This is a genomic window from Clostridium beijerinckii (genome assembly GCF_018223745.1).
GTDB classification, from domain to species: domain Bacteria; phylum Bacillota; class Clostridia; order Clostridiales; family Clostridiaceae; genus Clostridium; species Clostridium beijerinckii.
This window is the reverse complement of sequence record NZ_CP073653.1, coordinates 3540687-3656029: the sequence shown is the minus strand read 5'-3', so window position 1 is coordinate 3656029 and position 115343 is coordinate 3540687. Positions and strand designations below refer to the sequence as shown.

The 115343-nt window shown below is 29.7% G+C and carries 107 protein-coding genes and 3 pseudogenes (1 of these 110 only partly in view); 82 read left to right on the top strand and 28 right to left on the bottom strand.

Features of this window, described 5'->3' with window-relative positions; translation table 11 throughout:
- Positions 1-50: 50 nt before the first annotated feature.
- Genes KEC93_RS16405 through KEC93_RS16390 form a run of 4 tightly spaced genes read left to right on the top strand, consistent with a single transcriptional unit; the run spans position 51 to position 4415 of the window.
- Complete coding sequence (locus KEC93_RS16405) at positions 51-905, top strand: zinc ribbon domain-containing protein (protein WP_039773548.1); 855 nt, start codon at positions 51-53, stop codon at positions 903-905.
- A gap of 35 nt (positions 906-940) precedes the next feature.
- Entirely contained in the window at positions 941-1897 is a 957-nt protein-coding gene (locus tag KEC93_RS16400) for a zinc ribbon domain-containing protein (RefSeq protein WP_077868768.1), read from the top strand.
- Positions 1898-1943: 46 nt separating this feature from the next.
- Positions 1944-3575 (top strand): YARHG domain-containing protein, encoded by a 1632-nt coding sequence (locus tag KEC93_RS16395; protein ID WP_077868767.1) that lies wholly within the window; start codon positions 1944-1946, stop codon positions 3573-3575.
- Positions 3576-4415, top strand: a complete 840-nt coding sequence (locus KEC93_RS16390) for an N-acetylmuramoyl-L-alanine amidase family protein (protein WP_077868766.1) — start codon at positions 3576-3578, stop codon at positions 4413-4415.
- A gap of 271 nt (positions 4416-4686) precedes the next feature.
- On the opposite strand, the gene KEC93_RS16385 is transcribed toward KEC93_RS16390, so the two are convergent.
- From KEC93_RS16385 to KEC93_RS16370, 4 genes are all read right to left on the bottom strand, one after another.
- Positions 4687-4878 carry a hypothetical protein gene (locus KEC93_RS16385; RefSeq protein ID WP_077868765.1) on the bottom strand — a complete coding sequence of 64 codons (192 nt, stop codon included), beginning with the start codon at positions 4876-4878 and terminating at the stop codon, positions 4687-4689.
- A 25-nt stretch (positions 4879-4903) separates the two neighbouring features.
- A complete protein-coding gene (locus tag KEC93_RS16380) occupies positions 4904-5137 on the bottom strand; it encodes a hypothetical protein (protein WP_077868764.1) in 234 nt (77 codons plus the stop codon).
- 245 nt (positions 5138-5382) lie between these two features.
- Complete coding sequence (locus KEC93_RS16375) at positions 5383-5826, bottom strand: ImmA/IrrE family metallo-endopeptidase (protein ID WP_172462695.1); 444 nt, start codon at positions 5824-5826, stop codon at positions 5383-5385.
- A 157-nt stretch (positions 5827-5983) separates the two neighbouring features.
- Positions 5984-6496: a helix-turn-helix domain-containing protein gene (locus tag KEC93_RS16370; RefSeq protein ID WP_051144914.1), complete on the bottom strand. Its 513-nt coding sequence runs from the start codon at positions 6494-6496 to the stop codon at positions 5984-5986.
- 217 nt (positions 6497-6713) lie between these two features.
- Between KEC93_RS16370 and KEC93_RS16365 the strand changes: the two genes are divergently transcribed.
- The 7 genes from KEC93_RS16365 (at position 6714) to KEC93_RS16330 (ending at position 12962) form a co-directional block, all read left to right on the top strand.
- A complete protein-coding gene (locus KEC93_RS16365; RefSeq protein WP_023973792.1) occupies positions 6714-6926 on the top strand; it encodes a hypothetical protein in 213 nt (70 codons plus the stop codon).
- Positions 6927-7395: 469 nt separating this feature from the next.
- The gene (locus KEC93_RS16360) at positions 7396-8310 is read left to right on the top strand and encodes a YqaJ viral recombinase family nuclease (RefSeq protein WP_077868762.1); all 915 of its coding nucleotides are present in this window, start codon (positions 7396-7398) and stop codon (positions 8308-8310) included.
- A gap of 59 nt (positions 8311-8369) precedes the next feature.
- Positions 8370-9140 (top strand): phage-derived integrase/recombinase RecT, encoded by a 771-nt coding sequence (locus tag KEC93_RS16355; protein ID WP_077868761.1) that lies wholly within the window; start codon positions 8370-8372, stop codon positions 9138-9140.
- Positions 9141-9433: 293 nt separating this feature from the next.
- The gene (locus tag KEC93_RS16350; RefSeq protein WP_077868760.1) at positions 9434-10444 is read left to right on the top strand and encodes a putative phage replisome organizer; all 1011 of its coding nucleotides are present in this window, start codon (positions 9434-9436) and stop codon (positions 10442-10444) included.
- On the top strand, positions 10407-11120 hold the full coding sequence (locus KEC93_RS16340; RefSeq protein ID WP_172462668.1) for an ATP-binding protein: 714 nt from the start codon (positions 10407-10409) through the stop codon (positions 11118-11120). Before KEC93_RS16350 ends, KEC93_RS16340 begins: the two co-directional genes overlap by 38 nt.
- A gap of 820 nt (positions 11121-11940) precedes the next feature.
- Positions 11941-12183: an AbrB/MazE/SpoVT family DNA-binding domain-containing protein gene (locus KEC93_RS16335; RefSeq protein WP_077868758.1), complete on the top strand. Its 243-nt coding sequence runs from the start codon at positions 11941-11943 to the stop codon at positions 12181-12183.
- Positions 12184-12209: 26 nt separating this feature from the next.
- Positions 12210-12962, top strand: coding sequence for a phage antirepressor KilAC domain-containing protein (locus KEC93_RS16330; protein WP_077868757.1), 753 nt, complete (start codon positions 12210-12212; stop codon positions 12960-12962).
- A 219-nt stretch (positions 12963-13181) separates the two neighbouring features.
- Here the strand turns inward: KEC93_RS16330 and KEC93_RS16325 are convergent, their stop codons facing one another.
- Positions 13182-14441, bottom strand: a complete 1260-nt coding sequence (locus KEC93_RS16325) for a helix-turn-helix domain-containing protein (RefSeq protein WP_077868756.1) — start codon at positions 14439-14441, stop codon at positions 13182-13184.
- Between the two features lie 530 nt (positions 14442-14971).
- Here KEC93_RS16325 and KEC93_RS16320 point away from each other — a divergent pair.
- From KEC93_RS16320 to KEC93_RS16310, 3 genes are all read left to right on the top strand, one after another.
- Entirely contained in the window at positions 14972-15991 is a 1020-nt protein-coding gene (locus tag KEC93_RS16320; RefSeq protein WP_077868755.1) for a rod shape-determining protein, read from the top strand.
- A gap of 168 nt (positions 15992-16159) precedes the next feature.
- Entirely contained in the window at positions 16160-17374 is a 1215-nt protein-coding gene (locus KEC93_RS16315) for a macrolide family glycosyltransferase (protein ID WP_077868754.1), read from the top strand.
- Positions 17375-17744: 370 nt separating this feature from the next.
- On the top strand, positions 17745-18359 hold the full coding sequence (locus KEC93_RS16310) for a hypothetical protein (RefSeq protein ID WP_077868753.1): 615 nt from the start codon (positions 17745-17747) through the stop codon (positions 18357-18359).
- A 194-nt stretch (positions 18360-18553) separates the two neighbouring features.
- On the opposite strand, the gene KEC93_RS16305 is transcribed toward KEC93_RS16310, so the two are convergent.
- Both KEC93_RS16305 and KEC93_RS16300 read right to left on the bottom strand, forming a co-directional pair.
- On the bottom strand, positions 18554-18772 hold the full coding sequence (locus KEC93_RS16305) for a DUF2922 domain-containing protein (protein ID WP_012059376.1): 219 nt from the start codon (positions 18770-18772) through the stop codon (positions 18554-18556).
- Positions 18773-18936: 164 nt separating this feature from the next.
- Entirely contained in the window at positions 18937-19161 is a 225-nt protein-coding gene (locus KEC93_RS16300; RefSeq protein WP_039773565.1) for a DUF1659 domain-containing protein, read from the bottom strand.
- A 506-nt stretch (positions 19162-19667) separates the two neighbouring features.
- Here KEC93_RS16300 and KEC93_RS16295 point away from each other — a divergent pair.
- The 5 genes from KEC93_RS16295 to KEC93_RS16275 all read left to right on the top strand — a co-directional run bounded on the left by KEC93_RS16295 (position 19668) and on the right by KEC93_RS16275 (position 28429).
- Positions 19668-22577: a KAP family P-loop NTPase fold protein gene (locus KEC93_RS16295; RefSeq protein WP_111944667.1), complete on the top strand. Its 2910-nt coding sequence runs from the start codon at positions 19668-19670 to the stop codon at positions 22575-22577.
- Between the two features lie 244 nt (positions 22578-22821).
- Complete coding sequence (locus KEC93_RS16290) at positions 22822-23739, top strand: bacteriophage abortive infection AbiH family protein (protein ID WP_077869769.1); 918 nt, start codon at positions 22822-22824, stop codon at positions 23737-23739.
- Between the two features lie 235 nt (positions 23740-23974).
- Positions 23975-24367 carry a hypothetical protein gene (locus KEC93_RS16285; RefSeq protein ID WP_077869768.1) on the top strand — a complete coding sequence of 131 codons (393 nt, stop codon included), beginning with the start codon at positions 23975-23977 and terminating at the stop codon, positions 24365-24367.
- 923 nt (positions 24368-25290) lie between these two features.
- Positions 25291-27258: a class I tRNA ligase family protein gene (locus tag KEC93_RS16280; protein WP_077869767.1), complete on the top strand. Its 1968-nt coding sequence runs from the start codon at positions 25291-25293 to the stop codon at positions 27256-27258.
- Positions 27259-27538: 280 nt separating this feature from the next.
- Positions 27539-28429 (top strand): HNH endonuclease, encoded by an 891-nt coding sequence (locus KEC93_RS16275; protein ID WP_039773570.1) that lies wholly within the window; start codon positions 27539-27541, stop codon positions 28427-28429.
- Between the two features lie 589 nt (positions 28430-29018).
- Here the strand turns inward: KEC93_RS16275 and KEC93_RS16270 are convergent.
- A complete protein-coding gene (locus tag KEC93_RS16270) occupies positions 29019-29600 on the bottom strand; it encodes a LysE family transporter (protein ID WP_077869766.1) in 582 nt (193 codons plus the stop codon).
- Positions 29601-29718: 118 nt separating this feature from the next.
- Here KEC93_RS16270 and KEC93_RS16265 point away from each other — a divergent pair, with 118 nt between their 5' ends.
- Positions 29719-30276 carry a helix-turn-helix domain-containing protein gene (locus KEC93_RS16265; protein ID WP_077869765.1) on the top strand — a complete coding sequence of 186 codons (558 nt, stop codon included), beginning with the start codon at positions 29719-29721 and terminating at the stop codon, positions 30274-30276.
- Between the two features lie 705 nt (positions 30277-30981).
- Here the strand turns inward: KEC93_RS16265 and KEC93_RS16260 are convergent.
- Positions 30982-31593: a LysE family transporter gene (locus KEC93_RS16260; RefSeq protein WP_077869764.1), complete on the bottom strand. Its 612-nt coding sequence runs from the start codon at positions 31591-31593 to the stop codon at positions 30982-30984.
- A 131-nt stretch (positions 31594-31724) separates the two neighbouring features.
- On the opposite strand from KEC93_RS16260, the gene KEC93_RS16255 reads away from it, so the two are divergent.
- The gene (locus KEC93_RS16255; RefSeq protein WP_077869763.1) at positions 31725-32612 is read left to right on the top strand and encodes a LysR family transcriptional regulator; all 888 of its coding nucleotides are present in this window, start codon (positions 31725-31727) and stop codon (positions 32610-32612) included.
- Positions 32613-33121: 509 nt separating this feature from the next.
- Here KEC93_RS16255 and KEC93_RS16250 read toward each other — a convergent pair.
- Entirely contained in the window at positions 33122-33964 is an 843-nt protein-coding gene (locus tag KEC93_RS16250) for an SDR family oxidoreductase (RefSeq protein ID WP_077869762.1), read from the bottom strand.
- A gap of 278 nt (positions 33965-34242) precedes the next feature.
- Here KEC93_RS16250 and KEC93_RS16245 point away from each other — a divergent pair, with 278 nt between their 5' ends.
- Positions 34243-35220, top strand: a complete 978-nt coding sequence (locus tag KEC93_RS16245; protein ID WP_039773578.1) for an AraC family transcriptional regulator — start codon at positions 34243-34245, stop codon at positions 35218-35220.
- A 110-nt stretch (positions 35221-35330) separates the two neighbouring features.
- Here KEC93_RS16245 and KEC93_RS16240 read toward each other — a convergent pair whose 3' ends face one another.
- Positions 35331-35912, bottom strand: a complete 582-nt coding sequence (locus KEC93_RS16240; protein ID WP_051144919.1) for a TetR/AcrR family transcriptional regulator — start codon at positions 35910-35912, stop codon at positions 35331-35333.
- Between the two features lie 198 nt (positions 35913-36110).
- On the opposite strand from KEC93_RS16240, the gene KEC93_RS16235 reads away from it, so the two are divergent.
- The gene (locus tag KEC93_RS16235) at positions 36111-36290 is read left to right on the top strand and encodes a hypothetical protein (RefSeq protein WP_023973766.1); all 180 of its coding nucleotides are present in this window, start codon (positions 36111-36113) and stop codon (positions 36288-36290) included.
- 184 nt (positions 36291-36474) lie between these two features.
- Here KEC93_RS16235 and KEC93_RS16230 read toward each other — a convergent pair whose 3' ends face one another.
- Complete coding sequence (locus KEC93_RS16230; protein WP_077869760.1) at positions 36475-36900, bottom strand: MerR family transcriptional regulator; 426 nt, start codon at positions 36898-36900, stop codon at positions 36475-36477.
- Positions 36901-37129: 229 nt separating this feature from the next.
- Here KEC93_RS16230 and KEC93_RS16225 point away from each other — a divergent pair, with 229 nt between their 5' ends.
- Positions 37130-37894: an SDR family NAD(P)-dependent oxidoreductase gene (locus tag KEC93_RS16225; RefSeq protein ID WP_111944666.1), complete on the top strand. Its 765-nt coding sequence runs from the start codon at positions 37130-37132 to the stop codon at positions 37892-37894.
- 299 nt (positions 37895-38193) lie between these two features.
- Here the strand turns inward: KEC93_RS16225 and KEC93_RS16220 are convergent, their stop codons facing one another.
- A complete protein-coding gene (locus tag KEC93_RS16220) occupies positions 38194-39183 on the bottom strand; it encodes a helix-turn-helix transcriptional regulator (protein WP_242997563.1) in 990 nt (329 codons plus the stop codon).
- Positions 39184-39355: 172 nt separating this feature from the next.
- Between KEC93_RS16220 and KEC93_RS16215 the strand changes: the two genes are divergently transcribed.
- The 4 genes from KEC93_RS16215 to KEC93_RS26735 all read left to right on the top strand — a co-directional run bounded on the left by KEC93_RS16215 (position 39356) and on the right by KEC93_RS26735 (position 41070).
- A complete protein-coding gene (locus tag KEC93_RS16215) occupies positions 39356-39652 on the top strand; it encodes a hypothetical protein (protein WP_051144942.1) in 297 nt (98 codons plus the stop codon).
- Positions 39653-39706: 54 nt separating this feature from the next.
- Complete coding sequence (locus KEC93_RS16210; protein WP_039773583.1) at positions 39707-40279, top strand: flavin reductase family protein; 573 nt, start codon at positions 39707-39709, stop codon at positions 40277-40279.
- Positions 40280-40295: 16 nt separating this feature from the next.
- On the top strand, positions 40296-40868 hold the full coding sequence (locus KEC93_RS16205; RefSeq protein WP_077868477.1) for a flavin reductase family protein: 573 nt from the start codon (positions 40296-40298) through the stop codon (positions 40866-40868).
- A 70-nt stretch (positions 40869-40938) separates the two neighbouring features.
- Positions 40939-41070: a hypothetical protein gene (locus KEC93_RS26735; protein ID WP_276517138.1), complete on the top strand. Its 132-nt coding sequence runs from the start codon at positions 40939-40941 to the stop codon at positions 41068-41070.
- 380 nt (positions 41071-41450) lie between these two features.
- Here KEC93_RS26735 and KEC93_RS16200 read toward each other — a convergent pair whose 3' ends face one another.
- The gene (locus KEC93_RS16200; protein WP_077868478.1) at positions 41451-42419 is read right to left on the bottom strand and encodes a carotenoid biosynthesis protein; all 969 of its coding nucleotides are present in this window, start codon (positions 42417-42419) and stop codon (positions 41451-41453) included.
- 597 nt (positions 42420-43016) lie between these two features.
- Between KEC93_RS16200 and KEC93_RS16195 the strand changes: the two genes are divergently transcribed.
- The 15 genes from KEC93_RS16195 (at position 43017) to KEC93_RS16125 (ending at position 56271) form a co-directional block, all read left to right on the top strand.
- Entirely contained in the window at positions 43017-43583 is a 567-nt protein-coding gene (locus tag KEC93_RS16195; RefSeq protein WP_236887816.1) for a TetR/AcrR family transcriptional regulator, read from the top strand.
- Between the two features lie 566 nt (positions 43584-44149).
- Complete coding sequence (locus KEC93_RS16190) at positions 44150-44833, top strand: accessory gene regulator ArgB-like protein (RefSeq protein WP_077868479.1); 684 nt, start codon at positions 44150-44152, stop codon at positions 44831-44833.
- 192 nt (positions 44834-45025) lie between these two features.
- Complete coding sequence (locus tag KEC93_RS16185) at positions 45026-45493, top strand: hypothetical protein (protein WP_077868481.1); 468 nt, start codon at positions 45026-45028, stop codon at positions 45491-45493.
- 32 nt (positions 45494-45525) lie between these two features.
- Positions 45526-45672, top strand: coding sequence for a cyclic lactone autoinducer peptide (locus KEC93_RS16180; protein ID WP_077868482.1), 147 nt, complete (start codon positions 45526-45528; stop codon positions 45670-45672).
- A gap of 85 nt (positions 45673-45757) precedes the next feature.
- Positions 45758-47596 carry a PAS domain-containing sensor histidine kinase gene (locus KEC93_RS16175; RefSeq protein ID WP_077868483.1) on the top strand — a complete coding sequence of 613 codons (1839 nt, stop codon included), beginning with the start codon at positions 45758-45760 and terminating at the stop codon, positions 47594-47596.
- Between the two features lie 135 nt (positions 47597-47731).
- A complete protein-coding gene (locus KEC93_RS16170; RefSeq protein WP_012059351.1) occupies positions 47732-48340 on the top strand; it encodes a histidine phosphatase family protein in 609 nt (202 codons plus the stop codon).
- A 170-nt stretch (positions 48341-48510) separates the two neighbouring features.
- Positions 48511-48651: a hypothetical protein gene (locus tag KEC93_RS16165; protein WP_167514417.1), complete on the top strand. Its 141-nt coding sequence runs from the start codon at positions 48511-48513 to the stop codon at positions 48649-48651.
- A 76-nt stretch (positions 48652-48727) separates the two neighbouring features.
- Complete coding sequence (locus tag KEC93_RS16160; protein ID WP_039773646.1) at positions 48728-49156, top strand: Rrf2 family transcriptional regulator; 429 nt, start codon at positions 48728-48730, stop codon at positions 49154-49156.
- Between the two features lie 213 nt (positions 49157-49369).
- Positions 49370-50365 carry an NADH:flavin oxidoreductase gene (locus tag KEC93_RS16155; protein WP_077868484.1) on the top strand — a complete coding sequence of 332 codons (996 nt, stop codon included), beginning with the start codon at positions 49370-49372 and terminating at the stop codon, positions 50363-50365.
- A 122-nt stretch (positions 50366-50487) separates the two neighbouring features.
- On the top strand, positions 50488-50994 hold the full coding sequence (locus tag KEC93_RS16150; protein ID WP_039773592.1) for a nitroreductase family protein: 507 nt from the start codon (positions 50488-50490) through the stop codon (positions 50992-50994).
- Between the two features lie 515 nt (positions 50995-51509).
- Positions 51510-52919 carry an RNA polymerase sigma factor gene (locus KEC93_RS16145; RefSeq protein ID WP_077868485.1) on the top strand — a complete coding sequence of 470 codons (1410 nt, stop codon included), beginning with the start codon at positions 51510-51512 and terminating at the stop codon, positions 52917-52919.
- A 91-nt stretch (positions 52920-53010) separates the two neighbouring features.
- Positions 53011-53760, top strand: a complete 750-nt coding sequence (locus KEC93_RS16140) for a hypothetical protein (protein WP_077868486.1) — start codon at positions 53011-53013, stop codon at positions 53758-53760.
- A 135-nt stretch (positions 53761-53895) separates the two neighbouring features.
- Complete coding sequence (locus KEC93_RS16135; RefSeq protein WP_077868488.1) at positions 53896-54501, top strand: hypothetical protein; 606 nt, start codon at positions 53896-53898, stop codon at positions 54499-54501.
- A gap of 108 nt (positions 54502-54609) precedes the next feature.
- Positions 54610-55443: a hypothetical protein gene (locus tag KEC93_RS16130; protein WP_173696070.1), complete on the top strand. Its 834-nt coding sequence runs from the start codon at positions 54610-54612 to the stop codon at positions 55441-55443.
- A 63-nt stretch (positions 55444-55506) separates the two neighbouring features.
- Positions 55507-56271 carry a hypothetical protein gene (locus KEC93_RS16125; protein WP_077868489.1) on the top strand — a complete coding sequence of 255 codons (765 nt, stop codon included), beginning with the start codon at positions 55507-55509 and terminating at the stop codon, positions 56269-56271.
- A 306-nt stretch (positions 56272-56577) separates the two neighbouring features.
- On the opposite strand, the gene KEC93_RS16120 is transcribed toward KEC93_RS16125, so the two are convergent.
- Positions 56578-56778 (bottom strand): YvrJ family protein, encoded by a 201-nt coding sequence (locus KEC93_RS16120; RefSeq protein WP_012059349.1) that lies wholly within the window; start codon positions 56776-56778, stop codon positions 56578-56580.
- An 814-nt stretch (positions 56779-57592) separates the two neighbouring features.
- On the opposite strand from KEC93_RS16120, the gene KEC93_RS16115 reads away from it, so the two are divergent.
- The 3 genes and pseudogenes from KEC93_RS16115 to KEC93_RS16105 form a co-directional block, all read left to right on the top strand.
- Positions 57593-58468, top strand: coding sequence for a helix-turn-helix domain-containing protein (locus KEC93_RS16115; RefSeq protein ID WP_077868491.1), 876 nt, complete (start codon positions 57593-57595; stop codon positions 58466-58468).
- A 58-nt stretch (positions 58469-58526) separates the two neighbouring features.
- On the top strand, positions 58527-59918 hold the full coding sequence (locus KEC93_RS16110; RefSeq protein ID WP_077868493.1) for an MATE family efflux transporter: 1392 nt from the start codon (positions 58527-58529) through the stop codon (positions 59916-59918).
- A gap of 167 nt (positions 59919-60085) precedes the next feature.
- Positions 60086-60265 (top strand): annotated as a pseudogene (locus tag KEC93_RS16105) (hypothetical protein); the annotation flags it as partial.
- Between the two features lie 108 nt (positions 60266-60373).
- Here KEC93_RS16105 and KEC93_RS16100 read toward each other — a convergent pair.
- Positions 60374-60946 (bottom strand): sigma-70 family RNA polymerase sigma factor, encoded by a 573-nt coding sequence (locus tag KEC93_RS16100; protein WP_077868496.1) that lies wholly within the window; start codon positions 60944-60946, stop codon positions 60374-60376.
- Between the two features lie 408 nt (positions 60947-61354).
- Here KEC93_RS16100 and KEC93_RS16095 point away from each other — a divergent pair, with 408 nt between their 5' ends.
- Positions 61355-63061: an AAA family ATPase gene (locus KEC93_RS16095; protein ID WP_077868497.1), complete on the top strand. Its 1707-nt coding sequence runs from the start codon at positions 61355-61357 to the stop codon at positions 63059-63061.
- A gap of 219 nt (positions 63062-63280) precedes the next feature.
- Here KEC93_RS16095 and KEC93_RS16090 read toward each other — a convergent pair.
- Positions 63281-63733 (bottom strand): annotated as a pseudogene (locus KEC93_RS16090) (RNA polymerase sigma factor); the annotation flags it as partial.
- Between the two features lie 564 nt (positions 63734-64297).
- Here KEC93_RS16090 and KEC93_RS16085 point away from each other — a divergent pair.
- From KEC93_RS16085 to KEC93_RS16040, 10 genes are all read left to right on the top strand, one after another.
- On the top strand, positions 64298-64867 hold the full coding sequence (locus KEC93_RS16085) for a hypothetical protein (protein ID WP_077868498.1): 570 nt from the start codon (positions 64298-64300) through the stop codon (positions 64865-64867).
- 429 nt (positions 64868-65296) lie between these two features.
- Positions 65297-66571 (top strand): AAA family ATPase, encoded by a 1275-nt coding sequence (locus KEC93_RS16080; protein WP_077830281.1) that lies wholly within the window; start codon positions 65297-65299, stop codon positions 66569-66571.
- Entirely contained in the window at positions 66564-67232 is a 669-nt protein-coding gene (locus KEC93_RS16075) for an HNH endonuclease (protein WP_077307637.1), read from the top strand. The genes KEC93_RS16080 and KEC93_RS16075 overlap by 8 nt, the downstream gene beginning before the upstream one ends.
- 154 nt (positions 67233-67386) lie before the next feature.
- The gene (locus tag KEC93_RS16070) at positions 67387-69051 is read left to right on the top strand and encodes an MORN repeat-containing protein (protein WP_077830282.1); all 1665 of its coding nucleotides are present in this window, start codon (positions 67387-67389) and stop codon (positions 69049-69051) included.
- Positions 69052-69182: 131 nt separating this feature from the next.
- Positions 69183-70181 (top strand): HNH endonuclease, encoded by a 999-nt coding sequence (locus tag KEC93_RS16065; protein ID WP_077830283.1) that lies wholly within the window; start codon positions 69183-69185, stop codon positions 70179-70181.
- 706 nt (positions 70182-70887) lie between these two features.
- Positions 70888-71100, top strand: a complete 213-nt coding sequence (locus tag KEC93_RS16060) for a hypothetical protein (protein WP_077868499.1) — start codon at positions 70888-70890, stop codon at positions 71098-71100.
- A gap of 90 nt (positions 71101-71190) precedes the next feature.
- A complete protein-coding gene (locus tag KEC93_RS16055; protein WP_077868500.1) occupies positions 71191-73854 on the top strand; it encodes a DEAD/DEAH box helicase in 2664 nt (887 codons plus the stop codon).
- Positions 73855-73863: 9 nt separating this feature from the next.
- Complete coding sequence (locus KEC93_RS16050; protein ID WP_077868501.1) at positions 73864-75939, top strand: ATP-dependent helicase; 2076 nt, start codon at positions 73864-73866, stop codon at positions 75937-75939.
- Between the two features lie 118 nt (positions 75940-76057).
- The gene (locus KEC93_RS16045; protein WP_077868502.1) at positions 76058-77164 is read left to right on the top strand and encodes an MBL fold metallo-hydrolase; all 1107 of its coding nucleotides are present in this window, start codon (positions 76058-76060) and stop codon (positions 77162-77164) included.
- Positions 77165-77404: 240 nt separating this feature from the next.
- Positions 77405-77683 carry a FliH/SctL family protein gene (locus KEC93_RS16040; RefSeq protein WP_077868503.1) on the top strand — a complete coding sequence of 93 codons (279 nt, stop codon included), beginning with the start codon at positions 77405-77407 and terminating at the stop codon, positions 77681-77683.
- Between the two features lie 540 nt (positions 77684-78223).
- Here KEC93_RS16040 and KEC93_RS16035 read toward each other — a convergent pair.
- Positions 78224-79009 (bottom strand): annotated as a pseudogene (locus KEC93_RS16035) (substrate-binding domain-containing protein); the annotation flags it as partial.
- Between the two features lie 449 nt (positions 79010-79458).
- Here KEC93_RS16035 and KEC93_RS16030 point away from each other — a divergent pair.
- Both KEC93_RS16030 and KEC93_RS16025 read left to right on the top strand, forming a co-directional pair.
- Entirely contained in the window at positions 79459-79641 is a 183-nt protein-coding gene (locus KEC93_RS16030; protein ID WP_012059328.1) for a hypothetical protein, read from the top strand.
- Positions 79642-79692: 51 nt separating this feature from the next.
- Positions 79693-80319: a type 1 glutamine amidotransferase family protein gene (locus KEC93_RS16025; RefSeq protein ID WP_077868504.1), complete on the top strand. Its 627-nt coding sequence runs from the start codon at positions 79693-79695 to the stop codon at positions 80317-80319.
- Positions 80320-80474: 155 nt separating this feature from the next.
- On the opposite strand, the gene KEC93_RS16020 is transcribed toward KEC93_RS16025, so the two are convergent.
- Together KEC93_RS16020 and KEC93_RS16015 are read right to left on the bottom strand one after the other, a co-directional pair.
- Entirely contained in the window at positions 80475-80897 is a 423-nt protein-coding gene (locus tag KEC93_RS16020; RefSeq protein ID WP_012059326.1) for a membrane protein, read from the bottom strand.
- 93 nt (positions 80898-80990) lie between these two features.
- Complete coding sequence (locus KEC93_RS16015; RefSeq protein WP_012059325.1) at positions 80991-81299, bottom strand: cupin domain-containing protein; 309 nt, start codon at positions 81297-81299, stop codon at positions 80991-80993.
- 224 nt (positions 81300-81523) lie between these two features.
- Here KEC93_RS16015 and KEC93_RS16010 point away from each other — a divergent pair, with 224 nt between their 5' ends.
- Together KEC93_RS16010 and KEC93_RS16005 are read left to right on the top strand one after the other, a co-directional pair.
- On the top strand, positions 81524-81859 hold the full coding sequence (locus KEC93_RS16010) for a winged helix-turn-helix transcriptional regulator (protein WP_012059324.1): 336 nt from the start codon (positions 81524-81526) through the stop codon (positions 81857-81859).
- 340 nt (positions 81860-82199) lie between these two features.
- Entirely contained in the window at positions 82200-83081 is an 882-nt protein-coding gene (locus tag KEC93_RS16005) for a hypothetical protein (RefSeq protein WP_017212356.1), read from the top strand.
- Positions 83082-83127: 46 nt separating this feature from the next.
- On the opposite strand, the gene KEC93_RS16000 is transcribed toward KEC93_RS16005, so the two are convergent.
- The gene (locus tag KEC93_RS16000) at positions 83128-83469 is read right to left on the bottom strand and encodes a flavodoxin family protein (protein ID WP_207717943.1); all 342 of its coding nucleotides are present in this window, start codon (positions 83467-83469) and stop codon (positions 83128-83130) included.
- A gap of 68 nt (positions 83470-83537) precedes the next feature.
- Between KEC93_RS16000 and KEC93_RS15995 the strand changes: the two genes are divergently transcribed.
- The 3 genes from KEC93_RS15995 (at position 83538) to KEC93_RS15985 (ending at position 85988) form a co-directional block, all read left to right on the top strand.
- A complete protein-coding gene (locus KEC93_RS15995; protein ID WP_017212354.1) occupies positions 83538-84596 on the top strand; it encodes a galactose ABC transporter substrate-binding protein in 1059 nt (352 codons plus the stop codon).
- A gap of 110 nt (positions 84597-84706) precedes the next feature.
- Positions 84707-84919 (top strand): hypothetical protein, encoded by a 213-nt coding sequence (locus KEC93_RS15990; protein ID WP_173696069.1) that lies wholly within the window; start codon positions 84707-84709, stop codon positions 84917-84919.
- A gap of 49 nt (positions 84920-84968) precedes the next feature.
- Positions 84969-85988, top strand: a complete 1020-nt coding sequence (locus KEC93_RS15985) for an aldo/keto reductase (RefSeq protein WP_077868508.1) — start codon at positions 84969-84971, stop codon at positions 85986-85988.
- A 417-nt stretch (positions 85989-86405) separates the two neighbouring features.
- Here the strand turns inward: KEC93_RS15985 and KEC93_RS15980 are convergent, their stop codons facing one another.
- Complete coding sequence (locus tag KEC93_RS15980; RefSeq protein WP_077868510.1) at positions 86406-87293, bottom strand: LysR substrate-binding domain-containing protein; 888 nt, start codon at positions 87291-87293, stop codon at positions 86406-86408.
- Positions 87294-87435: 142 nt separating this feature from the next.
- Between KEC93_RS15980 and KEC93_RS15975 the strand changes: the two genes are divergently transcribed.
- Positions 87436-88467: a YeiH family protein gene (locus KEC93_RS15975; RefSeq protein WP_039773623.1), complete on the top strand. Its 1032-nt coding sequence runs from the start codon at positions 87436-87438 to the stop codon at positions 88465-88467.
- A gap of 130 nt (positions 88468-88597) precedes the next feature.
- Here the strand turns inward: KEC93_RS15975 and KEC93_RS15970 are convergent, their stop codons facing one another.
- Both KEC93_RS15970 and KEC93_RS15965 read right to left on the bottom strand, forming a co-directional pair.
- Entirely contained in the window at positions 88598-88921 is a 324-nt protein-coding gene (locus tag KEC93_RS15970; RefSeq protein WP_077868512.1) for a hypothetical protein, read from the bottom strand.
- Between the two features lie 960 nt (positions 88922-89881).
- On the bottom strand, positions 89882-90622 hold the full coding sequence (locus KEC93_RS15965; RefSeq protein ID WP_012059317.1) for a GntR family transcriptional regulator: 741 nt from the start codon (positions 90620-90622) through the stop codon (positions 89882-89884).
- 384 nt (positions 90623-91006) lie between these two features.
- On the opposite strand from KEC93_RS15965, the gene udp reads away from it, so the two are divergent.
- From udp to KEC93_RS15900, 13 genes are all read left to right on the top strand, one after another.
- Entirely contained in the window at positions 91007-91792 is a 786-nt protein-coding gene (udp, locus tag KEC93_RS15960; RefSeq protein ID WP_012059316.1) for a uridine phosphorylase, read from the top strand.
- A 33-nt stretch (positions 91793-91825) separates the two neighbouring features.
- Positions 91826-92227, top strand: a complete 402-nt coding sequence (cdd, locus tag KEC93_RS15955; RefSeq protein ID WP_077868513.1) for a cytidine deaminase — start codon at positions 91826-91828, stop codon at positions 92225-92227.
- A 76-nt stretch (positions 92228-92303) separates the two neighbouring features.
- Positions 92304-93494 (top strand): phosphopentomutase, encoded by a 1191-nt coding sequence (locus KEC93_RS15950; protein ID WP_077868515.1) that lies wholly within the window; start codon positions 92304-92306, stop codon positions 93492-93494.
- A 24-nt stretch (positions 93495-93518) separates the two neighbouring features.
- Complete coding sequence (locus tag KEC93_RS15945; RefSeq protein ID WP_023974979.1) at positions 93519-94202, top strand: YczE/YyaS/YitT family protein; 684 nt, start codon at positions 93519-93521, stop codon at positions 94200-94202.
- 25 nt (positions 94203-94227) lie between these two features.
- Positions 94228-94941: a purine-nucleoside phosphorylase gene (gene deoD, locus KEC93_RS15940; RefSeq protein WP_077868516.1), complete on the top strand. Its 714-nt coding sequence runs from the start codon at positions 94228-94230 to the stop codon at positions 94939-94941.
- 23 nt (positions 94942-94964) lie between these two features.
- Positions 94965-96017 (top strand): BMP family ABC transporter substrate-binding protein, encoded by a 1053-nt coding sequence (locus KEC93_RS15935; RefSeq protein WP_023974978.1) that lies wholly within the window; start codon positions 94965-94967, stop codon positions 96015-96017.
- A 110-nt stretch (positions 96018-96127) separates the two neighbouring features.
- Positions 96128-97678: an ABC transporter ATP-binding protein gene (locus KEC93_RS15930; RefSeq protein ID WP_077868518.1), complete on the top strand. Its 1551-nt coding sequence runs from the start codon at positions 96128-96130 to the stop codon at positions 97676-97678.
- On the top strand, positions 97653-98780 hold the full coding sequence (locus KEC93_RS15925) for an ABC transporter permease (RefSeq protein ID WP_012059309.1): 1128 nt from the start codon (positions 97653-97655) through the stop codon (positions 98778-98780). Before KEC93_RS15930 ends, KEC93_RS15925 begins: the two co-directional genes overlap by 26 nt.
- Positions 98770-99654: an ABC transporter permease gene (locus KEC93_RS15920; protein WP_077868519.1), complete on the top strand. Its 885-nt coding sequence runs from the start codon at positions 98770-98772 to the stop codon at positions 99652-99654. Before KEC93_RS15925 ends, KEC93_RS15920 begins: the two co-directional genes overlap by 11 nt.
- Before the next feature lie 448 nt (positions 99655-100102).
- Entirely contained in the window at positions 100103-100753 is a 651-nt protein-coding gene (gene deoC, locus KEC93_RS15915; protein WP_077868520.1) for a deoxyribose-phosphate aldolase, read from the top strand.
- A gap of 917 nt (positions 100754-101670) precedes the next feature.
- A complete protein-coding gene (locus KEC93_RS15910; RefSeq protein WP_077867795.1) occupies positions 101671-103380 on the top strand; it encodes a methyl-accepting chemotaxis protein in 1710 nt (569 codons plus the stop codon).
- Between the two features lie 173 nt (positions 103381-103553).
- A complete protein-coding gene (locus tag KEC93_RS15905; RefSeq protein ID WP_077867794.1) occupies positions 103554-104822 on the top strand; it encodes an APC family permease in 1269 nt (422 codons plus the stop codon).
- Positions 104823-105694: 872 nt separating this feature from the next.
- On the top strand, positions 105695-105976 hold the full coding sequence (locus KEC93_RS15900; RefSeq protein ID WP_242986346.1) for a glutaredoxin: 282 nt from the start codon (positions 105695-105697) through the stop codon (positions 105974-105976).
- Between the two features lie 247 nt (positions 105977-106223).
- Here KEC93_RS15900 and KEC93_RS15895 read toward each other — a convergent pair whose 3' ends face one another.
- On the bottom strand, positions 106224-106742 hold the full coding sequence (locus KEC93_RS15895) for a methyltransferase family protein (protein ID WP_017213123.1): 519 nt from the start codon (positions 106740-106742) through the stop codon (positions 106224-106226).
- A 293-nt stretch (positions 106743-107035) separates the two neighbouring features.
- On the opposite strand from KEC93_RS15895, the gene KEC93_RS15890 reads away from it, so the two are divergent.
- Entirely contained in the window at positions 107036-107806 is a 771-nt protein-coding gene (locus KEC93_RS15890) for a hypothetical protein (RefSeq protein WP_039773386.1), read from the top strand.
- Positions 107807-107930: 124 nt separating this feature from the next.
- Here the strand turns inward: KEC93_RS15890 and KEC93_RS15885 are convergent, their stop codons facing one another.
- Complete coding sequence (locus tag KEC93_RS15885; protein ID WP_012059301.1) at positions 107931-108137, bottom strand: capping complex subunit for YIEGIA; 207 nt, start codon at positions 108135-108137, stop codon at positions 107931-107933.
- Between the two features lie 15 nt (positions 108138-108152).
- The gene (locus KEC93_RS15880) at positions 108153-109058 is read right to left on the bottom strand and encodes a YIEGIA family protein (protein ID WP_039773385.1); all 906 of its coding nucleotides are present in this window, start codon (positions 109056-109058) and stop codon (positions 108153-108155) included.
- 1021 nt (positions 109059-110079) lie between these two features.
- Here KEC93_RS15880 and KEC93_RS15875 point away from each other — a divergent pair.
- The gene (locus KEC93_RS15875; RefSeq protein WP_023974968.1) at positions 110080-110289 is read left to right on the top strand and encodes an alpha/beta-type small acid-soluble spore protein; all 210 of its coding nucleotides are present in this window, start codon (positions 110080-110082) and stop codon (positions 110287-110289) included.
- 303 nt (positions 110290-110592) lie between these two features.
- Here the strand turns inward: KEC93_RS15875 and KEC93_RS15870 are convergent, their stop codons facing one another.
- Positions 110593-111849 (bottom strand): PucR family transcriptional regulator, encoded by a 1257-nt coding sequence (locus KEC93_RS15870; protein WP_077867793.1) that lies wholly within the window; start codon positions 111847-111849, stop codon positions 110593-110595.
- 416 nt (positions 111850-112265) lie between these two features.
- On the opposite strand from KEC93_RS15870, the gene KEC93_RS15865 reads away from it, so the two are divergent.
- Positions 112266-113219, top strand: a complete 954-nt coding sequence (locus KEC93_RS15865) for a flavodoxin family protein (RefSeq protein ID WP_077867792.1) — start codon at positions 112266-112268, stop codon at positions 113217-113219.
- A gap of 449 nt (positions 113220-113668) precedes the next feature.
- On the top strand, positions 113669-115343 hold the 5' portion of the coding sequence (locus KEC93_RS15860) for an MMPL family transporter (RefSeq protein WP_077867791.1). Its footprint extends 1460 nt past the window's final position; only the first 1675 of its 3135 coding nucleotides appear in the window; the start codon lies at positions 113669-113671; the stop codon falls past the right edge of the window.

The following is a 115343-nucleotide window of genomic DNA, read 5'->3' as shown; positions in this document are numbered from 1 at the left end:
TAGTGCATAACTAATTATGTATTAGCAGATATGCAAACGGAGGGGTAATAATGTTTTGTAAAAATTGTGGAAGTGAAATTTTAGATGGAGATAGGTTTTGTGGATCTTGTGGATGCCAACAATTTGAAAATGATATGCGAAAAGAAACATTCACAACAGTAAAACCAATTGATAGTGGAATAATAAAAGTATTTAAAAATTACTTTATTAAACCAGTATCTTTTTTTAGTGAGTTAAAAGATGAAGAGTTATTAAAATCATCAATTGCTTTACTTTTAGGACTACCTATTATTCAGGGATTATTAAATATTTTATATGTTTCAGCTATTATTAATTCAATATTCAGTATGGTAAAAAAGTTACCTACGATTTTAGCAAGTGCAAAAATAATATCAGAGCAAGAAGCTTTGAAAGCATCACAACAACTTATGATGTCTAATGAAATATTGGATGCCAAAAATAAAATTAATGCATTTATTGACAATAAGGATATATTTATAAATGGCTTTATTCAAGTATTTGTAATAATTATTTTGACAGCTATAATATTAGCAATATTAAATGCAATAGTATTGAAGAGTAAGATAAAACCAACAGATATACTATTTATATCAACTTCATCATATATACCATTAGTAATTTCAATGGCATTAGCAAGTATAGTTACGTTAGTTAGCATTATTTTTGGATTACTTATAATTGGATCAGGGTATATATTATCATTTATTACTTTGTATAGCGGAATAAAACAAATTAGCGAAGAAAAAAATGATAAGGTATTTATAATAATGATAATATTATTCATTTCATGTTCTGCTATATTAGCATTATTTATTACAAGTCAAATAGAATCATCGTTGATATCAACAATTAATATATTTAATTCTTTTAAAAATATCATTTAAGAATTAAGTATATAAATAATTCAAGGAGTTAGTTTATGAAATATTGTAAAAAATGTGGAAATGAAGTAAGCGATAATATAAAATTTTGTCCAAAGTGTGGAGAGCTCATTAATTCAAATAATACACCTAATAATATAGTCAATAAAAAAAGGAAGATTGGCTTAAAAATTACATTAATTAGCGTAATATTGATATTAATATTTTCAGTATCAGCAGGGGTAGCATATATTAAACAAAATGCATCTCATAAAGATGATGCAACTAAAAATATGGAAATATTAAACGTAGATATTGATAAGTACCCTGAAGTAACAGCTTCAATAAAAATTAATAATTATGCAAATAAGATTAATGTTAAAAATATTACAATAAAAGAAAATGATGCGTTTCAGAAAGATTTAAAATTATCTGATGGAGTAAATGATAATGAATATGCAATATCATACAAGACTTCAGACGAATCTACTAGCAGTGAAAAAAATATTAAAATAGCTTGTACATTAGATAATGATGAAGTTACAGCAGAGTATAGTTATACACCACCAGAAAAAAAGCAAACAGTGGATAAAAAATCTAACTCTTCTAATTCAGTTAACACATACGATAATAATGAGATAAAGGTCAAAAACTCAATAGAAGATTATGAAAGTGCATATATAAGAATGATTAACTCAAAGAATATTGACTATATTAAAGGATCAATAGATTTAAGTGGAGGTTTAATAAGTGAGTTTACTTCACTTATTAAAAATTATTCAGAACAGCAAATAGAAGAGGAACTAGTAAGTCATAAGATAGAAGATATAAAAAAAATAAGCAATTCTGAATATCAAGTAACTGTATATGAAAAATATTATATATCATATGGGAAAAATAAAACCTCATCATATACTGATTTTAGAGATACTTATGTGGTTAGATCAACTGCTTCAGATTTTAAAGTATATTCTATAAAAGATGTAGTGCAAATTAGTAGCAAAACAAATCCTTAATATACTTTAAACAATAATTAACACGTAACAATAGAGAGGTGAGAAAATGAAATTTTGTACTAAATGTGGAAATCCAATTGAACCAAACGTTAAGTTTTGCAAAAAATGTGGAAACCCAATTAAAAACTTAGATATAGATAATGAAGATATAAATAAAAGTAAAATTGATTTATCAAAAAAAATAAATAATAATGTAAATAATACTATAGATTTTTCTAAGGAAAATATAAATGAATCTATAACTGAACCTATTATTATACCTGCTAATGAATCATTGCAGAAAAATGAAAATGTTGAGAAAGAAAGAACTATGCATATTAATACTAGAGCAACTGAATACGAAAAATTTGAGCATAACAATGATACAGGTAACAATTCATCAAAAAATGGACATAAGAGAAGTAGAAAACCATTTTTTTCTGGAATGGCACCTAAAATCGCAGCAGCGGTTATATTAATAGTAGCAATTTGCATAGCTGTATTCTTCAATAGAATAGAAGGGGAATACTACATAATTAAAGCTAATGATACATCAATAAGTGCTAATGAAAAATTTCAATATGCTGTTAAGGCTGCAAAGGTATTAAAATCTAATACTACTAAAGACTTATTAAAAGCTAGTATTGTAGAAATTGCTAAGAATGATGTTGAATTAGCAGAAGAAGATTTAAATCAAGTATCAAGCATGATATCACAAGGAGACTATCAAAGTATTGCAATAGGTATAAAGGATAAAAAAATAGACAAGCTTTACAAAGATGGAAAATACCAAGATGCAGTAGCCGAGTTTAGTGAAATAGATAAACTTGGGGGAAACTTTAAAGATAATAAAAATTATGAAGATATTATGTTAAATGTAATTTCAAAAATAACTAATACTCCTCTTGCAAATACAAAAGCCTTACTTATGGAAGATAGGCAAATATGTTTTGATAACTTTGATGATGATCCTTTTGATGAAATAATAGAATTAAAAGGAAATGGAAAATACTCATATAATTCAGGATATAAATTAAATTTATATAAAATAAAAAATGGGCAATATAAATTAGTTGACAGCTTTACAATGGATCATGCATGGAATCAAACAATGCAGGGAGCATATAATTATGCTGATAATAAAAAAGGAGTATTTATCGGCTATTCAAATAATTCAAGCAATTCAGGTACAAGTGTTTTTGGAGTTGATAATGAAAAACTGCAATTAAAGGGAACTGTATTGGGGAACAAAGATACAAAGCCTGATGATGTAGATAATGACGGAATATATGAAATTGTATCAAATAGTACAAGCTTGGTGACATCAAATAACAAGGATAATACGAAATGGTACAAAGTATATGAAGATGGAAGAACTCCGACAGAAGTAAATGCAGGTGGGGGAGAAAAAGCTACCCAGAGTACAAAATCTTCAAATGACTATATTTTAAAAGATAGCGATAAGACATATTTAATGGAAGATGATCTGAAGAATTTAACGAAGGATCAGCTTGGGCTTGCAAGAAATGAAATATTTGCACGTCATGGATATGTATTTACTAATGATGAATATAAAAAATATTTTTCATCAAAAAGCTGGTATGTTCCAAATCCCAATTACGATGGAAGTGATTCTACTTTAAATGAATATGAAATAGCTAATTATAAAGTATTACAAGCATGGGAGCAAAAGAAATAGATGAATAAAATTTTATCAGGAGTTTTATCAATTTTAATATTTATAACTTTGTCTGGATGTAATTCAAGTATAGAGAAAAAAGAAGTTAATAATACCCAAGAAGTTGAAAAAAGTGATACTATAGAAACTGAAAATAAAACAGTGGATAATAGTGAGGCACCAAAAGAAGATAATGATTCCTCAAATAATGTGGAAGATCAAACAGTTGTAAATAAAAAAATAGTAGTCATTGATCCAGGACATTCTTCTAATGGAAATAAGGGAATGGAGAAACAGTCTCCAGATTCTGATGTAATGAAAATAAAAGATCCAGGTGGAGCGGAAGGAATTTCTACAAAAACGCCGGAATATGTTGTTGCTATGAGTGTATCTAAAAAATTAAAAACTTTGTTAGAACAACACAATGTAACAGTTATAATGACAAAAACACAAGATTCTGAAAGTCCAGGTAATATTGAAAGGGCAGAGGTTGGAAATGATAACAATGCTGATTTAGCTATAAGAATACACTGTGATTCTGCGGATTCTCAAAGTGCTAGAGGAACATCTATGTTAATTCCAGCTCCAATAGGATATGCAAAAGATATTAGTGCAATAAGTAAAGTATATGGTAAAACAATACTGCAAGATTTAGTTTCTACCGTAGGAATGCCTGATAGAGGTGTAGTTGAGAGATCAGATTTAACTGGATTTAATTGGTCAAAAGTTCCTGTGGTACTAGTTGAAATGGGATTTATGTCTAATGAAAAAGAGGATCAGCTTTTGAATGAAGACAGTTACCAAGAAAAACTGGCAGAAGGACTTAGCAAGGGTATATTAGAATCATTGCATTCAAATTAAATTTAGAAACTTAATTGAAAATATATAAATGTTTTTGAGGATTAAGAAAATTCCACGAAACATTTATATATTTTCTTTTTATATAAAATAAATTTATGCATGCAATATGCTGAGAAGTTAATTGTAACTATATTAAATATTTGATCTACCTTTCCATTTGGATTTTCACATCTGCTTCCCGTGGAATGCTTAAATAGCTACTTTTATTTTGTCACCTCATTTTTATCGTAGATGTCTTGAAGTTATTCTGGTTAGGGAAAAGCTTAAATTATTATTTATAGTGACCTATTTCCATGGCTGTATAATATATTTTGCCATAATATTCACTAGGCAATTCATTATTTCTGTATAAAGAATATGCTTCCCTACACAGTTTACTAACGCCATCTTTGTTTCCAGTATCTTCATAGGATTTAATCATTTCTTGAATAATTCGATTGCAATATTCTTCTGTATTTTCCATGTTAATCTCCTTGCAAATAATATTATTAATAATGAGTATTTAAATAATCTGCTATTTCTTCAATAAGTTTATTTCCACCTAGATCTAAAGCCATGATTGAGCAGCCAGCCATGTGATCCCAAGAGATATTAATTTTTATATTGTTTATAATAATATCTTGAGATTCTTCAAAGATAGGATTTCCACAGAAATCTGATAATTTAATTTCATACTTTCCCTTAAGAAGTTGTATGATTTTATTTATCTGATGTCTAGCCACTGTAACACTCTCATCTACTTTTAGGTGAGCGATAACAGTGGCACGACCCTAGATAAGTTCAACTAAGATTCAAGATGGAGGTAGAACTCCATCTGAATCAAGTTTCACTTTATATATAACTCATCATCAAATAAATCAAAAATACTGAGTCCAGAAGAAGATTCACGAATTTTTCCTATCATGAAATAAACACCTACCTTAATATAATATGAGCATAATAAAGGAAATTATATGCATTTAAATTACTAATCAAAATTACAGATGCCTATTCTAAGATCTAATAAATATCTTGAAACGTTTAATTCACAAGCAACTTCATCTAATGTTTTTCCTATTAATATATCTTTAGATATAAATGGGATTTCAAATAAAGATGAAAATATATCAGCTTCTTTTTCAAATTTATTAACATTGAAGAAGGTCTTTGTTTTTAGATAAGTGCAGTTATATTTTTTATGAAGGATAGCATGTCCTAACTCGTGCTCACATGTTATTCTCTTACACTCAGGACTAAGATTTTGGTTTATTGTTATAATTCTATTTCTCATTACATATTGATAAATCCCGTTTATTTCAGGATGAAGATCTAGTTCTCTATATGTTATTTTTTCTAATTTACATAATTCATAAACATCTGTAGTGTTATATTTTTTAACTAATTTTGAAAATAATCCCTCGATAAAATGCAAAAAAGCCACCCCCGTAATAGTTACCATAGTAAAGTAGTACAAATACAGAAGGCTTAAAACGCATTCTGTACCTGCTTTGTAATAATTCTAAAGTTATATATGCATAAGAATATCTATAATTTAGCCAATATCTTAGATGAAAAGTTCTCATTCTTATCTATTTTTTATATTTATTAGGTGAAATGAATTTATTTGCAGCATAGCTGCGTTTTTTTAAAGGTGTATATTTTTTATTTGCAATCTTTGCTTGACGTATTCCAGAAGATAAGGCTTCTATTAAACTTTCAATAGCTTCAGGTGACATAGGATTTCCTGAAAGCATGAGCCCTTCACCATTTAGTAAATCTTCTTTTAATGCTTCAATTCTTTTTGCAATGTCTCTTTCATCTTTTTTAGATAAAACAGTATTAGTTGCATCTGGAATTTCTACAGGTGTTTCGCCATCATTTATATAACCAGCAGCGGCCATAAGGTCAGCATAAGTGACACCATTGTGTGCAACAGAAGCAATTTTTTGTAATGTGCTAGGCGCTGGTGGACAAGAATTTTTATTGTTTATAATTCTTGACAATGTGCTAGAGCTTATTTTACATTGACTAGCAAAGTTGTTTAAAGAAATATCACCTTGTGCTTCTTTTATTAAACTACTAAGTAATTCGGCATTAAACATATAATCAACTCCTTTAAGTGATAAGTGAGAGTCCAAATTTATTATTAACATCTAACGAACGGATGTGCGTACATATATTATATTAATTTTAAATAATTTATTGCGTAAATGCAATGATAAGTAAAAAAATAGTAAAAAAAGTGTTGCGTTTAAGAAACGGTAGGAATATAATATTGCGTGTAAGGAATATTGCATAAGGAGAATGGGAGGGGAATATATGAATACAACAAAAGAATCAGTTAAAAAATTTGTTGATGAGCAGTTTGATGGTAACTTCAATAAATGTGCTCGGAATCTTGATTTAGCACCAAGTACCATATGGCGAATAGCAAATGGAAATGGTAAAGCAGGAATAAAGGTTATTACAAATATAATTAAATATTGCGATGATAAAAAAATTAATTACAGAAAGTATATATTTTTAAGTTAACAGCTTATAACTATTAATTATTAAAGATAAAATGACATTAGTTTTGATTAAAAGTTTATACTTGTGTTTCATGCTCGTTTTATATAGGAGCACCTTTTGTAACATGAAAAGTTGTTATTGTGCTAAGTACCTTTTCATAGGTGAATCGATCTTAGTTACAGTATAGCTGCTTTTTTTATAAGGTAAAAAGTTTCTGATTGTACTTTGCACTTTTTCAAAAGGTGAAAATGATCTTATTTGCAGCATAGCTGCTTCTTCAAAAGGTGAATTGTTCTTGGTTGTGCTACGCACTTTTTAAAAGGTGTTTAATTTTTTAAATTAAGTGTTGCGTGGAACGAACAGTTAACTGATTATAGTTATGTACAGTTTTCAAATTTTTAAACATGTAGATAAAAATAAAATCATTAGATTTGATGATTTTAGTGGAAATTAATTTTAATTTAGAGTGTTTCATTGAGAGGTGAAGGGAATGGATAAATTACAATGGCTTAAGGAAAGGCAAAAGGGAATTGGAGGTTCTGATGTTGGAGCTATTATGGGAGTTAACAAATGGAAAAGTCCTTTTGAAGTTTATGTGGACAAGACAGAAGAAATTAGAGAAGTGAAGGAGTCTAATGAATCATCTTACTTTGGAAATACCTTAGAGGAAGTTGTAGCAAGAGAATTTTCGATAAGGAGTGGCAAGAAGGTAAGGAAGGATAAAAGGCAGTTAGTTCATAAGACTCATGAATTCATGATGGGTAATATTGATAGAAGAATTGTTGGTGAAAACTCACTCCTGGAATGCACAACGGTGAATGCCTTTAGAGCAAAGGAATGGGCTGGTGAAGAAATTCCACCTAGTCACATACTTCAATGTCAGCATTATATGGAGGTCTTGGGTGCTGATACTTGTTATATAGCGGCATTGATAGGTGGACAAAGGTTTGTGTATAAAGAGATTAAGCGTGATGAGGAATTAATTTCTATGATAGTTGAAGCTGAAAAAGATTTTTGGATTAATCATGTTCAAAAAAGAATTCCACCAAAGCTTGATGGAAGTGAAGCTGCTAGTAAATATTTAAGCAAGACTTTTAAATGTATAGATAAGATGTTAGAAGTTAACTTGAAGGAAGAGTATAAGGACAAGATAAATGAATATTTAAATATAAAAAATCAAATGAAGATTCTAGATGAATCTCTTAAAGTTATAGAAAACAATCTAAAAAATCAGCTTGGAAATGCTGAAAAAGGAATTGTGGAAAAGTTCCAAGTAATTTGGAAGGGAGTAACTTCAAACAGAATAGATAGTAAAGTTTTAAAAGAAAAATATCCTGAGATTTATAAAGAAGTTTGCAAACAGTCTATGAGCAGAAGATTTGAAATTAAGGAGATTTCAAGTTAGTTAATGATAAAACATATTAAATTAATTATTCATCTAAATAAAGAGAGGGTGTTGTGTTTATGGCAACTAATAGCAGTTTAAAAAATCAATTGATTGAAAAAGAGCAAAGCACAGTAAATGTTCAAGAAACTATATTCAAAAATTTAATAAATAGTGATGAGATAAAGTCAAAGTTTACAGAAGTTTTAAAAGATAAAGCTTTTGAGTATATAAATTCAATAATAAATTTAGTTAAGGAAACTCCTACACCTAACGCCTTAGGAGCAAGCGATTCACACAAAAGCGCAGACTTGGATTCTCTGTTTATTGAATGTGAACCTAGATCAATAATTGATGCATGTATGATTGCAGCTTCCTTAGATTTATCTATCGATAAAAATTTGGAGTATGTCTGGATTATTCCTTATAAGAAGAAAGCAAATTTTCAGCTTGGATATAAGGGATATATTCAATTATTACTTAGAACAGGGGAGTATAAAGCCATAAATGTAATTGAAGTTTATGAAGGGCAGCTAAAATCATGGAATCCATTAACTGAAGAATTTAGTATAGATGTTTCAGCTAAAAAGTCAGATGCAGTTATAGGGTATGCAGGATATTTTGAGATGGTAAATGGCTTTAGAAAATATGTTTATTGGAGCAAAGAGAATATGGATTCGTTTAGGAATAATTCCTTTAATGGAGATCCAAGATGGAATAATGATTATAAGGCTATGGCTAAAAGAACAGTAATGAGAAATATGCTTTCAAAATGGGGTAGGTTAAGTGCTGAAATGCAAAGGGCGTATTTAGAAGATATTAATACAGATAAATTTATTAATGGAAATTAAATGATTGAGAGGTTTACAGTTTGGAATTAAAAATACTTAGAGTATATATAAAGTAAAAAATTTCATGTTAAATTTTGTATTTAAGATGAATTTACTTGAACTTATACCCCAAGGGCACAATGTAACCACAAGGTAAAATGTCTAAGAGTGTACGTTTTTAACTGCTATAGGAAGTGATTGGAGTATTAGAATGTCTAGGCATTAGACGGATGTATGTACTTCCATGAAGATTGATGTCCTCATGGAAAAATTGGAAAGGTTTAAAACATTTCTTTTAAAGGAGCGTGAGAAACATGTCAGATATTAAATGGATTAAGTTATCTACTAACATGCATGATGATGAAAAGATGAAATTAGTGGATGCAATGCCAGAGAGAGATACTATTCATTATTTATGGATAAGATTACTTATACAAGCTGGCAAAACTAATGCTAATGGACTTATATATCTAAATGAGAATATCCCATATAGTGATGAAATGTTATCTACAATATTCTCAAGGCCTCTAGCTTCTATAAGACTTGCACTTAAAGTATTATCAGAATTTCAAATGATTGAGATAGCTGATAATAACGTAATCAGAATAGTGAATTGGGAAAGACACCAAAATGTTGAGGGAATGGACAGAGTTAGAGATCAAAATAGAAAAAGAGTTCAAAATCATAGAGAAAAGAAAAAACAACTTGAAGCTGTAGTTAATGGAAGTGAAGAAACTAGTGTTGAAATTGAAGAACATAGCTGGGCTGAAAGTAAAGAATATGGATGTGCTGAAAGTAAAGAATATAACATTGAAGTTACAAATGATATTTGTGATAGTGCAAAAAAATCTTGTAACGTTACAGATGATAAAAGTAACGTTACTGTAACGGTGCAGAATAAGAGAGAGAATAAGAACAAGATTAAGAATGAGAATAATAAAGATAGAGAGATAAAGAAAGAAGATGATATAAATTCTAAATCTATTGAACTTGCTAAGTACTGTGACCTAATAGTTGGAATACCTAATGTTCTTAATTTAGGTGCACTTAAGTTAGCTATAGGGGTGCATGGTCAAGAATATGTAAAGATGGCTATAGATATAGCATTAAAAGCTAATAAACCTAATATGACTTACATTGAAGGCATACTGAAAAATTGGAGAAGAGAAGGATATCCAGATGATAAGGAGGTAAAGAAAAATGTCAATAGGAGCTATGGAAAGAATAGTAACCCGGATAAAAACAAATTTGCAGGATTCAAACCAAAGGAACCACGAAGCCTTACAGATGAGCAGCGAAAAAGAGCTGAAAAAAGCCTCATATAAGTGTGAGAAATGCTGTGATACTGGGTGGGTACTTATTCCACAAGAAAATAGGCAGCCCCTTGCAGTTAGCTGTGAGTGTAGAGAAATTGAGAAGGTAAAAAATGAATGGAAGCATTCAGGAATTAATGTTGAAATGACAAAGCATACTTTTGCTAATTTTAAGGTGTGGAATAGAGCTTCTCAAAGAGCAAAGGATACATCAGCAGCTTATTGCACTGATTTTGATGAAGTTAGAAATAGCAGAAGAAATAGCATTCTACTTTGTGGTCAGGTAGGAAGTGGCAAAACTCATCTCAGTGTTGCCATTGGATTAAATTTGTTAAAGCAGAAGATTAAAGTTGTGTACATGCCTTATAGAGATGGAATTACTAAGATTAAACAAAACATCCTTGACCAAGAATATTACGTTAAGGCCATCTCAAAGTATAAGCTGTGTGAGGTTTTACTTATTGATGATCTCTTTAAGGGTAAAATCAATGAAAGTGATATAAACATAGTCTTTGAAATTATTAATTATAGATATTTAAACTTTCTGCCAATCATAGTTAGCAGTGAATTTAGTATTGAAAGATTACTGAATTTTGATGAAGCTGTTGGCTCAAGAATTTATGAGATGAGTAAGGACTATGTGGTGGAAATTGAGAAAGACATACACAATAACTATAGATTAAAATAAGTTCAGCACAAGATATAGATATCCCACTTTAAAACTAAATTTAAGTGGAAACTTACCGAAATCATAAATATTTTGATTCCGAAAAGCTATGAAAATATCGCTGAAGGTTCTAAGCAGCAGGTTGTATCCACTTTAGCATGCTCCAACTTTCAGTTTGACAAGCTAAAATAGAACAACCTACAGCTAAGAACCTTTAACAGCTCATTTTCAAATGTTTTCTACATATTATGACCCTTGTGGTTACAAATATATTTATGATTTCTAGTGAAGAGATGAACTTAAAGTTTTTTCAACTTTGTAAATATGTTCATCTAATAAGTTGAGTTCTTAAATAACAATTATGAGATTAAATAGTTCAAAATTTTGAGTAGAAGTTAAGAAGATTTAAGGAGTGTTTAGGATATGGATAAAAAAGCTATTGAGGAAATTATCAATGAAAATATAAAGCTTACCGGAGAGAACATTAAGCTCGGTTATAAGGCACATTCAAAAAAATAATCAGTCCATCTACCAAGCCTATTTCCCATCATGCTACATCAGTAGATTGCCCTAATAGGCCCGCTATGAGACCAATCTACTTCCTTGCCTGATGAAAAATAATCATGGCATTTTGGATTTATTATTTTCCCTCATGTGCCTGAAAATCTGATTTTAGAAAAGAAAATAGGAATATTAGAAGAACAGACAAGAGTAATTCAAGGCAAGAAATCATCACAATATATTGTGGTTATGATGGCTTAATAAATATATAAAATTTGAGATATACAAGAAATGATTTAATCATATAAAAGAAAATAATTTTGTAGAGGAGAATGTAAAAATGAAAGCATCAGGAATAGTGAGAAAGCTAGATCCACTTGGAAGGATTGTAATACCAAAAGAAATAAGAAATGTACTAGGAATTAATGATGGAGATTCTATGGAAATAATTAAGGTTGATAATGAGGTAGTTGTTAGGAAATACAGTAAAGGCTGCATCTTTTGTGGAAATGATAAAGGTATTTCAAAATTTAGAGATGCACTTGTCTGTAGTGAGTGCAAAAAGGCGTTAGGTCAAGATTAAATCTATAAAAAGGGGGATAAACAAAAATGGAGAGTTTACGAATTTTTAAAGATGAAAGATTTGGAGAAATAAGATGGTTAAAAATTAATAATAAGGATTATGCAGTTGGGATTGATATAGCAAAAGCTTTGGGATATAAAAACCCAAGAGATGCAATTTTAAGGCATTGCAAGGGTGTCGTGAAACACGACATAGGGGTAGTTACTGGAAAGAGGAGAGATGGAACAGATGTTATTCAAAATATAGAAATGAGTGTCATTCCTGAAGGGGATATTTACAGGTTAGCAGCCAAATCAGAATTGCCTGGAGCAGAGAAATTTGAAGCATGGATTTTTGATGAGGTATTGCCTAGCATACGAAAAACAGGAATGTACGCTACAGATGAATTATTAGATAATCCTGATTTACTTATTGCTGCAGCGACTAAGTTAAAAGAAGAGAGAAAAGCAAGGCTGGAAGCCGAAAATAAGGTGAAGATATTAGAGCCTAAAGGACAATTTTATGATGATGTTGCAGGATCTAAAGATAGCATTGAAGTGGGACATGTTGCAAAGGTCCTTGCTATAAGAGGAATGGGAAGAAACAATTTATTCTCACTCTTAAGAGAAAAGAAAGTTTTGGATAAAAACAATATTCCGTATCAACAGTTTGTAGACTTAGGATATTTTAGAGTATTAGAGCAAAAATACACAGTACCTAGTGGTGAAACAAAGATAAACATTAAGACAATGGTATTTCAAAAAGGAATAGAGTTTATAAGAAGAAAAATTGGGGAGTAATAAAATATTGATTGAAATTAAGTGAATATTAAAAATTAGTAATCTGGTATTGTTGAGAGTGGAGTTGAAATGGAACTTCTAATTTCTAATTTTTATTATTGCAAGAAATTTGCTTTATGTACTGTTAATCACTTTGAACTAATAGTATAAAAAATGCTGTTGCATGGTTTGTATTAGACCTACAATAGCATTTTTTATGAGTTGCAGTTTAATTAGCACTTAAGTTATTTTATTCAAATGTCTATATTCTTTTGGAGTAACGCCTGTGAACCTTTTAAAAATAGTTGAAAAGTAGCTTTGAGCTCCAAAATTCAGAAGTGTACATATTTCAGATAAGGAATTATCAGTTAAAATCAATAATTTCTTTGCTTCTTCAATCCGTTCTTTTTGAATATAGTTACTTATTGTCATTCCTACTTCTTTCTTAAACAATCCTGATAGATAATTAGGATTCAAATTAACGGCTTTTGACAATTGTGAAAGTGTAATATCTTCATATATATGGCTGAAAATAAAATTTTGACATTTAGTGATATATTTTGAATATCGTGGTTTATTTTTAGCAATATAAGACATATTTGTAAAGTCTAAAAACATTTTCAATCTTAGATCTTGAACATCTTGAACGTTTTTTAACTCTTCCATATGTTGTGTATATTGAACACTAAGAGCATAAGCAACTTCAGAATTAACGCCACCATCAATAGCAGCACGATAGGCTATTGTACAAGCGTATATAAATTCGTTTTTAAAATGGCGTAAAGGGCTTCGTTTTGATAAAGTTCCTTTTTCTCCACTTGGAGGACTGTACAGGAAATCTAATAGCTTATTTTGGTCACCTTCCTTAATAAGAAGAAACAATAATTGTTCATACTTATAAGGAATATGGAAAGTATTATTCTTACGAGTTTCAGATAAAGTTAAGTTCAAAAGATTGTGCATTTGAGGGACGTTATGTTCTAATGCAGAATTCTTTTCTTTTATGGTATCTATATCAAGCTTGGTTTTATATATGGAGTAATATAACACCAAGCTGAAGTTTAATAATGTACTAGTGTTTATCACGGGAAGTTGATTATAGTAATTGAAAAATTTCTTTTTATATGTAATTGGAAGGTTAAAATCAGAAATTAATTCGTCAATAGTTTCTAATGTAAGATTAGATGATAAAGATGGACCTACTATGAAGGTACCTATAAAGCTTTTATAGTCTTTTATTGAGATATAAAAAAAAGTTTCATAGAAGCTATTAATTTTTAAAATAGGAAAATTATAAATCTCATTATTCTCAATTAAACTATTGAATACATCGGTCTTACATGGAAATACAGGATTATGTACAAATCTTTCCGCGGATTCAAATAAAACATCTCCATTTTTGTCTAAGAAATGAATAGGTAACATGAAGGTTTTAGACATTATGTCACATACAAATTGTATATCTTCTTTTTCTAGAATATTTTCTAATTTATTAGTCATAATTAACTCCTTAGCATTATTAACAAACCTAAATAAAGTTATTTTTCATAATAGATTAAAGATTATTGGCATGTTAAGTGAGAAAAATTTTAAATTAAGATTGAATACCTTTAATTAACAATAGATACAAAGGGAAGCTAAATATAATAATTATATAATATAAATAATAAAAAGTATGAAAAAAACTAAAAAAATATGAAAAAAATATAAAAGAAATTTGTTGAAAAATTATAAAATAGAAACGCTGAAATTAGCTTATATCCATATAAGAAATAAATTTAAATGAGAATTATTATAAGCATAGTAGATTATTGAACAAGTAATATTCTCGTATTTACAATTAAATCTTGCAAGGTTTAATTTTTATAGATTCATTTCAAAGCTATTGTGATATTAGAGTCACTCACAGACTTAAGTAATGCAATAAGTTATTAGCTATAGATATGCTATACTATAGTATTATTGGAAAAAAACATTAGATATAAGTTTAAAAGAAAAAGACATCTTGTAAATTTGGAAGGAGATCATATATGGGTTTATTTAGAATATCGAAAGATATAGGAATAGATTTAGGAACGGCAAATACTTTAGTTTATTTAAAAGGAAAAGGTATAGTTTTAAGAGAGCCTTCAGTTGTAGCAATTAACAGTGGTACAAAGAAGGTTATAGCAGTTGGGGAAGAAGCAAAAAAAATGATAGGTAGAACTCCTGGAAATATAGTTGTTATTAGACCTTTAAAAGATGGTGTGATTTCAGATTTTGATGTAACTCAAACCATGATAGAAATGTTTATTCAAAAAATAATAAATAAAAGTGCCTTTGTATCTCCAAGGATAATTGCATGTTACCCATCTGGAGTTACAGAAGTAGAAAAAATGGCAATAGACGATGCTACTAAGCAGGCTGGAGCAAGAGAAGTTGTTTTGATGGAAGAAGCTATGGCTGCTGCAATTGGAGCGGGACTTCCAGTAGATGAGCCAAAAGGAAGTATGATAGTTGATATAGGCGGTGGCACTACTGAGGTTGCGGTAATATCTATAGATGGAATAGTTACAAGTAATTCTTTAAGAATAGCAGGTGATGAAATGGACCAAGCAATTATTAGCTATATCAAAAAAGAATGCGATCTATTTATTGGAGAAAGGACTGCTGAGGCTATTAAGATGACCTTAGGTTCAGCGTTCAAAACTGCTGATCGAGAAAAGAGTATGGAGATAAAGGGGAGAGATTTGATATCAGGTCTTCCTAAAACTATTTCTGTAACAGAGACACAAATTATAGAGGCTTTGGCAGAACCAGTGGCAGCTATTATAAGTACTATCAAAAGAACAGTGGAGAAGACCCCGCCTGAATTATTATCAGATATAATGGAAAACGGAATAATGCTTGCTGGTGGTGGAGCATTATTAGATGGACTAGACATTCTAATTAGCAATGTTACTCATATGCCAGTACACATAAATGAATCACCATTAGATTGTGTTGCACTAGGTATTGGTAAGTCGTTGGAATTCTTCGAAAAGATTAGTGAAAGAAGAATGGATAAGTAAAGTACTTTAAGAATAAATTGAGTTTAACTATTGAAAATCTAAACTTAATACCGAGAAATTTACATTTAATGTGTGGATTTGGACGTTTAGAGAAAATGCTATTTAATTACTATGAGTATTATGAGAATATGTAAGTGTAAATATAAAGAATGGAAGTGAAGTTGATTTATGTCAAAAGTACTTTTTTTAAGTATACCTGCGTATGGACATATAAATCCTACATTGGGATTAGTAAATGAATTAGTAAAACAAGGAGAAGAAATTACATATTTCTGCTCAGAAGATTTTAAAGAAAAAATTGAAAAAACAGGTGCCAAATTTAAAAGTTATAGAGTGGAACTGAGCCTTTTTAAAAGAAAACATAAGACTTCTAATGATATGGGGCCAGATAAACTTCTTGATTATATAAATGAAACGCTTAAATCAAGTGATAAAATTATAAAAGATATTTTAAATCAAATTGAAGGCAAAAAATTCGATTATATTATGTATACGGCCATGTTCCCTTTTGGAAGTATCATTGCTCAAATACTGAAAATACCTTCAGTTTCTTCCTTTGCAGTGTTTGCAACTCCTAAAGAATTAAGGTCGCAGCACAAAGAATTAATGAATGAAAATTTAATAAAAAATCATCCGGTTATAGAGACTTATAAAAAAGTTTCAAGACAATTAAAAGAAGAATTTAATGTGGAAATGTCCCATAATATCTTTGATTTATTTTTTAATAAGGGTGATATAAATATTGTATATACCTCTAAATATTTTGTTGCACATCCAGAATATTATGATGAGAGCTTTAAATTTATAGGCCCACCAATCTATGATAGAAAAGAAAATCTAGATTTTCCTTTTGAAAAATTAGAGGGAAAGAAAGTTGTTTATATTTCACTAGGTACAGTGTTTAATAATACTGACAGCAATCTATATGATATATTCTTTAAAACATTTGGTAATACTGATGAAGTTGTTGTAATGACAGCATATAATATAGACTTATCTAAATTTGATATACCTAATAACTTCATCGTAAGAAATTATGTTCCTCAATCAGAGGTTTTAAAGTATACTGATGTAGCAATAACTCATGCTGGGATGAATAGTACTAGTGACTTATTGTATAACAATGTGCCTTTTGTAGCAATACCTATAGGTGCGGATCAACCATATATGGCAAAAAGAGCTGAAGCGTTAGGTGCAACTATTTCTCTTGATAAAGATAATATTACTCCAGAGATTTTAAGAGAATCTGTTGAGAAAGTTTTAACTAATCCAAGTTATCTTGAAAATATGAGAAAAATAAGTGATTCTTTCAAAGAATCCGGTGGTTATAAAAAAGCAGTTGAAGAAATTTTCAAATTAAAACGAGATAAGATAGATCAATAAGATTTATTAATAGTAATGCATGAAAAAATAAAAGCTGCAATAAAGGTAGATTAGGTAAAAATACTTAGTCTACCTTTTGTTTTTTACAAAAAAATAGAGATAGCGAAAAATATTAGGAGAATAATGATTAGCTATCTCTATATTTATTAAGAATAGGAAACGTATTTTAACTATTGACACGATTTTAATATTCTATACATTAATTATAAGAAAATAACAAAGAGATAATATAAATCGCAAAAAGTCAATTTTTCGTAATTAGTATAATTTAAATTTAATACTAAGGCCAAAGAGAAATAAACAAGATATGTTATAATTGATTTATAATGGTAAGATGTGATGAGCTAGTATAGTTAAGGAGAATTATAATATGTATAAAGAAGGAAATGAATCATGGAAAGTAGTAGTATCCAGTGATATGTCATTAAACTTTGCTCTTTTTACTGGTTGCGTATATGGATTAATAGATATTGATAATATAGAAGGTGGAAATAGGTTATGGCCTTCAAAGTATTTTATTAACAAATGTCATAAACAATTACCTTTGGTAAAAGAACAATGGAGTGAATGGTTTAATAATATGATTAAAGGTAGAGGGGAAAAGGTTATTTCAAAACAAAGATTTGATCATGGGGATAATATGTTTAATCCACCTGACTTTTCAGATTTTCCATACTATGAATTAAGGGAATGTTGTAAAAATGCATGGCGACCTTTTATAGAATGGTGGGAAATGGTTGGTGGAGGCAGGAATGCTCTTTCTTATTTTGAAGGATTTGGCAATGAAAAAATTAATGAGTATATTAATGAATTTGAAAATAAAGTTCAAAGGAAAGTTAAGCCATTCAATTTATATATAGATTTAGTATATACAGGAACATCTAAAATTATAGAAGCAAACAATGAATATATCGTTATGATTCCAGTTAGACCTATATATTTTGATAAAGATTGGTGGATGAGTAAATTACAACAGATAGGTTAGAACAAATAAGGAAAATGTATATGGGTTACTAGTAAGTGATTCAGGTTCCAAGGTAAAATCAACATACTAAATAAAAAATAGAAGCTCCCCATATAAGTGATAGCTCCTTTTATAGTAGACAGTTAAAAGAATAAAACTGCTTCTATAAAGGGAGCATATCGAAGAATGGTAAGCTTCTATAATTTTACCTAAAACTAAGCTACTTCATATTTAGTAACTTGTCTTTGAGTAACCTGAGCACCGGATTTCTTAACTAGATCGCCAGCCTTAGTTTTAAAAACATTTTTTGAAATTATAGTGTCCATAAGTGCGTTAACTTCATCTTTTGTAAGAGTAGTTTTAACACCAGAAACACTCAAAGTGCTTTTTTCACCAGCAGAAGTTAAAAAAGTCATAGCTAAAGTATATTCCATTTAATTTCCCCCCAATCTTTAAGTAGAGAACCAGAATCTATGATTCGGTGTGAATCAGTTAAGCAGGCATCCAAATCGTGATTTGATGATGATCGCTTACTCTGTGAGTATCCAGCGAACGAATGTGAGTCGAGTTTCCTACAATATTATTTAAGAATAAGATCCTAAGCATTTGCTAAACTAGAAGATTCATTAATAAAGTAATCTCTAGTGTTAGCTTCTAATACACCTTTAATTGCATCAGCAATAGCATAGACATTTTCAGGTGTAGCATCTGTTTTTATACCTGAGAAAGTTTTTTTGGTATAAATTGGGTCGCCAGCTTTATCTAGAGCTTTTTGAACTTCAATACTAAGAGAAACAGAGTCAATAGTTTTAGTTACAGCCATGTTTCATTACCTCCTTTACTTTGTTTTCATAAAGGATATATGGATAAATTTCAGTTATTACATAAATAGATGAAAATTATTTAGATGAAGAATTAGGGAAAATAAATATTAGCAATATGAGTTAGAAAGAAATATTTAAGAGATTTATGATTTGTTAGCTTAAACAAATTTTGCCATATTTATCTTTTATTCAATTAGATAATTATTCCATGTATGAAAAAAATAGATTATAATGGGTTATATAGTCTTATAGATAATAATATTGTATTCTTATAATGTCTATAATTGGCAGTTGAAAAGTATTTAGCATACAATTTATCATAATTATAATTTGAGCACTTAGACTTTTAAATTAAGGAGAAGTATTAATGGATTAATATATGATATTAACGAGAATTTTTATTATTTTTAGATTTAAATTAACAATGAATTTATAAGTCTTAAATAATATATAATTTATTAATGTGAATTAGCAAATCAATAATTATATAGGAAGAAGTGGTAAGATGAGTTTTCAATATCCATTTATATACTTTGGTGATTTTGGGGTGAAATATTCACTTGTGATTTTTTACTTTTCGGTAATGATAGGTTTAATCATATGTTGTTTTTATAATAATATATACAAAGTAAAGTTTCAATATAGTAAGAGAAATACTATAATAATTTTATTAGCATATATATCATTGATACCATTTTATTGGTTAAAAGATTTATCTGCTAACAATGAGTTTTTAGTTGATTTATTCCAATTAATCTTGAGTTTTGAATTTATTTTTATTGTAATAATTTTTAGTATAATAGCTTATGGATTATTGATATATGTTAACAATGATGCATATTTTAATACATTAACTATTCCTATAAGCATTTTTATATATATGGACATGTTCCTGACAGTAGCTACCAGGCAAGTGGAATTTACGAAGTGGTATAATGTAGCGAATTTTGTATTACTAGGTATATTTATTTGGTGTATTAATAGTATTAAATTAGAAAAAAATAGTGTTATTGAAGGAAATGGTATAGATAATTCAGTAAAGTATTATTCGCCAATAGAAAGCATTGAAGATTTATTTGAAATAAGAAAGTTTCAAGCTAAGCATTTGGAAAATTTGATTAATAATCATGAGGTCAATGAATCATTGTCAATATGTATTTCTGGAGAATGGGGCAATGGCAAAACATCATTTGTAAGTGTTGTATTAAATGAACTAAATAAAAATGAGAACAAGAAACATAAAATTGTACGAATAAACACAATGGATATGGATAGCATGGAATCATTATTTAAGTATTTATTTCAAAGAATTAAAGATGAATTTAAAAAAGAAAATTATTATGTTGGAATATGTAGTGAATTTCAAGACTATATATCATCAATTATAGAAGTCATATCTAAAGCAAAAGTCAAATCAAATATTATTAAAAGTCTATTTGAAAAAGAAAAAGATTATAGGGAAACAAAAAAATATTTAGAAAAAATGTTGATGCAGATGTTAGGTGAAAATAAATTAATAATAGTAGTTGATGATATTGAAAGGTGCGATAATGACAAAATAATTCAATTTATTAATTTTATTAAAGAGATTGCAACTTTTAAAAATTGTATTATAATTTTTTTAGCTGATTATAAACAATTAGAAAATAGTTTAGATAAACCTATAGAATATATTGACAAATATTTTAATCATATAATTAATTTGGCTACAGTTAGTTATACGGACATTGTAAGTTATTTTGTACATAAAAATCTATCAAATCTTAAACTTTTTTCATTAGACATATCAACATCTATTTTAAGTGAAATAGATAAGTGGATTTCAGAAATTTTATCGGAAATTTCAATAATAGAAAAAAAGTTGAGAGAACTTAATCCATATCCATATTTAATCAATAGAAAAGAAAAAAAAGATGAAGTCGAAAAGAATAACATAAAGAAAAAATTACTTAATGAACAAGCTTTATTTATTCAAAATAAATTGAGTAATCCAAGAACGATTTCAAAATTATTTGTCTATATTAATGAACAATGTAAAATTATAAATGAAGAACTTCAAAATAAATATGAAAATGGAGATGTTGTAGAAAAATATTTAAAGAAAGTGGAAGCAGCTAAAAATATTGTTATTATCTCATTTATACGTTCGGTTATGCCAGAAAAGTATGACTACATTCATACAAAAGGTTTTAATAATTATGTCGATTTTTTATGTGATGTGAATTCAACTAAAGATTTTGAAGATCAATTAATAAATTCTTTGGTATCTGAATTATGGTACATAGAGTATTCTAGGGAAGCAATCAAGGGATATAAACATTATGAAATAATGAAGTTTATGACTTGCCTGTTTGAGAACCCCCATGATTTAGATAAAGTAGTCAATGGTTTTACATCATATGATGACAAGTATATTACATTAATTGATGATGAAAATTTTGAAGATGTTGATATTGATTTTGTAGAACTTTTTTCAATAATTATGAGGAATTATTCATATGTGAATAGTGATAAGGGAGCAAATTTACTTGAGAAATTGTTTGATAATGCAGAGCGCGTTATAGAGAATGAAAGTGGAAATGGTTATGCTTTTAATATTTTTAATTCAAATAGTGGAGCTCGAAGATATTGTAATCCTAAATTAATGCTTATGCAATTGTTTTACAAAAAATTTTGTGATAAAAATATTATATTAAATAATTCAAGTGAAGTTGAAGAAGAAGTAAATTTGTTTTGTAGAAATTATATGGGAACGTCTTTTATTTATTTAAACAAAATTCTTTCATATCATTTGACTGATAATAATAACAATATTGATGTTATTATGCGTGCAAAAGAAAAATCACAGAATGGAAGAGGATTTTATGAAAAATTAGACCTATTTTGTGAAGAATTAAAACCATATTTTAAAAGTAGTGGGAATACTCCAGTCGAAATGATTAAAGGGTTTGTAAATGAATGTAAAGAAGAATTGATAAATATGGATTTTCTAAAAGAAGAAGATATAAAAAATGATTTAGATGAAGCTTTCGCGCAAGTAAGAGAATATGAATACCTAGAAAAGATTATGCAATTTATAAATGAGGAACAATTAGTTACTACGGAAGATTTAGATTTAAGTAACATCACATTTTATAATATAGAAGATAAGATTAATGACTTTATGAACAAATTGAAGACTGACATGTCAGAGTCATTTAAGTATAAATCTCCTTATATTATGCAAGAATTCTTTATTACTGTGCGACAACTAGGAGAAGACAAGGCATTTTCTGATGAGTTAATAAACAAATTGATGGACCTAATTTCAGTATTTAAAGAGTCTAGTAAAACAGATGTAAATTACTATCGTAGGGTTATATTCTATATTAAAAAGAGTAGTAAGAAAAACGAAGACATTAATACAGCAAACTAATTTTTTCTCATATTGATTGGTAAATCGAATTTTCATTATATTGTAGAAATAAGAAAGCAATAGTTGATAGTTGGGTTAATAAAGATGCTGAGTATGAAAATTGGAGGTTGATAAAGATAAAATTATCTGATGAACTTTAACTTTTAGTTATTCATATACACATTAGGCTAATAATAAGAAATTAAAGTATATAATAACTTTATTTAAAAAGTAAAGATATATTGAGGAGAATAGGGGGGAGCTAATGAAATTATTTATTATTGGAAATGGATTTGATAGAGGTCATAATTTAAAAACGGGTTATTGGGATTTTAGAACTTTTTTGGAAAAATGTTATCCTGATTTTTTATATAGTTTTGAAAGTAATTATAATATTTATCCTGGTTTTTCAGATGAAGAAAAGCAACAATTGCTTTGGAATGAATTTGAAAGTAATTTAGCTAATATAGATGAAGACGTAATAATAGAAAATGCAGTATCAATAGATATGGGATTGGAAAGTGGGGATATTGGAATTGAAGATACGTTATATACATATTTTTCGGAGGACTTTAGGTATATAAAACAATTACCTTATTATCTAAAACTTTGGATACAAAGTATAAGAATACGTGATTTATTGCCAAGAACTACAATAATCGAATCTAAAAGCAGTGATATGTATGTTACTTTTAATTATACAAGTGTTTTGGAAAATGTATATAAAATAAGTGGGAATAAAATTACACATATTCATGGGTCACTAAGAATGCGTGATGGTAATCCAATAATAGGTCATGGAAATCATAAAAGAATTGAGGAGATTAAAGAAAGGCATGAAAAAGCAGATGAAATATTTGATGAAAGGGAATCAAGTATAAGTAGCGTTATAGAGGAGTATTATAATGATACATATAAAAATGTAAGTAACTATATGGATAAATTAGTTTCTCTACAAAATGAAAAAATAGAAGAGGTAATTGTGATTGGACATTCATTAGCAGGTGTAGATATGCCATATTTTAGTACAATTAATTCTTATACAAAAGCTAAAGCAAAGTGGAAGGTATATTATTACGATAAAGATAAAATAAATCAGATGTATAAGAATTTAATAAAATTTGGTATTAATAAAAGAAAGATAGAGATGAAAGATTCCATAGAATTTTATGATATTGTTTGATGCATTTACATTTGTATATAATTCTAATGATTCAAGTATAATTGGTATTCATTATAAAGAAAACTTCCCATTATTCATATACCCATTAGGCTGATAATATGAATTTGGTATTGGGGACGACAAATAAAACTTGTTTTCTTAGAACTGAGCAGTATTGTATTTAGAAAATATGTTGTGAGGATTAATTGAACAATAAATTATAATTTAATAAATACTCAAACAAGGTGGTGAAAAAATGCAGAATAAACTTGACCAATTATTTATAAGATTAGCAAAACTTTTTACAACTATAGAAGAAAAAGGATTAATTCAAGTTAGGCTTATTGAAGAAAAAGATATTATTGATAAATTTTATAATAAAAGCGTAAGTATGGTTTTAGATGGCAGGATACCTGAACATATTGACTTAATTCTATCATTTGAATTAGCAAAATCAATAAGAGATAATCTTGACGATGAAACAATTAAATGCTTAATACTTATAAAAAAATTAATAGAACCTATAAGAAATTTAGAATATTATAATATAATTGAATTTGCAAAAGTTTGGGCATCTACAGAAGTTTACCATGAAATAAATGATAAAGTACTTCAAAGATATGTACAAAAAGATTTTGAAAATGCTTAAGCTCAGGAATTATGCAGAGTTAGACTTGAGGATATTTATAGATGATGAACAGTAAGATAGTGATATTTGGTTATTGGTAAATTCCAATTTATAGAGTTATCAATAGCTGCTGAAGCGTAGATCAAGCATTAATAGAATTCAGATTACCATTATTCATATAAGAAGACATTAAAACAATTCAGAAGAACATACTAAAAACTAGTTAAAGCCCAAATAATTAATATCAAAACATACTTTTAACCAAAAAGGCCTTTAATAAGTTTGTTAAAAATTATTGCATCACACATCTATAGGATAAAAAGTTTTAGAGATTTCAAATAGATAAAAAACTATTAAGTAATATAATTGACACTTAACATTATAAGGTATATAATTGTACAAAAATAAAAGCTATGAAGAGAAGAGTAGTTATGAGGGAATACTCAGAGAGTTTCCATTTGGTGTGAGGAAATTATGAAATCATAATGAAACAAGTCTCGGAGCTGCATACGGATCTTATAAAGTAAAACTTTTTTAGGTGAAATTTTATTTTCGCTGAATTTAGTTTAACTTATCTTAGAGAGTGCAACCTATAACTCACATTTGAAGAAGAAGTGATGTTACGGATCTCTACCTATAAGATAAAAATTCATTATAAGTGATGCTATGACGTAAGTTCACGTTACAGAACCAGAGTATGATTTGCCCTATAATTCTATAATTTTAGGGAGATGGTGTACTTGAAGAGCCTAAAATGGTGACATTTTAGGGAAAAGGGTGGCATCGCGAAATAGAAGTTTCGCCCCTGTAGAAGTATTTTCTACAGGGGCTTTTTTGACGTTAAAATTGAGCATATGAAAAATTATAGGTTTAAAATAGCATAGATATTTTATTTTTTGATTATCCAAAGTATGAAAGTTAGAAATTTAAGGAGTGAGAAGTTTATGATAAGTAAAAGAATAGAAAAAAGCGAAAGACCAACATTTCCAAAGAAGGCTATAGTAACAGCTGGAATGCCTTATGGAAATAAGAATCTTCATTTTGGCCATGTTGGAGGAATGTTTATTCATGCAGATATATTTGCAAGATTTTTAAGAGACAGAATAGGGAAAGAAAATGTTATTTTTGTATCTGGTACAGATTGTTATGGTTCACCTATCCTTGAAAGCTACAGAAAGCTAAAGGAAAATGGATACGAAAATACTATGGAGGACTATGTTAAGGCAAATCATTTGAGTCAAAAGAAAACCTTAGAAGATTATAATATCAGCTTAAATATTTTTGGTGCTTCAGCCCTTGGAAGGACAGGAGAATTTCATAATGAAGTTTCAGAAGAAATATTTAATACTTTATTCAAAAATGGTTATATAAAGAAGATGTCAGCATTGCAATTTTATGATGAAGATAAGAAAATCTTTCTTAATGGAAGACAAGTAATAGGGAAATGTCCAATAGCTGGGTGTAACTCTGATAAAGCTTATGCAGAAGAATGTTCATTAGGGCATCAATATATGGCATCTGAATTAATTAATCCTATTAGCACTTTATCAGGAAATAAACCAATATTAAAAAGTGTAGATAATTGGTATTTTACCTTAGATGAATCCATGGATATAATGGAGGAACTTAATGAGTTTTTAAAGAAGAATACTAATAGACGAAAGTATGAAATTAACACTATAGATGAATTTTTAAAGAAGCCACTAATATATGTCCCAAGAAAATATATTAAAGATGTAAATGATCTAGAAGCTAAATTTCCAAGCCATGAAACAATAGATGAAGAGAAAAAATCTTCACTAGCCTTTATTTTCCAAACATTAGAGGATAGGGATAAGGCAAAAGAAATATTGGATAATTTAAACATTAACTATACTAGTGGTAAGACATTGGTTCCTTTTAGATTATCAGGAAATATAGAGTGGGGAGTAAAAGTGCCAGATAAAGAAGATTTAAAAAATTTAACCTTCTGGGTGTGGCCAGAATCTTTATGGGCTCCAATTTCTTTTACAAAAGCATATTTGGAGTCAAAGGGTACGAATCCTGAAGAATGGCGTAATTGGTGGGATAATGATGATTCAATGGTATATCAATTTATAGGGGAAGATAATATATATTTTTATTCAATTGCCGAAATGGCCATGTTTATTGGCTTAAAGGTGCCTAAGGGTGAAAATGTAGATGTTACTAAGCTAAATTTACCACACATTGTTTCGAATAAACACATTTTATTTATGGATAAAAAAGCAAGCAGCAGTTCAGATATTAAGCCACCAATGGCAGATGAATTATTGAAATTTTATACAAAGGATCAATTACGCATGCACTTTATGAGTCTTGGATTATCTTCAAAAAGTGTTGGTTTTAAGCCACAAGTTTACATGAAGGAAGAAGAAAAAGTAGGAGCAGATCCAGTATTAAAAGAAGGAAACCTTTTAACAAATGTATTTAATAGACTTATTCGCTCATGTTTTTATACTTTGCAAAGTCTTAATGAAGATATTCCTAAAGAAGAGGTAAGTGAAAAAATTAAAGAATTAACAGAAAAAGCAGTATTAGAATATGAAAGACATATGTATAATCAAGATTTTCATAGAATAGCATATGTTCTGGACGATTATATAAGGGAAGTAAATAAACATTGGGCTAGTAATATTAAAAATGAGGAATTAAAAAGAAACGTAATATCAGATTGTTTTTACGCTTGTAAAGTTATAGCAGTACTAATACACCCTATAGCACCAGAAGGATGTGAAATGTTTAAAGATTATCTAAATATAGATGATGAACTATGGAATTGGGATAAAATATTTGAACCTATTACTTCTTATTTTAAAGATGCTGATAACCATAAGTTTAAATTTCTTGAACCAAAAGTGGATTTCTTTAAGAAAATGGAATATCAATATTGATCGAAGATGAATGCATTTAAATTATTGTTGTTAATGAATCATATGAAGATTATATTTTAAAGCAAAGAGATAATAGTTTTGATGTAGTATATTTTTATGCCTTAGAATATCCATTCTTATAAAGTTCCAAGAGCCCATGAAAAATGGTATTCAGAAAAAAGAAACTAATAGAAATGCATTTCTATAACTTGGCATAGGTTCGATATTTGTTCGTTGGATTAATACAAAAAGTATAATTATAAAATTAAGTATATTAAATATTTAAAAATTGGAGGGGCATATGATTGAAAAAATATGTGAAATTATTGATGGAGAGTATCACTGCGATATTGATATAACTACTGATGAATGGAAGCAATTGTTAACAAATTCTAGAGTTTTTGATGATAAAAGTAAAGAAGCTATAAGAAAATGGTACATAGAACCTGGACACTCTGCCACTTGTGGTTATATTGGTAAAAAATATAATGAGCATAGTATGAGTGCTAATGGAATTATAAATGGTTTGGCTGGAAGAGTGCAGAAAGAAATTGGGCGGTTCGTTGTTAAGGGAAAAGGTGATATAGCTAAAGGTACAAGATTTATTGTGGTGATGAAAAGCAAACAAATTGATACAAAACCAAAGACTTGGGAATGGACATTAAGAGAAGAGCTTGTTCAAGCTATTGAAGAATTAAACATATTTTCAGATAATAGTTATTCGGATGATGACCTTATTTTAGATATCGGCAAAAGTGACCTTTCTTCGGATACCACACATTTTGAATATAGTGGTAAATCTAAAAATAAGAAAGATCCTGTTTATGTTCAAAATAAATATGTGTATCCTAGAAGCCGAAGAGTGTCAATAAATGCGCTGCGACACGCAAAGTATAAATGTGAATTTGATAATACTCATTTAACGTTCATTAGAAGAAATTCGGACATAAATTATACTGAACCCCATCATCTAGTACCAATTACTTACCACAATAATTTTGAAATATCTCTTGATGTCGAAGAAAACATTGTTTCTTTATGCTGTAATTGTCACAAACAAATACATTTAGGAGAAGGTTTTGAAGTAATGCTTGAAAAACTATATAATGAACGAAAGGATTTGTTAAAAATGGTCGGTATAGATATTTCTTTAGATGAGTTGATTAAACTATATAAAAATGATAAATCCTAAAATTAAATAATGGAATTTAAAGAGTATCATATTAAGTTGGAATATGTTGTGTTCATAATAGCAAGTTGATGCAACTAGATAATAATACTTAAATACAAAGCAAAGTTTAGGATAATTAATGGTGAACCGTATCATAAATAAAGGATAATAAGTAAAAGTAAGTAAAGTGAATTCGGAGAGTTACCTTCAAGGAGCAACAAAAAAGGCTGTTGCATATGTTGATTTCAAAAATAACAATAAACAAAGCTAGAGATATAGAGTCAATAGAGCTTAAGTAGAGAACTCAAATCTATGATTTGATGTGAATCACTTACTAAGCGAGTGTATACGAGTCGAGTTTCCTTTAAAAATGATAACTTAATAATGTATTTAATTAATGTAGGAGAACCAAGTTCAGATGGAGGAGGTTCTCCTTTTTCTGTTGTTTCAAAAAGAATGTTGATGATAAATCCTGTGAATATAAAAATATGTATATAATTAATGAACAAAAATATGAAGATACTGATTAAAAACATGTTAGAATTAATTCGCAATGGTAAAGTTAAACTACGAACTAACCATTAATTATATTTTGTGCTATCTACTGTTTTTACAAAAATAGAGATATTGCACAATAGACTAGTAAAAGTGCCATGATTGTATTGGTTATCTTTGCATATTTTGAAAATATCTGCTTGAATATTGACCCAAATATCGACCAGCACAGCGTAAATGAAAACCCGATAAATGCCAACAATATGGCAAATCCAAACAGCGCAAGCAATTGGTTGGAATAATACGGTAAGATATATGCTTCCATTGAAATGATGCAGTAGATATAGATCTTTGGATTAACAAATTGTAAAACCAAACCTGACCCAAATCCACTTCGTGCGTGACTCTCCATAATTTCGGGTGAACTTTTGAATGTTTTCCATGATAAATAGAGCATATAGGCAGCACCAATAATAAGCATTGGCATTTTAATCGTTGGCAGCACGAAAGAAAGCAGACTGCTAAATAGTGTGCAAACAAGCATAACAACGGAAAATCCTGCCCATATTCCGATGTTAAACGGTAGTGACCTTTTGAAACCAAGACGACTTGCGTTGGACATGGACATAATATTGTTTGGTCCAGGTGTTATTGCTGTAATTATTGCATAGGTGAGAAAATTGATCCAACTAAACATTTAATTTGCCTCCTTTAAACTGTGATGATATAATGTATTTAAAGTACAATATATAAGATTTCTAATTTATTGTACTATTAGTTCGATATAGTGTCAATAGGTGAAAGGAGAAGATTTTTTGGATATTAATACCACGGTTTCTCAAAATATAAAGCATATTCGGGAACAAAAGAAATTGACGCTGGATGCAGCTGCCAAGACGACTGGAGTATCTCGTAGTATGTTAGCACAAATTGAAAAAGGGGATGTGAATCCCACATTATCTGTATTATGGAAAATTGCTAATGGGTATAAGGTTTCGTTTACTTCTCTAATTGAAGAATCCGAAAAACAAGCAACTATTCTGCCATTCAAGGATATCACTCCAATTGTTGAGGATAGCGGGAAGTATATAAATTATCCGTTGTTCACCTTTGACGAACAACGTTTATTTGAAACTTATCGTATTGTGATTGCTCCAGATGGAGGTTTGCAAGCAGAAGCTCATCTTGCCGGAACGGAAGAATATATAACAGTATTCAGTGGTAATATCGAAGTCACAGTTGGCGATACAGTGTATTCTTTAAACGAAGGTGATTCCATTAGATTTAAGGCTGATATAACTCATTCATACAGAAATATAGGAAGTCAAGAAGTCATTCTTGCTATGCTTATCTACTACTCCAAACGAGCATAGGGTGTAGCAGTTAAAAGTAGAATGATAAGAAGTATCTAAGAGGTGCTTCTTATCCTCAATAAAAGAGCCTGTTATATAAGTGAGAAAGAGAATGAGTTATCACTTACTACTGATACGGTGAACCATACCATAAATAACGGGATTTTCTTTGAAATGATAGAAAATGTATATATTATTCTATTGAAAACTCTTACCTTAGAAATATGGTAAGAGTATTTTTATTTTCAAGGAGGTACAAGAAACTATTCAAGATATATTACAGAAACTAGACAATGAATATGGGGGATACAGAAATAAATATGAAGATGGGTGAGGGGATGTTATAGTCGTAGAGGAAGAGAAAGAACTTGAAGAAAAAAAGTATAAGTATTACATTGATTCGCCGATGTTATTGCTGAATATGCTGATAAGATGGTATGTAGTAATGGTGGAACTTATACAAATCCCTTGATAATTCAAGTAGAACTAACACCACAAAATTTAAAAGATTATGTGATTGGACAACAAGCCTTAATTACCAGTGAAACAGTGATTAAGGCTTGTTCTATTATAAAAAATATGGAAGATTACTATACTAAGAAAAAATGCTTTAAGACACTAAAATATCGGAACCATCAGCAATATATTAGAAGGCAGTATTGTTTAAAATTAATGATTAGTTTGCATTTCTTTTATTATAATTCAAAGTGGTACCCCGTCTAGACATCAGATAAATAAATGAATTAGAAGTTTAAAATCGGGAACTGATAATGCACAATATATTAGGAGAGATGCCATAACAATATTAAATAACTTTCTATGACGGCTAAGAACTTTTTGAAATAATGCACCAAAAAGAGTCCAGCAGGACATCGATATAAATCCTACTAATGAGAGGAAGATAGCAAATAAGCATAATATTATGCTCGATTTATAGTAGGGGATTATAAAAATTGAATTCACCGTTATGCCATAAAGTATTGTTTTAGGATTCATGAATTGCATAAGCATTCCAGATTTAAATGTGTTGATGTTGTAATTATTAATTGCATTTGGGTTAGAATTACTTTTGAGTATCTTGATAGCTAAATATATTATGTATGCTGAACTAAATACCTCCATAGACAACTTTATGTTGGGGAGAAGTTTAAATAAAAATAAGTTAAGATAACCGCACAATAACATGATCACAGCCATACCAGCTGTAGCACCTAGAACAAATTTAAATGTTTTTTTATATCCAAAGTTAGTACCATTTGTCATAGACATAATATTATTTGGACCAGGCGTAAAAGTTGAAACAAGAACATAAGATAAAAGTGCAGATAAATTGAACATAGCTTACCTCCTTAATGATTAAATTTGAAAAGATAGTAACAATATGATATCATGCTACTAATAATTAGTGAAATCAATAGTTTAAATTGTAACAATCAAAATAAATGATTGATTTTTGGGGGGATATAGAAATGGAATTTCGTCAATTAAATGCATTTATTACCGTAGCTAAACTGAGTAATTTTACAAAAGCAGCATTTGAGCTAGGATATTCACAATCTGCTATTACTGCTCAGATACAACAGTTGGAAAAAGAATTAGGTGTTAATTTGTTTGAAAGATTAGGGAAAAGTATATCTTTGACTTCAGAAGGGGAAAAATTTCTTGTTTATGCTAAGCAAATAATTAAACTTTCTGATGAAGCAAAAAGCACTTTAATTACATCAGATGTAGTAAAGGGAACTTTGACAATAGGGGCTAATGAATCACTTTGTGCTGTAAGGCTGCCTCCTATATTAAAGGAATTTCATGAGCGTTATCCGGAGATTGAAATTATTCTAAAAATGGAAGGCAATAACAAATGTAAAACATTGATAAGAGAAAATCAGATTGATGTTGCTTTTATCATTGGTCAGAAAATCAATGATTTTGAGTTAATTACAGAATTGGAATTTCCTGAACCTTTAGTTTTGTTAGTAGCCCCAGGACATCCACTCACTTTCAAGAAATATGTTTATCCTGAAGATATTGCTGACTGTAACATAGTTGTTGCAGAAAAAGGCTGCGGTTACCGAAATCTTTTTGAACAAAGTCTCAATGATGCTGGGGTAACTCCGAAATCAATAATGGAAATGGGCAGTATCCAATCAATCAAACAATTGACAATGGGCGGACTTGGAATAACGCTGCTTCCAAAGATTGCTGCTGCGGAGGAATTGAAACGAAATGAATTGATAGAACTTCATTGGTGGGAAGATTCCTTTTATTTGACAACGCAAATGGTATATCATAGGGATAAATGGGTTTCAAGGGCATTAAGAGCTTTTATAGACATGAGTAAAGAAATGATGAATAGTTAATATAATATTTTGAATTCAAATAACAAAGGTATGTATTTTGTGTTCTTAGTGTCTTCTTATTAAATTAAACATTAATATTTTTATATGACGTAACAGTTGAAAATGGAATGATAAGAAGCATCTAAATAAGAATTCTTTATTTTTCAACGAAAGAACTTTTTATATAGATGAGAAAGGAAAAAGAGTTATCATTTGCGAGTGTTACGGTGAACCATGTCATAAGGGATGTAGACTTTTTTAAAATATTGTATGATGAACCGTATTGAAGTAGAAGTATTGTTCAATGGTTTAAGAGAATTTTGATTTATGTTAGTCTAACTTTTACGCAGAAATTGGAATATTTGCGTTAAGGGATTATAATTAATATTTAATCAATTTATGAAATAATCTGCTATCAACTAAACGAATTGATAGCAGATTATTTGTTTCTACTAAGCTTTCAAAAATATATACTTAATTTTGTATCTAACAAATTCGACACTTTAACTGCCGATTCTACCTTCTACTTTTTATTTATTAGCAGGGAAATCAGTAGAAAAGGCAAGTTCTTTTTGTGCTTCAAGTTCTTCAAGACGATTTGAAAGTGATTGATGTATCGTATTATAAGCTCCGCTGCCAAGAGCAATTCTTATTGGTGCTGGCTTTTGGTCAGCACTGTCAATCATGATTTTCACCATTCTAGCAGGATCACCAATAGGAACTATCGAGGTATCTTCAAAACCGCGTCTGGCATTATGTGCTTGAGAAATCGAGTAAGCCTCTAACTTTTGACCCAATACTACACTATGATGTGTAAAATTCGTACGTGCTCCGCTTGGTTCCACTATTGTAAGACTGATGTTAAAAGGAGCGATTTCTTGTCTTACGGCTTCGCAGAATCCTTCAATTCCCCATTTAGTTGCATGGTAGAGTGATCCTCCAGAGAATGCAGTTTGGCCTGCTGATGATGAGAGTTGAATGATATGCCCTTCTCCTTGAGCACGTAGATGTGGTAATGAAGCTCTAATCAAATGGATAGATCCAAGGAGATTTGTGTTAATCTGATGAGTAATTTGCTCAATAGTTAATTCTTCTGCTGCACCAATAAGGCCATAACCAGCGTTGCTTACAATAACATCAATTTTTCCAAGTTCGTTGAAGGCTTGATCGACAACCTCATAAATTGTGTTGGTGTCTGTAACGTCAAGATGAAACACTCTAAGAAGAGCACCGTATTTTTCCTTAAGGTCTTCTACTGAATTCATATTGCGTACAGTACCAGCAACTTTATCGCCCCTCTCAAGGAGTTGTTCAGTCATATGTCGTCCGAATCCACTGTTAATACCAGTTATAAACCAAGTTCTTTGTTCCATTTCTTTATACCTCTCTTTTATTAAAATTTAATAGTTTAGACATCAAGTTTGACTAACCATATTATCACATTAAAAATCAAAACATAATATAACGATAATGTTTAAAATTTGCCTAATTCTGCAAAGTATTAATTCAATGAATTGATGAAAAAACAAATTGATTTTTGATATAATATTTACTATAGTTTTAAGGAATATTATCATTGAGTTAGATAAATGAAATAAGATGTGGAAATTATCAGCAAATGGTTTAAGTATAAAGGCTGGGTGAGAAATAAATGTTAGAACAAAAAGAAAATTTAAATAAAGAAGTATTATTTGAAGAAAGTAACTTTATTAAGCAAAAGACATTGAATACTATAATTGGAATGACAGAGAGGATAGCTAAAATTGATGGAAATACCAAAACAATAGTCCCATTTTTTTCGGTTACCAGGCACAGTCATGAAATTCCTATAACTCCTGGAGTTATGAATCCTGCATTTAGTATTATTCTTCAAGGAAGAAAGGAGTTTCATTTCGGAGATGAGACTATACATTTTAATGCAGGTGATTTTGCAGCGTCTATTATTGATATGCCTGTATCCGTACAAGTGATAGGAGCATCAAAAGAGTTGCCCTGTATTAGTCTGCGTATTGATTTTACTACAAGTGAAATTGCTTCTGTAATACTGGATGCTAAAATTGAATTTAACATAAAAAATAAGAATCTTTATTTAGGAGCATTTGTAGGAAAATCAGATGAGGAACTATTAGATTTATTTATCAGACTTTTGAAGCTAATAAATAAATCTAAGGATACTTACTTTTTATCGCAGCTTATTAAGCGAGAAATGATTTATCACTTATTGAGTGGAGAGTACGGATACTTGTTTTTTCAACAGGTTCTAGCTGAACAGCAGGCAGATGGAATAGGTAAAGCAATAGAATGGATCAAGGAAAATTATAAACGTTCTTTTACCGTGGAAGAGCTAGCAAAATCAAATAATATGAGTGTATCAGGACTGCACCATAAGTTTAAAGCTGTAACTGCCATTGGTCCGCTACAATATCAGAAAGAGCTGCGACTTCATGAAGCAAGACGACTCATGTTTAGTGATTCTATTGATGTTACTACTGCTGCCATGGAAGTTGGTTATGAAAGCTCATCTCAATTTACCAGGGAATATAAGCGGTTATTTGGACAGCCGCCACTAAAACATATAAGAGCTTTGCGAAAAAGTTTTGAAAATGGTGAATTTCAAAGTGGTATATAAGGCGTATCATTTGGTGATAATAGATGGTTACAATACTTAGACAGAATAGAAAATTCATTGCAAAGAGCCTATAAAAAATGAAAAGAACACTATTTGATATAATGTTCTTTTCATCTTTTTAAAGTACCCATACCTGTAGAAATAAACCCAATAATCTCAGAAATTAGAAGTTCTTGAGGGATTGGTCTATTCTGAACTTCCCATTTGTAAATTACATTATAAATAGAAGTGCTCATCATTGTTGCAACTAATTGGGCACGTATTTGTTCATTTTCAGCTAATTCATGGTCTTTTATTAGCATCTCATAGATTATGGAATATAGCTCACAAGATATTTTATCTCCTATTAAAGGTAAAATAGAGGCAAAACCGCACTTGCAGATGCTTTTTACCATTTCAAAGTACTCACAAACGCAAAGAATGAGGATTCGTATAGTATTCTCATTTAGGCGCATCTCGCCTAGTAGTTTATGGGAAAAGATCTCAGAGAATTTCTCTACTATGACGGTGTCCAGTAGTGCATATTTATCTGTAAAATGTGCATAGAAGGTTGCACGGTTTATGGTGGCCACGGTAGTAATATCCTTGACTGTAATGGAGTCAAAGCCTTTTTTAGTAACTAGTGAAATAAAAGCGTTGATAATAAGATCACGGGTTCTTTTTACTCTAGGATTATTTATATTTACTGACATATTATTACCTCATTTAAAAGAATTTTAGTTAAACTCATATTGCAGATTTAGTTTTATGCAAGCAACACTTTATCAATTTTGTTGGTTGAAAAATATATAAGCTAAATTTATAATCATTATAAGCAACACGAGTTGTTTTTGCAATATAGGTTGCTAGAATAATTGTTTGAAATAAATATTTATTACTTGGAGGTAAATATGTCAACTATAAATCCAAACTGTAAATGCATAAATAAAAGCTGTAAAAATCACGGTAATTGTAAAGCCTGTAGAGAGTTTCATAAATCACAATCATATCTTAATGAAACATATTGTCAGGCTGGTGCAGTTAAATTCATAACTAAAGGATTAATATCTAAGTTAAAGTTACATTCTTAGCATATAACTTAGCAATTCAAATGCGGACTTACTATAAAATAAAAAGGGTGGGAGTGTTGAAATATGAATTTAGATAATCCGATTTTCAAGAAGTCAATTATAGAAGTTATAAAAGCAAGAACATCGATGAGGTCATATAATGGAGTGCCTTTGGATAAAACAATAGGCGATAGCATAATAGATGTTATAATAGCAAGTTATTTTCGCGTTTTTCCTCATGAACTTTTTTTCTTTCTTCGTTAATAATTTGCGCCGCGTTAGGAGATGTATACTTCACTATTTTGGTATGAATAAGGTCTAAATTTTCATTGAGATCATTTATTTGGTTTAAAATTGCTTCTTGATGTTTTAAAAGTAATTCTTTTCGTGAATCTATGGTTCTAGAACCTTCCATGCATAAATCAATATATTTTTTTATATCCTTAAGTTGCATGCCAGTATTCTTTAGACAACAAATTGTTCTAAACAGGCTTACGTCTGATTCAGTAAAAACTCTGTTTCCTGATTTATTTCTCAAAACAAATGGCAGAAGACCCTCTTTGTCATAGAAACGAATTGTATAGATAGAAACGCCAAACATTTTTGATATATCTTTTATTGTATAAGTCAATTTTAAAATCCCCTTTAAAATTTATTAAAAAAAGCTTGACCTAGATATATCTCTAGGTATTAACATGAGTATAAATCATAGGAAATTAAATTTCAAGTAACTTATACCTTCTTGGATTAATATTAAAACTGATGACTAAGGAAATACTGTCTTTGAAATATAAGTAGCGGTATAAATAATGAGATATTAATTTCTAAATGGTTAATAAATACTTAAAGGAGAGGTTTTTATGAACCCCAATAGTAAAATTGCATTAGTTACAGGTGGAAGTTGTGGAATTGGTAGAAATTCTGCAATAGCCCTATCTAAAAAGGGTATAGATGTAATTATCACTTACAATAATCAAAAAGAAAAAGCAGATGAAGTTGTAAAAGAAATTGAAGCAAATGGTGGTAAAGCTGCTGCTATTCAGCTTGATGTAAGTAATATATCTTCATTTGATTCCTTTGCATCTAAGTTATCAGATGTTTTAAAGGATAAATGGAATAGAGAGCACTTTGATTTTTTAATTAATAATGCTGGAATTTCAAGCCATACTCCTATTTTAGAAGTTACAGAAGAAGAGTTTGATAAAATAGTTAATGTACACTTTAAAGGAGTTTTCTTTTTAACACAGAAACTAATTCCGCTTATTGCTGACAAAGGTGGAATTGTAAACACTTCAACAGGATTGACCCGTTTTACAGCCCCAGGTTCGGGACTTTATGCTGCTGCGAAAGGTTCAGTAGAAGTTTTTACTAGATATTTAGCGATAGAATTAGGAGCTAGAGGCATAAGAGCGAATACGATAGCTCCTGGACCTGTTAACACTGAGTTTAGTGGAGACACTTATATTAAAAATCCAAGTTTGAAAGATACGATTGGTTCTTATGCTGCACTCGGAAGAATTGGAGAAGCTTCTGATATTGGAGGTGTTGTCGCTAGTCTATGCGCAGATGAAATGGGATGGGTTACCGGTCAACGTATTGAAGCATCTGGCGGTATGTTAGTATAATTAAAAGATATTACTCTTAATCAACAAGATCTTATAAGCTTTCGTTGATTAAGAGTGCATATATGGAGCTTTTTTAAGATAAGAAATTTATATTTACTTTTATAAAATAATAAAATATTAATATATTTTATTTAGTGCTATATTCGTTCAATATCAAGTTCACTCATTCTTCCTTCACAAAACTCCCGGGGGCTTTTATGAGCGAAGCGAATTTGCTAATGAACTAATCAGTGTTACGGCTGAAAAAGGGTTTAATAACGTTATTGATGCATTTCACGTTGAAGCCATAACATTGACCATTAAAGCTGACGAGGAGAAGTACCATAATACTGTTTAAAGGCCTTATAGAAATTGCTGCTATTGCTGTATCCGAGCATATCAGCAATTTTTTCAATGGAAAGATCTGTATGATTCAATAATAGCTTCGCTCTTCGCATACGTGATTCAGCTAGCAGAGCAGAAAAGGTCTTCCCTGTCTTTTCCGGCAAAAGACGGGAAATATAGACGGGGTGATATCCGAAATGGGATGCAATGTCATTCAATGTTACAGAATCAGAGTGTGATTCGATATATTCCATAATCCGGTCAATTAATGTCGTGCCAGTAGGTAGACGCTGACGCTTGTACTCATAGGAAAGATACATTGCAAGGGACATGACCATAGGTTTTAAAATTTTCTGTGAGTCCTCTGTTTTATGAGCATATTCAAGAATCATGACATTCAGCAGCTGCCAGATTGGCGAAGAAGCTGGAATTTCCAGATGAACGAACTCTTCTGCATATTTGTTTTTCTGTGGTTCCAGAAAAAAATTAAGCATGGAGCTATCTGCTGAGAGCGCACTCAGGTATTCCCGGAAAAAGGTTTCTTTACGAATCAGTACTCCTAGAATAATACATTCGTGATCAGAATCACGCTTAACAGCATAGCCGCTATAGGGCTGACCGATATAGCAGTCTCCTTCTTTTACCGTGATCCGATTGTTATAGTTGGCGCTTAATGCATCATAATCTCCGTGGTAAGCAAAATGAATGAAAAAAAAGTCCTGGCGGTGAAAACGCTCCTCAATTTTTTCCCCTTTAAATGCACACACCATAACTTCCTCGGATTTCTCTCCCAACCAATGCGAAATCAGTTCGTTATTTCCTGAGGACGGATCCGGGCTAAAGTCCCAATTGAGGTGCGGAAAGTCCTGACCGAGTTTTTCTAATGCGTGATCGATTTCGGTATCGCAATTCCAAGACATAACAACGTTCCTTTCTTCAGATTTCTGAGCAATTCTTTCAAGCATTGCAACGTTTTTAGTAAATCAGATATTTTTATATCTAATTGTAGGTTAAAATACGCCATAATTCAAGTTAATATTTAGCGCTGATTTGGAAGGTGAAAATCTATATGATTGAGTAGTAGCAAGAAAGTTCAAATTGAAAGGAATAGAACTTATGTATAATTTTGACTTTTATATGCCAACAAAAGTATTATTTGGAGCAGGAAAATTTCAGGAGCCGCATACAGAAGTGCTTCCAGGAAAGAAAGCACTAATCGTGACATCCGGAAAAGATTTTATCAGAGCATTGGATGAACTGATCGAAGCAGTCGTATGTAAACATCTCCGAATGAGTGATGCAGGAATCAAGGAAGAAGAGCTCGCAAAGTATCCGAAGAGAATACACGAGGTGCTCGGCGGTGACATTACCGCAGACCCGTTACCGCTTACGGATGAAGATTATCTTGAAATCTATAAGAAATCATATCGTTAAGAGCATAATGCATCGAATAACTGTGATTTATTACATAATTTAAGGAGGATAAATATGTCTAGAAAAAATATCGGAGCAAAGCCATACATCACACCGATGCCGGTTTTGATGATTTCATCTTATGATGAGGCTGAAAAGCCGACCGCAATGTTAGCAGTATGGGGCGGAATCACGAATGAGACAGAAATTACTATTACCGTAGCATCCCAGAGAAACACGTTAAAGGGAATTCTTGCCAGAGGTTCCTTTGTTGTAAGTATGGCGGATGTGGAAAATGAAGTTGCCTGTGATTACCTTGGTATAACAACAGGAAATAAAGTGGAAGATAAGTTTGAGAAGTCCGGATTCAATACAACAAAGTCTGAATTCGTAGATGCACCGATTATCGATGAGCTTCCTTTTGCCGTTGAGTGCAGAGTGAAGAGCTATGATGAGGAAACTTGGAGACTGGTAGGCGAAATCGTCAATGTAAGTCTGGATGAACGGATTCTTGGAGAAGATGGCAAGATATCTTTTGAAAAATTCCATCCGATCACTTTCGATTGGATGAATAAGTCATATCTGTCCGTTGGTGAAAAGGTCGGTGATGCTTACCGCGATGGACTTCAGTTGAGAGAGAAGAACTAAGAGGAGGCTGTTTATTATGATGAAAAATTTAGGTTCAAACGCTTTTTCGTATGGGTATCCAGCGCCGGTTTTAATGGTTGGCACTTATAATGATGATGGAACAGTCAATGTGATGAATTTGCATGAGTGTACAAGGACGAATGCAGGTGATCTTGCATTATGTATTGGTCCACGTAGTAAGACGCATGAAAACATTAAAAAGAGACGCGCATTTACTGTTGCACTGGTTAATAAGAATTTGATAAAGGAAGTGGATTATTTTGGAATTGTAAGCGGCCAGAGAGTTCCTGATAAATTTGAAAAAACAGGATTGAAGGCTGTAAAGAGTGAACGCGTCAATGCCCCTATCATCGAAGGCAGTCCACTAGTCATCGAATGCGAACTCATAGAGGTTGTAAGAGCAAATAATTTCACTACTGTACTTGCCAGGATTGTCAATGTAGCGGTAGATGAGTTAGTGTTAGATAAAACCGGCATAATTGATGCCAAGAAAACAGGAATGTTATTTTTTGATTCGTTCAGCAACAGCTATTTTTCATTAGGTGAGAAAGCCGGAGATGCATGGGTCGAAGGAAAAAAATATCTGTAAATTCTTGTTTTGCATGAGATTTGCATTTATATGAGATTAATACGAGATGTTAAAGATGAACGATAAAATTATGTCGGTCGTTTTTGCCGGACATGGGAGCCCTATGGTGGCATTAGATAACAATGAAATTACAGAAGGTATGCAATCTAGGCTTCATGGCTATGACAGGGTTCGTTTTCGGATTATAATACACGGAACATGAGTCGATGTTAGATATAACAAAAAATCGATGCCAGGAAAATCAGTTTGTAGGGATATAATAGATATTGTTTTGATATGTTTCCTAAACGAGGGAATCTAGAAACATCAACGCTGTCATGTCGAGCCACGTGGAGACGGTAATTTTGATGACGAATAGTGGCTCTAAGGTCAAGTGAGACGGGTCAATCACAATATGTAGTGGTTTTAAAGTGAAAAATGAGAAAAAATCGGGACTGAAAAATGTGTTTTTCAGTCCCGATTTTTTTTGCCCTGTTTATAGATGACATCCGAGATTTTCATTGGTTTCTAATTAATGCCTCAATGGAATAAGACGGTATAAAATTCTATTGTGCGAATATTTATCTAACTTGTTGGGGCACTTCATTTCTTGAGAATAACTTTTTTACTCAAAATATGAATTCCAATCCAGCATAGCAATAATAACACCTGTGCCAGAACAACAAGCCATAGTACCTGCATGTATCCACCTATAATGCAAAATATGGTATTAACCAGTGGAAAACCCAGGAATGTAAACATGATAGGAAAATCTTTTTTGTAATCCATAGAACTAATGACCTTACGATCCCAGAACTTGGTTAAGGTTAACACTAAAATTCCCACTGAAATTATAGTAAGTGCAATCAACATTACCCATTGCATATTAGAAGTTCTTGGGAAAAATGGTGCCATATAATTAAAGAAATTGGATAAAGGTGAAACCAAACAAACTACAGAAAGAATGGAAGCCAAAAACGGATATATGTAGCCAATTAGTTTACTATAGCCTTTCTTTTTATGCCACCATTCACCGATTAAAATAAATGCAGTCCAGTATCCGGCTATATAGATCCATCCTGTAAAATTCATGACAGGTTCCCCATATATGACAGGTTCACCAGGGATCGGGAAATAACTCCACCGGCCAATGATTCCTTCCGAAGTTTGAAAAATCTGTTTTACTGCGACTGGATCCAGTGAAAAGTCAAAAATCATAGCACTAAGTCCAGTAATGAAGGGTTTAGTCCATACCGGTATATTGATCGTCTTCAAAACACGTAAAGTTGAGTAAACGATAAGAAACTCGATAATAGGAACAGTTAATGGTATATTGAATATCATTAGGATACTGTGCCCATAGGCGTAAAAACCTTTATTTCCCATAAGTCCCATAGATACCGCAACATTTTCAAAGACTGCGGCGTAGAAAAAGACAAAACATAGGAATTGCATTAATACAATCTTTGGACGTTCTTCGTTTTCAATTATATAGAAAACCATTAATGCGGCGATGATTAGAACTAAAATATCTTGAATAATCCATACAGGTACTATAGTTATATTTCCCATTGTATTACCTCCATTTAAAATTATAATTTATTTGAACGTTCAAATATGTTGTATGTTAAATATATTATAATTATACAGTGCTACTTAATCAACAGGCAGTTCGATAACATTACGTTCGATATCTTACAAATCAGATAAGTGTTGTTCGTTCACTGAATTATTTAAGGAAGGTAAATAAGAGCAACTCAATCATCATTTAAGGTTAAGGCAAGAAAATATTTTTGGGATTTAAAATTATAGAAAATCTATGTAGTAAATGTGGAATTATTACTGAGATTATAGCTAATACTTAGAATGAAGAAGATTAAGAAGTATAGGGATTCTATACGAAAACTTAACTTATACATGAATAAGTTAATAGTTGAAGTAGAAACCCTATGGATGGTTGTGAAGATTTCAAAAGATTTTTTAAAGGATTAACAGATAGACCAAAGAAGGGAGGAAGTTTGTCAAAACTAGCAACATTATAAAGCTTGAAAAGCAGATTAGATTACTTCAATGAAAGTAGTATATTCTTTTAGAATTACAAAATAGAACACATTGAACAGGGAATTAAACAAGTTTTATAAAGTTTTACAAGGTTTTGGCAACGGTATTATGGCATACGAAAAAGCAGACCGTCGGGTGAAATATACAAAAATGATTATAAAAAACAGTTTACTGGAACTTATGAAAGAGCGTCCTATCAGCAAAGTTACAGTGACAGATATATGCAAAAAAGCAGATATAAATCGAAATACTTTTTATTCACATTATGCGAATCAGTTTGAACTTCTTTCAAATATTGAAGGTGAGTTATATGAAGAAATCAGACAGGTTGCGGAACGTACTTTGAACCTTGAAACTTATGAAAAACTATCATATGAAATTTGCAAGTATATAAAGGCAAATAGCAATATATGTGGAGTATTATTTTCAGAGAACGGGGATAAAGAATTATTGAAACGTATTATTTATATCAGCCACGAATTAAATATTGAGAAATGGAAGAAGGAAGAAAAATATATTGATCAAAAACTATTTGATAATTGGTACACATTTACCGCATATGGCACTATAGCCGTAATAGAAAAGTGGGTCAATAGTGGTATGAAGGAAAGTCCAAGTAAAATTGCTGCTTTTATTAATAAAGCGACAGAAGCAGTATCGAAAGATTTTTATTGATACTCCCTAGAACTATCTGTATCAATAGCTACTCCAAGTTTAGCTGATATATATGTTGCAATTCACAATTACAGATAAAATTCTTGTAATATTTCTAGAATTATGATGAAGGATTATTTTTGCAATATATACATTATATTATTTAACTTGTTAATTGATGATGATAACCGATAAATTGTACAGTAACGAAAGAACAAAAGGGCGTTTGCTTGGATCTATAAGCTTTATACATATTTATCCAATAAATTTCCGTTTATTCCAATATTTTGACGTTTTATTCCATTTCTATTTACATTGTTATAAGAATGTGCATATTATAGGTTATAGAAACAAAATATGTAAATTAATTTGATAAGGCTTAAAGCTGTGAAAAGGCAGACAGTAATTAATATAGAAAGTCAATTTGATTTTTCTGATCTATTATCTATATTAATTTTCTAAGTAATATGCCTATATACTATGAGGTTCATAAAGAAATTTATAGAATTTTAATCATTGTTATTATGTTTGTTTTATTATGCATAATAATCATGAAATCATTATTAAAAATAAAGGGATGATCGAAAATGTCTCTAACTGAAAAAATAGCAACTAAAATCGGTAGTAATGCAAAATTATTTTTGAATGTTAATGAAGAACAAGAGCAGATAATCGTATATGGAGCAATAAATTTGTTTCAAATGCTATTTGCTATCTTATGGGTCATAATTGCGGGGTTGCTTTTTGGAGTGTTTTATGAAGCTTTAATATTTTCTATTACTGCCAGTATTCTTAGAAAATATTCAGGGGGTGTACATGCATCCTCGCCAAGTCGCTGTGTTATAATAGGAACATTTTCAGCAGCATTAGCTGGAATTTTAATTAATAATATATTTTACACCATAAATAGTATTACTGTAGCAGTAATAAGCGGTGCTATTATAATATTTGCATTTATAACAGTTTTTAGAAATGCACCTGTAGATAGTATTAAGAAGCCTATTAAAAATATTGAAACTAGAAGACAATTTAAGAGGAAATCTATTTTTACTATATTTATTTTTTTATTCATAATAATAATTTTATTCATACTCAACGAAAAGTTTTCAGAATTGTATTACATAAAATTAATAGAAAGTATTGGAGTTGGAGTCTTATGGCAGACTATTACTCTTACTAAGAATGGAATAAACTTTTTAAACAAAGTTGACTTTTGCTTAAAATACATAATTGAGGGAATGGGAACAACCTTGACACCAAAGGCAAAGTAACTTTAAAGATAGGATAAATAAAACAATCATTTTATAGCAGAAATATGATTGTTAAAATATACATGAAAATAAGCATGTGGAAGATGACAATGCAAAAAGGAGAAAATGTACAAATAATTTAAAATAGTGATTAATATAGAAAATACTTTAACTTTTAAATATATAAAATATTAAAGAAAAGAGAGGAATGTAATGTTTAGACTTACTTGCGTAGATTTCTTTTTTAGACTTATTCCAGAATCACTTATTTTGATGTGGGGGATACACATATTTTCTAGAAAAACTATTAATATGTTTAGATACATACTTTTAAGTTTAATATTAGCTATATCGTGTTTTATTATAAGATTTTTGCCTATATACTATGGAGTGCATACAGATATTTGTATAATGCTAACTATAATTATTGTTATGTTTATTATGGATATACCGTTAATAAAAAGTATGCAAGGAGCTTTTTTATTATATTTTATGCTTTCATTAAGTGAAACTATTAGTATGTTATTACTAAGTAATTTAAATACAAATACAGATATTTCTGTCTTACAGCCAATAACAAGATGTCTATATGGCATTCCAAGTTTAATTATATTTATAATATCAGTTATAATTTTAAAATTTGTACTAAAAAATAAAAAAGCCAGTCCAATTTTTCTTTAATATAGATATAGAATGTAGAGGAGATGCAAATAATGAATAATATTTTAAGAAATTTCTTACTTAAGCTTACATTAAATATTTGTACGAGAATGGCGCTTAGAGTTTCGGCTTCAGCATGTAATTGGGGATTATATCAACCTGAAGAACCAAAATGTTTAAGAGATGTTAAAAATCATTAAAATCAATATTAGAAGTAAAAATTGTTATAAACTTAATTGACAATTTTTACTTTTAATAATTATCTATTGAAAGGAATACGGACGTATGGGAAATTATATAAATAGACATAATGACCACTTAGAAACAATGGTAGGGGTTATTAAAATAGCAATTATAGTATTTAGTAGTATAATAATACATATGAATTTACCAAAGTATTGGTCAAGCTTATATATACATGAAAATACTCAATGTAATATATATATGATGGTTTTTTCTTCGTTTTCTACTGGCATAAATTTCATAATATGTTCAATGATTACCATTGGGTATTCAATATTACAAAAGGTAGGTTTATTAAAAAAATCATGGTTAATAGATAATATTATTTTTACATTTATTATATCCATACCTATATATTTATCCAGGGCATATCAAAGTGAATGCAAATATTTATTTCTGTTATTAATAATATATTCAATTATTCAATATGGTTCCAAACGAGGGATAGTAACATCACTTTTTTCTTCTGGTATTATTCTTGTAGCAGATTTATTGTATGCTCCCTTAGAGAATGGAGTTAATATATACTTTCAAAAAGATTTAATAATGTGTGGTGTATTTATTTTTGTTGCGTGGATTTTGGGGTATTATGTTAATATTGAAGCTGAAAATAATAAAAAAAAAGATGAAACTCTTAATACATTAAGCAATGAAAAAAAAGAGATGGAATCTCTATTATTAAATAATAAAATTTGTTATGATATGTTATTTGAAAATTCATTAAACTCAATTATTGTACATACAAATGGAGAAGTTATATATGCTAATGCAAGTGCAACTAAATTATTAGGTTTAAAGGGCGAGAACTTTTATAATCATTATTTATCGGAAGTTAGCAAAGATATTAAAAAAAAATACTCAAGAATTAGCCATAATAAGCTTGTAAAGATTACAAGTGAGGAGAGCATATTAAATTGTGATGGTGAATTCATTCCGGTGATTAATACATCATCTTTTTTTACTTATAAAGGAAAACCATCAGTTTTGACATTTTTAAGAGATATAACATCTGAAAAGAAAGTTGAATCGCTACAAGAAGATATAGAAAAAAATCTAAAGCTACTTAATGAGTCAAGAGAATTTAACAATCTTATAATGAACTTTTTTACTAATATGTCTCATGAGCTTAAGACACCTGTTAATGTAATTTATTCAGCAGTTCAAACTGTAAATATTTATTTTGGCAATTATAATTTGGAAAACATAGAAAAATGTAAATTATACTTTAAAACAATGAAACAAAATTGTTTAAGACTGATTAGAATAATAAATAATTTTTTAGATGTAACTAAGCTAAATTCTGATTCTGGATTTATTAGGATAAAAAAGAGAAATGGTAATATTGTAAATATTATTGAAGAGATTACTCAATCTGTGGCATCTTATGTCAATGATAAAGATATAACACTTATATTTGATACAAACGTTGAGGAAAAGATCATGGGATTTGACCATGATATGATGGAACGTATAATGCTTAATTTAATATCGAATGCTCTTAAATATAGTCATTCTAAGGGAAATATATATGTTGAGTTTATAGATAAACAAACAAGTGTTATCGTTAAAGTAAGGGATGAAGGGGATGGCATTCCAAAGGACAAACTTAATTTTATATTTGAACGTTTTGGTAAAGTAGATAACACTCTTTCAAGAAAATGTGAGGGAACTGGAATAGGATTATATCTTGTTAAATCTTTTGTTGAAATGCATGGTGGGAAAATAAGTGTTTCAAGTGTTGAAGGACAAGGTAGTGAATTTATAATAGAATTACCAGTAGAATTGATTAAAAATGAAGAAGAAGAAGATAAAATTCTATTTAAAACTAATATAGAAAAAATACAAATAGAATTTTCAGATATATACTCTCTACAGAGTTAAAAATATAGATAGTACTTTAAATTGGATATGAGCTGTGGGGATAAAGGTAAATTGTAATTTGGAGGCTAATAAACTAAAGGATACTTATAAATATTGAAATAGAATAAATTTAAAATTAACAAGAGGGGAAATTAAATGAAAAATGTAATAACTATTCAACATACACAATCTATTCATCATACTAATGGGATGGTTGGTTCTTGGACTGATTGGGATTTATCAGAGGTGGGAATACAACAAGCGAATAATATTGGAAAAAACTTATCAAATCAGTTATCAGATAAAAAGTATGTATTGTATTCTTCAGATTTATTAAGAGCTAAGCACACAGCAGAAATTGTAGGAAGGCATTTGGGAGTTGCACCAATTTTTGTTGCTGAATTGAGAGAAAGAAACCTTGGAAAATGTGTTGGAAAGTCTGTACAATGGCTGCGAGATAATATAGAAGTACAAGAAAAATCTATTGATGATAAGATGTTTTCTGATGCAGAAAGCAGAAGAGATGAATGGAATAGATTATTACCATTTTTTAATGAGCTAATGACCAATAAATATGAGAATGTAATTATAGTTTCTCATGGAGATTTACTTAGTGTATTTAATACAATGTGGTTAGGTATGGATATTGAAATGCTTAACAAAAGTGAAATATTTGGATTAGCTGGTGGAGTTAGTTTTATGCAAGAAACCGCTGACGGGAAACGATTAATTAAGCGAATTAGCGATATGTCTTATATAAAGTAATATGGAAGTTTTTCTTTAATTATAAGAATTTTACGAAGCTTGAAAGTTCGACAAATTCAAATTTATCGAGATGCCTATAAAGAGTTTTCAGAAAGAAAGTTTACGTATTTTATAAATTAAGAATAGTATCGAATGAATGAAGAACGGATGAGTATAAATATGAATTAGAAATGTGCGAGCATTATTATATAGATGAGGATGAAGGTCAGGAAGTTAGAAGCTTATGTTTTAAAACTGGTAAGGGATATAACGCTTCAAATGGAGTTATAGCTGATTTAAAAAATACTATATTAAAATATAATTTAGAATAGGGAATGTTAATTATTAAAAATAATTGACAAGTAAATGCGTTGTAACTATAATGGTTACAAGGAGGTAATATTTATGATGCAGATTAGCAGTAGATTTACTGTAGCAATTCATATTCTTGCTGCCTTAGAAATTAGCAATGATGTTTGTACATCTGAAGTGATTGCAGGTAGCATACAGAATAACCCAGTTGTTGTAAGGCGGATTATTGGTATGCTAAAAAAGGCTGAACTGGTTGATGTCAATAGTGGAGGTGGCGGTGCCTATCTTCTAAAGCCAGTTGAAGATATTACTCTTTTTGATGTATATAAAGCAGTTGATGTAGTTGAAGACGAAAAGCTCTTTCAGATACATGAAAATACTAATCAGGAATGTATTATAGGTGCAAATATTCAAGATGTATTAATGTTAATGTTACCCAAAGCTCAATCGGCGATGGAAGAGGTATTAAAAAGTTATACAATGGCAGATATTGTTGCAGGTATATTGGAAAAAAAGTTGAATTGAAAGATTCAATTTTTTTTAGAACTGTTGTAACTGGAATTGTTACAGTTACAATGGCGATTGTGTTAATGTAAGATATTCAAGCATAAATAAATGAAATTCATGTGTAGCAAGCAAGTAGAAATTTATCGGATTGCTATATCTAAAATTATTTAGATAGTAAATCAGCATAGTGAAATAAAAGAAAAAATAAATGTAAGAGGAAGGAAAACTAACATGAGAACATTATTTGATAAAACAGTTATTAATAGGATGGAAATTAAAAATCGCTTTATTCGTTCAGCGACACAAGAAATTATGGCAGAAGAGGATGGTCACTTAAATGATAGGCTGTATGAACTGTATGAAAATCTTGCTAAGGGAGGTGTTGGTTTAATTATTACAAGTGGTGCTTATATTACAGCAGATTCTAAATCCATGCCTGGACAAATTGGTTTCTACAACGATAATTTTATAGAGGAATACCAAAAGCTTACAGATACAATTCATGGCCATGAAAGTAAAGTATTGCTTCAGGTGAACTATGCTACTAAAAACGGTCAAAATCTAAAAACAGATGATGTTTCTTTGGAAGATATAGAAGCAATCATTTCTGCCTTTGGAGATGCAGCAGCTAGAGCTGAGAAAGCTGGTTTCGACGGAGTAGAGATTCACGCTGCACATGGATTCCTTCTGAGCCAATTTTTAAGTAGTAGAACAAATATGAGAACCGATCAATATGGAGGAACTCTTGAAAATAATGCAAGGATAATTATTGAAATATATAATGCCATAAGAAGTAGAACAAGTAAAGATTTCGTTGTGTTTTTAAAAGTTAATAGTTTCGATGAAATTGATAGCGAAAAAGCTTTTGAGAGTTGCCAATATATCTGTAGTCAACTTTCTGATTCTGGAATCGATGGGATAGAAATAAGTGGTGAGGGTGAAGCTTCAGATTATAAGGAATCTATATACAGGGATTATGCAGCTAAAATTTCTGCATTAAATAATAATATCCCGATAATTTTGGTGTGCAAAAACAGAACACCTGACACTATGGCGCAGATACTAAATTCAACAGGGGTAGAATATTTTGCTTTATCAAGACCATTAATTCGCCAACCGGATTTAGTAAATCTTTGGATGAAGGATTTAAATGAAGTACCAAAATGTATATCATGTTCAAAATGTATGCAACCAAATGGAACATCATGCATTTTTAACAAAGATTGATTTATAATAAACATTTGTTAAAGATAAATAAATGTTTATGATTCAATTGTTACAATATCTGTATTTGTAAATACATTAGAGTAAATAATTAAGTAAAACTAAAATTTAAGAAGAGATGAAAAATGGATTTTTTAGAATTAGCAAAAAAAAGATACTCAGCTCGTAAGTATGACGGGAAAAAAGTTGAAGATGATAAGTTGGGAAAAATATTGGAAGCTGCAAGAGTTGCACCTTCTGGAAGTAACAAACAACCTGTTAAATTACTTATATTAAAAGATGAAGAGGGATTAGAAAAAGTTTCAAAGGCGGCACGAATCTACGGGGCACCACTTATTATAGTTGCATGCGGTGATCACAATATTGCTGGAGTTATACCTTTTAACAACAAAAGTGTAGTTGATATTGACACAAGCATTGCAACTGATCATATGATGATGGAAGCAACCTCTCTTGGATTAGACAGTGTTTGGATTTGTAGTTTCGACCCAGAAGTTATCAGACGTGAATTTAATTTGCCTCATAATATTGAACCAATTAATGTTCTGGCAATAGGTTATGCAGTTGGAGAGCCAGCTTCTCCAAATCGTCATGATAAAACCCGCAAATCTTTAGATGATCTGCTTTTGTAGGAGTAGGATATTCTATAGATAATATTAATAAGTATAAACAATCAATAGTACAAATAAAGTTTAAAGGCAATAAACATTAAAAATTAATGAAGTGCCCTCCAAATGTTAGACATATGATACACTCATATTTAATATTCGGAGAGCACTTCATAATTTTAATTTCCCTCCCAATCTTTAAATAGAGAACCCGAATCTATGATTCGGTGTGAATCAGTTAAGCAGGCATCCAAATCTGTGATTTGATGATGATCGATTACTCTGTGAGTATCCAGCGAACGAATGTGAGTCGAGTTTCCTTATAACTATATTTCTCCAAAATTTAATATTTTCTGAAAGCTTATCATATGAGTCAAAAAGAATTATCTACAATAAAATAATTAGTCAGGCTAAAGAGAAGTAAAAATAAATGAGATAAGATATATATCAATTAATAAAATATGTACCACTAGTGAAATATATATAGTAAAATGTAATAAATTATGTAAAATACCATAATTAGTGGGGGAAATATATCTATGAACAATAATGAATTGGCACATTATGCTGAAAAACTTAGGGAAGGGGATATTAGTGCATTTGAAATTATTTATAATGAAACTAATAAACAAGTATATAACTTACTTTACAGTTACACCAAAAATGAACATACAAGTTTTGATTTAATGCAGGAAACATACTTGACTGTAAATAGCAAAATAGGAACTATAAAAGATCCATATGCTATTAAAAGTTGGATAAATAGGATAGCAATTAATAAAGCGAACAGATACTTTGAAAAGAATAAGAAAGAAATTTTATTGTCAGAAGAAGGAAAAGACTTGTTTGAAACTCAATTTGAGGAAGATGAAGAATTCTTACCGCAAGAAATTTTAGATAGCAAAGAAAAGCAAAAAATAATAAAAGATATAATTGATAATTTGCCCATAGAACAAAAAACAGCAGTGTATTTATACTATTTTGATGAATTATCATTATCAGAAGTAGCAGAAGATATGGAATGTTCAGAAGGAACAGTTAAAAGCAGATTAAATTATGCACGAAAGAAGATTAAAGCAGAAGTAGATACCTGGGAGAAAAAAGGGACTAAATTATATGGAACAGGAGTACCAGTATTATTATTACTTCTCCAAAATCAGCTAGGAATTGAACAAATTTCTTTAGATAAAGCTAATATACTACTGAAAGATATAGTTAATGGTATAAGTGGAAGTTCTGTAATTGGAACTGTACATCAAATTTCTAATGCAAGTTTATCAAGCAAAATCAGTGGGACAGCAAAAGTGACTAAAAAAGTTTTTGGAATTAAATCAGCTATAGCAGGGGTTAGTGCAACAGTTGCAATAGCAGGTGTAATATATGCAAATACAAAACCTGAACCAATAGATAAAAGGGAACATTTTTATATTACATATAGCGAATTAAAAATGGAGGATGGGGTTAGTTCAGTAGATATTCTTGATGGTGACATAGCAATAGCAAATAATCTTCCTGACTATAGCTGTGTAGAAATAATAAGAACAGATTATGATGAAACTGAAGGCGAAGATATTAAAGCAAATGTTGGAAATAGACAAGAAGATATTAAAATAACTGATGTGAATGGAAAACAAGGCAATATAAAATTAGAAAAGATGGATGAATGTCTTTCAATACATACTGAATCTAAAGAAGGAGATAAATTTATTGCATCAAAAGTTTTTACAGACGGAACTATTGCTAAAGTTAGCGGATATGATGAAAATATTGTTGGAATTATTAATGAACCAGATAAAAAGCAAATAGAAATTAATCCATTGAAGGAAGGAAATACAACAGTAGAGATAATAGATAATAGTGGATTAAAAGGGGAATTAAATCTAGAAATTACGACCATAGGCAATAATGGAAAACTTTATGTACACCGTCGTATTAAAAAATGCAAATAAAATATTAAAATAATAAAACCAAATAGTAAGTTCAAGTATCTAAATAATGAAAACAAAAATATAAAAACAATTATCAAGGGGGAAATAATCAATGGGAAAAGTAAAATTAACAAAAATAATAGCAAGTTCATTAATAGCAGTTTCAGTATTAGCATTAAATCCAATAGGAGCAAGTGCAGAGTGGAGGAAAGATAATACTGGTTGGTGGTATTCAGAAGGAGATGATTCTTGGGCTATAGGTTGGAGAAATATAGATGGAAAATACTATAATTTTGATTATAGTGGCTATATGCAATCTAATACTATAGTTGATGGTAACACATTAGATGCTAGTGGAGCAGTAATTAAAACAGGTGTAGGAACATTATCAAGGGAAGATTTTAATTTTGAAGGAACTGATACGACTAATTCATTAAAAGGATATAAAAATATAATTGATTGGTTTTATGCTAATGATTACGTAAAAGGCTGGGGATGTTATTTAAGTCAAAAAGATTCTGAGTATGGGAAAGATAAAAGTCAAACAAGCAAAGGAATTAAAATTGGTAGTTCATTAAGTGAAGTATTGGCTGCTTATGGAAATACAGAAATTAAAAATGTAACAAGCGGTGATATGCTTTATATGTATGGGGATTGGAAGTCAAATCCTGAGAAAAAATGTGTAACATATTCATATTATGAAGGAATAACAAGATTTAATATTAGATTCTATTTTGATGCTTCAGATAAATTAGTTGTTATAGCATATACAGTAAATGAAAGTACTTTTCCACAGGGAATTGATCAGGCTCAGCAATTAACTAATCAATATAGAGCTAAAATAAAAACTCTATCTAAGTAAATTTAGATACACTAATTAATGTAAGTATTTTTTTGGTAATTTAGTGATAGCATTTTTTATAGAGTTTAAAGCTAAGTAAGATTTACTCAATACTTTTTAGCGTTGAGTAAATTCGTAACAGGGGGAGAAATAATAATGATTAAAAATGATTTAATAAAAACAATATCTTTAACAATTATAGCAATGTCTTTAACAATATCTAATTCGATTTATGCTAATGCAGAAGATAACATAAATGTTGAACAAATGAAATCTGAAATAGCAAAAACAACTGATATAACTACAAATGAACTTAAATTTCAAGGGGAAACAACAGTAAAAAAAGAATTTTATTACGAAGATAATTATTATACTAGTGCTAATCTTGCAGATGAAAAATTATATTATTTTAGTTATAGTGAAACACCTCATATTTCCTTTTATTATGGATTAACTTCAAAATATGTTTATGAAGAATCTCGAGGTACTGGAGGCGGAGATTTAACTTTATCAAAAGATGGAAATGTATATAGTTATTTTGAATTTTATGGAGATAGCTACAATACATTACATGGATGGATTGGATGGAATGGCTGGTATAAAGCAAGTGATAATAAGTGGAAATATTTTAAAGATGGAGTACTTCAAACAGGTTGGATTTATGATAATGGTAAATGGTATTATTGCTATAGTAATGGAGAAATGGCACATGATACAACAATAGAGGGATATACATTAGGTTCTAGTGGTGCTTGGATTTAATAATAAGTATAAGAATTAAGAGAATAAGTTATGAAAAATTAAGATTAACTGAGTGATATAAGAAGTGAGTAAATGTAAAGTATTGTATGAGTAAAGGGGAAATAATTAATGAAAAGATTAAAATTAACAAAAATAATAGCAGGTTCATTAATTGCGCTTTCAGTATTGGCATTAAATCCAATAGGAGCAAGTGCGCAGTGGAAACAAGATTCTAAAGGCTGGTGGGATTCAGAAGGAAGCAGTTGGTCTAAGGGCTGGAAGGATATAAACGGTAAATGGTATTATTTTGATTATGATACTGGGTATATGAAGCATGATGAAATTGTAGAAGGTTATTATGTGGATTCTAATGGAGTTTATGTAAATAATCCATCTGAAGAAATAAAAGAATATGCAAAAATAATTAAAAGTGATGATTGGTACGATAGAATAACTAACGGCATGAAATGGCAGAGAGGGTTTACTGCAAATAGTATGATAGAAGTAAATGCACCACTAAGGGGCATAGTTATGGATTTTAATAATGATGGTACTAAAGAAATGATAGTAACAAATGAATCTCAAAATTCAATTTCCGTAGTAACTTATAACAAAGGAAATATTAATGTACTAAAGAGTATTGATGTTACCTATGCTGAATACTCTGGATATAGTAAATCTGAAAATGTATTTTTTGTTTATGGCTACTTTCAGGGAAGTAATGAGATTAAAGGATATAAAGTAGACAATAATGAGTTAAAAGAAGTGTATTTTTACTACGATTCTACCAAAGATCATACTGGTGGCCCACATAAAGGTTATTTTATAAGTGAAGAGGATTATACAAATAACAAAAGTGTTTCTAAAGATGAATATTATAATGCACTTGAAAAATTATATGAAAAGTTAGATAGTGAAGGTCAAAATAAAGTCGGACCACTTTTAGAAGATTTAGGTAAGTAGTGATTTAGGACAATCTATAAAGTTTAGAGTATTAAAGAAGTGATAAAAAGGGGAATAATTTATATGAAAAAAATGATTGCAAGTGCATTAATAGTAGCTTCAGTATTAGCATTAAATCCAATAGGTGCAAGTGCGCAGTGGAAAAGCGATTCTAAAGGTTGGTGGTATACAGAAGGTAATTCATATGCTAAAAATTGTTGGAGCTTAATAGATGGAAAATGGTATTATTTTGATTATGATGGTTATATGCTGCATGACATAATTATTGATGGATACTATTTAAATTCAAATGGAGCATATATTAATGAGCCTTCAGAAGAAATAAAGAAATATGAGAGCTTATTAAGTGATAAAGATTGGATTAAAAAAACTACAAATACAACTTCAATATATAACCCCATAATTTTGGATATAAATCAAGATGGTACTTCAGAGATGTTATTTAACTCAGAGTGTGGTTTGGGATTAGCTGGGGAATCATTATTTGTAGTTACATATGATAATGGAAATGTTAATGTAGAACAAATAGAAAATTCTCATGGTGATTATTATGGATATAGTAGTTCAGAGAAAGTATTTTTTATTTGTGGTGGAAATCAAGGAAATAATTATGCCAGAGGATATAAATTAGAAAATAATAAATGCAAAGAAGTATATTCATGTTGGGATAATGCAGGTAGATTTATAAATGGAGATGCAACTTATTATGTAAATGGACAGGAAGTTTCTAAAGATGAATATGATTCTTCATTAAAAAGGTTTGGAAAAATAGATAAAGGGGAAGGCGCAGAGGGAATAGTGACAGCCAATATGGATGAGTTTGAATAATAATTAGCTGCATCATAAAGGAAAAAGGTGCAAGCTGCAACAAGGCATTAGACTATTCCTTAATTTGGGTGCCAGATTGGCGCATAAGGCTTCACTTATATTGGATAAATCACTTAAGTATAGTGATATTAAAGAAATAAATGATGAACTTGAACTCAATCCAAAAGAATAATTTAATAGGATATAATCAAACAAGTTTAAAGTCAATAAACATTCAAAATCAATGAAGTGCCCCCCAAATGTTAGAAATATGATATACTCATATTTAATATTTGGAGGGCACTTCATAATGTTTATTGCCTTTTTTTAAGCTACGTTATGAGAATCATCATTAGGACTATCAGTATCAATAGCTACTCCAAGTTTAGCTGATATTATAGTATTTAACCTATTAATTGATGAGGATAAGTTATCAATTTGTCTTTCTAAGCGTATTAGCAAATATGCTGCTACAGCTATAGCAAAGCCATTGTTAACCATAAGATTAATTAAATCAGTTACCTGCATATATATCCACCTCCTTTTAATGGATATATGAATGTACATAAACAATTTTAAAATAGTTAATGAAATTATTATATATACGTTGCAAAAATAATTCTTCATCATAATTCTAAAAATATTACAAGCTCAAAACATTTAGTCAATATTCTTATATGGTAAAGAATATATATTCTCCACCATATTTATTCTTCAGAATACTAGAATATATATTCTGATATTCTAATATTCTGAAGAATATGCTGGAATAATGCGGGTTTGAAGGCTGTTGGCTTAAAAAAGTTCGATTTTTATGTGGTTTAAGATAGGAAAATACGTCTTAAATATTAGGGGAGAAAAATTTTAATCGCGGAATAAAATTATAGAGTGTGTTTGTTAAATGATTAGGAGTGAAATAAGAATTGAATTAAAAAAGAGAGAAGACTTTTGTAAAAAATAGATGGATCTGTAATATTTATTATAGCCTTTGGATTGATAGCAATGGTTATTTTTTCAATAAACGTAGGTTACGTATTGTGATTACATTACATTTGATGGGGAGGGCTTGGGATAATGAAAACAGTTTTGAAATTTGATTAACATGTATATTATTAAAACAGTAAATTATAATTGAGGAAAATATAGGCAAAATAATAAAAAATTGTAGTATAATAATGATATGATATTCTAGTACTATTCTGCGAAAAACATAGGTACTTTTTTTTCTCTAAGATAGGGTAATTATATCCATCAAATCTAGAAAAGGCAACATTGGTAGCTTTAAGTTTTATGTCATATAAGCTTAGATCAAGTAATTAAGAAAAATCTATGAGGTGATGTTATGAATACAAAGAATTATGTTTTGGATGCAATTGAATATTTAGAAAAACACTTGTTTGAGGGAGTTTCATTAGAACAACTTGCGAAGCAGTTTAATTTTTCTAAATTTCACTATGCGAGATTATTCAAAGCAGTGTTGGGAGAGAATATTGGGGATTATCAAATGAAGCGTAGGCTTACAATTGCAGCGATGAGCTTATTAGAGACAAGAGATAGTATATTGAATATAGCTATAATGTGTGGATATAGTTCTCAGGAAAGTTTTACCCGTATGTTTAAGGCATATTTTGGTATTACACCAAAGGATTATCGTGACAATAAGATTGAATATTTAAATTTATATAAATATTCAATTACACAGGAAGACATCGAGAGGGTGATGTCATATGGAACAGCAACAGAATATCAAATAATACATAAAAATTCTTTTGAGATAACAGGATTATTGTATCATGGGGATAATAAAAAACATGATGTTGCACGTATTTTTAATCAAACTGCTCAAAAAGTGCAATTGGATAAAATATATAATCAAATTGATGGGGTTTACGGATTGGATTTTTGTAAAAATGAAGAAGTGAGGAGTTATGAGTTCGATTTTATCGCTGGAATTGATAGTCGATATTTTAGTCAGATTGACAGGAAAGATGCTGAATTAGTACATAAATATATACCGGAGAATGATTATGCAGTATATTCCTTAACAAATATAATCGAAAAGATACAGATTCAGATACAGAGAAACTGGTTTAGCTTACTTAATGATGAATTGTATGTCCCATGCGATAATTACGCATATGAGTTTTATCCCAATGGTTTTGTACCTAATCAAAAAAATATTGATGCATATCTTTTTATTCCGATAACAGCAAGATAGGTCAAAAAATCTTTTACGCGGATTGTTATAATAAAGAAAAGTAAGAGGAGGTAATAATATGACTGAACTTGAAAATTTTATTCTGGAAGGTAGTATCAAAAAATTACTCTTTAAGTTTTCTATTCCTGCTATAAGTGTATTTTTAGCTAATGTATTATATAACATTATTGATGCAATTTTTATAGGTAATCAGCCTAATGGTAGCTTAGGAATTGCAGCTTTAACTATAGTCTTTCCTATTCAGCAAATAATACTGGCGCTTTCTCAAATGATTGGAGTTGGAATTGCTTCTATAACTTCTAGAAGTCTTGGAGCGGGAGATAAACTAAGAGCAGAAAAGGCTGTGGGTACTGCATTAACATCATCTGTTTTATTAGGAATTTTAATTATGGTTATAGGACTGGTTTTCATAAGACCTATGTTATATATCTTTGGTTCCTTGGAAAATATACTACCTTATGCTGTAACATTCTTTAGAATTACTTTATATTGCAGTGTTTTTTTCGTTTTTAGTATTGTTGCTAATAGCATCATACAATCAGAAGGACATGCTAATATTGCTATGATAAGTATGATAATAGGGCCTGTAATTAATATTCCGTTAGATTATATATTGGTTACAAGACTTCAATATGGTATAAAAGGAGCTGCCATTGCTACAGACATTTCGCAAATAATATGTTTCATATTTTTACTAGTATACATCTGTTTTAATAGCAAAATTTTAGGGGTAAAAGTTAAAAATTTAACAATTAATATAAAATTATTAAAGGAAGCGATTTCCTTAGGATTATCTATGTTTATGACTCAACTAGCTTATGGAATTCTAGCCATAGTATTAAATAATTCATTAAAAATTTATGGAGGATCTGACTTATATGTTTCTGCAATTGGTATATATAATCGTGTATTCGGGTTTATTACCATTACTATGTATGGAATTAGACAAGCTCTTCAGCCTATTATAGGATTTAATTATGGTGCTAAAAAATTCGATAGAGTAAAACAAAGCTTAAAGCTTGCAATTTTAGCATCAGTTATAATTTCATTGGTATTTTTAGTTATAATTATTGGTTTTACAAACAAAATAGCGGGTGCTTTTACATCTGATAATGAATTAATAGTATTGACGGTTCCTATTTTAAGATTACTGATACTTATGAGTCCTTTAGTAGGTGTTCAAGTAATTGCTTCAAGCTTTTTTCAGTATATTGGCAAACCTAAGCCTGCATTATTTTTATCAATAATGAAACCAGTTTTATTTGTAATACCATTAATGTTAATCATCCCAATATTTCTTAAAGTCACTGGTATTTTTGTATCTGTTCCATTAGCTGATTTTCTTGCTGCAACGATATCTTTAATTTTTATATATCGTGAGATAAAAAAGATGAATAAATTAAACTTAATTGAAGGAGAAAATAAAAATTCACATTTCAAGCTTTGTTGATATTATGGTATTAAGTGTATTGTTGAAGGTGGTAAGCCATTAATTTGTTTTCTATTGAGTACCGCCTTCATTTACAATGTGATTATGGTAATAATCTATAGAAATATCAACTATGGTGCTGACACATATGCTAATGTCTGGATGAATACTTTTTAATTTCATTTACAGCTTTAGCAATTAGAAATTCTACTTTTCAGGATGACTTAAAATGTTCTTTGTTAGAGAATGGGATACTAGATAAATGTCAGGGATGTAGCCTTAGATATATTTGTGATGGAATTGATGAAGTGGTTGAAAGCTATGTGGAGGAAACTACTGAGGTTATAAATAATTTTAGTTTTGAATAAAGTGTATATTTAATCTTTAAAATTATGGGAATATAATATAAATCACATTGTAATAATAACAGCTCCAAGGATAAAAAAATTAACCTTGGAGCTGTTAGACGTTTAGCTTTAATAATAAAATGAAATATTATTGTGAATTTTTCTTAGAATGTTTTTCTTTCTTACAATAGCAGTAGAATAGCACATATTTTTTATATGGGCATAATCCAGAACTGTATAATTTTTAAAGAATACAAAATCTATAAGTTCTTTCTCATCTTTAGTTAGATTTTTTAGAGCTAGTCTTAATTCTTCATAATCACACATCTCACATAATGAAGTTTCAGGAGAAATTTCTTGCGATGGGATGTCCTTTTCAAAATTATCATGTAAGCTTAGAGCATTATTACCTTCAGTAGAGCTTCTGGTTTTAATTCTCTTAATCAAATCATTTATATTATTTTTTATGGCATTGGTAGCATAAGCAACGAATCTATGCTTATCTAAGTTATACATAGAGATAGATTTAAAAAGCGATTGATAACATTCCTGAACAATATCATATGAGTTATACCCATCAATAAAAGTTCTCTTTGAGATATTATAAATTAATGGTCTAAATTCTTCAGCTAATTTTTCTTTTGCTCCTTCATCATTATCTTTGCACCTAGTAACTAAAGTTTCGATATAATTAAAATCCATATAAACCTCCTTCATACATAAGATCTATAAAATCAATGAATTATTTTACATATATTGTGTTTAATGTTAAATTAATCTCTACATATAGTATATATGGTTAAATTATCTAGAACCTATATGGAAATTGAAAATTATTTAAAAGACCAGCAGAAGATCCGCTATATTTTGGAGGAAATAATGTACCATGGATAACAGTAGCGGAGGTAACTAAAGATGAAGATAAGTTTCTTGATGACGTCTCTACGTATTTAACTGAATAAGGAAAATATATTAGGAAATAAAGAATAAAAAATCGCTTTAGTGTTTTTATTAGTCTCGTGATTACTTCTTTTAATAATATATAAAATTGGATATAATAAAAATAGTATATAGCAAGAGGAAATTGGTGAGGAGAAAAGGGGTAATAAAATGAGAAAAAATATACAGATTGGAGCATCTGATTTTAAAGAATTAATAGAAGGAAATAATTTTTTTGTAGATAAGAGTTTATTAATAAAAGAATTTATAGAAAATGGAGCAAAAATTATCTTAACACCAAGACCAAGAAGGTTTGGAAAAACCTTGAATTTAAGTATGTTAAGATATTTTTTTGATATAAGAACCAAAGATGATACCAAAGATTTATTTAAAAACTTAAAAATAGAAAATGAAAAAGAGATAATGAAGCTTCAAGGGCAGTATCCAGTTATTTTTATTACTTTTAAAAATCAAAAACATATTTCATTTGAAGACTTTCAAGATGGAATTAAGGTGCTATTATCTAACTTATATAAAGAACATGAGTATTTGTTATATAGTAATAAGTTATCAGAATTTGATAAAAATGATTTTAAAGAAATAATTTCAAGAAAAGCTTCAATAGGTGTTTTATATGAGGGCATAAGCAATCTTATGGGATATATGAATAAGCATTATGGCAAAAAGGTAATGCTATTTATAGATGAATATGATGTGCCAATTCAAGAAGGATATTTGCGTGGTTACTACGATAATATGATTGTATCAATAAGAAATTTATTAACTTCAGCACTTAAAGATAATCCATATGTTGAAAAATCACTAATAACAGGAATCCTTAGAGTTGCAAAAGAAAGTATTTTTTCAGGACTTAATAATTTAGAGGTAAATACTATTTTAAGATATAATTTTAATGATAAATTTGGTTTTACAGAAAATGAAGTTTTTGATTTAGCTAATTATTATGAGGCAGTGGAAAAGATTGAAAGTATTAAGAAATGGTATAATGGATATGTTTTTGCTGGAGAAGTAGTTTATAATCCATGGTCAGTATTGAATTATTTAAAAAATATTAAAGAAGGCTTTATGCCGTATTGGATTAATAGTAGCAACAATGATTTGATTAAAAAATTATTAATTAAAGGCGATAAAAACATGAAACTTGAACTAGAAGATCTTATTGAAGGAAAATCTATAAATAAGGTGATTGATGACAGTATAGTAATGTCAGAAGTTGAAGATTCTAATGATAATATTTGGAGTTTTTTGCTTTTAAGCGGGTATTTAAAAGCTGTAAAGACAGAAAATATAAGAGGTAGATTAAAATGTGAACTTAAAATTCCTAATGAAGAAGTTCATATATTTTATGAAAATTTAATTAAAAAGTGGTTTAATGAAACTATGACTAATGAAAAATATGAACTGATGTTAAATATGCTTATAAATGGTGAAATAGAAATATTTTCGGGAATATTTAAGCAGTTTGTAATAAATAATTTAAGTTACTTTGATGTATCAGGAACTGAACCAGAACGGGTTTATCATGCTTTTGTACTTGGAATGCTGATATCACTTTCGGATAAATATGAAGTTAAATCTAATAAAGAAAGTGGATATGGACGATACGATGTTATGCTAATTCCAAAGGACATTTCTAAAATAGGAATTGTCATTGAATTTAAGAAAATAGATGATTTTTTAAAGACAACAATAGAAGATGGAAGCAAGGCAGCCTTAAAGCAAATAGAAGACATGAAATATTCACAGGAGCTTGAAAGCCGTGGAGTAAAAAATATAATAAAGCTTGCAATTGTATTCAAAGGAAAAGAAATTGAGATTACTCAGGCACCTGAAAATGGAAATCCTAGATTAATATAGAAGCAATGAGAACAGATGAGATGAATTTAATAAAATCTTATCTGTTTTTTGTCTTAAGAATAATAAATACAAGTAAATTATGTAAAAGATAAGCTGTATAATTTTAGTATAAAGTGAGATTTTAGGTGTACAAAATTATGGAGGAGGGAAAAATAAATGTTACCCAAAGAAAAGAATTTAGAAGAATCCATTGAAGATTATTTAGTATCAATAGGATATGAATACAAAATCTATAAGTTCTTTCTCATCTTTAGTTAAATTTTTTAGAGCTAGTCTTAATTCTTCATAATCACACATCTCACATAATGAAGTTTCAGGAGAGATTTCTTGTGATGGGATGTCCTTTTCAAAATTATCATGTAAACTTAGAGCTTTATTATCTTCAGTAGAGCTTCTGGTTTTAATTCTCTTAATTAAATCATTTATATTATTTTTAATGGCATTGGTAGCATAAGCAACAAATCTATGCTTGTCTAAGTTATACATAGATATAGATTTAAAAAGTGATTGATAGCACTCCTGAATAATATCATATGAGTTATATCCATCAATGAAAGTTCTCTTTGAGATATTATAAATTAATGGTCTAAATTCTTCAGCTAATTTTTCTTTTGCTCCTTCATCATTATCTTTGCACCTAGTAACTAAAGTTTCGATATAATTAAAATCCATATAAACCTCCTTCATACATAAGATCTATAAATCTAATGAATTATTTTACATATATTGTGTTTAATGTTAAATTAATCTCTACATATAGTATATATGGTCAAAAGCTATAAAAGCAATTTGGAGAAGAAAAATTATTATAAAGGAAGAGCTAAAAATTGATAATGGTAATGGGTATAGCTGTGATGAGTTCTATTAAAGAACAAATCAAGCTAATGAAATGACAAAACAAAAGATATAAAGCTTTATGTGGAAAGTCATATTAACATAGGGGGAGATGTGACCTAGAAGCGATAGGATTTTAGAAATTAGAAGTAGTTAATCAATATGGTGCGAAAGTATGTGATGAATTATCAAGTGGTTTGAATTTACCTAACAGGAGGGACAAGAAGTCTTAGTGTTCTTAGTAAGAATATAGTGCAAGCAATATTGCTGGAGTTAAGAGTGTAGCAGAAAAAATATCTAAATAGATTAAATATAAAGAAGTACTCTGATTAAAATATTTATTCTAATTTGGTTTAGTAGCTAATATAACTAATAGTGTTAGTAATTCATTAAGGTGTTAGAATGACTTTAAAATCATTATATACCTTTTTTAAAGCATACTTTAATTATGTTACATCTGGAAATCGTGCTTATGCAAGAGCAATTTCAGAAGCTATGGCAGTTATTAGAGATACATTAGCACAGAAAACTTTGAATCCAATACAAATATATTTGCACAAGCCATTTTCTTTTAAACTTGCTAAAGATATGCTTCAAAAAGCAGTTTCACTTGCAATGTCACAATACCAAGACCCTTTTAATGAAATCCAATATTTTAAGATTACAGTAACTATAGATAAAAGTTTTATTACTACTAATCATAAGGGAATAAATATACCAATAGAAGGCGGATGGGATAATAAAAATAATAAGCTTATTATTATTACATTTAGTCAACCAAGTAACATGATAGAGGAAGTTAGAGTAATCAAAGGATTGATTAAAGAATTTACGATAGTAGGTACTTTACCAGCAAATATTAAAACAGTAGCTTATTGGGATCTAAGTAAGGGAAAGATAACAGAGATAGACTATCAACCTTTGCAGCCAGTTGACAAACAGAGTTTGATTAATGCGGCTAATAGGATTTGATATAATAATTAAGTTACTATAGCTGCATCTTTATTTCAAATAAAGATGCATCTTTTGCACTCTAATTTCAAGAGTAATAATAAGAAAGAAAATATAAGTATCTAGTTTGGTGAATTATTTTTTTATTGGAGTAAATTTGAATATATCAATATTAATGGTAATTATTGATACAAATATAGGTAATATAATCAAATATTGTAGTATAATAAGGATAGATTATCTGCTTGAAAAAGATAGTCTATCCTTATTATGGTTTATGAAGAAAATGTAGAAGGAACGATTATAAGACGTACAATTATGTCTATAATGGGTAGTTTGCATAGCAAATAATTTTGTTAAGATTTACTTATTAGTTTTAAGCAATATTATATTACTGTATAAAATGGTAAAATAATGTGATAACTTATTAAAAATTAGGAGGTATATATAATGTTTAAACGTTTGATAATAAAAGAATGGAGGCAATTTTCTGATATAGATATTACCTTTCATCCACATCTAACTGTTCTTACAGGTGCAAATGGAGCAGGAAAGACAACTATATTAAACTTGTTGGCTGATCATTTTGGTTGGGGCTCTCAGTTTGTAAGTTCATATACAAAGGATGAAGAGACTGGAACTTTGAAATATAGCAATAGTATACATAGATTAGGGGAAAGAATAAAGAAATTTTTTATAAAAAAGTCGGTTGAGCCAGAGTCTATTGAAAAGTATCAAATAGGAGAGATTCAATATAAAAATGATGCAATCGCTAGTTTGATTTTGCCAGATTCAGTAAATCAAACATATTCAGTAAGTTTTAGGAATAGACAAAGCATCCAGGGACTTTACATTAATTCTCATCGTCCTACTTTTCCATATCGTGCGGTGAAATCAATTCCTACACAAGTTATGAATCGTGGGGAAATTTATAAAAAATACTTTGAATTTACAAAAACATTTGTATTTGATACGTTCAGAAATTCCAACGAAGTATCATCTACAGGGTTGATTAAAGAGACAATTGCATCACTTGCAATGTTCGGATATGGTAACCGAGCTGTATCTTCAAATTTAGAAGCAAAAAAGTTATTTGAGGATTATGAAGAGATTTTAAGAATAGTTTTGCCACCTAAGTTAGGATTTAAAAAAATACAAGTAGAAATTCCGGAGGTTATTTTGTGCACTCAATCCGGTAATTTTCCGATAGATGCGGTTTCAGGAGGCATTTCTTCAATTATTGATATTACATGGCAGCTTTTTATGTATGCTGCCCCTACACAAGAATTTGTGGCTGTAATAGATGAACCAGAAAATCATCTTCATCCTGAACTACAAAAATCTTTTTTACATAATTTGATTAAAGCATTTCCAAATGTTCAGTTTATTGTGGCAACTCATAATCCGTTTATGATTAGTGCAGAAAAGGATTCAAATGTTTATGTTTTAGACTATAACGAGAAAAATAAGGTTTGTTCTATGATGTTGGATTATATAAATCGTGCGGGTACATCTAACGCTATTCTAAGAGATGTATTAGGTATTGGTTCATCAATGCCGTTCTGGGCCGAAGATATGCTAACAGAAATTGTTGAAAAATATAGTACTTTTGAATTGACAAAAGAAAATTTAGATAATCTTAGAAATGAATTGAATAAAATCGGATTGGATGGATATATCCCTGAAACTATAGCTAAAGTTGCGGAGGGAAAAAAGAATGATTAAATTATCAAAACTTCCTAAACCGAAAATATTAGTTGACCATGCCAAGCAATGGACAAAAGAATACTGTGATTGTTTATCTAGAGGAATAAAGCCTAGCCCTGAAATTGCAAGCAGATACAATAACCCAATAATAAAATCTACTTTAGAAAGAGAAACTAATGGGAAGTGTGCATACTGCGAAAGTAAGATTAAGCATAATTCTTATGGAGACATTGAACATATTCTTCCTAAAAATGTTGAAGCCAGACCAGATCTTTATGTTGAGTGGACAAACCTCACGCTTGCGTGTGAGCAATGTAATAGAACTGGAAAACGTACATATTACAATCCGGCTAAACCTTTAATTAATCCCTATGAAGACGATCCAGATGAACATTTTCAAGTGTTGGGTCCTATGATTTGCTATAAACCTGGAGATGAGAGGGCATTTATTACAGAAAATAAATTAAATTTGAATCGTTCTGAACTGATTACGCGTCGTAGCGAACGTATTAGTTCGGTTGAAAAACTTTTGTTTAGTTGGGAGCAAGCTACAGAAGATACAATAAGAGATATTATATCTGATCAATTGTTACAAGAATGTATGCCAGATAAGGAATTTAGTTTTGTTATAAAATACTTTCTTATTGCTCGAGGATTTCCAATAGATTCGGCATCATAAAGTATCGCACTGATAAGCAATTAGTATTGCTAAATAGTTAAATTCATATTATCCATATGCTGATTAGGATAATAATGTATAATTTAGTTTAGAGAGTGTTCTGATAACTAGAAGTTATCATTGTAAAAATTAATTATTTATTTGGAGAAGAGGCATGATTAAAAAAGTAAAGGAAAATTTAGAAAACAATTATTTGTTATTGATAACTATTGTATTTTTAGTTCCAGGAATAGCAATTTATTTATTGAATTTGTTATTAAAGCTAGGTTGCAATATAGGATCTTGGATATACCAATATGTAGATTTGTCGTTAGTCATTATTGATACTACAGCAAGTATTAAAACAGGTGATTATATATCCTATTACTTTACAATTATGGCGATAGAAGTTACAGCTATACTATCTTGGGCTCTGTTGCAGGCTAGCAAGGAAAGTAATAGGTTATCTGAAGCAATAAAAGCTAAAGAAGATAATAGGGATAATGAAAAAGTAAAAGAGAGTGCAATGATTATATACTATGATTTGCTATTAAAGATTGGAATTCTTAGAAATCTGTATGTAACATTAATTCTAAGTAAAGAAATAAAAAAAATAAATACTATTGAAATTAATAATGATTGGATAAAAAATCTCTCTGAATTAAGAAATGTTTTATCAAAAAGAGAGATAGATGTACTTTTTGAGCTTTATGGGAATTTTGCATTATTGCAGAAAGCGCAAGTTTGTTCAGATGTTGAAACTGTTAAAGATATAACTAAAAGCATATCAGGAAAATTATTTATTGATGTTTTACTTAAATATATGTGGATGGATTTTGAAGGAAAGATTGAGAGTCTTTTGCATAATAAATATTATATAATTTTTAGGAAAATTGAAGGGAAAATTAATGAGGAAGAAAAATATTATTCAGATGAATTAAATCAGCTAAAAATGAAGCAAGTCAATGGTAAGTATAAGATACATGGTGAATATATTAATGGTGTTTTAAAAAATGGAAAAGACACTTACTATGATGAAAATGGGAATCTAATATACTCTCTTATTTATAAAGATTATAAAGTAATTAAAGGAAATTATTCAAATTATATAGATGATAGGTTTGAAAATATCTTTGATATCGAATTTGATGAAAATGGAATGGAAGATACTGGCCGTATAATAATATTCTATGATTCTAATATGGTTAAATATGATGGAAATATTAAAGTTAGAAAATATGAAGGATATGGAATTTTGTATCAAGACAATGAGTATTTATCAGTAATATTTGATGGTATTTGGGAACAAGGTAAAAAGAAGGAAGGGGTATTTAGGGACAATAGTAAAAATGCTTCAATTGAATATTTTAATGGAACTTATTATAATGATAAACCATATACAGGTGAAATTAAGTTAGGTAATCTAAAATCATTTAATGATGTATATGAGTATAAAGGAACCATAAAAGAAGGAAAGATGGAGAATGGAATTGGATATACAAAGAATGTTTCTTTGATTGATTGGAGTTATATAGAAAGGCATAATGATAATATTCAATGTCAACGATATCTTATGAGTAGAGAAGAAAACGAATGTGCTTATGAATATGAACAGGATGATATTCCTGATGAAGTGAAACAGGAGATGGCAGAAGAAAGTGAAAGGTATGAAGTTCAAAGAACTAAAGAAAATTTACAGGATGAATACCTTGAGGTTGTGGAGCTTATCGAAACAAAGTGGACTAGAGGAAACCCTGAAAGGTTCGAAGATGATGATTTAAATAAAAAATATTTGGGGTATGGAACTAAAGAAAAAATAAGAAAAATTCATAAATTATGAAATTAAATTAAACTTAACAAGTATGCTTTTGGTCATCCTAGTAATTAGATAGTGAAAATTTTAATTAGTATGTATATAAATAAGGTTTATACGATTAAGTAACGAATAATATATTTTGGGGGATTATAATTATGACAAGAATATTACACACAATAAATTATGATGAAAATAAATATGATGACGCTTATGATATATTTATTGCATATGATGAAAATAATGAACTTCCATTTAGAAAGTATAAATCAGGAGGACTTGGTAGAATAAATGCAAAAAAGGGGGATACCGTATATCTGTATATTGGTGAACCAATTAGAAAAATAATGTATAAATGTATAATTACTGATGATAATAAGGATAAGAATGAAACAATAAATGACGAAGAATATTTTAAATCGAAAAATCATAAGCAAAATAAAAATGATACTAGCAAAACATGTTATATTCTGAAAAAGTTACAATTCATTGATACAGAGAATTTAAATTTTACTCATATTAAAAAGAGTATAGGTGATAAGGGAGAGAATTTAACAAGTTTTAGGAATGATTATACAGACAAGCATGAACAACATTTGAAGGAAATGTTTAATTATATAGAAAATATATTTAAAGATGATTGCAATACTAATTTGCAATCTATAAATTATGCTGATCTACAGATTATTAATGATGAATTTAATAGTATAGATGATGAATTTGATAATAAAAAAAATAACTCCCATGATATACTACAAAAGTATAAGGACAGATTAGTAAAACAAAGAATAGGACAAGGAAAATGGAGAGATTATCTTATCAAAAATAATGGTTGTAAATGTGCATTGTGTGATATAAGTATGAAAGAACTATTAATTGCAAGTCATATAAAAGAATATAGTAAATGCGAAAAAAATACTACAGAACATTTAGATTTAAAAAATGGATTGTTGTTATGTGCAAATCATGATAAGTTATTTGATAAACACCTGATTTCATTTAATATGGATGGAACGATTAAGATATCTGATAAAGTACTTAAATCACAATATGAGATACTTAGAATAGATAATTGTGATAATATATCTATTGAATCGTTTGATGAGAAATATATGTCATATCATAGAAATATTCTTAATGAAAATAATATTGGATAATTATTCTTTAGTGATATTAATTAGAAAAGTATATTTAAAGAAAACTTCCCATTATTCATATATAATAGAAACCAAAAAATATAATACTAGCAGATAAATACAAGATTTAAATAATTAAATTTTAATAAAAAATTATGATGTAGAAATGGTGTGAAATAATAAAAACATCAACGTTTTACACATTCTAAACCTTGATGTTTTCTTACAGGATGATCCATAGAAGAATCGAACGTCTGGTTTTAGTAAAAGCAGCTAGATGAGTAGACCAAGGTATTTGTGGAATCCCGACTAGAAAAAGTAAATTGGAAAGTTGACTGATGCGCTAAAAATGTCAGTTATTCAAAAGGCAATTGATGATTTTGGAGATAATTGGGTGTCTGTCTTTAGCAAAACATATATCCCAAATTTACAAAAGCATATTAACATAATAAAACCATAAATTTATCTAATTTAAATAAAGGTAATAAACATCTAATTTTAATGTTTATTACCTTTTTTAGGTGTTATCTAAATTATTTTCTCCTAGTACATTAAGATATAATTATTAATAACTTTGGTATATAATTATAAAGGAATTTAGACATATGAGAAAACAATTAACTATGTTGCAAAATATAGATAAACAAACTATAAGCTATACTTAATCTTTGAAATATATCTCAACTAGAAATGAGTGATATACTTTTGTAACCACAAGGGTCATAATATGGAATGTTTCATTGGTAATTTTGATGGATGTTATTGCTTGACTATAAGTTGTTCCAAATGTGCTAGTTCAAAAAGTGATGCTCCAAATTTTACATTTGGTAAGCAGAACTTTCTCTGTGAGCGCTTGTTCTTTGAGGCTAGCATCTTGGGTGCAACTTCTGATCTTAGAATCATCCATCATAATTCCTTAGAAACTGGAACAACAGCATAATCCTTATTTCGGCGAGTTATACGCACAAGTATAGATTAGAGTTGGAGTTTTGTTTTTGATTGTAACTTAAGAGAATAGGAGCAATATTTAATGAATATAAGTGATTTAATTATATATAATAAAACAATGCCTAAAAGAGAAGCAGCTTATGTTGATTACCCAAGTAATTTATCAGAGGAATTATGTGAGTATTTGTCTCAAAATGGGATTGATAAGCTGTATAGTCATCAAGCAGAAATGTTTGAAAAGGCAATGGATAGGAACAATATTGTAATAACAACTTCTACAGCAAGTGGAAAAACTCTTAGCTTTTTGCTGCCTGTTATTCAAGAAATTCTATCAAATCCTTTGGCTAGAGCAATTTTTATATATCCTACAAAGGCCCTTGCAAGTGATCAGTATCGTGCAATTTTGCCTTACTTAGAATACTTTGGGGCTAACAGGATTTCAGCAGGAGTTTATGATGGGGATACGCCTGTAAATGAACGAAGCAGGATTAGAAAAAATGCCAATATTATTTTAACTAATCCTGAAATGATAAATGCTGCGTTTTTACCGAATCACAGTAAGTTTGGTTTTGATTTTATCTTTTCTAATTTAAAATATATCGTAATTGATGAACTTCATACCTATAGAGGTGCTTTTGGTTCACATCTTGCAAATGTATTTAGAAGGCTTGGCAGGGTGTGCAGATATTATAATTCCTCGCCTCAGTATTTATGCAGTTCAGCAACTATAGCAAATCCAGTTGAACTTGCAGAAGAGATCTGTGGACATAAATTTCTTGAGGTTTGCATAGATGGTTCACCAGCTCCAAAGAAAAATTATAAGCTTGTGCAACCGCCAAAGATTATGGGCCATGATAAAAAATATTATGGGCAGGTGCAATCAACTTCAGTTGCTGCTGATTTAATACCTGATTTAGTGGAAAATGATAATAGCTTTATTGCTTTTGCCAAATCAAGGAGAAATGTTGAGGTTGTATTAAAGGAAGCAAGAGATAAATTAGAGACGGAAAACTTTTTTGGAGCTACTTTAAAAGACAAGATATCTGGATATAGGGGAGGATATACTCCACTTGAGCGTAAAGAAATTGAAAATAAAATGATTACTGGAGTTTTGCGAGGTTTAGTATCAACAAATGCTTTAGAGATTGGAATAGATATTGGTAAAATTGATACAACAGTAATTGTAGGATACCCAGGAACTAGAGCGTCTTTTTGGCAGCAGAGTGGAAGAGCAGGTAGAAACGGAAAAGAAAGTACCAATTATTTAATCCTTGATAATCTGCCTTTTGATCAGTACATAGCAATTAATCCAGACTGGCTTTTTGAAAGTGGAAGTGAAAATGCAGTTATAGACAAGAATAACCTTTTAATAGAACTTGCACATATACGTGCAGCAGCAGCTGAAATACCATTAACTTTAGATGATATTTCAATTTTCCCAGATTTAGGTGAAACAATTCCTGTTTTAATCAGAGCAAGTGAATTAACTAATCAAAGTGGAAAGTTTGCATGGTGTGGTAATTCATTTCCAGCAGGAGATTTTAGCTTAAGAAATATTGATAAAGCAAGGTACAAACTTATAAATAAAGATAACAATAAAGAAATTACAGAAATGGATGAAATGCAGGCTTTTCGTGAAATTCATAATGGAGCAATTTATATGCATGATGGAGTTCAATATCAGGTCGTAAAGCTTGACTTAGAAAGTAGAACTGCTTTTGCTATTCCCTTTAATGGAAATTATTATACAATGCCAGGAGGCACAACAAATATAAGGATAATTCAAGGCAGCAAAGATATGGAATATGAACGTACTAAAGTGACTTTTGGAGATGTAAATGTTGATGAAATAGTTTATATGTATAAAAAGCTGCAATTTCACAATCATCAAAATTTAGGTTTTGAACAGTTAGAAAAACCATTATCAAAGGATTATGATACAGAAAGCACTTGGATAAAGATTCCTGACAATGTTGTTACGGTATATAGAAGGCTCCTTCAGGAAAGTCAAAATGGAAACTTTATAAGAAATAATCATTTTGAAGGTGTATGTTACGCAATTAAAAATGCAGCAATGATGGCAACCATGACAGAACAGGAAGACATAGGTGTTGTAATGTCTAACAATGCAATAGAAATAAGTCAAAATTATGATAGCGAAGTTTATATGTTTATTTATGATAAATACGTAGGTGGACTTGGTTATTCTGAGAAAGTATTTGACTTAACTGCAAAGATTATTGAAAATGCAATCAAGATGGTAGGCGGATGTACATGTGATAATGGCTGCGCTGCATGTATTGGAGATTATCAATTAAATAAAGCTATGGTTCTATGGGGGCTTAAGAATTTATTAGAGGAGATAGAGGCACCAAAGGATATTAAGTTAGCACAATATGCTCCAGCAACCTTTATTAAGAAAGCATTTAAGTTTAATGAATTACAGGAAAAATGGAAAGAATTCTGTGAGTATATGCAGGAGAATGGAGATGCATTTGCAAAATTTTTAAGTACAATCCCTAAGGTGGAAATAGATAATCGTACTTTAATTTTAGTTTTAAATAATGCATTTTATAGAGAATGGGTAATGGAAGAAAGTAATAAAAAGAGCATATTAAATATTATTTCTTTCCATACAGATGCTCCAATGGGAATTGAATTAAGTGTCAGACTTGAAGAGATAGATGAAGATAGAAAGAATGTAAAAAGTAAATTACAAAGAAGATATGAAGATCTTACAGAATAGGAGAATAACATGCATTATGAAAAAGAGCTAGAAAGACTAAATGAATATCAAAGAGAAGCAGTACTTGATGAAAGTGATGCATGTGTTGTAAATGCAAATGTTGGAAGTGGAAAAACAACAGTTTTGATTTCAAAAATCGTGTATCTTCATTATGCAAAAAATATTAGTTATAAAGATATGATTGTATTAACTTTTACTAATAAAGCTGCAAATGAAATTAAAGAAAGATTAATGGCTTCTGATGAGAGTATAAAATCAGATGAATTAGAGGGCTTTGGAACCTTTCATAGTGTGGCCCTTCATTTACTTAAAGAAGTATTGCCAATTGAAAAAATAAGATATGAAAAAGATTTTTTAGTAATAGAGCCAGATGAGGAATTAGATATTGCCTTGCAGATAATCCAAGAAGAAAAGCTCAAAATTAAATATAAGAACCGTTTAAAAAAGAGACTTGAGCAAGCTATGGTTATTGAAAAGGAAGAAGAAAAGATTTCGCCTTATGATGATGATATTTTTAAGCTTGTAGAGCTGCTAAAGGAAGAGAAGATAAAACAAAATAAGATGTCTTTTTCAGATATATTGCAAAATGCAAATTTATTATTAGGTGAGCATAAAATAGAACCTAAGTGGATTATTATTGATGAGGTTCAAGACAGCGATAAAATACAGCTTGATTTTATTGATAAGTTAAAAGGTGAAAATACTAAATTATTTGCAGTTGGTGATCCAAATCAGGTTATTTACAGCTGGCGTGGAAGTTCTTTAAACGTGGTTTACACATTAAAGCATAAGTATAATGCAAAGGAGCTTTCTCTTCCAATAAATTACCGTTCAAGTAATGCTATTTTAGAAGCAGCAAGATGCTTTCAGCAAAATGGAAGTCGCTTAATGGGCGCTAGAGAAACTGAAAATAAAATTATAGTTAAAAATCATTATAATCCTTTTAATGAAGCGTGTTATTTGGCAGATAAGATCAAGGAAATACATAAATCAGGTGTGCCTTATAAGGAGATTGCAATTTTTTATAGACTGCAAAACCAGTCTCAGGTCTTTGAAGATGTGTTTTTAAAAAATGATATTCCTTTTGAAGTATCTATGAAGAAAACCATAAGTGACAGTCCAGTGTTAAATTGGATGATTAAACTATTTCGTTTTTGCGTAAATCCTAATGATTTTTCCTCTGCAATTTATGTTCTTAGCAATAAAGAATATGGAGAGAAAATGACAGAAAAGACTGCAAGAAAGATAGTTAAAGAGCAGAACATAATTAAATCAGAACTACTAGAAAAGATGCATGAATTTTTAAATAAATGTTCTGAAATTAAGATGGCAGAAGAGATTTATAATTATTTTGAATTTGATAAGTATATAAAGCCAACTTCAGCTACATATATAGATGATAAAGAAGCTATAAATGCGTTGCTTGATATAATCATAGAATATGTGAAAGAAAAACAAATGATATTTTTAGATGGACTTAGAGAGTTTATAAATTCATCAGCTTTATATGGAGTAAATATTTTAAAGAAGGATATAAATAGCGATATAGATTCTGTTAAGCTTATGACCTTACATGCCTCTAAAGGTTTAGAGTTTTCTTATGTGTTTATTACAGGAGTTAATTATGGGTTAATTCCACTTCATACAAGAGATATGGAGGAAGAAGAGGAACAAAGATTATTTTTTGTTGGAATCACTAGAGCAAAAGATTATCTAGAACTTTCTTATTATACAAATCCAGATTATCAAAAAGCAGCCCCTGGAGAAAGTAGATATATTCATATGATTCCAGAGAAATTAATCCAAAATGATAAGGTTAAAAATAATAATGTAAATCTTCAAGAACTTAAAAAACAAATTCAAGAGGCAAAGACTAAGGGAAAGAAAGAGGAAATTTCAGTTACTGAAGCAGTAGAATTACCAGTAGTTGAAGAAATAAATGAAACATCAATTAAAAAGGTAAGCCACAAGAAGTACGGAACAGGAAAAGTCCTAAAAGAAGATGATATGATGATTGAAGTAGAATTTGAGAATTATGGAGTGAAAGAATTTATAAAAGCCTTTAGCGAACTAGAATTTTTGTAGATATTTTTCTTATATAGGTAATGTGCAAAAGATAATTAGTAAATAAAAACAACATTTTAAAGATAATAAACTAATTAATGAAGTAATTTGAACAAATGAAGATATAGGAGGAACAAAAATGATTATATATATATTTAGTTTTATAATTTTATTATGCGTTGGTGTTACAGCGTTTATAAAATTGAACCCAGCTTTCGGTGGAAAGCCTACAAAAGAACAAATAGAATTTTATAAGAATTTCGATAATTATGTTAATGGAAAATTTGTTAATGAAACTCCAACGGGTTTGGGCATGAGTGCTTCAGATATTTTATCAATGCTTAAAGATTCGATTACAGGCGCTGAAAATCGAAAGCCTCATGGTGAAATTCCTGTGGAATCAATTGATTGGGAAAAGATCAAAAGTGAAAAAGATAGTTTGACTTGGCTTGGTCACTCATCCTTTTTACTTAGCATCGATAATAAAAAACTGCTGCTAGACCCAATTTTAAGTACCATTGCATCACCAGTTTCATTTGCGGGAAGTAAAAAATATAAATATAGTGAAAATATTTTGGATATTATTGATAAAATTCCACCTATTGATGCAATCTTTATATCACATGACCATTATGATCATTTAGATTATAAATCGATTGTAAAACTAAGCAGTAAAGTATCACATTTCTTCGTTCCTCTAGGGGTAAGTTCTCATTTAATGCGATGGGGTATTTCTAAGGAAAAAATTACAGAGCTTAATTGGTGGGATGAAATGAATTATCAAGGTTTAACAATTGCATTAACACCATCAAGACATTTTTCAAAAAGAGGAATATTTGGCTCAGATGCAACTCTATGGGGAGGATATGCAATTATCGGAAAAAACATAAATTTATATTATAGTGGTGATGGAGGATATGATTCACATTTTAAGAAAATAGGAGAAAAATATGGTCCCTTTGATATTACTTTGATTGAGGGAGCCCAATATGACAGACGTTGGTTTTGGGCGCATATGAAACCAGAAGAAGCCGTTCATGCTCACTTAGATGTAAAGGGTAGGAATATGATGTTAATGCATTGGAGTGCATTTACCTTAGCCTATCATGGTTGGAAAGAACCAATAGAACGAGCCTTAAAGGAGGCCAAAAAGTCAGAGATTAGTTTAATAGCCCCTAAAATCGGCAAAACAGTGCTATTAGATTCAAATATAAATGTTCCGTTTTCTTCATGGTGGGATTTTTAACTAAGAAGATGATATGATGATTGAAGTTGAATTGGAAAGTTTTATTTATCAGAAATGATAGTAAGTTAGTTCAAAAATGGTGAGTGTTATTCAGTATTAAGTAGAACTATTACTAATAAAATTCAGTAAATATTTAAAAAAATTTTCTTAAATTAATAACAAATTATGTGAATTAGCATACTATAATATTATAAATCAGTTGGTTAAGAATTTATAATAAATAACAAAGGAGAAAAGAAAATGGGATACAAAGATTATGAAAAGTATTTAGAATCTTACGAAGAAGAGGAAGTTGATTCTGCTAAAAAATGTGGTTGTGAAGATGAAGAAAAAAATAAAAAAGATTGCTATAAAAGAAATTACCCTACAGGAGCTGCATTAGAAGAAGCTTATCGTGCAGGTCGTAAAGATGGATATAAAGAGGGATACTGTGAAGGATATGACAAAGGATCAAAGGATGGATGTAAGCAAATAAAAGAAAAAATTGCTGGATGTATAGATAAAATTGAATGTTGTTAATTAATAAATTAGTGATTTATAGATAATTCAAATAAATGAAGATTATATAAAAATAGAATATCTCTTGGAAAATAATATTAAAAGCAGTGGTAGGAGCAATCCGGCTACTGCTTTTTGTTGTTTTAGTTTATCTAATATTAGAGAAACTAATTATAAAAGTAATGATAGACATAGGACTTATTTCGATTATTAAATTTAATGAGACACGGAAAAAATAGCTAATATACTAACTAGTATATTATAATAATTAGTATATTATGATTTTAAAGAAAATGTTCATATTAAAGAAGAATGATTATATATGAATAAATAAAGCACTTTTAAATAGAATAAATAAGTTAAATGGTTGAATAACACTAAACAGCATAAGCACTCTTTTATCGATAACTTAAATTAACCTATAGATAAAGATGGGTTAAAAAATACTAATAGAGAAGGTAGAATAGAAATTATGAAGAATTCTTAAGCATTAAAAATTATGTTGTGAGGTAGATTATCAGTATGATAATATAATCCGTCTTTATACAAATTCTGTGCCCTTTATTTTTTTATATACTCCTCATAAGGAAAAGGAACTATGATTTCTCCATCAACAACATTATAGTTAGTATTTTCTATAGGGCTTAAATTGTTAACCAAATTCATTCCAACATTATAGAATACTTCTGCTAAAACTTTAGGGTCTTGAATAACAGTACCAGCCATAAAGCCCTTATCAATTAAAGATTTTGCTTCTGGAAGTCCATCAATTCCAACGATAGCTATATTTTTGGATTTTTCGCCCTTATTATAGCCATATTTTTGAAGTGCCTCAACTGCCCCTATTGCCATAGCATCATTATTTGAAATTATTGCCTCAATCCTACCATCATATCTAAGAAATAAGGATTCGATAGAATCTTTAGATAAGCTCTTAAGCCAATTAGCATTTACCAATGCTAATTGTTCTGTGTTTATCCCTGAATTACTAATTGTTGAAATAGCATATTTTGTTCTGTCGATTGTGACTGGATCTTTAGCTTGACCATGCAATAGAACATATTGTAAAGTGTTATCATTATTTTTATCTAGTGAACTTTTATTAGAATTCCATAGATTAACGAGAATTTTGCCTTGAACAGTCCCAGCTAAATCAGAATTTGCCAGTATAAAAGCAGCTTTATCATAATATTTAGAAACTTTAGACACTACTTTCGGATCTATATCTAAAAAAACTATTGGAAGATTTTTTGATCTAACATTAAAAATAATATCTTCAACGAAGTTTTCACTTGTATCAGCTAAGTTTGCCAAAATTAAATCGAAATTATCTTTAGAAATGGAATTAAATTATATCTTTCATTTCAAAGGCATCTTTCATATTTAGTATGGCATTAAAAATAAATAACATTCCTTAAGAAAACTAATAAACAAGATAATTAAATTTATAAATTAGGAGTCATTATAGCTGTTGATTTTTTATACTAATTGCGATCATTTCATTTCGACAATTTGCATTATACAATGATATATTTTATGGCTAAAAACATAGGAATTTAAAGAAAATAGATAATTATATGGGAAAAGTAAAGGGAAAATTTTCTTTACAAAAGAACGCAGTTTCAATATAATATATTAAAGAGAACGTATGTTTGTACAACTAGTAGATTTTATTTAAGAAATGGAAAAAATATTTGAGCTTAAGTATGATATAGAAGGGTGTAAGTGGATACTATTTAAAATATAATGAAGTTCATTTTTTGCTAATAAATATTGTGATAAAAGGAATGATAATTATGGTAATAAAAGACAAAGAATTAGATATAAATTTAATAAATTCAGTAGAGAAATACTTAAAATTAAATTATAGTGAGCTATATGATAAGAATGACTTAGGCGCAGTATTTGATGAAGCTAAGAAAGATGATGAACTTAAGTTAAAAATATTTAATTCAATAAGAAGATTTATAATGAATTAACTTTTTGATAGTTCCTAGATATCAGATAAAATGAATGTGGAGGAATAGAAAATGAAGAATACAGTATATCTTTATGTATTTGATACAATGGCAGACTGGGAAATAGGTTATTTAATCGCTGAAATCAATTCGGGAAGGTACTACAAAAAGGGATTAATGCCGCTAAAAGTAGTGACTGTAGGAATTACCAAGGCCCCTATTACTACAATGGGAGGCCTTACAATATTGCCAGAAATTGAACTTGAGGAGTGTAATACTCATGATACTGCTGCTTTGATTCTACCTGGTGGGAATACATGGACAGAAGCAATTCATGCTCCAATTATACGAATGGCTGAAAAATATTTAGAGAAAGGCATTGTTGTAGGGGCAATTTGTGGTGCTACAATAGGACTTGCTATGTGGGGAGTACTAGATACACTAGGTCATACAAGCAATGACCTAGGGTATCTTAAAATGGTCTGTCCAAACTATGATGGAGAAATGTACTATAAGCAGGAATGTGTAGTAACTGATGGAAGTTTGATTACTGCTTCTGGAATAGCTCCTCTTGAATTTGCTTTGCATATATTGAAAATTCTAGATGTATTCTCTCCGCAAACCCTAGATTCTTGGTACAATCTTTATAAAACCCAAGAGTCAAAATATTTCTTTGAGCTTATGAACTCAATTCAATAAAAGGTTGCTTAAAGTGGGTAAGATAGCTACTTTTCACTGCAACAATTGGGAATATGGAGTTAAGAAAAAGTACTTATTGTCATAAAATAAGTACTTTTTTTAAGTGAAAATTATCCATTAATTTATTAATTCATTTGATATTTCAGGACTGTTTTTTACTTTTTATTCATTAGAATTAATCCAACTATACTTAAGCATATTCCTAGAGCATTCATAGGGGATAGTTTGGTTTTATAAACGAAAATACCAACTACAATTAATATTATTGTTGAAATTATACTTACAAAAAGAGGAGCAACGGCTATATTCCATCCACTTCTATAGATATATAAATATCCTATTTCCAGGCCTAATGCAGATATCCCTAATACATAACTTGCCCAATTTAATTGTTTTAGAGAGCTTATAATATTGCGGTCTATGGGCAAAATGATTAATGCTAATATAGAGAATATTATTGCGGTAACATATGTGACTATCATTGATATAAATGGATTTGTTGATTGATTGATAGATTTTTGACTGATATTATATATTACAGTTGCTAAAACTGTGATTATCATAGATATATAGTACATATAATAATACATCCTTTCTTATATGTTTTGAAATAGTAATCATTAGAATAAAAGCTTCTAAATCTTTTATTCTAATGATTATAGATATTGCAATTACTTCATAATGGTGTTTTTTATTTGTAAGATTACTAATTTTTCATCTCCATTATTTGTGAAACCATGGCTTTCTTCATGTGGAGATAACATTACATCATTCTCTTTAATTGAAAAATCCTCGCCATTTATAGTTATTATTCCTTTGCCGCTAATTACATAGAATATTTCATCTAAATCTGAATGTTTGTGAGGAGTCATTGTTTCACCAGGTTCGTAGAATAAAATACCTGAGTCCATTGTGCCCTCTGTAAACAGTGCTTTCCTTTTGATTTTTTCTGTAATATCGTTAATGTTCAAAATTTTCATAGTTATACGTCTCCTTAATTTATAATATTTATTTAAGCTAATTATTAAAATTCTATTTTATGGTAAAGACACATTTGATTTTTTCATAATAGATTTCCTCCCATGCTTTGTTGACTTATGGTATTATAATATAATCACTATTAACTTTTTACAAGAAGGCACTATTTTGTATGGTACGAACTAAATAGTAAGTATCAATTTATATATGATAGGAGTGAATGCTGATGACATGTGGTAAGTTATGTCCAATTGAAGAGACTGTTAAACTTATTGGACACAAGTGGAAAGTTCTTATTTTAAGAAATTTACATGATGATGGAACGCAAAGATTTAACCAACTTGAGAATGGAATTAATGGGATAAGTCAAAAAATGTTAACACAGCAGCTTCGACAAATGGAAGCTGATGGATTAATTATTAGAAAGGTATATCCTGAAGTGCCACCTAGGGTTGAATACTCACTTTCAGAGCTAGGGAAGAGCTTAAAGCCAGTTTTGGATTCTATGAACATCTGGGGAGAAAATTATATAAATACTAATAAACACCTTTATGAAGATTAAATTAGAGTATATACATTTTTGCAAGATAAGATGGAAGGACAATTCTACAAACTTACCATATAACAATGATATGGTAAGTTTTGCTTTATATATATAATATGGGTATATTAGCAGGTGATCCTTTTATTCAGAAATTGAATTTGCGATTTTTTTAATGAGCTATGACAAGATATTACACAGTATGTAGATTTGACATGGTATATTGAAAAGCGCTTTTTAAAAATAGAATAAATATGATAGAAACTACTTATTATCCTATTTGCATAATTATATAATTATTCCAATTTTTTATTTTTAATGGTAAAATATATACATTAATAAGAAAAAAAGGGGATTTTTAATGAAAAATAAAATGCTTATAAAGACTTTATCATTGTTTTTAACAACAACAATATTACAACTATCGGGTATTTCAGCTAAATTATTTAATGGTAGTGGTATTGTGGAAGTAAATGCAGCTACAAAAAGCTATGCTGAAAAAGAAAAACACATTATGTCATCAGTAGAGATTCAAGGGAATCTGATTGAAGGACAGACGTTAACAGCTATAGTTAGGGATGCAAGTGGACGAGACATAACTAAATATTGTGTTATTGGTTGGGAGTGTCTTGAATATCCAACAAGTGCTTCACAATCAATTTATGGTGGTCCTAGTTCTAAAGATAAAAACAAGCAAAATCAGTATACTCTAGAAAAAGAGGATGTAGGAAAATATATTAAAGTAATAGCGGAAGGAGACTATGTAGATCCAAATGCTCCTGCTGGTGATTTCCGGGTTGCAACTAAAGAATCTTCAATTACTACAAAAGTTGAAACTAATCCTTCAATACATTGGCAAAAAGAAATTGACGCTTCCGAGGATTTTACAGCTACGGATTGGTATTATTTAAATGATGATGGTTCAAAAATTTCAGGTTGGAAACAAATAGGCGGAGATTGGTATTATTTTTCACCTAAAAATATGAAAATGCAAAAAGGCTGGAAATATATAAATGGGAAATGGTATTATTTAAATAAACTTGATCATGGTGAAGGTAAAATGTTAACCGATTGTTGGATTGAAGATGTAACAACCCATAAGGGACAAAAAAACACATTTAAATTTTATTACATTTCTAGTGATGGCACAATGGCTACTAATACAACAATTAATGGACATTATTTAGATGCTAGTGGTGCTACCACAGATAAGATTGATAAATTATTGGTTCAAAATTATTAAATATAGTATTATTTTAAATTAGTTCTATTTTTAAAAATCGTATTATTCAAGAAATTGAATTTGCGATTTTTTTACTGCATAATTCTAGTATAGAACGTATGAAGAGGAGTATATTAAGATGATTAGAAGGGAATGTATACCAATATAATGGAGTTGCAAAAACAATCACATCTGCTTTTTCTATTTTAGGAGCGAGAGCGTTAAAGTCATCATCAAATGAGCAAGGAGTTCCTTTACTGAAGCAAGTGTCACAGGCAATACATCCTTTTATATTTTTCTTTCCAACTTCATATTTGACTACTTCATGATCTGATTGTATTGCTCCTTTAATAAATGCTTCAGATAATAGATAACTATTACCACCAACTCTTCCACTACAAATTAACATTAAATAGCATAAACTTTTTTTTATAAAGACATAATAAAATTATACAACAGATGGGAAGAAGGATTTAAATGGAAGCATTTAAGAGAATATTAAGTATAGCCTTACTTGCAATTATATTGGTTATAATGCTTGGAAATAATTCATATATGACTACGAATGCCAGCACAAACTATCGTCAAGGCTCTACTGTTAGAGTGGGCTTATTTACAAGAGACCTTAATGATGATTACATGATACTCCTTCGCAAAAATTTTGAAGATATTCAAAAGAATAATCCTGGAGAAGTTGAATTCTCTTTTTATAATGCTAATTATAATCAATCAACACAAAATACAGATATTGAAAATGCACTTCATAACGGCATTGATCTTATATTACTAGATATGGTTAATCTACTTGAAATACGAGATATGATTAACAAAATCTCTAAATATAACATCCCAATAGTATTCTTTAATAGAGTACCATTTTCAATGGAAGCAATTAAATCGTATAAAAAGGCTTTTTATGTAGGAACAGATTCAGTACAAGGCGGTACTGTACAAGGGAAAATGATTGTTGATGCTTGGAACAAGCATAAAGAATTGATTGATAAAAATAAAGATGATGTATTACAATATGTATTGCTCGTTGGCGAAAAACTTAATAAAACCTCCATCGATAGATCAAAATACTCCGTTTCAACTATTAATCAAGCTTTTATAAAAACCGAACAACTTGCATCTCCTATTTTGAATTGGAACACAACATTTGCTAAAGATTCTGTTGATGCATTATTCTTAAGATATGGTAACAAAATAGAAGCAATAATTTCAAATGATGACTCTATGGCAATCGGTGCTGTTCAAGCGTTGCAAAAATATGGTTACAATACCGGAAATAAATCTAAGTCAATCATAGTTGTCGGTCTAGATGGAGTATCTGAAGCTAAAGAACTGGTTTCAAAAGGCTTCATGTTGGGTACTGCTTCACAAGAAACAACTGATATGACTAATACAATATATACCGTAGGAATGAATTTAGTTAAAGATAGAAATCCTCTTGAAGGGGTATCCTATAAATCAGATGAAACAGGAGTGGCAGTTTTACTTCCATATGAATCATATACCGGGCCAATGTTTCAATAATAATTAATTTCCAATAATCATAAATTTGTTTTCTTCCTTTTGGTATTCTAATGAAATAACTACATAAGTAAAAGTTTTTGCATTACTTAAGACTAGATTCTTTAGTAGTATTGTACACACAGATTTCTAAAGATAAATTACAATTCAATATCAAATTTAATTTAGATTGGATAACAAATCTTATAAAAGATGGGATTATAGAAAAATATATTTTTACTAAAGGTGAAATTGAAATAGGTATACATTATTTTAACTTAGACATTTACTTAGGTTTTATTCTTGACTTGAAGTTAACTTTAGGTGATATAATATCAAGTAAATAGGTTAATATAACCAATATATTTATGGAATTGCGAGAAAGGCGATGATAATATGGTAAATGTTACGCTAGGAAGAACTGGGATAGTAGTAAATAGAAATGGATTTGGTGCTCTCCCTGTTCAGCGTGTCTCTAACGAAGAAGCAGTAAAATTGTTGAGGAAAGCTTACGATAATGGTATTAATTTTTTTGACTCAGCAAGAAGTTACACTGACAGCGAGTATAAAATTGGTCTTGCTTTAAGTGATGTTAGGGATAAAATAATTATTGCAACGAAAACACCATCAACTACTGTTGAAGGTTTTTGGAGTGATTTAGAAAAGAGTCTTGCTATGCTCAAAACAGATTATATAGATATTTATCAGTTCCATAACCCAAGTTTCTGTCCTAAACCTAATGATGGGACAGGTCTATATGAGGCTATGCTAGAAGCAAAAAAACAAGGAAAGATTCGTTTCATAGGAATTACAAATCATAGATTACCAGTGGCCATAGAAGCTGTTGAATCAGGTCTTTATGATACATTACAGTTCCCATTTAGCTATCTTGCTGATAAAAAGGATGAGGATCTAGTAAATTTATGTAAAGAGAAAAATGTTGGCTATATCTGCATGAAGGCATTATCAGGTGGGCTTATAACAAGAAGTGATGCAGCTTACGCATACCTTTCTCAATTTGATAATACTTTACCTATCTGGGGAGTTCAAAGAGAAAATGAATTAGATGAATTTATCTCATATATAGACAATCCCCCTACAATGACAGAGGAGATTAAAGAATTTATTGAAAATGAGAGAAAAGAGCTTGTAGGTGAGTTTTGTCGTGGCTGTGGATATTGCATGCCATGTCCAGCAGGCATAGAAATTAATAATTGTGCAAGAATGTCCTTACTTCTTCGTAGATCTCCAACTGAGGGGCTTCTTTCAGGGGAAGGCCAAGCTAAGATGAAAAAGATTGAAGATTGTATAGAGTGTGGTAACTGTAAGGCTCATTGTCCTTATGGCCTTGATACTCCAAATCTTTTGAAAAGAAACTATGAAGATTATAAAACATTTCTAAAGAATATAGGTTAAGTAATAAAAGATATAAATAAACAACTTAAACCTAGACTTATGCAATAATTCACCGAAAGTAGAAACATTGTTATTTCACAGGACTATGAAAATTTCGCTGAAAGTGCTAAATTGCAGCTTGCACCACTAATGCTTGCTCCCAATTTCATTGTGACAAGCATTAGTGGAACAACCTATAATTAAGAACTTTTAACAGCTCATTTTCAATGCCTGCTGCATAAAAATGTTTCTGCTTTCTAGTGTGGTATTTATTGCAAATTATAAATGAAATTTTTAAGTGTTTATTTATATTTTTAATAGAAGTTTGAAAACTTCCTCTAAATTCTATGAGTAGCGTTAACATAATAATTAAATATATTTATGGTGAAAGTAGAGTACATTTCTTATTTCAAGAAATGTACTCTATTTATTTTTCTTTTATAGATTTTCTACATAGTTCTTTAGCATATCTATAAACACTAGCGTTCCTTTTGAGGGGATTATACCTTTTTGCATTACATATGAAAATGGACGAGTGTAAGTTTGTTTGGTTTTTAAGGTGGAAATTTCATTATTTTTTAAGGAATTCTCAATTACAAGTGAAGAAATAAAAGTTATTCCTAAATTGTTTTTAACAGCTTCTTTTACAGAATAATTACTTCCAAAAACAATGATATTTTTAGCGTTAATATTATTATTTGATAAGAAAAGATTCAAATATTGACGAGTACCAGATCCTATCTCCCTACTAATCCAAGTCTGATTTTGCAGATCCTCGGCTGAAAAATAGTTATTAACTAAGTAGTGATTGTACGGAACAGCAACTTCCATCTTGTCAGTATAAAATTTTTCGATCGTAAAGTGGGAAGGAGGAACAGTACCTTCAACTAGAGCAATGTCAACTTGAAGATTCTTGACTTTTTCACATATGTTATGTGTGTTTTCAATTGTCACTTCTAATTCTAATTCAGGATAGGCCTTTGCAAATTTTCCTAAAAAGGCTGGTAGTAAGTATTCTCCTATAGTAAAACTGGCCCCTATATGCAGCTGACCTTTTACAACATCCCCATAACCTAACAGATCATTTTTAGTATCATTTAGTAGCTTAATCATTTGTTTTGAACGCTCATAGAGTAAATACCCAGATTGAGTTATGTTTATATTTTTCTGTTTTATAGAACGTTGAATTAAAGTTGTATTAAAATACTCCTCGAGATGCTTAATATGTAAACTTACACTAGGTTGGGATAGATTAATAGATTCAGCAGCTTTAGTGAAGTTTTTATATTCAACAACTGCTATAAAAGTTTTTAATTCATCAAGCATGGAATCATCCTTTCTTAATCATTAATATTCTTAATCATTATTATAGAATATATATATTTTACTTATGATTATACACCTAATATACTAAAAATAGAAAAAGAAGTACTTCATATTCAGATAAATATTTTAGAAGGTGATATGAATGAGTTTAAATATAATTAGAGATAAGAAATTATCAAGAGGAATGGATAAGGTTTTAGAAGTTTTACCAGGAGTTATAATATGTACAATAATCGCATTTATCGCAAAGTATTTAAGTAATTATGTACCTAGCATAGGGGCGGCATCTTTAGCAATCTTCATTGGGATGGCAGCAGGAAATACATTTTGCAATAGAAAAATATATCAAAAGGGATCAAAATTCGCAGAAAGTGAACTATTGTCATATTCTATAGTTCTGTTAGGCGGAACATTGGGAATTCAAACTATATTAAAATTAGGTTTTTCAGGAATATCATTTATAGTATTTCAAATGAGTATTACTATAGCACTTGTAATTTTAATTGGGAAAAAGCTTAAATTTTCAGAGAACTTTAGTTTTTTAATGGCAAGTGGAAATGCAGTTTGTGGATCTTCAGCTATAGCAGCTACTGCACCAGTAATAGGAGCAGGGGATAGTGAAAAAGGCATAGCAATAACTATAGTAAATGTTACAGGAACAGTATTGATGCTTGTTCTTCCATTTATAGCTAAAGTGATATTTTCATTAGAGACAATAAAAACCTCCGCTTTAATAGGAGGAATACTTCAATCTGTAGGACAAGTTGTTGGTAGTGCAAGTCTAGTAAATGAACAAGTTAAGGATTTATCTACAATATTTAAAATAGTAAGAATAATATTTTTAGTTGTTGTTGTATTAATATTAGGAAAAATGAAAAATAAATCTGGTAGAGTAGAAAGCGGAAAATTAAATTCAAAAATAAAAATACCTTGGTATGTATTGGCCTTTTTCCTTATGTGCTTAGCATTTACTGCTGGAGTTTTTCCAATGAATATTTCTAATATATTTAAATTAATAAGTAGCAACTTTGAAGTAATTGCTCTTGCTGGAATAGGGATGAGAGTGAATTTTAGACAACTTATAAGAATAGGAAAGAAAGCTGCACTTTATGCCTTAGCAATTGCCTTAATCCAAATAGTTTCAGCAATTTCACTTATCACAGTATTTTTGTAAAATGCTATTCTTTAATATAGAGTTGAAATATAGTATTATAAAAATTATAGGTGGGATTGCCCACCTGTGATACCCAATATAAGAACATTGTTTATCAGTTTTTGGCTAATTCATAAATTAATACTTCATATTAATGCTTATCTGTCTCAACTATTCTGTTCATATCTTCAAATAATATCTTTTCATCTATTGGACCTATTATCGTCTTCACCCTTGCAGAAGCTACAGCACCTCTAAAACTTCCTATTGAATAAGTTTTTATTCTACTATAATATTGATTCCCTGCTTCTATAGCTCTTTCCTTCAATTCAGGATCATTAGGAGCTTTACTTAATTCTAAAAGAAGTTTATAGTAAATCTTTTTATAAGGATTAGATTCCCACATCGTAAAAACTACTTGAAATATAACAACTGAAATAGTTGCAATACATGCTATTAATACCTGTATTCCCATATATATTCTCCATCCTATAAATACGTAATAATTAAATATTGTTTATTAGATTACAGTTTTTAATAACACTTATTATAACATAATTTGCAAAATATAACGCATATTGTACATATAATGGATCTCTATTTTTTAAATCCTTTATTTTAATACATGAATGTTTTTCGTTACTTTGGGCCATTTAGTATAATTTTGCTTATATATTTTATTGCAGCAACATTAAACAAATTCGCCCATTTCTTTAAATCGCTATGGATAATATTAATATGCTCAAAATAAATTTCTTGATTTTTAACACGATTCAAGCGCTTATTCTATAGTATATAATATAGTGTAGTTGAAATATTATTTCTCCTTATTAAATAAATTTCACGACAAACTTAGAATGATTTATTAATTTTAATAAATCATTCTTATTTTAATTCCTAAAGCATATGGTTTGAGAGATTAAAATACAATAATTACAAAACAAATGCTATTTTATAATTATTCATAATATAGATAACTCAACTAAGACTTGAACTTATGCATATAACTCGCCGAAATGAATCACATCCATCAAAATTACCAATGAAACATTCCACAAAAGTATATTACCCATTTCTAGTTAGGATATATTTCACAGTATAAATCTAACTTGTAATTGGCTTATCTATATAGATAAACAACTTAGGGATTTAACCTATCATTATAAATACGTTTACAAAGTTTATAAAAATTTAAGTTTATATCTTCACTAGAAATCATAAATATATTTGTGGAGAAAACATTTGAAAATGAGCTGTTAAAGGCTCTTAGCTGTAGGTTGTTCCATTTTAGCTTGTCACACTAAAAGTGGGAGCATGCTAAAGTGGATACAACCTGCCGCTTAGAACTTTCAGCGATATTTTCATAGTTTTTCGGAATCAAAATATTTATGATTTCGGTAAGTTACTACATAAATTTTGGGTATCTATAATTAACCTATTGTTTTTTAGGATGAAACTTAATTGAACTTGTTTTTATCGGTAAATAATGCTTATTAGAAGCAATAGGAAATTCAGAATCTTTATAAAGAGTTTCCTGTATAAGATGAAATTGATTTTCTGGCGAAATTGGATACGTTTTAGCAGCAAAGTTTCCAGAAGTTGAGTACTTTATTTCAACTAATATATCACTAGATATTTCGTAAATATCTCTTTCTAGAAATTCTAAAATCATATCCTCATTGTTTAAATCAAGATTAAATTTTGAAATAGTTTCAATTGGCAATAAAGTAAACGTATAAGCTATAGCTTGACCTTCAGATTTATACCATCTATCTATTAATACTACAGCAGCAGTTTTCTTTACAAGAATTTGATTAAAATAGTCAGTAGATGGCTCTATTCTTAATTGAATTTTAACTTCATCAATGACATCATTTATGCACTTGTATACGGGGTGTCCCATTGTTTCTAAACCAAGATCTTTTTTAGGCTTAGATTTTACTATAAAATTTCCCTTACCTCTTATATTATTTACTAATCCATCATCTTGTAGTAGTGCAAGTGCCTGTCTTAGCGTAGTTCTACTAACACCAATTAATTTAGATAGTTCAGGTTCAGAGGGTAATCTACTTCCTTCTGGAAAAGTACCTTCATTTATCATTTTAAAAAGTTGATTATATACACTTACATATCTTAATTCTTTTGGCTTTTCAACTATATCAAATTCATCATTCATAAAAATATCACCTTTCTACAGATATAACCCTGTCTAGACAAGTATACATATTGAATTACAAATTTTCAACTGAAATATTTGTTTTATACTTAATTATAACGTTAATTAAACAATATTGGCAATCAAATTATTATGGTTATTTTGTGCACAGCCTGTCCTTCTAAAAGCTTGTACCAACAGGCTTTTGGTATAGTTTTTAAATTGAATGAATTTTCGGAATTTATCATGAATAAAATGCTTGACATGAAATAACAGACATGCTATTCTTTGAGTACAAACAATAATACAACTTAATAGACAAGTATTAAGGATGTCCAACATTTTTTAACGTAATGTTGAAACCGTATTCTGAAAGCGAATCGTGAAATAAATGGAGGTATTATAATGAATTATTCACAAGGTTCTGGGAAACAATATCATATAGATGTGAGAGAAGGAGATGTAGGTAAATACGTAATATTACCAGGGGATCCAAAGAGATGTAAAAAGATTGCTGCATACTTTGATGATCCGAAATTAATTGCTGATAATAGAGAGTATGTTACTTACACTGGATTTTTAGATGGTGTAAAAGTAAGTGTTACTTCAACAGGAATTGGTGGACCATCAGCTGCTATAGCATTAGAAGAACTAGTAAATTGCGGAGCAGATACTTTCGTAAGAGTTGGTACATGTGGCGGAATGGATATAAATGTTAAAGGTGGAGATGTAGTTATTGCTACTGGTGCAATTAGAGCAGAAGGTACTAGTAAAGAATATGCGCCAATTGAATTTCCAGCTATTGCAAACTTCGATGTTGCAAGTCTACTTGTGCAAGCATCTAAAGATTTAAATAAAAATTATCATGTTGGAGTAGTTCAATGTAAAGATTCATTTTATGGTCAACATTCTCCAGAAACTAAACCAGTAAGTTATGACCTTTTAAATAAGTGGGATGCATGGATGAAATGCGGATGTCTTGCTTCTGAAATGGAATCAGCAGCTTTATTTGTAGTAGGAAGCTATTTAAAAGTAAGAGTAGGTTCAGTGTTTTTAGTTGTTGCAAATCAAGAACGTGAAAAGGCAGGACTTGAAAATCTACAAGTACATGATACAGAAACAGCTATAGAAGTTGCAATTGAAGGAATTAGAAAATTAATAAAAGCTGACAAAGAGAGAGAAACTAAATAAGAAAGTGTTTGATCTTTTGGAAAGGAATATAAAATGAAAGAGTATGAAGATATTTTAGAAAGAGCTTTTAGAGCTATGGAAAATGCATATTCTCCTTATTCAAAGTATAAGGTTGGTTCTTGTGTTGTTACTAAAGATAATAAATACTTTATAGGAGCAAACATTGAAAATGCATCTTATGGTTTAACAAATTGTGCAGAGAGAAATGCAATCTTTCAAGCATATTCAAATGGATATCGTAAAGAGGATGTAAAAGCAATTGCCATTGTAAGTGATGGAAATACGCTAGCAACTCCTTGTGGTGCATGCAGGCAAGTTTTAGTTGAATTATTAGAAAAACATACTCCAATAGTTTTATCTAATAAAAAGACTGAAAAAATTACTGATATCGAAGAATTATTACCAATGTCCTTTACAGAGGAAGATCTAAAATAATAAAATTTTAATTTGGGAATAAGTATTAAATATAAAATGAAATATAAACTTATATTAGTTTTGAAAGGATGGAGTTATGAAGAAATATAATAGAATTTTCACAATAGTAATAGATTCACTTGGAATTGGAGAAATGAGTGATTCAAAAGAGTATGGTGATGTTGGTGTAGATACACTTGGGCATATATCAGAGTCGGTAGATGAATTTAAGATTCCAAACTTACAAAAGTTAGGGCTAGCTAATTTACATCCAATCAAACATGTTGAAGCAGTTGAAAAACCTTTAGCTCATTTTATGAAGATGAGAGAAGCAAGTGTTGGAAAAGATACAATGACTGGCCACTGGGAAATGATGGGGCTAAAAATAGAAACACCATTCCAAACATTTACTGATACAGGTTTTCCACAAGAGCTATTAGATGAACTTGAAAAAAGAACAGGTCATAAAATAGTTGGAAATAAAAGTGCTAGTGGAACAGAAATATTAGATGAACTTGGTGAACATCAAATAAAAACAGGAGATATGATCGTTTATACTTCAGCTGATTCTGTTTTACAAATATGTGGTCATGAAGAAACTTTTGGGTTAGATGAACTTTATCGTTGCTGTGAAATTGCAAGAGAATTAACTCTTAAAGATGAATGGAAAGTTGGAAGAGTTATTGCAAGACCATATTTAGGAATGAAAAAAGGTGAATTCAAACGTACAAGTAATAGACATGATTATGCTTTAAAACCATATGGAGCTACTGCATTGAATGCATTAAAAGATAATGGATTTGCTTCAATATCAGTTGGAAAAATAAACGATATATTTGATGGTGAAGGTATAACAGAATCAAATAAATCAAAAAGTTCTGTTCATGGAATGGAACAAACTTTAGAAATAATGGATAAAGAATTTAAAGGATCGTGCTTTGTTAACTTAGTAGACTTTGATGCTTTATGGGGACACAGAAGAAATCCAGTTGGTTATGCTGAAGAATTAGAAAAGTTTGATGTTAATTTAGGAAAAGTATTAGATAAATTAAAAGAAGATGATTTATTAATCATTACAGCAGACCATGGTAATGATCCAACTTATAAAGGATCAGATCATACACGTGAACATGTTCCTTTCTTAGCTTATTCTCCATCTATGACTGAAAGTGGTTTAATGGAAACAAGCGATAGTTTTGCAGCAATTGGTGCTACAATAGCAGAAAACTTTGGAGTAAAGATGCCTGAGAATACAATTGGTGAATCAGTACTAAGCAAGTTAGTATAGTATTACAGGAAGGATATTTAACTAATGATGAGTACAGTTAATACGCTAAAGGAAAAATCACTTAAAGTTCTTCTTATAAATATTTTAATAGCGTTAGTTGGAGTTTCCCTTGTTGGATTTGGAATTGCATTTAATTCAGCTGCAATGCTTGGAAATGATGCAGTTGCAATTCTATATGATGGAGTTCGCAGTGCAAGTGGTCTTCCACAAAGCGAACTTGGAATGACAACAAATGTGGTAAATTACGCAATAATAATATTATCGTTATTAATTAACAGAAAGTATATAAATATAGGAACATTTATATATACTATTCCAATGGGAACCTTCGTTGGGATAGGTTCAAAGTTTTATGAATATATGAATTTGCCTAATGTTTTAGAGTGGAGAATATTAAGTTCTGTATGTGGATCCTTAATGCTGTTTACAGGATTAGGAATCTTTATAGCAATAAATATTGGATTAGATCCTTTTACAAGTTTAGCTATGATATTAAAAGACAAAATGAAATCTCAATATAGAACAGCAAAGATAATTTGTGATGTTACATCGCTTATAATTGGTTTTATACTAGGAGGAAAAGCAGGGGCTGTAACGGTTATTGCAGCCCTAATAGGAGGGCCTTGTATACAATTTGCATCAGAGCTATTTAAAAAGTCAGTTCTAATGAAGATTAAAATAGGTGAAAAGAACATTTTACAATATTAAAAACAAGATTTTGGAGGACAGAAATATGACAAATGTACCAACTCCCCATAATGGGGCAAAGCTAGGAGAAATAGCAAAAACAGTATTAATGCCAGGAGACCCTTTAAGAGCTAAATTTATTGCAGAAAATTTTCTTGAAGATGTTACTCAATTTAATACAGTAAGAAATATGCTTGGATATACTGGAACTTATAAAGGAAAACGTGTCTCAGTTATGGGAGGCGGCATGGGAATGCCATCTATAGGTATTTATAGCTATGAATTATTTAATTTCTATGGTGTAGATAATATTATTAGAATTGGAACAGCAGGAAGTATATCTGAGAAATTGCACTTACGTGATGTTGTAATCGGTTTAGGTGCATCTACTAATTCTAATTACGCACACCAATATAGTCTGCCAGGAACTTTTGCTCCTATTGCAAGTTTTGATTTAGTTAGCAGTGCAGTTGAAGCAGCAAAAGAAAACAATATAAATGTTGTTGTAGGAAATATACTATCTTCTGATACTTTTTATAGTGCTGATAAAACAGCAACAGAAAAGTGGAAGAGTATGGGAGTCCTAGCAATAGAAATGGAAGCAGCTGCACTTTATATGAATGCTGCAGAAGCAGGAAAGAATGCGTTATGTTTACTTACAATTTCAGACTCAGTATTAACAGGAGAATCACTTTCAGCAGAAGATAGACAATTAAGTTTTACAGAAATGATGAAAATTGCTCTTGAAATAGCAAAATAATAAAGTTTATAGGAGGAAATATCATGAAAAAAGTAATTGCATTATTAATGACAACAATGATTATGGGAACTATGGCTGGTTGCGGATCAAGTGGAAACAAGACAACTGATAAAGGAACTACAGGTGATAATAAGGAATTTAAAGTTGCAATGGTAACTGATACAGGTGGTGTAAATGACCAATCTTTCAATCAATCTTCATGGGAAGGATTGCAAAATTTTGAAAAGAATAATGCTGGAGGTAAAGTAAGCTATCTTGAATCCAAGCAAGAATCAGATTATGCTACAAATCTAGATAAAGCTGTTGATGCTGGTAATAAAGTAGTTTGGGGTATTGGTTTTGCAATGTCAGATGCAATAACAAAGGCAGCAAAAGCAAATCCAGATGTTAGTTATGCTATAGTTGATAATTCATATGGAGATGATACTCCAGCTAATGTTACAGGAGTTATGTTTAATGCACAAGAACCTTCATTTATGGTAGGCTATGCAGCTGCTAAAACAACAAAAACAGGTAAAGTTGGATTTGTTGGAGGAATAAAAAGTGGAATTATAGATCAATTCCAATATGGATACCAAGCTGGTGTTCAATATGCATCAAAAGAATTAGGTAAAGATATTACTGTAGATGTTCAATATGCTGAAAGTTTCTCTGATGCATCAAAAGGTAAAGCAATTGCAAACAAGATGTTCTCATCAGGATGCGATATCGTATTCCATGCAGCAGGTGGAGTTGGTGTAGGTGTAATTGAAGCAGCTAAAGAAGCAAATAAATTTGCAATAGGTGTTGACCGTGATCAAGCATATTTAGCTCCTGATAATGTATTAACATCAGCATTAAAACTTGCAAGTGTTGCAGTTGAAAATGTTTCTAAAGAAGCTATGACTGGAAATAAAATTGGTGGTAAAACTTATACTTATGGATTAAAAGAAAATGCTGTAGGAATTCCGACTGAAAACAAAAATATGGATCCAGCAGTATATAAAGCAACTATGGAAGTTCAAGACAAGATTAAAGCTGGTACAATAGTTCCACCTTACAATGAACAAACTTACAATGACTTTTTAAAAAAATAATAATTTAAACTTAAAGTAGATAATAACTATTAAGACAGTAGTGGAGGTAGGCTTTGCTGGTAACTTAACGGTTTGCCGGCAAAGCCTTATATAATAGAGGAGGATTAGGTATGGAAATTAGCAAACAATATGCAGTACAAATGCGTGGGATTACAAAAACGTTTGGCTCGTTCTGTGCTTTAGATAATATCAACCTTGATATTAAAAAAGGTACAATTCATGCACTACTAGGAGAAAATGGTGCAGGCAAAAGTACCCTTATGAATATCCTTTATGGATTGTATCAAGCTGATCAAGGTGAAATATATCTTAATGGTGAAAAGATAAATATTAAAAACCCTAATATAGCGATTGAAAATGGAATAGGAATGGTTCATCAACACTTTATGTTAGTTGAAAATTTTACAGTAACACAAAATATAGTGTTAGGTAGTGAAATTACAAAAAAATGTGGAATACTAGATATGAAAAAAGCCCGAGAAGAAATATTAAACATTGTTAAAAAGTATGGATTAGATGTAGATCCAGACGCAAAAATTGAAGATATTTCAGTAGGTATGCAACAGCGTATTGAAATATTAAAAGCTTTATATCGTGGAGCTGATTTATTAATATTGGACGAGCCGACAGCGGTTCTTACTCCACAAGAAATTCAAGATTTAATAGGCATCATGCATAACCTTATTGCTGATGGAAAAACAATAATTATAATTACACACAAATTAAAAGAAATAAAGGAGTCTTCTGATGTTTGTACAATAATACGTAGAGGAAAATATATAGATACAGTAAATGTTAAGGAAGTAACAAGAGAAGATCTTGCAACAATGATGGTTGGTCATGCAGTCAAGTTAATCGTTGACAAAGAAACTGCAAAACCAGATGAGGTTGTTTTTGAAATAGATAATTTAACTGTAAAAGATGAAAGAAAGTTAGATGCAGTTAAAGATTTATCACTTAAAGTACGTAAAGGTGAAATCGTTGGTATTGCAGGAATTGACGGCAATGGACAAAAAGAATTAATTGAAGCTATAACTTGTCTTGCTAAATCCGAAAAAGGTACCATTAAAATAAATGGAGTAGAGATACAAAATACTACAGTGGAAAACGTTATCAAAAATAAAGTTTCAACAATACATGAAGACAGGCAAAAACGTGGGCTTGTACTAGACTTTAGTGTTGCTGAAAATATGGTAATAGAAAAATATAAAAGTGAACCATATTGTAAGAATGGATTATTGGTTAAAGATAAAATTATGGCTCATACTAAGGAGCTTATAAATCAGTATGATATAAGGCCTGATAACTGTGAATCATCACCTATCAGAGGGCTATCAGGAGGAAATCAGCAAAAAGTTATAATTGCAAGAGAAGTATATAATGATCCGGACTTATTAATTGCAGTGCAGCCAACTCGTGGACTTGATGTAGGAGCAATTGAATATGTTCATAAAACATTAATAAGAGAAAGAGATAAAGGAAAAGCTGTTCTTTTAATTTCATTAGAACTTGATGAAGTTATGAATGTTTCAGATACTATAGCTGTAATTTCGGAAGGAACTATTGTAGGTGCTTTTAAACAAGGTGAAGTTGATGAAAATACAATAGGCTTGCTAATGGCGGGAGGTAAACATAGTGAAGATAGTAGTAAAAATTCTTAAAAAACCAGTTACTTCAACATTCATTGCAATATTCTGTGGATTTATTGTTGCATCAATAGTACTAGGTGTTGCTGGTTATAATCCTATAGATGCTTTTAGTGCACTTTTTGGAGGGATTTTTTCAAAACCTAAATATATATCTAATACAATTATTAAGGCTACGCCTATTATTTTAACTGGTTTAAGTGTTGCATTTGCTTTTAAAACAGGATTATTTAATATTGGAGCGGAAGGTCAATATATAGTAGGTACAATTGCATCAACAATAGTTGGAATCAAATTAAATTTGCCAGCAGTATTAGAAATTCCTTTAGTAATTTTAGCTGGTGTAGCTGCTGGAGCAGTGTTTGGTGGTATTGTGGGAATTCTTAAGGCGAAATTCGGAATACATGAAGTTATAACCAGCATAATGCTGAATTGGATTGCATTATATTTATCTAATTTCGTTGTATCAACAGATGTATTTCATCAACCAGATTCAACAAGTACTTATATGATTAATGAATCTGGATTTACTACTATACTTGGCAATTGGAAGACATCTGATGCTGGAATGGAATTCCTTTCTCATCACAAATGGTTATCAGAAGTTTTGTTAAAAACAGATGTTAATATTGGAATTATTGTTGCTATTATAATGGCTGTAGTTATATCAGTTTTATTATATAAATCAGCAAAGGGTTATGAATTACGTGCAGTTGGATTAAATAAAGATGCAGCAGAATTTGCTGGAATAAATGTTAATCGTAATATAGTTCAATCAATGGTAATTGCAGGTGCATTATCAGGTCTTGCTGGAGCATTAGCTATCACAGGCACAGCACCTCATAAGCTATCAACTATGGCTGCTTTTGAAAATAACGGATTTAATGGATTATCAGTTGCATTAATTGCAGGAAGTTCACCTATTGGATGTATATTTGGAGGATTGTTATATGGTGGATTACTATATGGAGGTCAATCTGTACAATCTGCTATAGGTGCACCATCAGAAATAATAAATATAATGATAGGTACTATTGTATTTTTCGTAGCATTAACTAAGATTGTACCTGCTTTAGCTGACAGACTTTTAAAGAGAGGTGAAAAGAATGTTAAATAGTATTGCACTATTAATAGGTATTACACTAATGTATTCAGCACCGTTAATATTTGGAGCATTAGGTGGAGTTGTTTCTGAGCGTTCTGGAGTTGTAAATATCGGAATTGAAGGTATGATGACTATAGGTGCATTTACTGGTGCGGCGGTAGGATATTATTCTGGAAATGCATGGCTTGGATTTTTAGCTGCAGGAATTGCAGGTGGAATAATGGCTTTATTACATGCAGTTGCATCTATAACATTCAATGCTGATCAGACAATATCAGGTATTGCTATAAATTTATTAGGTGCAGGTTTCTCGTTATTTACATGTAGGTTATTATTTGAAGGAGCTACTATGACTAAACCAGTAGCTACTAAATTACCTAAAGTATTTGGAGTAGATATTACAGTTTTTATAGCACTTATAATTACAGTAGTAATTTGGTTTATTTTATATAAAACTAAATGGGGATTACGTATTCGTGCAGTAGGAGAGCATCCAGCAGCTGCAGATACTCTTGGAATAAGTGTAACTGCAACTCGTTACGTGTGTGTTATGATTTCTGGAATACTTGCAGGGTTTGGCGGAGCATCTATGACGCTTGCAATAATAGCACAATTCACTCCAACAGCAATTAGCGGTCAAGGCTTTATTGCACTAGCAGCAGTTATTTTTGGTAAATGGACTCCGCATGGTGCATACGGAGCTTGCTTATTATTTGGATTTGCTCAAGCATTAACAGTAGTATTAGGTGGTGGAACCTTTGCTATTCCTTCGCAAATACTTGCAATGCTACCATACATTCTAACAATTGTAGTATTGATTCTTTTTGTTGGAAAATCAGTTGCACCAAAAGCTGATGGAGTTCCATACGAAAAAGGTACTCGTTAATGGAAAAAAGAAACATTTTTATTTCACAGGACTGCAAAAATTTCGCTGAAAGTTCTAAATTTCAGGTTGCACCACTAATGTTTGCTACAGATTTCCTAGGGAAACTCGACTCATTACATTCGCTGAGGAAGTTCGACAACCTAAAATGAAATTTAGGACTCTCACTTCACAAGCGTTAATGGAAGAACCATTAGCGGAAACTCGACTCACATACGTTTGCTGAGTAAGTGATAAGTGAATCACGTGTCACCTGTAATTTGTCACTAGTATCAACTTGTTATTTAATCAATCTAAACCATGAACTGCATGTTATAATTCTAATAATATTACAAGAATTTTATTCGTAATTGTGAATTACGAAATGTGTATTGTGCATTATGAATTATGCATTGTAAATTGTGAATTGTAAAATATATAGTTATAAAATAAATTTAAGGAGTAATGAAATATGAATATTGCTAAATATATGGATCATACGATATTAAAACCAGAGGCGGCAGAAGAAGATGTAAAAAGGCTTTGCAGAGAAGCAAAAGAGTATAGCTTTGCATCTGTTTGTGTAAATGGATGTTATGCAAAATTAGTAAGTACTGAACTTGTAGGAAGTGAAGTAAAAACTTGTGTTGTAGTAGGATTTCCACTTGGAGCTATGACAAAGGAAGCCAAAGCATTTGAAACATCTCAAGCTATTGAAAATGGTGCGAGTGAAATAGATATGGTTATAAATGTTGGAGCATTAAAAGATAAAAATTATAGTTTACTTAAAGATGATATAGAAGCAGTTGTAAATGCAGCTAAAGGAAAAGCATTAGTTAAAGTTATTATTGAAACATGTTTATTAACTGATGAAGAAAAAGTTAAGGCTTGTGAAATAGCTAAAGAAGCTAAAGCTGATTTTGTTAAAACATCAACAGGATTTTCTACTGGTGGAGCAACTAAGGAAGATATTGCTTTAATGAGAAAGACTGTTGGACCAGATTTAGGCGTAAAGGCATCAGGTGGAGTTAGAGACTTCAAAGCTGCTATGGATATGATAAATGTAGGAGCAAGTAGAATAGGATCAAGCAACAGTATTGCAATTGTTAATGAGAGTAAATAAATTTTAGGCTATAAGCTAAAGAAAAGATAAAATGATAAATTGTGATAAATAGCTAGATAGAACCATGAGGCAAAAAATAATTCATGGTTCTATTATTTATATTACTCTGAAAATGAAAGAAGATTTAGTAAGGAAAATAATTTGATTTTTTTGCAGAGAATTATGCTATTTTAAACTAATGTAGTGAGATAAAACTATATCAGGATTAATGTGAATTAAAATGAAGAGATTATAATTTTTAGATTTATTTATATAATCTGTAACATTATTGATAAATCTCTGTTACAGAACTGTAACAATAATTTCCTATAATTAAACCGAACAAGAGATATGCATTAAAAAAAGATGTGGAGGAGCAATAACAGAAGATAAGGAAACTGGTGTTATAGAAGCTTTCACTTCTTCAAAATAAAAAACACGCTAACAAAATTTGGAGATAGGATTAATATAAATTCTATAAATGAGTAAAATTTTAATAGGTTAGTTATGCAAATGAATAACTAGCCTATTTAATTTCATTGTAAAAAATAAAACATTACATAACTACACTCTATGATGCACACTTTGTATAAAAAGGAAATGTATAGGTATATGTGGTTAAAAACTAAATATTTATAATCTAAATTAGTAGTATGATAATAAAAAAAATATATATATGTTGTAAAAATAATTCTTCATAATAATTCTAAAAATATTACAAGAATTTTAGCCATAATTGTGAAATGTGAAATGTGCATTGTGAATTGCAATATATATAAATAAAAAAAATATAAAACTGTCATAACTAGAAAAATTTATGTCGAAATGCTATTATATTTTAACAATTTTTGATAAAATATAATTTAGTAAGGGGTTGAAATAAGCTGCAAATTATTATAAACTTTAAAATTTTACTATAAGAGGGAGATGGTATACTGATGATAAAGAATTTATCAATAAAAACAAAATTGTTAATTGGCTTTATGAGTATGGTTATACTAATTGGAATAACTGGTTTCTTCGGAAAGTTTGGTCTATTAAATACTGAGAGTAGTATGGAACAAATATATTCTGATAATTTAAAAAGTATTGATGAAATACATTCGGTTAAAGAGAATTTTTTAATTGAAATTAAAATTGTTAATGATCTAGTTCTAGAACAGGATAATTCCAAGGTGCAAACAGCGCTACAACAACTTGATAAAATCAAAACTAAAAATTCAGCTGTAGTTGAAGCTTTTGGTAATAGTAGTATGTCGACTGATGAGAAGAAAGAGTTTGATGATCTTAATTCTATTTTAGGAGATAAGTTTGCAACTGAAAAAGACAATCTTTTTGAGTTACTCAAAAATGGGAATTATTCAGAAGCAAAAATTAAATTATCTGAAATTAACCAAACCACAGAAATTATATCAAAACATCTTGATAACTTGGTTGAAATAAACCAAAAACAAGCAGATGAAGCTTATAGCAGTGCAAAAGAAAACTATCGTACAACAACTCATATAATGCATGCAATTCTAATAGTAGGGATTATTTTGGCGCTTATTATAGGGACAGGATTATCAATATATATATCGATGATGATTAAAAAGGGTTTATTATTTGCTGAAGCTTTAGGAAACGGAGATTTAACATATTCAATAGAAAGTAAAAACAATGATGAATTAGGATTATTAATTAGGGCATTAAATAATGCAAAAGAAAAAATTAAATCAGTGATTGAAAATATTGTGATTCAGGCTCAAGGTGTAACAGCATCTAGTGAAGAATTATCTGCTACGTTAGAAGAATTATCAAGCAATTTTGAAAGCATAGATAAGAACACATCTGGAATAGTAGAAAATATACAAGGCATAAATTCAATTACAGAAGAGTTGGCTTCAACAATGGAAGAAGTTAATTCTGGAATAACTCAGCTGGCTTCGAATTCAACTGAAAGTAGTCATCAGTCTATCGAAATTAAAGAAAGAGCTACTGAAGTAAAGGAAACTGGAATTAACTCTATGAAAGCTACAGATGAATTGTATGAAGAAAAGCAAAATAATATACTTAATGCAATAGAGCAAGGAAAAGTAGTTAGTGAAATAGGTATAATTGCACAATCAATAGCATCAATAGCAGAACAGACAAATTTATTAGCCTTGAATGCAAATATTGAAGCTGCAAGGGCTGGAGAACAAGGAAAAGGATTTGCAGTGGTTGCAAATGAAGTAAGGATACTTGCTGAGCAATCAGCAGATTATGTTAAGAATATTCAAAATGTAGTTTCAAATGTCCAGGCTGCCTTTAATAATCTATCAGGTAATTCAAAGGAGGTACTACATTTTGTTAATGAGAATGTTAAAAAAGATTATGATTTATTGATTGAGACAGGAAATAAATATGAAAATGATGCTGCATATATTAGTGATTTATCACAAAATATTGCATCAATGTCACAGGAGTTAAATGCATCTACAGAAGAGATTTCTGAAGTTGTACAAACTATTGCTGAAAATATGAAAGATACTAAAAACAGTTCGGAGGAAATTAAAGTAGGTATAGATGAAACTAATAAAGCAATAGAACAGGTTGCTAGAGTAGCTCAAGATCAAGCAGAAACAGCAGAAAAATTAACTGAATTAGTTTTAAATTTCAAAATATAAATAGGTTTAACAATCCAAGTGAATCTTAGACATAACTAAGATCATTTGGATTGTTTTGTTAAATAGAAAATTTTTAATCATCAAAATTATTGATATGCTGCATTTAAAATTTCAATTTTACAAATGGATTAATCCCTCTTATAATAAGATAATCAACACCAAGGAGGGGAAAAATGAATAAAAAACTAAATACTATTTCTATAAGTGGACTGATGATAGGTCCAATTTTAGGTTCAGGTATTGTACTTTTACCACCTATTGCGATTCATATGATTGGAGACAAAGCGATTATTGCTTGGATAATAACTATGCTTATGGGTATTATATTTGCTTACATATTTACAAAAATGAGCATATTAACTTTGAGTAATGAAGGGGTGAATGTGGTAATTGGTGAGAAGCTTGGACAAAATTTTAGGGAATTATCTTCGAATTATTTAACAGCAGCTGTCTGCTTTGGAACTGTAGCTGTTTTATATACGGCTTCTGGATTTATTTGTAACATGTTTCAGGGAGCAAATAATTACAGGACTCTTGTAATTTTTATATTATTATTTCTTAATATAGCTGTGCTATTAATGGGAATAACTGCAATGGGAAAGGTTACTTTAGTACTATCTTCACTTACTGGACTTATTCTTATTATAGGCAGTGTTTTTAATCTTTTAAAGCAAGATAATGTAACTTTTCCAAGTGGTATGCCACCAATTACAACTCTTGGATCTACGCTTCTGCTATTATTTTGGGCAATTATAGGGTGGGAAGTAATTGGAAGTTATGTTGAAGAGGTCATGAATCCAGAGAAAACGCTTATGCGTGCTATGAAAATAAGTTTATCAGCTGTTATTTTTATATATTTATTGACTACTTTTGCTTTGCAGAACAGTTTAGGAAATCAAATTATTACAAAAGAAACAGACATTAATGTGAGTTTGATTCTTATTCCTTTATTCGGTAACTTATCTTATATTGTTATGGGAATTGTAGCGGCTGGATTGTGTTATGCCACATTGATCATGATATTAGGTGCTGTTACAAGACAAATGGCTGCAAGAGCAGAAAATGGCATGCTTCCTGCTTTTTTAAGAAAGAAAGAATCAGAGAGATCGCCTAAAAGAGCTTTATTAGTATTAACTATATTTCATTGCATACTTATTGTCCTTATTCACTACAATTATATTACTGTAGAATGGACAGTAGGAATTGCAAATACATTTTTTATATGTAATGCACTTCTTGGACTTATTGCTAGTCTCAAATGTATAGATGGTATCATCTTAAAAATATCAATAATATTGTTGATTATAATATTAGTTATATTACTAGCATTTTCATCACTATTAGGATGGACACTGTTGGTTGTAGTGAGTCTAATGAGCATGTATAAGAGCATGCCACAATTTCAGCAAAAATTAAAAAAAAGATTTTTAAAAGAAAGCTAAATTAGCTGTTTATTATGCAGCTAACCGAAATAAGGATCATGCTGTTGTTCCAGTTTCTAATGAAACATTTCATATTATGACCCTTGTGGTTACAAAAGCATAATTCTTATTTCTAGTTTGGATATATTTCATAGTATAAATATATCTTGTAATTGTATCTATATGTACATTATTTTGATATTTCAAATTTGATTTATGGTATCAAAAAGTATAAATATAATTATTTTGAAAAAAATAATTATTGAAGTATGGGGATTAGATTCTTCTTATTAGATGAATATATTTACAAAGTTGCTAAGACTTTAAGTTCGTATCTTCACTAGAAATCATAAATATATTTGTAACTACAAGGGTCGTAACAGTGCATCTTTGATTTGGTAAGAATTGTTTACTAAACGAACGAATATGAGTCGAGTTTTCGCTAGCGTTTGTTTCATTTTAGTATACTCCAATTCTTAGTTTGATAAGCTAAAATGGAACAAAACATTTATGATTTTGGTAAGTTACCACATAAATTTAATTTTAGAGCTAGATACCTATATAGATAAACAACTTAAGAATTTGATTTGCACTTTGCAATAAATACCATACTAGAAAGTAGAAACATTTTTATGTAGCAGGCATTGAAAATGAGCTGTTAAAAGTTTTTAATTGTAGGTTGTTCAACTAATGCTTGTCACAATGAAATTGGGAGCAAGCATTAGTGGTGCAACCTTCAATTTAGCACTTTCAGCGAAATTTTCATAGTCCTGTGAAATAACAATGTTTTTACTTTCGGTGGATTATTTCATAAGTCTAAGTTATATATTGTTTATCTATATAAAGAATCATGAACCACAGTAAAAATATTTTTAAGAAAGCAAAAGATACAAATGAAAGGATATTTTATTATGAAGATTTATGGAAGTAATGTGTGTCCATCTACACTAAAGGCTATAGAGGAACTAAAAGAAAAAAATATTAACTTTGATTATAGAGATTTTTGCGAAGATATAAAAGCTTTGAAGGAATTTGTTGCAATTCGTGATGAAAATTCACTATTTGATGATGTTAAAGATGAAAAGAGAATAGGGATACCATGTTTTGTTTTGGATAATGGAGTTATAACACTTGATAAAAATTATGCAATAGAAGAATCTATGAAAAATAGATAGGGGAGTTTACATAGTAGAGGATTTTTAGATTGTATGCTAGTCAAATGGATAAAAAACAGGATTTCATTATTAATAAATAGGCTATGTTTTAAGATAATGTTGAAATATAGCCTTGAAAATTATAGGTGGATTGTCCACCTATAATGCTCAATATTGTATATGTACTACATTACAAATATTTTCTTTGGTGAATAATATAAGAAGAACACAAACCATAACTTGAATAATAGAGTTATATCACAACGGCCTAAATATAACGTCTCACTTTATTCATATATTTTATATACTCTTCTCCGAATTTCTTAATACACCATCTTTCTTCTGAAAGAATAATCCAGTGTGCGGATACTTGAAAACAGATTAATAACGCAAGTAATATCAAGGAATGTGTTAGCAATGCACACCCTAAAAAATAAATAAAATATGCAATGTACATAGGATTGCGGGATACTCGGTATAATCCGTTTAAATTTATTCCATTCATTTTAGGCTTAGCATAATTTACTATAGATACGGCATATAAAATAATTCCTAAACTATATACTCCTAAACCTATGTAAAACCAATCAGAGTCAGTTTTGATTTTGAGTAATAGTGGGTATAGTAAAATAAGTACGGTTGTAATTTGATAAACCCAGAATGCTACTTTTTCTCTTCCGATTAATGGAGCAAAGAAACCCGCACGTTTAAGTGATTCTTTGTCTATTATACTTAAAATCCCATACCTAATAAGTATTAGTGGTATTACTGTCAAAAATGCATTCATTTTACCCCACCTTTTAGTTTTTTGCTCTATATCATTTCTATTTTAGTTAGTTCGCCTTTTCTAACCATTGTTCATTAGATTATAGTCCTGTATAATACTTATTATAACATAACTTACAAAATCTCACACATGAATTAGTTCTCTATTTTTTAAATCTTTTACTTTGGTATATGAATATGCTACATTGCTTTGAACTATAAAGTTTTTATGAATTAATTTTGTGGGATTTTAGTGAGCATAATATAATGATGATTCATACTATATTATTATATTAATTGTAATTAGGGATACATATGAAGAAGTGTAAATGTAAGAAAGATAGAAAATGTAGAGGTAGTAAGAAAACAAATAAACAAAGGAAATCGCAATGCAATCCCAATCCATTTGCAGATGCAGTTATTCCACCATGTGCGGAATATTTAGAAAATGAAAATATATTGGTATTAGATGGAGAGTTGATTTATAGAAATGCTAATAAAATATATACATTTATTACTACAAGTGCTTCAAATAATGGTACTACAGGCAGTTTAGGTGAAGCTCTTGAAACTAATGTTGAGATTAGCATTACAACATTTATAATTGGTCTATTTATTAATCAAGTTCAAATGGGTGTCATTAAGTATGACAAAACTAAACCAATTCACCCAGATGAAAAGATTGATTTACTAATACATGAATGTCTTCAAAATATATGTGAAGAAAATAATGAAGAAAATCAATCTGATGCAGAAATGAATGAAAAATCCAAGGAATCCCAAAAGGATGAAATGGGTGAGAAGTCAGATAAAAGCGAAGGAGATAACGAGTCTCAATCAAAAAATGCAGCAGAATTTAATTATATGTTAACATTCGTTATATCTAATGGCAATGCTATTGCGACTTTTGTAAACTATCAAATAAATATAACAGAACTTAATTATACTATATTATTGGCATTAAATAGGTTAGAAGGCGATCCAGGATTATATTTTCCAAATAATAATTATGCAACACCTATACCGGTAAATCTTTATTTAGCAGGATTAAATATAAAATTTCCAATAGATAAAAATTGTTTCTAATAGAACTGTGTATCGTGAATTATATATTTCTAAATGTTAAAGCATAATCACTGCTGTCAGCATTAGGTATTCAAATATCAGTTTTAATGTCAATTATCTTGAGCATGCCACTAGGTTTATTTAGTTAGTTTTTGCTAATAATCATATAATCGCCGCAAGTAAGTTGAACTACTTCTGCCCTTAAAGCCTTTGAAATATCATCAGTTAACTGCTTTTGCTCCTCTTGAGTTTGGGCAACTAAAATTAAGGGGTTTCCATTTTGTGCCCTATCTTTAGATAGGGTTATATATGCTATTATTTCATAACCAGTATTATAAAAATCTGTACCCATGGTATTCCTGCCTTTCTATTTATTAAGATTAGATTTCATTAAACTAGAACTCTTTTTTATACTCTCTAAAAGAGGGGTTTTCTTTATTGTTTCTATAAAAGAGCCTTCATTATAAATTATTGGAACTAGCATAACAGCGACTCTTCCTGTTTCGTAGTCACATTTAGTATAGTGATATCTTTTTAGTCCTAACATTCTGCACGCTTCAAATATTATGGCCTGCCTTTGACCGTGGTGATCAATTATTCTGTTGAAGTGCCTTTCATTTGGATAAATTATAGCTGCCATGCCACCATCTTTAACTAAATTCCTTGCCCTATCTGTACCTAAATGATTTGTAACAAATATATCATCCACATAGAGTTCGGAATTTTTTACAGTTATTTTGGCTAGCTTTACTTGAGCAATATCCCCGATAGATTTACCTTTTGAAAAATTTTTGAGTATATAAAAAATTATTCCTCCAGCTAAAATACCGCTTAATATATTTATTAGAATGATGTTATGAGGCACAAGGTGCATGGTTAAGCTAGTTAAAAAAGAAACTAACAATGATAAATAATTTCTCGCTTCAAAAGTTTTGGCAATGCCATCAATGTAAGCTTCTCCTCTAAAAACATGTTCCACATTATCAAGATCTTGAAGACTTTCTTTCTCTATTTTTCGTACTTCTCTAAACTGCTCAGTAGCAAGAACTAGGAATGTTATTGCTTCAAAGTTCCTTTCGAGAATGGCTGGAATTGCAATAGCGCCTATTCCAGAAGATATGAATCCAGCTACTAAATGAATTAAATATCCATTTGGATAGCTGGGATACTGCCTGTAATCAACTACTAGGGTAATATATCTAGCAACAGTACCACATAGTATTGGTATTAAGATTAAAAATATATAATACTGAGAAAGGATTTCTTTTTCCATATGAGCCTCCGAATATTTAGTAGTTAGAATATAAATAACCAATTTTATATATTAATTTTCTGCATTATATATAAAAAATATACAATTATCTTGAAATTTGAGACCTATATAGATAAACAGTATATAACTTGAACTTATGCATACAACTCGCCGAAATAGGAATTATGCTGTTGCTCCAGTTTCTAAGGAAATTATGATGGGTGATTCTAAGGCTATAAAGTTGCGCCCAAAGTGCTAGTCTCAAAGAACAAGCGCTCACAGAGAAAGTTCGAAGAACGAAATATAAAATTTCGATTCTCACTTTTTGAACTAGCACATTTGGAACAACTTATAGCCAAAGAATCACATCCATCAAAATTACCAATGAAACATTCCACAAAAGTATATCACTCATTTCTGGTTGGAAGATATTTTATAAACTATACTTAGGCTTATTCAATCATCCACCAAAAGAAGAGATATTTTTATTTCACAGGACTATGAAAATTTCACTGAAAGAACTAAATTGCAGGTTTTACCGCTAATGCTTGCTCCAAATTTCATTGTGACAAGAATTGGGAATAACCTACAATTAAGGGCTTTTAACAGCTCATTTTCAATGCCTGTTTCATAAAAATGTTTCTGCTTTCTAGTATGGTATTTATTGCAAAGTTTAAATGAAATTCTTAAATTGTTTATCTATATAAGTTTCAAATTTATTTGGTAACTTACCGAAGAAATCATAAATACTTTGTTCCAAAAAGCTATGAAAATATCCCTGAAAATTCTAATTGGTATGGAAATATTTCTATATTAGGATAAAAAATATGATCGTAAACATCTATTAAAAAATTAATATTTACAAGGTGAACTAATAGGAGATTATGGACTTAAATGAAATATAATTCTTAAACAAGGAAAAGTATGTAATACAAGCTATAGGTGCTACTTTTACTAGTATTTTTATAGGTTATAAATTATCATACTGGTTAATATATTACTGCCAAGCAAAATTTATATTAATTAAGGGAGGTAGATGTATATGTCATCAAATAATAGTGGAAGAAATAGAACATTAGTACCAGAAGCAAAACAAGGATTAAACAGATTAAAAACTGAGGTTGCTTCAGAAGTTGGATTAAGCAATTATGAAAGCATGGATAAAGGAAACCTTTCTTCAAGACAAAATGGATATGTTGGCGGATATATGGTAAAACATATGATCGAAGATTACGAACAAGGTCTTAAGTAATAAGCATAAGACTAAGAGCATGAAAATAGTTGTTTAAGATATAAAGCGAAATTTTATATCTTAAACAACAAGACCTAAAAGATTGAATTAACAAATCTTTTAGGTCTATTTTTTTAATATAATATACTTGCCTTTATTTAAATTAATACAGAATTTAAATTGAATATACATTAGAGCAAGTCTTGCAAAATTTTTTGCAACACTTTTTCATAGCCCATTTATCCTTTGTTAATCAAAATCATTTGTTATACTAACAATATATTAGGCAGTATTAAAAGTTGTTACATAATATTTAGGTAAAGCTTAAGAAAATTCATTGTAATTTAAAATTTTAATTGATAATTCTAATTTAAATAAATTATTACTGTCTTCCAAAGAAATATCAAGTAAACTTTGAATCTTATTAAAACGATAAAATAATGTGCTTCTATGTATATTTAATTTATTTGATGTATGATTGGCATTTCTATTACATTCTAAGTAAGTTTTTAGGGTTATAAATAATTCAGTTTTATTCTTCTCATCGTATTTAATAAGCTTTTTTATTAGAGGGTTAACTAAGGTTGTTATATCAATTCTAGGTAAATCATTATTTTCTTTTGAACTTGCAGATATATGAATAAGATAATATTCAATGTAATCTTCAAAATAACTTATATTACTATGGATTTTCATATATGATGATAGCTTTAAAGCGCATATTGATTGCTTAAAGTAATCTTTTATATCCAATAAATTATTAAAATTAATACTAGCTCCACATCTTAAATTATTTAGTTTTAAAAATTCTAATAGATTCTCTTTTATGTATTCACTGATAATTTGTTCATTATCACTGCTAATAAGAAAAATAATTGTATCCTTATAATAAGTTGAGATACAATTTCCAAGTATACCTTTAAGTCTTTGAATTAATTCTCTTAATCCAAAGTTATGTCTATAATCCTCATATTTCTGTTTGAAGGGGATTGAAAGGATTAGATTGCATTTACTTAAAGTAAAGCTACTATATTTTAAGCGTTCACTGGCATATTCCAAATTATCTATGTCATTTACCAATAAATCCATCAAATAATATTCCTCATCTAAACCTGAATTACTTATAAATAGATTTTCTTTTTGTATTTGAATAGAAAGTAAATTGGATAATATATTTGTAAGTTCTAAATCTTCATCTTCAAAATCACGATTACGTTGAAGAACACTTATATATCCTATTGAAATTCCATTAACTTTAATAGAGCAAAATATTAAATTTTCATCGGAATAATGAAAAAATGAATTATTTGTTTTATAAATAGTATCCATGCATTTATTTTCTTTCATTAAACTAATAATACCTGATAATAAATAATCTTCACCATTATGGGTTTCAATACTTGAATTTTCACACTTAGCTAGATTAGAACGAGTGATGAGTCGATAGCTTGTATCTAAAATAAAAATAGGATTTCCTAAAAAGTTCTCAGCTATGCTAAGAATATCATCAATATTATTTTGAACAAATAAACTATCATAAAGTTCATATCTTTTCTTATATAAATCGTATTCCTTTTTCATTAAATTCTCCTTATTTCGTTTAAATTGAAAAAATGTCTAAACATTATAAACTTAAGGGCATTATTTTAAGACTTATTTTTGATGAATGACATTTTCTATAATGCTAAAATTATGGTAAATCGTTTGTTTTTGCAATTTCTAAATTTATGTAGTAACTTACCGAAATCATAAATATTTTGTTCCGAAAAGCTATGAAAATATCGCTGAAGCTTCTAAGCAGCAGGTTGTATCCACTTTAGCATGCTCCAACTTTCAGTTTGACAAGCTAAAATGGAACAAAAGTATGTTATTCATTTCGGCGAGTCATATGCATAAGTTCAGGTCTTAATTAGGTATCTATATTAGATTATAATTAGAAAATGCAAAAGTATAAACTAATTTTAACAAAATATTGAGCTATTGAAGGAGAAGTATTAATGAGTTTTACAGTATTAGGTATTACAGCAGGAAGAAAAGATTCAAATTCAGAAATCTTATTAAAGGAAGCATTACTTGCATGTCAAGAACAAGGTGCAGATGTTAAGATGATTAATTTAAGAGATTATAATATTATGGAATGTTCAGGGTGTACAGCTTGTACACATGGGATGAGTAATGGAAAAAATGTTGGTTGTACATTAAGCAAAAAAGATGATAAGGAAGAAATTATGAAAGTGATGCTAAATGTAGATGCTATAATTGCAACTGCACCAACATATGACTTAATGCCAACAGCAACATTTTCAAAATTTATGCATAGAAATCTAGCATATGAATCAGCATTCTTAGAATTTATTGGTGCAATTGAGCATAAGGATAGAGTTGCAGGTTTAATTGCAGTTGGGGGATCTACTCGTTCTTGGCAGTCAATGGCACTTGAAAGCATGCAGGCTACATGTTTTACAAATGATTTTAAAGTAGTTGATATGTATTTAGCAACAAGAGTTCCAGCACCAAAACAGTGCTTATTATACGATGATATGATAGAACGTGCTCATAAAATGGGTGAAAATATAATGAAATCATTAAATACTCCAGTAGGGGAAAGAACATGGCTTGGAGATGAAGGTATGGGATGGTGTCCACATTGCCATTCAAATGCATTAATTCTTGGAGAAGTGCAATGGGACGGGCTACATTACCCAGTTGAATGTCAAGTTTGTGGTGCTGGTGGAAACTTAGAGAAGACAGAAGACGGAAAATGGAAATTTGTTATCCAAGAAGATGGATTGATTCGTGATCGTACATCTGTTGAAGGCAGAGGACATCATGTAAAGGAGATTATGCATACACAGGGTGGTTTCTATACAGACGAGAATTTGGCAGTTGTTAAGGAAAAATTTGCAAAGTATAAGGAATTAAAGTTCCCTACAATTGAAATCAATAAATAATTAATGTCGTATTACTAGATATATGTAGTTTACAAAGGTTATAACATTAGAAAATGAATGATGTCATTTAATGGCGTTGTTCATTTTTTTATTTCGTAGAAAGTTGCATTAAAGTCAAGTACGGTCTGCTTACATAAATTATAAATAATGCAGATTAAGATAAAATAAAAGAGAAAATGCATTCACATCTTGAAAAAATCATATTAAGTTTTAAGTAGAAATTTATCATATAAATTTTCCTGAACAGGATATTGAATATTATTCATTCTATTCTTTTCATAAATTACTTAAATTATTATACACAGTATTTCGTAAGTTATTCGACAGTTTTTATTAATGTGTCTTATATCCAACAAGCTTTTATAATATTGATGATTGAAATGAGAAATCCATCAAAATATAATATACACATGTCGACAAAACAATGACTATTAACGGAGGATGAATTTATGAGAAAAATATTAAAGCATCGTTTTAGTATATTGCTTATATGGATTATAGCCACAATAGTATTCGTAATTAATCAACCAAATTTTAATGCGGTACTAAGTCAGAAGGGTGGAGCTACTATAAGTGAAAACTCACCATCTGTAGTTGCTCAAGAAATGATAAATAAAATGGGTGATTCTAAAGGAGATTCATTGTTATTAGTATTTAATAGCGATAAGGAACTCTCAGATGATGATCTGAATGATATTGAACAAGGTATAGATAAATTAAATGAAAATAAAGAAAAATTGAAAATAAATGATATTATAGATCCATTCAGTAAGCCTGAAGCAAAAGATCAAATGATATCAAAAGATAATACAACTGTACTTGTATCAATTTCCTTTGATAAAGGTGAAAGAGATAGTAATGCTGTAATACAAGATTTTAATAATGAAATCAAAGATGTTAAGGTAAATCATTATATCACAGGTTCGCTTGCCATAAATAATGATTATCAAAATGAAGTAGCAAAGAGTGTTGATAAAAGTGCTTTAATAACTATAGGGTTTATATTAGTTGTACTAGTGCTTATGTTCCGTTCAGTTGTTACACCTTTAGTAACGCTTCTAGCAGTAGGGGTATCATATGTATCATCAATGGGTATTATAGGTGTGCTAGTTAATAAATTTAATTTTCCTATTACAAGTTTCACTCAAATGTTCATATGTTTAGTACTTTTTGGAATTGGAACAGATTATCATATACTCTTACTTAATAGATTTAAAGAAGAGTTATCTAATGGATTAACTATAGATGAAGCTATTATAAACAGTTATAAAACTTCAGGTAAGACAATATTATATAGCGGCTTAACAGTTTTAATGGCTTTTGCAAGTTTAACTTTTGTACAATTTTCTATATATAGATCAGCTAATGCTGTTGCTATAGGCATAGCTATTCTTTTAGTAGAAATGTTTACTTTTACTCCTATAGCTATGAAATTATTAGGTAGTAAGTTATTTTGGCCTTCTAAACAAGCAAGTGGTCATAAAGAAAGTGGTTTATGGGGAAGAATAACTTCAATGTCAGTTAAGCATCCAGTAGTTTCATTGTTAGTTGTTGCAGCAATACTTACTCCTGTAATAGCACTTAATGCAAATAAATTATCTTTTGATAATATTAAGGATTTAAGTGATTCAAATGAATCTGTAAAAGGCTTTAATATTATTACAGACAAGTTCAGTGCAGGAAAGGTTATGCAGACTACTGTTGTTTTAGAAAGCGATGAACCTTTGGACAATAATGAAGATTTAGCAGTTATAGATAATATTACTGAAAAGCTTAAAGGAGTAAAGGGAATAAAAGAAGTATCAGGACCAACTCAGCCTATGGGAACTATAATAGATAATTTTTATACAAATAAGCAGACAGATACTGTAGTGAATGGATTATCTAGTGCAAATGATGGGATTGGAAAGGTTAAGGATGGATTAAACAAGATGGATAACAGTCTATCAGCTCCAGATTTTTCATCAGTTAAAAATCTATCTGAAGGTACTGGTAATCTTGAAGGTGGAATGGATGCAATAACTAATGGATTAGTAAAAATCAATGATGGAATTGCACAAGGAGCAAATGGTGCAGATAACCTAGCATCAGGTATAGGGCAGCTTAAATCAGGCTTAGCTCAAA

Bases quoted from the DNA above. Each gene is read 5' to 3' on its own strand.
- KEC93_RS16405 (WP_039773548.1), top strand. From the start codon at position 51: ATGTTTTGTAAAAATTGTGGAAGTGAAATTTTAGATGGAGATAGGTTT.
- KEC93_RS16400 (WP_077868768.1), top strand. From the start codon at position 941: ATGAAATATTGTAAAAAATGTGGAAATGAAGTAAGCGATAATATAAAA.
- KEC93_RS16395 (WP_077868767.1), top strand. From the start codon at position 1,944: ATGAAATTTTGTACTAAATGTGGAAATCCAATTGAACCAAACGTTAAG.
- KEC93_RS16390 (WP_077868766.1), top strand. From the start codon at position 3,576: ATGAATAAAATTTTATCAGGAGTTTTATCAATTTTAATATTTATAACT.
- KEC93_RS16385 (WP_077868765.1), bottom strand. From the start codon at position 4,878: ATGGAAAATACAGAAGAATATTGCAATCGAATTATTCAAGAAATGATT.
- KEC93_RS16370 (WP_051144914.1), bottom strand. From the start codon at position 6,496: ATGTTTAATGCCGAATTACTTAGTAGTTTAATAAAAGAAGCACAAGGT.
- KEC93_RS16365 (WP_023973792.1), top strand. From the start codon at position 6,714: ATGAATACAACAAAAGAATCAGTTAAAAAATTTGTTGATGAGCAGTTT.
- KEC93_RS16360 (WP_077868762.1), top strand. From the start codon at position 7,396: ATGGATAAATTACAATGGCTTAAGGAAAGGCAAAAGGGAATTGGAGGT.
- KEC93_RS16355 (WP_077868761.1), top strand. From the start codon at position 8,370: ATGGCAACTAATAGCAGTTTAAAAAATCAATTGATTGAAAAAGAGCAA.
- KEC93_RS16350 (WP_077868760.1), top strand. From the start codon at position 9,434: ATGTCAGATATTAAATGGATTAAGTTATCTACTAACATGCATGATGAT.
- KEC93_RS16340 (WP_172462668.1), top strand. From the start codon at position 10,407: ATGAGCAGCGAAAAAGAGCTGAAAAAAGCCTCATATAAGTGTGAGAAA.
- KEC93_RS16335 (WP_077868758.1), top strand. From the start codon at position 11,941: ATGAAAGCATCAGGAATAGTGAGAAAGCTAGATCCACTTGGAAGGATT.
- KEC93_RS16330 (WP_077868757.1), top strand. From the start codon at position 12,210: ATGGAGAGTTTACGAATTTTTAAAGATGAAAGATTTGGAGAAATAAGA.
- KEC93_RS16325 (WP_077868756.1), bottom strand. From the start codon at position 14,441: ATGACTAATAAATTAGAAAATATTCTAGAAAAAGAAGATATACAATTT.
- KEC93_RS16320 (WP_077868755.1), top strand. From the start codon at position 14,972: ATGGGTTTATTTAGAATATCGAAAGATATAGGAATAGATTTAGGAACG.
- KEC93_RS16315 (WP_077868754.1), top strand. From the start codon at position 16,160: ATGTCAAAAGTACTTTTTTTAAGTATACCTGCGTATGGACATATAAAT.
- KEC93_RS16310 (WP_077868753.1), top strand. From the start codon at position 17,745: ATGTATAAAGAAGGAAATGAATCATGGAAAGTAGTAGTATCCAGTGAT.
- KEC93_RS16305 (WP_012059376.1), bottom strand. From the start codon at position 18,772: ATGGAATATACTTTAGCTATGACTTTTTTAACTTCTGCTGGTGAAAAA.
- KEC93_RS16300 (WP_039773565.1), bottom strand. From the start codon at position 19,161: ATGGCTGTAACTAAAACTATTGACTCTGTTTCTCTTAGTATTGAAGTT.
- KEC93_RS16295 (WP_111944667.1), top strand. From the start codon at position 19,668: ATGAGTTTTCAATATCCATTTATATACTTTGGTGATTTTGGGGTGAAA.
- KEC93_RS16290 (WP_077869769.1), top strand. From the start codon at position 22,822: ATGAAATTATTTATTATTGGAAATGGATTTGATAGAGGTCATAATTTA.
- KEC93_RS16285 (WP_077869768.1), top strand. From the start codon at position 23,975: ATGCAGAATAAACTTGACCAATTATTTATAAGATTAGCAAAACTTTTT.
- KEC93_RS16280 (WP_077869767.1), top strand. From the start codon at position 25,291: ATGATAAGTAAAAGAATAGAAAAAAGCGAAAGACCAACATTTCCAAAG.
- KEC93_RS16275 (WP_039773570.1), top strand. From the start codon at position 27,539: ATGATTGAAAAAATATGTGAAATTATTGATGGAGAGTATCACTGCGAT.
- KEC93_RS16270 (WP_077869766.1), bottom strand. From the start codon at position 29,600: ATGTTTAGTTGGATCAATTTTCTCACCTATGCAATAATTACAGCAATA.
- KEC93_RS16260 (WP_077869764.1), bottom strand. From the start codon at position 31,593: ATGTTCAATTTATCTGCACTTTTATCTTATGTTCTTGTTTCAACTTTT.
- KEC93_RS16255 (WP_077869763.1), top strand. From the start codon at position 31,725: ATGGAATTTCGTCAATTAAATGCATTTATTACCGTAGCTAAACTGAGT.
- KEC93_RS16250 (WP_077869762.1), bottom strand. From the start codon at position 33,964: ATGGAACAAAGAACTTGGTTTATAACTGGTATTAACAGTGGATTCGGA.
- KEC93_RS16245 (WP_039773578.1), top strand. From the start codon at position 34,243: ATGTTAGAACAAAAAGAAAATTTAAATAAAGAAGTATTATTTGAAGAA.
- KEC93_RS16240 (WP_051144919.1), bottom strand. From the start codon at position 35,912: ATGTCAGTAAATATAAATAATCCTAGAGTAAAAAGAACCCGTGATCTT.
- KEC93_RS16235 (WP_023973766.1), top strand. From the start codon at position 36,111: ATGTCAACTATAAATCCAAACTGTAAATGCATAAATAAAAGCTGTAAA.
- KEC93_RS16225 (WP_111944666.1), top strand. From the start codon at position 37,130: ATGAACCCCAATAGTAAAATTGCATTAGTTACAGGTGGAAGTTGTGGA.
- KEC93_RS16220 (WP_242997563.1), bottom strand. From the start codon at position 39,183: ATGCTTGAAAGAATTGCTCAGAAATCTGAAGAAAGGAACGTTGTTATG.
- KEC93_RS16215 (WP_051144942.1), top strand. From the start codon at position 39,356: ATGCCAACAAAAGTATTATTTGGAGCAGGAAAATTTCAGGAGCCGCAT.
- KEC93_RS16210 (WP_039773583.1), top strand. From the start codon at position 39,707: ATGTCTAGAAAAAATATCGGAGCAAAGCCATACATCACACCGATGCCG.
- KEC93_RS16205 (WP_077868477.1), top strand. From the start codon at position 40,296: ATGATGAAAAATTTAGGTTCAAACGCTTTTTCGTATGGGTATCCAGCG.
- KEC93_RS26735 (WP_276517138.1), top strand. From the start codon at position 40,939: ATGTCGGTCGTTTTTGCCGGACATGGGAGCCCTATGGTGGCATTAGAT.
- KEC93_RS16200 (WP_077868478.1), bottom strand. From the start codon at position 42,419: ATGGGAAATATAACTATAGTACCTGTATGGATTATTCAAGATATTTTA.
- KEC93_RS16195 (WP_236887816.1), top strand. From the start codon at position 43,017: ATGGCATACGAAAAAGCAGACCGTCGGGTGAAATATACAAAAATGATT.
- KEC93_RS16190 (WP_077868479.1), top strand. From the start codon at position 44,150: ATGTCTCTAACTGAAAAAATAGCAACTAAAATCGGTAGTAATGCAAAA.
- KEC93_RS16185 (WP_077868481.1), top strand. From the start codon at position 45,026: ATGTTTAGACTTACTTGCGTAGATTTCTTTTTTAGACTTATTCCAGAA.
- KEC93_RS16180 (WP_077868482.1), top strand. From the start codon at position 45,526: ATGAATAATATTTTAAGAAATTTCTTACTTAAGCTTACATTAAATATT.
- KEC93_RS16175 (WP_077868483.1), top strand. From the start codon at position 45,758: ATGGGAAATTATATAAATAGACATAATGACCACTTAGAAACAATGGTA.
- KEC93_RS16170 (WP_012059351.1), top strand. From the start codon at position 47,732: ATGAAAAATGTAATAACTATTCAACATACACAATCTATTCATCATACT.
- KEC93_RS16165 (WP_167514417.1), top strand. From the start codon at position 48,511: ATGTGCGAGCATTATTATATAGATGAGGATGAAGGTCAGGAAGTTAGA.
- KEC93_RS16160 (WP_039773646.1), top strand. From the start codon at position 48,728: ATGCAGATTAGCAGTAGATTTACTGTAGCAATTCATATTCTTGCTGCC.
- KEC93_RS16155 (WP_077868484.1), top strand. From the start codon at position 49,370: ATGAGAACATTATTTGATAAAACAGTTATTAATAGGATGGAAATTAAA.
- KEC93_RS16150 (WP_039773592.1), top strand. From the start codon at position 50,488: ATGGATTTTTTAGAATTAGCAAAAAAAAGATACTCAGCTCGTAAGTAT.
- KEC93_RS16145 (WP_077868485.1), top strand. From the start codon at position 51,510: ATGAACAATAATGAATTGGCACATTATGCTGAAAAACTTAGGGAAGGG.
- KEC93_RS16140 (WP_077868486.1), top strand. From the start codon at position 53,011: ATGGGAAAAGTAAAATTAACAAAAATAATAGCAAGTTCATTAATAGCA.
- KEC93_RS16135 (WP_077868488.1), top strand. From the start codon at position 53,896: ATGATTAAAAATGATTTAATAAAAACAATATCTTTAACAATTATAGCA.
- KEC93_RS16130 (WP_173696070.1), top strand. From the start codon at position 54,610: ATGAAAAGATTAAAATTAACAAAAATAATAGCAGGTTCATTAATTGCG.
- KEC93_RS16125 (WP_077868489.1), top strand. From the start codon at position 55,507: ATGAAAAAAATGATTGCAAGTGCATTAATAGTAGCTTCAGTATTAGCA.
- KEC93_RS16120 (WP_012059349.1), bottom strand. From the start codon at position 56,778: ATGCAGGTAACTGATTTAATTAATCTTATGGTTAACAATGGCTTTGCT.
- KEC93_RS16115 (WP_077868491.1), top strand. From the start codon at position 57,593: ATGAATACAAAGAATTATGTTTTGGATGCAATTGAATATTTAGAAAAA.
- KEC93_RS16110 (WP_077868493.1), top strand. From the start codon at position 58,527: ATGACTGAACTTGAAAATTTTATTCTGGAAGGTAGTATCAAAAAATTA.
- KEC93_RS16100 (WP_077868496.1), bottom strand. From the start codon at position 60,946: ATGGATTTTAATTATATCGAAACTTTAGTTACTAGGTGCAAAGATAAT.
- KEC93_RS16095 (WP_077868497.1), top strand. From the start codon at position 61,355: ATGAGAAAAAATATACAGATTGGAGCATCTGATTTTAAAGAATTAATA.
- KEC93_RS16085 (WP_077868498.1), top strand. From the start codon at position 64,298: ATGACTTTAAAATCATTATATACCTTTTTTAAAGCATACTTTAATTAT.
- KEC93_RS16080 (WP_077830281.1), top strand. From the start codon at position 65,297: ATGTTTAAACGTTTGATAATAAAAGAATGGAGGCAATTTTCTGATATA.
- KEC93_RS16075 (WP_077307637.1), top strand. From the start codon at position 66,564: ATGATTAAATTATCAAAACTTCCTAAACCGAAAATATTAGTTGACCAT.
- KEC93_RS16070 (WP_077830282.1), top strand. From the start codon at position 67,387: ATGATTAAAAAAGTAAAGGAAAATTTAGAAAACAATTATTTGTTATTG.
- KEC93_RS16065 (WP_077830283.1), top strand. From the start codon at position 69,183: ATGACAAGAATATTACACACAATAAATTATGATGAAAATAAATATGAT.
- KEC93_RS16060 (WP_077868499.1), top strand. From the start codon at position 70,888: ATGGAATGTTTCATTGGTAATTTTGATGGATGTTATTGCTTGACTATA.
- KEC93_RS16055 (WP_077868500.1), top strand. From the start codon at position 71,191: ATGAATATAAGTGATTTAATTATATATAATAAAACAATGCCTAAAAGA.
- KEC93_RS16050 (WP_077868501.1), top strand. From the start codon at position 73,864: ATGCATTATGAAAAAGAGCTAGAAAGACTAAATGAATATCAAAGAGAA.
- KEC93_RS16045 (WP_077868502.1), top strand. From the start codon at position 76,058: ATGATTATATATATATTTAGTTTTATAATTTTATTATGCGTTGGTGTT.
- KEC93_RS16040 (WP_077868503.1), top strand. From the start codon at position 77,405: ATGGGATACAAAGATTATGAAAAGTATTTAGAATCTTACGAAGAAGAG.
- KEC93_RS16030 (WP_012059328.1), top strand. From the start codon at position 79,459: ATGGTAATAAAAGACAAAGAATTAGATATAAATTTAATAAATTCAGTA.
- KEC93_RS16025 (WP_077868504.1), top strand. From the start codon at position 79,693: ATGAAGAATACAGTATATCTTTATGTATTTGATACAATGGCAGACTGG.
- KEC93_RS16020 (WP_012059326.1), bottom strand. From the start codon at position 80,897: ATGTACTATATATCTATGATAATCACAGTTTTAGCAACTGTAATATAT.
- KEC93_RS16015 (WP_012059325.1), bottom strand. From the start codon at position 81,299: ATGAAAATTTTGAACATTAACGATATTACAGAAAAAATCAAAAGGAAA.
- KEC93_RS16010 (WP_012059324.1), top strand. From the start codon at position 81,524: ATGACATGTGGTAAGTTATGTCCAATTGAAGAGACTGTTAAACTTATT.
- KEC93_RS16005 (WP_017212356.1), top strand. From the start codon at position 82,200: ATGAAAAATAAAATGCTTATAAAGACTTTATCATTGTTTTTAACAACA.
- KEC93_RS16000 (WP_207717943.1), bottom strand. From the start codon at position 83,469: ATGTTAATTTGTAGTGGAAGAGTTGGTGGTAATAGTTATCTATTATCT.
- KEC93_RS15995 (WP_017212354.1), top strand. From the start codon at position 83,538: ATGGAAGCATTTAAGAGAATATTAAGTATAGCCTTACTTGCAATTATA.
- KEC93_RS15985 (WP_077868508.1), top strand. From the start codon at position 84,969: ATGGTAAATGTTACGCTAGGAAGAACTGGGATAGTAGTAAATAGAAAT.
- KEC93_RS15980 (WP_077868510.1), bottom strand. From the start codon at position 87,293: ATGCTTGATGAATTAAAAACTTTTATAGCAGTTGTTGAATATAAAAAC.
- KEC93_RS15975 (WP_039773623.1), top strand. From the start codon at position 87,436: ATGAGTTTAAATATAATTAGAGATAAGAAATTATCAAGAGGAATGGAT.
- KEC93_RS15970 (WP_077868512.1), bottom strand. From the start codon at position 88,921: ATGGGAATACAGGTATTAATAGCATGTATTGCAACTATTTCAGTTGTT.
- KEC93_RS15965 (WP_012059317.1), bottom strand. From the start codon at position 90,622: ATGAATGATGAATTTGATATAGTTGAAAAGCCAAAAGAATTAAGATAT.
- udp (WP_012059316.1), top strand. From the start codon at position 91,007: ATGAATTATTCACAAGGTTCTGGGAAACAATATCATATAGATGTGAGA.
- cdd (WP_077868513.1), top strand. From the start codon at position 91,826: ATGAAAGAGTATGAAGATATTTTAGAAAGAGCTTTTAGAGCTATGGAA.
- KEC93_RS15950 (WP_077868515.1), top strand. From the start codon at position 92,304: ATGAAGAAATATAATAGAATTTTCACAATAGTAATAGATTCACTTGGA.
- KEC93_RS15945 (WP_023974979.1), top strand. From the start codon at position 93,519: ATGATGAGTACAGTTAATACGCTAAAGGAAAAATCACTTAAAGTTCTT.
- deoD (WP_077868516.1), top strand. From the start codon at position 94,228: ATGACAAATGTACCAACTCCCCATAATGGGGCAAAGCTAGGAGAAATA.
- KEC93_RS15935 (WP_023974978.1), top strand. From the start codon at position 94,965: ATGAAAAAAGTAATTGCATTATTAATGACAACAATGATTATGGGAACT.
- KEC93_RS15930 (WP_077868518.1), top strand. From the start codon at position 96,128: ATGGAAATTAGCAAACAATATGCAGTACAAATGCGTGGGATTACAAAA.
- KEC93_RS15920 (WP_077868519.1), top strand. From the start codon at position 98,770: ATGTTAAATAGTATTGCACTATTAATAGGTATTACACTAATGTATTCA.
- deoC (WP_077868520.1), top strand. From the start codon at position 100,103: ATGAATATTGCTAAATATATGGATCATACGATATTAAAACCAGAGGCG.
- KEC93_RS15910 (WP_077867795.1), top strand. From the start codon at position 101,671: ATGATAAAGAATTTATCAATAAAAACAAAATTGTTAATTGGCTTTATG.
- KEC93_RS15905 (WP_077867794.1), top strand. From the start codon at position 103,554: ATGAATAAAAAACTAAATACTATTTCTATAAGTGGACTGATGATAGGT.
- KEC93_RS15900 (WP_242986346.1), top strand. From the start codon at position 105,695: ATGAAAGGATATTTTATTATGAAGATTTATGGAAGTAATGTGTGTCCA.
- KEC93_RS15895 (WP_017213123.1), bottom strand. From the start codon at position 106,742: ATGAATGCATTTTTGACAGTAATACCACTAATACTTATTAGGTATGGG.
- KEC93_RS15890 (WP_039773386.1), top strand. From the start codon at position 107,036: ATGAAGAAGTGTAAATGTAAGAAAGATAGAAAATGTAGAGGTAGTAAG.
- KEC93_RS15885 (WP_012059301.1), bottom strand. From the start codon at position 108,137: ATGGGTACAGATTTTTATAATACTGGTTATGAAATAATAGCATATATA.
- KEC93_RS15880 (WP_039773385.1), bottom strand. From the start codon at position 109,058: ATGGAAAAAGAAATCCTTTCTCAGTATTATATATTTTTAATCTTAATA.
- KEC93_RS15875 (WP_023974968.1), top strand. From the start codon at position 110,080: ATGTCATCAAATAATAGTGGAAGAAATAGAACATTAGTACCAGAAGCA.
- KEC93_RS15870 (WP_077867793.1), bottom strand. From the start codon at position 111,849: ATGAAAAAGGAATACGATTTATATAAGAAAAGATATGAACTTTATGAT.
- KEC93_RS15865 (WP_077867792.1), top strand. From the start codon at position 112,266: ATGAGTTTTACAGTATTAGGTATTACAGCAGGAAGAAAAGATTCAAAT.